Raw genomic sequence first — 85,059 nt, forward strand, 5'->3', positions numbered from 1 at the left:
CAACTGGCTCCGGAAGATCCAGGCCGACGGCACCTGGGGCAAGGTCTGGAAGAGCACCCTCGGCTCCGTGGTGGAGGGCGACGCGCCGACGCCGCCGGCGATCGGTTCCGTCGAAGGCTCCTGAGGAACCCTCCCCGACATGGACGCCCTCACCGCTCACCTCGGCGCACTCGGGCACGGGCTGGTCACGACGGTCCAGTTGACCGTCGTGACCACCCTCGGCGCGATGCTGCTGGGCATCGTCGTGGCGACGTTGCGGATCTGCCCGGTACCGCTGCTGCGTACCGTCGGCACCGTCTACGTCGAGGTGCTGCAGAACCTGCCGCTGCTGGCCCTGCTGGTGCTCTTCGTCTTCGCGCTGCCGACGATCGGCATCTCGTTCCCGCTGTTCACCTCGGCGGCCATCGTGATCGCCGCCTACGAGGGGGCGTACCTGGCCGAGGCGATCCGGGCCGGGATCAACACGGTGGGCGTGGGGCAGGCCGAGGCGGCGCGCGCCATCGGGCTCACCTTCAGCCAGTCCCTGCGGTACGTCATCCTGCCGCAGGGACTGCGCGCGGTGATCCAGCCGATGGGCAACATCTGCATCGCGTTGCTGATGAACACCTCGCTGGCCGCCGCCGTCGGGGTGGTCGAGCTGACCCAGGCCGCCAACAACGTCAACCTCGTCGAGGCGCAGCCGATCACCGTCTTCACCGGCGCCGGCCTCGCCTACATGCTGCTCGCGCTGCTGATCGGCCGGGTCACCGGCACGCTGGAACGAAGGCTGGCGATCGTCCGATGAACCCGACCCAGCAGATCCTCTTCGACGAGCCCGGTCCCCGCGCGAAGCGGCGGATCCGGATCGCCACCGTGCTCGGCACGCTCGCCGTGGTCGGCGGACTCGTCTGGGCGGTCCACCGCTTCGCCAGCTACGGCGAGCTGGCCGCCGACCGGTGGCAGCCCTTCACCACCTGGCCGATCTGGCGCTACCTGCTCGACGGCCTCTGGGCGACACTGCGCGCCGCCGCCGCGACCGCCGTGCTCAGCGCCGCGCTCGGGCTGCTGCTCGCGCTCGGCCGGCTCTCGGCGCGCCGGCCCGTACGCTGGTTGGCCGGCGCGTACGTGGAGGTCTTCCGGACCGTGCCCGCGCTGCTGCTGATCTACGTGACGCTCTTCGCGCTCCCCCAGTACGGCCTGAACTTCCCGCTGTTCTGGAAGCTCGTGGTGCCGCTGGTGGTCTCCAACTCGGCGGCCTTCGCCGAGATCTTCCGGGCCGGCATCAAGGCGCTGGACCGGGGGCAGACGGAGGCCGGCCTGGCGGTCGGCCTGCGGCGCGGCCAGGTCATGCGGCTGGTGGTGCTGCCGCAGGCCCTGCTCCAGCTCGCCCCGTCCCTGGTCAGCCAGCTCGTCGGCCTGCTCAAGGACACCTCGCTCGGCTTCGTGGTGAGCTACACCGAGCTGCTCTACAGCGGCCAGGTGCTCTCCTCGTACACCAACCTGCTGATCCAGACGTTCCTCGTGGTGGCGCTGATCTACCTGGTGGTCAACGCCTCGCTGTCGAAGGTCGCCCGCGTCCTGCAGGCCCGCAACGGTCGCCGCACCGGTCGCGGCCGGTCGGCCGACGCGGACCCGGCGGCGCCACTGCTCGCCCAAGGGGGTACCGCCCGGTGACCACCGTCCCGTACGCCGAACTCGCGCGGGTGACGCGCAGCGGCTTCGTGGAGAGTCGACACCTCGGCAGCGTCGTGGTGCTCGACCCGTCCGGCGCGGTCGCGCTGCGCGCCGGCGTGCCCGACGAGCCCGTGCTGCCACGGTCCACCCTGAAGCCGGCGCAGGCGCTGGCCTGCCTGACCGCCGTGGACGCGGCGGGCGCCGGCTCGCCGGCCGGCCGGGCGCTGGCCGGGGCCGCGCTGGCCATCGCGGCCGGCAGCCACACCGGCGACGACCGGCACGTGGCCGTGGTGCGCGACCTGCTCACCGCCGCGGGGCTGGGCGAGGACGCGCTCGCCTGCCCTCCCGACTGGCCCGAGGACGAGCCCACCCGGGAGCGGCTCATCCGCGCGGGCGAGCAACGGCGGCGGATCCGGATGAACTGCTCCGGCAAGCACGCCGCGATGCTGCTCGCCTGTGCCGCCCGCTCCTGGTCCACGCACGACTACCTCGACCCGGCGCATCCGCTGCAACGGCACACCGCCGCCGCCGTCGCCCGGTTGGCCGGCACCCCGGTCGCCACCGTCGCCGTGGACGGCTGCGGCGCGCCGCTGTTCGGTCTGCCGCTCACCGGCCTGGCCCGCGCCTTCCAGGCCCTGGTGCGGGCGGAGCCCGGCAGCCCCGAGGCCCGGGTGGCCGAGGCGATGCGCCGGCACCCCGAGCACGTCGGGGGCTGGCACGGCCACCCCAACACCGACCTGATGCGGGCGCTGCCGGGCGTGCTCGCCAAGGGTGGCGCCGAGGGCGTGCTCGGGGTGGCGACCCCCGACGGGTACGCGGTCGCCGTGAAGGTGATCGACGGCAGCCCCCGGGCCACCACCGCCATCGCGCTCAGCGCCCTGGCGGCGGCCGGCGCGCCGGTGCAGGGCGCCGGTGAGCTGCGCCGGGTGCCGGTGCTCGGCGGCGGCGAACCGGTCGGCGCCGTCACCGCCGCCATCGATTGGACCGCGGGACGGACCCGCACGGAGAGGGAAGACTGATGACGACATTCGAGATCTGCATCGACAGCGTCGAGGGCGCGATCGCCGCCGAGGAGGCCGGCGCCGACCGGGTGGAGCTCTGCTCCGCGCTCTTCGAGGGTGGGCTGACGCCGAGCATCGGCACCATCGAGACGGCGCTGCGCAGCGTCGACCGGATCCGGGTACACGTCATCGTCCGGCCGCGGGCGGGGGACTTCATCTACTCGCCGGCCGAGGTCGACGCCATGGTGCGCGACGTGCAGGCGGCGGTGGCCGCCGGGGCGCACGGCGTGGTCGTCGGGGCGCTGACCGCCGAGGGCGACGTCGACGTGCCGACCACCCGGAAGCTGATCGAGGCGGCCGGTACCGCGAGCATCACCTTCCACCGGGCGTTCGACATGGTCCGGGACCCGTTCCAGGCCCTGGAGCAGCTCATCGAGCTGGGGGTGGACCGGGTGCTCACCTCGGGCCAGGAGGTGAGCGTGCTGGAGGGGGCCCCGCTCATCGCCGAGCTGGTCCGACGGGCGCAGCGCCGGATCGTGGTCATGCCGGGCGGGGGCATCACCCCGCGCAACATCGCCCGGATCATCGAGGCGACGAAGGCCGAGGAGTACCACTTCGCGGCGCTGGTCACGTCGGACAGCCCGGCGGTGCACCGGAACCCGGCGCCCCTGATGGGTGGCACGCTGCACCGCCCGGAGTACGAGCGCTCGGGCACCTCCGGCGAGCTGGTCGGCCAGGTGCTCGCCGCCGCCCGGGCCTGACCGCCACGCGCAGTTCTCGCCGTCGTCCCGGGCCCCGTACCGCTGTCGCGGTACGGGGCCCGGTGGGCGCGGCGCCGGCTGACCGGAGAGGCGGCCGGCACCGCCGTCGCGGTCGGTCGGCGGCGGACCCCGCCCCGCGGGAGGCGGGGCAGGGTCCGCCGGTCAGCCGGCGGCGAGGTCGTTGACGCAGCGCAGCACCGGCCGGGCGGTCAGCGCCGCCGGGTCCAGCGGGGTCTCCGCGCGCACCGTGAAGGTCACCGACTCCCCCGGCAGCAGGGTGACCAGCGCCTCGTCGACCTCGGCCGCCGGGTCGAGCCGGTCGGGGAAGAGGGCGAGGTCGCGCAGGACCGTCCGGGCGGTGACCCGGACCCGCCGCCCGCCGTCGACCGGCTCGACCGCCGCGTCGTACCCGGCCGCCGGCCAGTCGACGTCGCGGTCCTCGGCGAAGAACCAGAGCGCCCGTTCCGCCGTGTCCCCCGCCTCCGCGACCAGCAGCTCGCGCCGGGCCTCCGCCGGCCGCGCCAGCTCCGCCGGCAGCGCCAGCTCGACCTTCCCGTACGCGGGGACGGCCAGTTCCAGCGTCGTCTTCGCGCGCGGCTCCCCGGTCAGGGTCAGCCGGGTCACCGACACGACCGCCCGCCACGGGACCGGGGCGTCGTTGACCGCGACCACGGCCAGGCCGTCCCGCCGGGGCTGGACGGTGAGCAGCCGGTCCGCGTACGCGCGGCGCAGCGCGTACCACAGCGGCTTGCGGCGACCGTCGCCGTCGACGGCCGACCAGGAGGTCACCGGCCAGCAGTCGTTGAGCTGCCAGACGATGGTGCCCGCGCAGACGTCGCGGTGGGAGCGGAAGTGCTCCACCCCGAGCTGGATCGCCCGCGCCTGGTTGAGCTGGGTCAGCCAGTGCCAGTCGTCGAAGTCCGCCGGCGCCGGCAGGTGCGCGTCGAGCCCCCGCCGGAGCTTGGCGTCCCCGTCGGTCGCCTTCTGGTGGTGCGCCATCCCGGGCGAGTCGGGGGCCAGCGGGTCGTCCGACAGCGCCCGGCGCAGCGTGGCGTACGCGGGCGGCGCCTGGTAGCCGAACTCCGCGACGAAGCGCGGCACGTAGTCGCGGTACCGCGTGTAGTCGTCGGTGTTCCAGACGTCCCAGATGTGCGTGGTGCCGTGCGCCGGGTCGTTCGGGTGGATCTCCTCGCTGCCCGACCAGGGGCTGCCCGGCCAGTACGGCCGCGTCGGGTCCAGCTCGCCGACGATGCGGGGCAGCAGCTCCAGGTAGTAGCCGCGCCCCCAGGTGCGCCCGGCCAGGGGCTCCTGCCAGTCCCAGTCGTGCCAGCCCCAGATGTTCTCGTTGTTGCCGGTCCAGAGCACCAGCGACGGGTGCGGCGCCAGCCGGACCACCTGTTCGGCGGCCTCGGCGGCCACCTCGGCGCGGAACGGCTCCTCCTCCGGGTACGCGGCGCACGCGAAGAGGAAGTCCTGCTGCACCAGCAGGCCCAGCTCGTCGGCGAGGTCGTAGAAGTCGTCCGACTCGTACCGGCCGCCGCCCCACACGCGCAGCAGGTTGATGTTCGCGTCGGCGGCCTGGCCCAGTCGCCGAGCCAGCCGGTCCCGGGTGATCCGGGTCGGGAACGCGTCGTCGGGGATCCAGTTGATCCCCCGGACGAAGACCGGAGTCTCGTTGACGCGCAGGGCGAAGGGCGTGCCGTGCGCGTCGGGGGTGGTGTCGACGCGTACGGACCGGAAGCCGATCCGTCGGGACCAGGCATCCAGCGGCCGGCCGTCCCCGCCGGACAGGGTCACCTCCAGCGGGTGGAGCGGCTGCGCGCCGTACCCCCGGGGCCACCACAGCGCAGGGTCGCGGACGGTGAGGGTCAGCACGGCCGTGCGCTGCCCGGCCGGGATCGTCGCCTCGGCGCGCGCGTCGGCGACGGTCGCCCGCACGGTGAGCGGCCCGTCCCCGGCCCGCTCGACCTCGACGTGCACCTCCACCCGGCCGTCGCCGGCCGCGACGGTCACCAGCGGGCGCACGACGGCCAGCCGGGCGGTGGACCAGGCGTGCAGCCCGATCTCCTGCCAGATCCCGGCGGTGACCAGGGTCGGTCCCCAGTCCCAGCCGAAGTTGCAGGCCATCTTGCGGATGAACGGGAACGGCTCCGGGTAGGCGTTCGGCCGGTCCCCGAGCCGGTCCCGCTGCGCCTGTGCGTAGCGGTAGGCGGAGTCGAAGCGTACGGCCAGGGTGTTGGACCCGGCGACCAGCGGCGACCGGACGTCGAAGCGGTGGCCGCGGTGCATGTTCTCGGTGCGGCCGAGCTCGACGCCGTTGAGGGTGAGCGTGGCGACGGTGTCGAGGCCGGCGCAGACCAGGTCGATCCGCTCGTCGTCGCCCGGCTCGTGGTCGAAGGTGGTCTCGTAGACCCAGTCGGTCCGGCCGATCCAGGCCAGCCCCGTCTCGTTGTCGTCGAGGTAGGGGTCGGGGATCAGGCCGGCGGCGAGCAGGTCGGTGTGCACGCAGCCGGGGACGGTCGCCGGCACCGCGCGGTCGGCGATCCCCGCCGGGACCTGCGGGCCGGGCACCGCCCGCAGCGTCCAGCCCTCGTGCAACGCTTGCCGGATCACGACTTCACCGCACCTTCCATGATTCCGCGGACGATCTGACGGCCGCCGACGAAGAGCATCACCAGTAGGGGGAGGGTGGCGACCAGGGCGCCGGCCAGCACCCGGCGGTACAGCACGTAGTTGCCGCTGGCGAGGTCGGACAGGGCCACCATCGAGGTCGGGTAGTCGGTGCCGCCGAGCGTGATCAGCGGCCACTGGAACTCGTTCCAGGTGGCGACGAAGGTCAGCAGGCCGAGCACCGCCATCGCGGGCCGGACGGCCGGCACCACGACGCTCCAGAAGATCCGCATGGTGCTCGCGCCGTCCATCCGCCCGGCCTCGACCAGCTCGTCGGGCACCGCGTCGAGGATGAACTGACGCATGTAGAAGACGCCGAACGCGCTCACCAGGCCGGGCACGATCACCGCGAGGAGGGTGCCGTTCCAGCCGCCCTCGCCCGGCATGTGGCCCATCAGGATGTAGAGCGCGACGACGCCGAGCTGGTTCGGCACCGTCATGGTCAGGATGACCATCACCATCAGCGCGTTGCGCCCCCTGAACCGCAGCTTGGCGAAGGCGAAGCCGGCCAGCGAGCAGAAGAAGAGCACCGAGGCCGTCACCACCGACGACACGATCACGCTGTTGCCGAGGGACTGGAGGAAGAACACGTCCTGCATGGAGAAGACCTCGCGCAGGTTGGTGAGCAGCTGCCCACCGGGCAGCACCTGCGGCGGGATCTTCGCCAGCGCCTCGTCGGTGTTCGTGGCGATGACGAACATCCAGTAGAGCGGGAACGCCGAGAACGCGATCACCGCGCTCAGGAACAGGTAGGTCCAGACGCTGCCGGGCATGTGCTGCGGCGCCCGGCCCATCAGGGCCGCCCGCCGGGGGTTCGGGACGCTCACCGGGCCCTCCTCTCGTTCGCGACCGCGGGGCTCGCAAGCTCACTCCTCGCGCTCACCGCTTCCCACCGCCCAGGCGGTTGGTGACCAGGGCGTTGACCGCCGCGACGATCAGGATGATCAGGAAGAGCGCCCAGGACATCGCGGCGGCGTAGCCGAGGTTCAGGTCCCGCCAGCCGACCTTGTAGATGAGCTGCGCGACGGTCTGCCACTGCCCGTCGTCGCCGCCGAGGCCCAGCGCCGGGTTGGAGTCGAAGAGCATCGGCTCGGTGAAGAGCTGCAGGCCGCCGATGGTGGAGAGCACGACGGTGAAGATGACCACCGGCCGGATCATCGGCACGGTGATCCGCCAGAGCTGGCGCCACGGCCCGGCGCCGTCGACGGCGGCGGCCTCGTAGACGTCGCGCGGGATGGACTGCATGGCGGCCAGGTAGAGCAACGCGTTGTAGCCGATCCACTTCCAGTTGACCATGGTGGCGATGGCGATCCAGGAGGACCACTTGGCGGATCGCCAGTCGATCGGCTCGGTCTCACCGATGCCGAGCAGCGACAGCGCCCAGTTGGCGATGCCGGTGTCCCGCGCGAAGACCACCGAGAAGATCAGTGTGGAGGCGGTCACCGGGGTGATGTACGGCAGCAGCACCCCGACGCGGAACCAGGTCTGGGCCCGCAGCTTCCGGTTCAGCAGCGACGCCACGATCAGCGCCAGCAGCAGCTGCGGCACGGTGGAGAGCACGAAGATGCCGAAGGTGTTCTGGAGCGCGTTGAAGAAGTCGTCGTCGGTGAACAGGCGGCGGAAGTTCTCCAGCCCGGCCCAGCCGGTCAGCGTCGGGTCGTCGAGTCGCCAGTGGCGCAGCGCGACGACGCCGTTGAAGACGATCGGGAAGAGCCCGAAGACCGCGAAGAGCAGGAAGAACGGGGCGATCAGCAGGTACGGGACGTAGCGCACGTCGAAGCGGTACAGCCGGTCGCGCCAGCCGCGCGGCTCGGGCGGGCGGCCGGCGGCACGGCCCGCCGCGCCGGCGTGCCGACCGGGCGGGGGCGCCGCGGGGGCGGCACGGGTGGTGGACATCGGGGGACCTCCAGGGACCGAAGGGGGTCGGCGGGCCGGGGCGGGGACGTGACCCCGCCCCGGCCGCTCACCGGCGCGATCAGGACTTGGCGGCCTTCTCGGCTTCCTTGACCGCCTCGGTCCACGCCTGGTCGGGCTTGCCCTTGAGGTTGCCGGTGGCCAGGCGGTTGAGCACGTTCTCCACCGCCACCCGGGTCGGGCCGTTCTTCCTGCCCAGGTACTGCGGGGTGAGGCTCTCGGCCGTCTTGGAGAAGATCTGGCCCACCGGGGCGTTGTTGAAGAACGGGTTCGTGAAGTCCCGGATCGCCGGGTCCTGGTAGAGCGCCGGCTGCGAGGGCAGGTTGCCGACCTTCTTGAAGATCTCGATCTGCTGCTCGGGCTGGACCAGCCACTCCAGGAACCGGTACGCCTCGTCGACGTTCTTGCCCTGCTTGGGGATGGTCAGGAACGAGCCGCCCCAGTTGCCGCCGCCGCCGGGGATCGCGGCCACGTCCCACTTGCCACTGGTGCCGGGGGCGGTGTTCTTGATGTGCCCCTGCATCCAGGCCGGGCAGGCGAGCACGGCGAAGTTGCCCTTGACGAAGCCGCTGTTCCACTCGGGCGAGAACGCGGCCAGGTTGGCCGAGAGGTCGGCGGTGATCATCTTGGCCGCCACGTCGAACGCGACCTTCGGGCCGCCGTCCATCTTCAGCGTGTCGCTCTCGTCGTAGAAGCCGACGGGCTGCTGGCCGAGGACGGGGTTGAAGATGTTGGTGCCGGAGTCGATGAACTTCTTCCCGCTCTTGGCGGTGTACTGCTGGCCGACCTGGACGAACCGGTCCCAGGTGGGCCAGAGCGCGGAGACCTGGTCGCGCTCGGTGGGCAGCCCGGCGGCCTTGAACAGGTCGGTGCGGTAGCACATGGCCAGGCCGCCCACGTCCGTGCCGAGGCCGATCTGCGTCTTGCCGTCCGGCGTGAGGGTCTGCTTCCACTTCCACGGCAGGTACTTCTGCTCGTACGCGCCGGCGCCCTTGTCGAGCAGGTTGACGAACTTGTCGGCCTGGCCGCGGAACTGGACGACGAAGCCCTCGTCGATGGCGGCGATGTCCGGCGCGCCGGAGCCGGCGATGAGCTTCTTCTGCAGGTCCTCGTGCTGGGCGTTGTACTCGCCGGTGTTCAGGCTGATCTTCACGTTCGGGTGGGCGGCCTCGTACTTCGCCTTGAGCTCGTCGAGCCCGAAGTCGCCCCAGAAGTTGATCTTCAGCGTGACGGGGCCGCCCGGTTCCGAGCCGCCGCCACCGCCGCTGTTGCCGCTGCACGCCGCCACCAGGACCAGGCTGACCGCGCCGACGGCGGTCGCCCGGACCCAGTGCGTCAAGGACCGTGCCATGTCATCCTCCGCGCAAGATGGGAACGCTCCTGACATCGAGGAGCGTTGACTGAACCGGATAAGTGACGCCACCGTACGGGCCGACCCCGGCAGTGTCAACGGGCAGTCAACACCGCAACCATCCGGCAACTTTCGGCCGCCATGGGAGCGTGATCATGCGTGGTGGAGCGCTTCCTGGCACACTGCGGCGCAGCTTTAAACCCGGCGCGCGGGTGCCGGGTGTCGGGCGGCTTAACCGGGAAAGCCCGCCGCTGACCGGGAACGGTCGGCCGGCGGCACGGCCGGCGGCCCCGCGTGCAGTAGCGTGGATCGCCGCCGGTCACCCCGGCGCCGAGGCAACCCGCCGGCCGGCGGGAGAGTGGAGGAATACGCCGGTGAAGCGGCCCACGATCGCTGACGTCGCCCGACGTGCCGGGGTGTCCAAGGGCGCGGTGTCCTACGCGCTGAACGGCCAGCCCGGGGTCTCCGAGGCCACCCGGCAGCGGATCCTCGCCATCGCCGCGGAGATCGGCTTCAATCCCAGCCGCGCCGCCCGCGCCCTCTCCGGTTCCACCGCCGAGGCGGTGGGCCTGGCGCTGTGCCGCCCGGCCCGCACGCTCGGCATCGAGCCGTTCTTCATGGAGCTGATCAGCGGCGTCGAGGCCGAGCTCTCCGCCCGGTCGTACGCGCTCACCCTCCAGATGGTGGCCGACCAGGAGGCGGAGATCGCGGTCTACCGCCGGTGGTGGGGCGAGCGGCGGGTCGACGGCGTCCTCGTCTGCGACCTGCGCGCGGACGACCGGCGGGTGCCGGCGCTGGAGGAGTTGGGGCTGCCCGCGGTCGTGATCGGCGGACCCGGGGGCACCGGCGGGCTGGCCAGCGTCTGGTCCGACGACGCGGCGGCCCTGGTGGAGACCGTGGAGTACCTGGTCGCCCTCGGCCACCGCCGGATCGCCCGCGTCGGCGGGCTGCCCGACCTGCTGCACACCGAGATCCGCACGGAGGCGTTCGCCGGCGTGTGCCGGCGGCTCGGGCTGGCCGACGCGGTCACCGTGCCGTCGGACTACACCGGCGAGGAGGGGGCGCGGGCCACCCGTCGGCTGCTCAGCTCCGCCGGCCGTCCCACCGCCGTCATCTACGACAACGACGTGATGGCGATAGCGGGCCTGTCGGTGGCCCAGGAGATGGGGCTCGCGGTGCCGGGCGACCTGTCCATCGTGGCGTGGGACGACTCCCCGCTGTGCCAACTGGTGCACCCGCCGCTGACCGCGCTCGGCCGGGACATCCCGGCGTACGGCGCGCACGCCGCCCGGCAGTTGCTCGCGGTGATCGGCGGCGGGCCGGCGGGCGGCATCCAGGACGAGACGGCGCACCTCACCCCGCGGGGCAGCACCGCGCCGCCCCGGGAGAGGTGAATCGGTTCAGGATGTCTGCCCGCGCCGGTCAGCGCGAGGGTGACGGGAACTCCTCGAAGTACGCCTCCACCCGTTCCGCCGTCGCCGGGCGGGCCAGCGCGAAGCCCTGCCCGTACCGGCAGCCGGCCCGCCGCGCGCCCTCGACCAGGGCCGGCGACTCCAGCTCCTCGGCGACGATGTCCAGGCCCAGCCGGTCCCCCACGTTCACCACCACGTCGATCAGCGGGCGGCGCGGGTCCGCCGGGTCCACGAGCTGGGGGCCGACCTTGAGCAGGTCTATCGGCAGGCGACGGAGCTGGGCCAGCGAGGCGTGCTCGGCCCGGAAGTCGTCCAGCGCGGTGCGGACGCCCAGCGACCGGAGCCCGGCCAGCCGGGCCACCACGGTCGACAGGTCGGCCGCCACCCTCGGCTCCGCCACCTCCACCACCAGCCGGTCCGGCGGCACCCCGTACGCCTCCAGCACGGCCGCCACGCGGGGCACGAAGTCGGGCGCGGCCAGCTCCCGGACGGTGACGTTGACCGCCATCCACAGTTGCCGGCTGCCCAGCGACCAGGCGGCGAGCTGCCGGCAGGCCCGGTCCAGCACCCAGCAGCCCAGCTCGCCCACAACGTCGAGGTCCTCGGCCACCGGCAGGAACTCGGCCGGGAGCACCGTGCCGAGCACCGGGCTGCGCCAGCGCAGCAACGCCTCCGTGCCGACCGGCTGCCGGTCGGCCAGGTCGAGCACCGGCTGGTAGACGAGGTCCAGCTCGCCCCGGGCGACCGCCCCGGGCAGCTCCCGCTCCAGGTCCAGCCGGCGGACGAGCTGCTCCTCCAGGTAGGCGTCGTACCACTCGACCCGGTCCCGGCCGAGCTGGACGGCGCGCCGCCGGGCCAGGTCCGCCTGGCGCAGCACGTCCTCCGGCGCGGCGCCGGCGACCTCCGCCAGCCCGACGCTGGCCCGCAGCCGCAGCACCCCGTCCGGCACCTGGTAGGGCTGGGTGAGGGCGGCGAGCAGCCGGGTGCCCAGCGCGTACGCCAGCACCGGGCCGGTTCCGGTGACCACGGCGAAGCCGGTGGCGGTGAGGTCGGCGAGCAGGTCCCGGGGGCCGACGACGGCGCGGGCGCGACGGTCGACCTCGGCCAGGACGCTCTCCCGGGCGGGGTCGCCCGCCCCGTCGCCGGCACCGCCGAGGCCGTGCAGGTCGACGACGAGCAGCGCGCCGCCGGGTGCCGGCGCGGTCCGCAGCGCGGCGAGTGCCCGCAGCAGCCCGGCGCGGTCCGCCGGCTCGCCGGAGCGGCCGGGATCCGGCGGGCGGTGCCGGACCGGGGGCGCCTCGGCGCAGGCCGGCGCGCCTTCGGCCGGGACGGTCGCGGGAGCGTCGACGAGGCGCGGACCGGCGTCGGCGGGGGCCGCCGGGGGTGGGTCGGCCGGCCGGAGCAGGTCGCGGAGCACGAGCGGCGGCGCCACCGCGAGCGCGAGCAGCACGGCGGTGAGGTCCGGCGGCCCGCCGGAACGGAGCTGCCAGCCGGTGGCCGTCACGGCCGCGAGGGCCGGGATCACCGCCCGGGGCCACACCAGGGTCGGCAGGCCGGGCGGGTCGGGCTCCGGCCGGGCCGCCAGCCGCGCCCCCGCCGCGGTCAGCAGCACGCCGCCCACCAGCGGAGGTACGGCCAGCAGCCCCGCGCGGTCCGGCGGCGTCCCGACGGGAAGCGCGGCCAGCCCCACCAGCCCGAGGAGGGTGAGCGCGGCGCCGGCCCGGCACCGGGCGGCGCCGGACCGCCGGTGCGGCCCGGTCAGCGCGGTGAGCACCCCGACCGCGAGCCCGCCGAGGGCCACCGCCGCCGCGAGCCGGGCCGGCGGGTCGAGGCGGTCGCGGGGCAGCAGCAGCCAACCGGTGAGGACCAGCCCGACGCCGGCGGCGGTCGCGTCGAGGGCACGACGCAGCCGGACCCGGGCGGCGGGGCGCGGCGCCCGCGCCCACGGGGGCAGGCCGGCGGCGAAGAGCGGGGCGGCGACGAGCAGCCCCGCCACCGCGACGACGGGCCGGCGGGTCGGGCCGGCGAGCGGCAGGACGGCGGCGGCCAGTCCCGCCACCACCACGGCGGCGTCGAGCAGCACGGCGACGCGACGGGGCGGCGCCGCGCGCCGGCGGGCCGCCCGGGAACGGGTGGGCGCCGGCACGGGCGGCGGGCCGGCGGCCAGCCGGGACAGGCGCGTGCCGGCCAGCGCGGAGCCGGCGGCGCCCGCCAGCGCCACCACGGCCGGGGTCGGCGCCCGACCGGCCGCGCCGGCGAGCAGGAGCAGCGCGACGGCGGCGAGGACGACGACCTCCGGCACGGCGGGACGGCGGGCGCGGGACGGGTACGCGAGGGGCACGGCGGTCGCCTTCGTGAGGGGGCACGGGCGGTGCGGCGGTGCGGGGCGCCGGACATGGTGGGTCCGCTGCCCATCTCCGGCAAACGAGCGCGCACGACGGCGGTGACGCCGAGTCGACAGTGACGCTCGTCACCGTCGGCGGCGGGGGCCGTGCCGGCCCCGCCCGGCGCGTACCGGGGCCGGCGGGAGTGGGATCATCGGGGGGTGAGCAGCTCCGACACCGTCCGTTTCCGGCACAACCAGGCGATCCTGGCCGCCGCGATCATCGCCTTCATCGGCGCCCTGCCGCTGGCCGGCGCCCGGTGGTACCTGCTGCCGGTGCTGCTCGTCCCGCTCGGCGTCGGGGTCTGGGCGTGGCGGGCCGGGACCGACGCGGACGCCCGCGAGCTGCGCCTGCGGGCGCTCGTCGGACAGCGCCGGATCAGCTGGGACCGCGTCGTCGAGCTGGCCGCCGACCCGCGCGGCCGGGCGGTCGCCCGGCTCGACGACGGCCAGGCGGTGCCGCTGCCGGCCGTGCGCGGCACCGACCTGCCCCGCCTGGTCGAAGCCACCGGCCAGACCCTGCCCGACGCGGCCGGCTGACCCGCCGGGCCGCGCTCACTGACCCGCCGGGCCGCGCTCAGTAGCCGTCCACCACCGCGTTGATCAGCGGCTCGCCGGCCACGAACCGCCGCACCTGGTCCCCGACCAGCCGGTACGCCCGGGGCAGCAGGCCGCGCACCGAACCCGCCACGTGCGGGGTGAGCAGCACGTTCGGCATCGTCCAGAGCGGGTGGCCGGCGGGCAGCGGCTCCGGGTCGGTGACGTCCAACGCGGCCGAGATCCGGCCGGTCCGCAGCTCGGCTACCAGCGCCTCCGTCCGGGCGACCGGCCCGCGCGCGGCGTTCACCAGCAGCGCGCCGTCCCGCATCGCGGCGAGGAACCTCTCGTCGACCAGCCCGCGGGTCTGCTCGGTCAACGGCACCAGCAGCACCACCACGTCGGCCTCGGGCAGCAGCCCCGGCAGCTCCCCGACGCCGTGCACCCCCTGCGCCGGGCGGGCGGTCCGGGCCACCAGGGTGAAGCTCACCCCGAACGGCGCGAGCCGGTCCCGTACCGCCGTCCCGATCGAGCCCGCCCCGACGATCAGCACCCGCTTGCCGGCCAGTTCGTCGGTCGGGGCGACCTCGTCGTACGCCCACTCGCGCCGGGCCTGGGCGCGGGCGAGGGCCGGGAAGGCCCGCAGCTGGGACAGGATCGCCGCGACCACCCACTCGGCGGTGGACGGGTCGTGCACGCCCCGGGCGTCGCAGAGCGTCACCCCCTCCGGGACCCGGCCGGTCCACGCGTCCGCCCCGGCGGAGAGGAGCTGCACCACCGCCAGGTCGGGCAGCTCACGCAGCAGCGCGGGGGCGTCGCCGCCGGCCAGGAAGGGCGGCACCCAGAACCGGACGCCGGCCACCTCGGAGGGGAGCCGGGTGGGGTCCTCGGCCACCTCGACCGTGACCTCCGGGGGCAACTCCCCGAGGAGCGTCCGGCCGGCCTCGTGCGGGATCCATACCTTCACGCCCGCCGACGATAGGCCCACCGTGGCCTGGTCGGCCGGGCGGGGCGGGCCCCGGCACCCGAACGAGCGGCCGCCCGCCGGCCAGCGCAGCGTGACCGGGATGACTGCCCGCGGACCGGGTCGGTGCCGGCCCGGACGGGGTATAAGGGGGACCGGAGCGCCGGTCGGCCTCCGACCGGCACAGACAGGTGGTCGATGACCGACGGTTCCCGCGACGACGCCCCGGGGCGCGCCGCCCCGATCCCGGTGCTGCGCGACCCCGACCGGCTGCGCTCCCTCGCCGAGACCGGGCTGGCAGCCGCCCCCGACGAGGCGTTCGACCGGTTCGCCCGGCTGGTCGGGGATCTGCTCGACGTGCCGGTCGCGCTGGTCTCCCTCGTCGACGCCGACCGCCAGTTCTTCCCCGGCGAGGTGGGCCTGTCCCCGCCGTGGGCAGCCCGGCGGGAGACCCCGTTGAGCCATTCGTTCTGCCAGCACGTCATCGACCTCGGGACGCCGATGGTGCTGCCGGACGCCCGGCTCCACCCCACCCTCCGGGACAACCTCGCCGTGCCCGACCTCGGCGTGGTGGCGTACGCCGGGATGCCGCTGACCGACCTGGAGGGCCGGGTCCTCGGGTCGCTCTGCGCGATCGACGACAAGCCGCGCGACTGGACCGCCGAGCAGTTGCGGACGCTCGCCGACCTGGCCGCCGCCTGCTCGTCGGAGCTGCGACTGCGGATCGCCCTCGACGGCGCCGAGGAGGCGCGCCGGCGCGCCGAGGAGGCCAACGGCCGGCTGGAGCTGCTCGCCGGGCTGGCCGGGACGCTGGCGGGGACCCTCGACGTGACCACCGTGCTGCGGCACGTCCGCGACACCACGGTGCCGCTGCTGGCCGACTGGTCCCTGGTCACCCTGGTCGGGCCCGACGGATCGCCCCGGGACGTGACCGCCGCGCACCACGACCCGGCCCGGGCCACGGACGTCGCCCGCTTCGCCGAGCTGATGCGGACCGGGCTCAGCCCCGACTCGATCACCCGGGCGGTGCTGCGCACCGGCCGGCCCGTGCTGGGCAGCGCGGGCACGCTCGCCGACGTGCGGCGGGGCACGGTCGGGCCGGAGATGCCGGAGATCGCCGCCCGGCTGGGCTTCTCGTCGCACCTCAGCGTGCCGATCACCGGCGCCGGGCGGGTCCTCGGCTGCATCACCCTGATCAACGGCCCGGCGCGGCGGCACTTCGACGACAGCGACCTGCTCATCGCCGAGGACGTCGGCCGCCGGGTCGGGCAGGCGATCGGCAACAGCCGCAGGTACGGCCAGCAGCGGCACGTCGCGCACGTGTTGCAGCACAGCATGCTCCCGCGGCTGCCCGCCACCGACGACCTGGAGCTGGCCGCCCGCTACCAGCCGGCGGCGGACCGGGTGGAGGTCGGCGGCGACTGGTACGACGCCTTCCGCCAGCCGGGCGGGGACCTGATCGCGGCGATCGGCGACGTGGCCGGCCACGACATCGAGGCCGCCGCGACCATGGGGCAGCTGCGCAACCTCGTGCGGGGCAACGCGTACGGCCGCCCCGACGCGGTCGGCGAGCTGATGAGCCGCCTGGACGAGACGATCCGGGGGTTGCGCATCCCCGCCGCGGCCACCGCCGCCCTGGTACGGCTGCGCGCCGACGACGCCGGCGGCCAGCGGGTCACCTGGTGCAACGCGGGTCACCCCGCGCCGCTCGTGGTGCGGGCCGGGGGCGCGGTGCAGGTGCTCGGCGGCACGCCGGAGCCGCTGCTCGGGCTGAGCCGGCCGGTGCGCCGCACCAGTCGGCACGCCCACCTGGCCGCGGGCGACACCCTGCTGCTCTACACCGACGGCCTCGTCGAGCGGCGGGACCGGAGCATCGACGAGGGGATGGCGGAGCTGGCCGAACGGCTGGGCGGCACGGACCGGCTGCCGCTGGGCGAGCTGTGCGACATGCTGCTGACCGCCGCGCGCCACCGCGAGGACGACGTCGCGCTGCTCGCCGTCCGGGCCCGCTGACCCCGCCACGGCGACCGGTCCGATCCGTCGGCCCCGCTACGACGCCTCGGCGGGCTACCCTGGGCCGGGTGAGCGCCCGTCCCCCGTACCCTCGCACCCGTCGCCTCCGGGCGGCCCTGGCGGCGTCGTGCGCGGCGCTGCTGCTCGCGACCGCCGGTTGCAGCTTCGGCGAGCCCGAGCCGGACCCGGCGGGTGAGCCGCCCACCTTCCCCACCCCCTCCACGACGGCGAGCGCCGGCGCCGCCGGCCAGGAAGTGGTCACCACCGTGCTGGCCAAGGGCCTGCGGGTGCCGTGGGGCATCGCCTTCCTGCCCGACGGCGCGGCGCTGGTCACGGAGCGGGACAGCGGCCGGATCCTGCGCGTCGGCCCCGAGTCGGGGCCCGACGGGCTGAAGGTCACCCCGGTGCAGACCGTCCCCGACGTGGCGGCGGCCGGCGAGGGCGGGCTGCTGGGCATCGCCGTCTCGCCCGACTACCAGCGCGACAAGTCGGTCTTCGTCTACTACACCACCGCGCGCGACAACCGGATCGCCCGGCTGGAGTTGGGCGGCACGCCCACCCCGATCCTCACCGGCATCCCCAAGGCGGGCATCCACAACGGCGGCGGCCTCGCCTTCGGCCCGGACGGCCTGCTCTACGCGAGCACCGGGGACGCCGGCGACCGGCCGCAGGCGCAGGACGTCAGGCGACTCGGCGGAAAGATCCTGCGGATCACCAGGGACGGCAAGCCGGCGCCCGGCAACCCGTTCCCGAACTCCCCGGTGTGGTCCCTGGGGCACCGCAACGTCCAGGGCCTCGCCTGGGACGCCGGCAAGCGGATGTACGCCGTCGAGTTCGGCCAGAACACCTGGGACGAGATCAACCAGGTCACCAAGGGGCGCAACTACGGGTGGCCGCAGGTCGAGGGGCGCGACGACGACAAGCGCTACGTCAACCCGATCACCCAGTGGCCGACGTCGGACGCCTCCTGCTCCGGGCTGACCGCCACGGACCGGCTGCTGGTCACCGCCTGCCTGCGCGGCAAGCGGCTGTGGCTGGTCGAGCTGACCGACACCGGCACGGTGCTCGGGCAGCCGCGTGAGCTGCTGACCGGCCGGTTCGGGCGGCTGCGCGCCGTGGCCACCGGCCCCGACGGCTCGATCTGGGTGAGCACCTCCAACCACGACGGGCGGGGCGACCCGGCGCCCGAGGACGACCGGCTGCTGCGTCTGGTCTTCGCCGGCGGCGGGGCCGGCCGGAGCTGACGCGGCCGGTCCGCCCAGGTTTCCCAAGATCCCTCACTGGGCAGGTCAGAATCTCAGCATGGACGGGCAGGAGAACGAGCAGCACGGTCGCCGGGGCGAGGACGCCCCGGCGGCCGGTCGTGCCCCGCGCCTGCGCCGGGGCGGCACCGACCGGGGCGGCCGGCGCGTGCTCCGCGCGACCGGGCTGACGCTGGCGGTCCTGGTCGTCACCCTGGTCGGCGTGGTGCTCGGCGTGCTCGCCGGCGGCCGGGTGAGCACCGACATCGGCCCGTTCCAGGCCGACCTCACGGTGGCGCCGGCGGTCAGTGGCAGCACCACCGTCGACGTCCCGCCGCTGGGCGCGCTGCTGCTCGACAGCCACGACGGCCCGACCCACCTGACGGTCGAGCTGGGCGCGCTGGACCAGAGCCGCACCGAGGCGCTGATCGACGACCCGGCCAGCATCAACCGGGCCAGCCAGTCGGCCGTCGAGGACGTCCGCGAGGGTGTGCTGCGGCTCGGCCTGCGGACGCTCGCGTCGGCCGTGCTGGTCACCCTGCTGCTGGCCCTGCTGGTCTTCCGCGACGCCCGCCGGGCGGCCTGGGCCGGCGGGCTGGCGCTGGTGATCACCGCCGGCAGCCTCGGCACCGCCGCGGCGACCGTGCGGCCGCAGGCCATCGAGGAGCCACGCTACGAGGGGCTGTTGGTCAACGCCCCCGCGATCGTCGGCGACGCCCGGCGGATCGCCAACGACTACACCCGCTACGCGGAGCAGCTCCAGCGCATCGTCGGCAACGTCAGCCAGCTCTACACCACCGTGTCGTCGCTGCCCGTCTACGAGCCGGCCCCCGGCACGACCCGGGTGCTGCACGTCTCCGACATGCACCTGAACCCGACCGGCTGGCAGCTCATCCGCACCATCGTGGAGCAGTTCGGCATCGACGTGGTGATCGACACCGGGGACATCACGGACTGGGGCAGCGAGCCGGAGGCCTCCTACGTCGGCTCGATCGGCCTGCTCAAGAAGCCGTACGTCTACATCCGGGGCAACCACGACTCCGGCCGCACCGCGGCGGCCGTGGCCCGCCAGCCCAACGCGATCGTGCTCAACAACACCACCACCACGGTCGCCGGGCTGACCATCGCCGGCATCGGCGACCCGCGCTTCACCCCCGACAAGAACACCTCGCCGGCGGGCAGCGGCCTCACCAAGCAGGTCGCCGACCAGGTGATCGGCGTCGGCGACCAGCTCGCCGCCACGGTGCGCAGCTCGCCGCGGCCGGTGAACATCGCGCTGGTGCACGACCCGGCCTCCGCCGGCCCCCTGTCGGGCACCTGCCCGCTGGTCCTCGCCGGGCACACCCACAACCGGCAGGTGTCGAAGCTGCCGGAGGCACCCGGCCAGACGCCGACCCAGCTCATGGTCCAGGGGTCCACCGGCGGCGCCGGGCTGCGCGGGCTGGAGGGCGAGAAGCCCACCCCGCTGTCGATGAGCGTGCTCTACTTCGACGAGAACAAGCTGCTCCAGGCGTACGACGACATCACCGTGGGCGGCACCGGGCAGGCGCAGGTCAACCTGGAGCGGCACGTCGTGGAGAACCCGAAGGCGGGCGTCCCGGCCCCCGTCACTCCCACCCCGACCCGCTGACCCGCAGGGCACCACCGCGCCGGACGACGGCCGGGCGACCGCCAGGCACCGCCGGACGGCGCTCCGCCGACGGCCGATGCCGGGACGGCTCAGCGCAGGGACAGGGCGGCCAGGGCGGCGTTGACGATGCTGCCGGGCAGCAGGTCGTGCAGCTCGTACAGCTCGTGGACGCTGCCGGACTGGCCGAACTCGTCCACCCCCAGCGGCACCGCCGGGGCGCCGACCGCCGAGCCGAGCCACGCCATCGCGTGCGAGGCGGCGTCGTGCACGGTCACCACCGGCACCCGGTCGGCGAACGCCGAGCGCAGCGCGCCCGGCACGCTCGGCACGGTCGCCGTACGGACGCCCTGCCGCAGGGTGCGCTGCCAGGCGCGGTAGAGCCGGTCCAGGCTCGTCACGTCCACCACGTGGGCGGCGATGCCCTCCTCGGCGAGTTCCGCCGCCGCGGCGAGCACCTCCGGCAGCACCGCGCCCGAGGCGGCGAGCTGCACCACCGGCGCGTCGGCCAGGTGCGGGTGCGCCTGGTGGGCGTCGACCAACCGGTACGCCCCGGCGACCGCCTGCCGGCGCAGCACCGCGTCGCCGAGCCGGGCCCGGGCCGCCTCGAAGGGCGCCTGGTCGATCGGGCGCGTGCTGAGCCGGAAGTAGTACGCCCCGTCCTCGGCCGGCGCCGCCGTCGCCGACGGGGTGGACCCGCCCGCGATCTGGCCCAGCGCGTCGCAGAGCAGCCAGTCCAGGGAGGCCGCGTACGCCGGTTCGAGGAACGTCACCCCGGGCAGTTCCAGGCCGACCGAGGCGGTGATGGTGGACTGGTGGGCCCCGCCCTCCGGGGCGAGCGTGATGCCCGACGGGGTGCCGGCGACCACGAACCGGGAGCCGGAGTAGGTGCCGTAGAGGAACGCGTCCAGCCCGCGCAGCACGAACGGGTCGTAGACCGTGCCGACCGGCAGCAGCGGCTGGGCCGACAGGTCCCAGGCCAGGCCGAGCTGGCCGAGCAGCAGGAACAGGTTCATCTCCGAGATGCCCAGCTCGATGTGCTGCCCGGCGGGGCTCTCCGTCCAGCGCAGCATCCGGTCCTCGGTCCAGGACCGCTGCTCGGTGGGCGCGAAGACGCCGGTCTTGTTGATGAAGCCGGCGAGGTTGGTGGAGGTGGCCACGTCCGGTGCGGTGGTCACCAGGTAGCGCCCGACCTCCGGGTTACGGGCCAACTCGACCAGCACCCGGCCGAAGACCTCCTGGGTCGAGATCGGCTTGTTGGCGCGTACCCGCGTGCTCTCCGGGACGGCGACCCCGAGCGCCCGCTCGCGGGGCGCGCGGGACAGCGCCTCCCGGCGCTCGCCGGCCCGGATGCCGGCCTCCGACGCCGGGTCGAGGCGGTCCCACTCGGTCTCCGGCGTCAGCCCGTGCGCGGCGCGCAGCGCCTCCACCTGCTCCGTGGTGAGCAGCGCCGAGTGGTTGCGGGGGTTGCCGGCGATCGGGAGCCCCCACCCCTTCACGGTGTACGCGAACACGACGCTGGGCCGGTCGGTGACCGCGTCGCACTGGGCGTACGCGTCGAGCATGGCCGCCATGTCGTGCCCGCCCAGGTCGGTGACCAGCGGCCCCAGCTCGTCGTCGCCGATGTCGGCGATGAACGCCTCGATCCCGTCGGGCGCGCCGTCGAGGAACTGCTTGCGCAGCGCCGCCCCGGTGAGCCCGAACAGCGACTGGTACTGCTCGTTGGGCATCGCGTCGATCCAGTCGCGCAGCCGCTCCCCGCCTGGCCGGGCGTACGCCTCGGCGAGCCTGCGGCCGTACTTGACCTCGACCACGTGCCAGCCGGCGGCCTCGAACTGGCCCCGCCACTGGTTGATCCGCACCCCCGGCACCACCCGGTCGAGCGACTGCCGGTTGAAGTCGACCAGCCACATCACGTTGCCCAGGCCCGTGGTGGCCGGGTCGGCGACCGCCTCCCAGATGTTCCCCTCGTCCAACTCGGCGTCGCCGATCAGCGCGACGAACCGGGAGTGCGGGCGGGCGCCGAAGTGCGCGTCGACGTAGCGCCGGGTCGCGGCGGCGAACAGCGGCGCCGCCGCGCCGAGCCCGACGGAGCCGGTGGAGAAGTCCACCTCGTCCGGGTCCTTGGTGCGCGACGGGTACGACTGGAGCCCGCCCCGGGCCCGCAGCCGGGTCAGGTAGGAGCGGTCGAGGTTGCCCAGCAGGTACTGGATGGCGTGGAAGACCGGCGAGGCGTGCGGCTTCACCGCCACCCGGTCCTCGGCGTCCAGGTGCGCGAACCACAACGCCGTCATCGCCGTGACCAGCGAGGCGCTGGAGGCCTGGTGCCCGCCGACCTTCACCCCGTCGCCGGTGTCGCGGTCGTGGTTGGCCGCGTCCACGATCCGGGTGGCGAGCCAGAGCACCCGCCGCTGGATCTCGTCGAGGACCTCGAGGTCGGTGCGGGACGGCTGCTCGTTCACGGTGGCTCCATCCAGGCGTCGCCGTTGACGCCTCGCGAGGGGTGGGGGGTGGCGCTGTGCCGGCCCGCGTGGATCGACCACGAGGTCGGCGGCAGTCGGAGATCGAGGACTGCCGCCGACCTCGTGATCACACCGGCCGGCGGGGGGGTCAGCCCTGGGCGCCGAGGCGCTCCAGGATCAGCTCGCGGACGGTCTTCGCGTCGGCCTGGCCGCGCGTGGTCTTCATGACCGCGCCGACCAGCGCGCCGGCCGCGGCGACCTTGCCGCTGCGCACCTTCTCGGCGATGCCCGGGTTGGCGGCGATCGCCTCGTCGACGGCGGCGGTGAGCGCGCCGGTGTCGGAGACGACCTCCAGGCCCCGGTTGGTCATGATCTCGGTCGGCGAGCCCTCGCCGGCCACCACACCCTCCAGGACGGTGCGGGCCAGCTTGTCGTTGAGCTTGCCGGCGTCGACCAGGCCCTGCAGCTCGGCGACCTGCGCCGGGGTGGCCCCGACGTCGGCCAGTTCCACGCCGGTCTCGTTGGCCCGCCGGGACAGCTCGCCCAGCCACCACTTGCGGGCGGCGGCCGGGGAGGCGCCGGCGGCCACGGTCCGCTCGATCAGCTCGACCGCGCCGGCGTTGAGCACCGACTGCATGTCCGCCTCCGACAGGCCCCACTGCTCCTGGAGGCGGCGCCGGTGCAGCCGGGGCAGCTCGGGCAGGGCGGCCTTCAGCTCGGCGACCCAGGCGGTGTCCGGCGCGAGCGGCACCAGGTCCGGCTCCGGGAAGTACCGGTAGTCGGTCGCGGTCTCCTTGGACCGGCCCGGCGTGGTGTCGCCGGTGTCCTCGTGGAAGTGCCGGGTCTCCTGCGTGATCCGGCCGCCCGCGTCGAGCACGGACGCCTGCCGGATGATCTCCGACCGGACCGCCCGCTCGACCGAGCGCAACGAGTTGACGTTCTTGGTCTCGGTGCGGGTGCCCCACTCCTGGCCGGGCAGGTTGAGGGAGGTGTTGACGTCGCAGCGCAGCGACCCCTCCTCCATCCGCACGTCGGAGACGCCCAGGGAGCGGATCACGTCGCGCAGCTCGGTGACGTACGCGCGGGCCACCTCCGGCGCGAGCGCGCCGGTGCCGGCGACCGGCTTGGTGACGATCTCCACCAGCGGGATGCCGGCCCGGTTGTAGTCGACCAGCGACTCGGTCGCGCCGTGGATGCGGCCGGTGGCGCCGCCGACGTGCAGCGTCTTGCCGGTGTCCTCCTCCAGGTGCACCCGCTCGATGCCGATCCGCACCAGCTCCCCGTTCACCTCGACGTCCAGGTAGCCGTCGACGCAGAGCGGCTCGTCGTACTGGCTGATCTGGAAGTTCTTCGGCATGTCCGGGTAGAAGTAGTTCTTCCGGGCGAACCGGCACCACTCGGCGATCGAGCAGTTCAGCGCCAGACCGATCCGGATGGTCGCCTCGATGGCCGCCTTGTTGGCCACCGGCAGCGAGCCGGGCAGGCCCAGGCAGACCGGGCAGACCCGGGTGTTCGGCGCGCCGCCGAAGTCCGTCGGGCAGCCGCAGAACATCTTGGTGTTCGTGCCCAGCTCGACGTGGGTCTCCAGGCCGATCACCGGTTCGTAGCGCGCGACGACCTCGTCGTACGCGGGCAGTGTCGTCGTCATCTGAGCTCCTGCCTCACAGTGCCGGTGGGGTGAACGTGCCGACGGCGCTCTCCAGCGCGGCGGCGACCCGGTACATCCGGTCGTCGGCCATCGTCGGGGCCATGACCTGCAGACCGACCGGCAGCCCGTCCGAGAGCCCGCACGGCACCGAGATGCCGGGGCCGCCGTACAGGTTGGTCGGGATGGTGAACAGATCGGCCAGGTACATCTGGTACGGGTCGGCGGTGCGCGCCCCGATCGGGAACGCCACGAACGGGGTGGTCGGCGAGATCAGCGCGTCGACCCGCTCGAACGCGGCGGCGAAGTCGCGGCTGATCAGCGTGCGCACCTTCTGCGCCTGCCCGTAGTAGGCGTCGTAGTAGCCCGACGAGAGCGCGTACGTGCCGATCATGATGCGCCGCTTGACCTCGGGGCCGAAGCCGGCCTCCCGGGTCAGCGACATGACCTCCTCCAGCGACCGGTTGCCGTCGTCGCCGACCCGCAGGCCGAACCGGACGCCGTCGAACCGGGCCAGGTTGGAGGAGCACTCGCTCGGGGCGATCAGGTAGTACGCGGGCAGCGCGTACTTGAAGTTCGGGCAGGACACCTCGACGATCTCGGCGCCCAGCTTGGTCAGCGTGTCGACCGACTCCCGGAACGCGGCCAGCACGCCCGGCTCGGCCCCCTCGCCGGTGAACTCGCTGACGATGCCGAGCCGCACGCCGGTCAGGTCACCGGTCGCGCCCCGCCTCGCGGCGGCCACCACGTCCGGCACCGGCTGCGGGATCGAGGTGGAGTCGCGCGGGTCGTGCCCGCCGATCACCTCGTGCAGCAGCGCGGCGTCCAGCACCGTGCGGGCGCACGGGCCGGGGGTGTCCAGCGAGGAGGAGAACGCCACCAGGCCGTAGCGGGAGGTGCCGCCGTAGGTGGGCTTCGCGCCGACCGTGCCGGTGACCGCGCCCGGCTGGCGGATCGAGCCGCCGGTGTCGGAGCCGATCGCCAGCGGCGCCTCGTACGCGGCCAGCGCCGCGGCGCTGCCCCCGCCCGAGCCGCCCGGGATGCGGCTCAGGTCCCACGGGTTGTGCGTCGGCCCGTACGCCGAGTACTCCGTGGAGGAGCCCATCGCGAACTCGTCCATGTTGGTCTTGCCGAGCATCACCGTGCCGGCCTCGCGCAGCCGCCGCACGATCGTCGAGTCGTACGGCGGGCGCCAGCCCTGAAGGATCTTCGACCCGACGGTCGTCGGCACGCCCTTGGTGGTCAGCACGTCCTTCACCGCGACCGGCACGCCGGCCAGCGGGCCCAGCTCCTCGCCGGCGGCGCGGCGGGCGTCCACCTCGCGGGCGGCCGCGAGCGCGCCCTCGCCGTCGACGTGCAGGAACGCGTTCACCCGGTCGTCGACCGCGGCGATCCGGTCCAGGTGCGCCTGGGTGACCTCGACGGCGGAGGTCTCGCCGGCGGCGACGAGCCCCGCGATCTCCGTCGCGGTCAGTCTGGTCAGGTCGGTCTGGGTCATGACGCCACATCCTCATCCAGGATCCGCGGTACGCGGAACCGCTGCTCCTCGGCGTCGGGCGCGCCCGACAGCGCCTCCTCCGGGGTCAGGCCGGGCACCACGACGTCGTCGCGCAGGACGTTGGTCAGCGGCACCGAGTGCGAGGTCGGCGGGATGTCCGCCGCGGCGACCTCGCCGACCTGCGCGACCGCCTGGAGGATCACGTCGAGCTGGCCGGCGAAGGTGTCCAGCTCCTCCTCCGTGACGGCGAGCCGCGACAGTCGCGCCAGGTGCGCGACCTCCTCGCGGGAGATGGCGGCCATCGGTGCCCCCTTCGTGACGGTGCTGCTGGTCGGGCCGGGTGCCGCCCGCGCGGGCGGTTATGCGTGACGCGCGGTGACCGGAGCGAGTCTATTGTTCCGTCCCGGCGGCGCGTCCCCGACTCCCCCTCCGGGCGCGGCGCGCCGGGGCCTCCGCCGGTCACCCCGCACCGCGCGGCCGGCACGCCGGGGGCGGTCCCGGCCGACGGTGCGGACCCGACGGACGGGGTGGTGGGCTCAGCGGGCGTGCCGGCGGGGGATCTCGGCGTCCGGGGTGGGCGTCGGGCGGACCGGGCGGTAGCGGGCCAGCCAGGCGACGAGTTCCTCGGCCGGCATCGGCCGGGCGTAGAACCAGCCCTGCGCGGCGTCGCAGCCGGCGGCGTACAGCATTCGCCAGGTGCGCTCGTCCTCCACGCCCTCGGCGACCACCCGCAGCCCGAGCGCCTTGGCCAACTCGATCGTCGACTTCACGATCGCGGCGTCGTCGGCGTCCTCGGCCATCCCCAGCACGAAGGAGCGATCCACCTTCACCTCGGACAGCGGCAACCGGCGCAGGTGTTGCAGGGAGGAGTACCCGGTGCCGAAGTCGTCCAGCGCGATGCCCACCCCGATGCGGTGCAGCCGGGTGATGGTGGCCAGCACGCGGCGGGGGTCGGCCATCAGGGCGCCCTCGGTGATCTCCAGTTGCAGCCGCTGCGGCGGCACGCCGTGCCGGGCGAGGCGGTCGGCGATCTGGTCGGCGATCTCGCCGGTGTGCAGGTCCCGCACGCTGACGTTGAGCGCCGCCGGCAGGCCGATCCCGGCGGCCGACCACCTGGCGAGCTGTTCCACCACGTCGTCCACCACCCGCCGGGTCAGCAGCCGCATGACCGCGCTCTGCTCGGCGACCCGGATCAACTCCTCCGGGTCGACCATGCCCCGGCGGGGATGCCGCCAGCGCAGCAGCGCCTCCACGCCGACCACCTCGCCCGTCGCGATGGCGACCTGCGGCTGGTAGTACATCGTGATCTCGCCCACGTCGGCGGCCGGGTCCGGGTCCGCGCCGCGCCGGCGGGTCGGCTCGGGGTCCGCGCCCCGCCGCCGTGGCGCGTCCTGCCGGGCGGCCCGCCGCACCGCCGGGTCGCGGTCGCCGCGGCGACCGCCCACGCCGTCGCCCGCCGTGCCCTGCCGGCGTACGCCCGTGCCGGCCTCCCCGCCGGGCGGCCCCAGGCGGTCGCGGCGGCCGGGGCCGTCGCCCCGGTCCGGGCCGGCCTCGGGGTACGCCGCCGCCCGGCGGCGGATCGGGTCGGCGGCCGTGACGATCTGGTTGATCAACTCGTCGGCGTGCGGCGGTTCGCTCCGCTGCCGGCGGCGGCGCAACCGCCAGCGGCCGGATCCGGCGTCGGGACGCAGGGCCGCGGGGTCTGCCGGGAGTTCGGCACCGTCCCCGCCCCGGGTGCCGCCGGCCCGCGCGCCCCCCGGCAGGCTCCCCGGGGCCTCCAGTCCCGTCACGGCCGCCACGGTCTGCTCGCCCGCCACGGCGGCGCCGCCCATGCCCGCCACGGCCCCGGCGCCCGCTCCCGACAACCCCTCGCGGGCGACCGCGCCGTCCCCCAGGGGTGCGCCGGCCGCGTCCGCCCGCGCCGGGCCTGCCACGCCCGGCGGGGTCCCGGCGTCCGTCGCCGACGGGCCGGCCGCGTTCGGCGCGGTCCCCGCGCCCGTCGCCGGCGCGCCGGCGACGCCCGCCCGGGCCGGGGCGCCGGGCCGGCGGCCCGACTCCAGCACCCGGCGCAGGTCCGCGAGGAGGCCGAGCCGCTCGGCCGAGTTGTGGTCGGACTCGGCCGCGTAGACCGCCACGGTGTCGTTGCGGTGCTTGGCGTCGTACATCGCCACGTCGGCGTGGCGCATCAGGGTCGCGAAGTCCTCGCCGTGCTCCGGGAAGATCGCGATGCCGATGGAGCCGCCCACGTCGAGCGGCAGCCCGTCCAGCGACACCGGTTCGGCCAGGGCGCGGACCACCCGGTCGGCGGCATCCCGGGCCTCGCCGGCCTCGGTCAGCCCGGTCATCACGATGGCGAACTCGTCGCCGCCCAGCCGGGCCACCATGTCGTCGCCGACGACCGTGGTCAGCCGCGCGCTCACCTCGACCAGCAGCCGGTCGCCCACCGCGTGCCCGAGGGCGTCGTTGACGTTCTTGAACCGGTCGAGGTCGATCAGGAGCAGCGCCAGGTGGGCACCCGGTTCGCCGCGGGCCGCCCGTTCGGCGTGCAGGTGCACCTGCTCGCCGACCTCGGCCAGCAGCGCCTTGCGGTTCGGCAGGCCGGTGAGCGGGTCCAGGGAGGCGAGCTGCTGCTGCTCCAGGCTGAGCCGGGCCATCCGGTAGACGGCGAACAGCGGCACCAGCACCAGCGGGATCAGCGCCGCGCTGGCCCGCGCCGCGGCGACCAGCACCGGGGCGAGGAGCAGCAGCGAGCCGGTGGACAGCAGCTCGAAGCCCAGCCCCTGCCGCAGGCTGGGCCACCAGCGGTCGCCGAAGCGCAGCCGGACGGCCGCGCTGACCAGCGCGTAGTTGACGGCGAACCAGGCCACCGTCGCGCCGCCCACCGCGGCCACGTCCGTCCAGCCCAGCGGGCCGCCGTCGAAGATGCCGCCGGGCCCGAGCCAGGTGACGGCGTACGCGGCGGCCAGGGCGCAGGCGTACTGGCCGGCGTTGAAGGCGGTCCGCCAGGGGGCGTGCCCCATCCGCCAGCCGGAGACGACGACGGCCACCGCCTGCACGGCGACCGCCGGGCCCAACCCCCAGCCGAGCAGGATCGCGAAGGTGAAGCAGGTGGACGGGAAGACCGCCGAGGTCTGCCGGCGCCCGGGCGGCACGAACGGGCGCGCGTCGCAGCCGACGGCGAGAGCCGCCATCACCCAGAACGCCGCCGGCAGCTCCGGCAGCTCGGCCGGCAGGGCGAGCAGCGGGCGTACGTTGAGCAGCACGGCCAGCGCGACGACCGACCAGACGAAGGCGAAGAAGGGCCGCCCCCGGCCGGGCGGAACGGAGTTTCGCAGGTCGGCGGCCTCCATCACACCTCCCGAGGGCTCGGTCCACGAGGGCGTGACCCACTGGCACGCCGTGCCGTCAATGAAACGCCCTCCATGGCGCAATGCCCGACACGACAGTCGCGAATCGGTCGTAGTCGTAATTAAGTTGGTATCCGGGCCACTCCCCCGCAAGCCTCTCCCGGCGGCGCCGCCGACTCCCACGTCCGGACCGGGCTCCCGCCCGGGTCGGCGCCACGGTCGGGTCGGTCACCCCCTCGGGTCGGTCACCCGCTCGGCCGGTCGTCAGGCTTCGGTGCGGGCGGTTTCCCGGGCCGCGTCCGGACCCGCGTCGAGCAGCACCCGGAATCCCTCCTCGTCGAGGACGGGGAGCTTGAGGCTGGCCGCCTTGTCCGCCTTGGAGCCGGGGTTGTCGCCCACCACGACGAAGGAGGTCTTCTTGGAGACCGAGCCGCTGACCTTGCCGCCCCGGCTCTGGATCGCCTCGGCGGCCTGGTCGCGGCTGAACCCGGCGAGCGTCCCGGTCACCACCACGGTGACCCCCTCCAGCGGGCGCGGCCCCTCGTCGACCGCCTCCTCGGCCATCCGTACGCCGGCCTCGGCCCACTTGCGGACCACCTCGCGGTGCCAGTCGACGGCGAACCACTCCCGGATGCTCGCCGCGATCGTCGGCCCCACCCCGTCGGCCGAGGAGAGCTCCTCCTCGCTGGCCTTGTCGATCGCCTCGACGGAGCGGAAGTGCCGGGCGAGCGCCTGCGCGGCCGTCGGCCCGACGTGCCGGATGGAGAGCCCCACCAGCACCCGCCACAGGTCGCGTTCCTTGGCCACGACGAGGTTGTCCAGCAGCTTGGTGGCGTTGCTGCCGAGGCTGCCGTCCTTGTTGACGAAGAACGGGGAGCGGGCGAGCTGGTCGGCGTCGAGGGCGAACAGGTCGCCCTCGTCGGTGATGATCTGGGCGTCGAGCAGCGCCGCGGCGCTCTTGTAGCCGAGCGCCTCGATGTCGAACACCTTGCGGCCGGCGAGGTGGAAGACCCGTTCCCGCAGCTGACCGGGGCAGGTGCGGGAATTGGGGCAGCGGATGTCGACGTCGCCCTCCTTGGCCGGCGCCAGCGGCGAGCCGCAGGCCGGGCAGGTGGTGGGCATGACGAACGGCCGGGCGTCGGCGGGGCGCAGGTCGACCACCGGGCCGAGCACCTCCGGGATCACGTCGCCCGCCTTGCGCAGCACCACCGTGTCGCCGATCAGCACGCCCTTGCGCTCGACCTCCCGGGCGTTGTGCAGGGTGGCGTACGCGACGGTGGAGCCGGCCACCTTCACCGGCTGGAGCAGGGCCCGGGGGGTGACCCGGCCGGTGCGTCCGACCTCGACGTCGATGTCGAGCAGCTTGGTGGTCACCTCCTCGGGCGGGTACTTGAAGGCGATCGCCCAGCGCGGCGCCCGGCTGGTCGAGCCGAGCCGGCCCTGGATGGCGACCGGGTCCACCTTGACCACCACGCCGTCGATCTCGTGCTCGACGTCGTGGCGGTGCTCGGCGTAGTAGGCGATGAACTCCGCGACGCCGGCCAGGTCGGGCACCACCCGCCAGCGGTCGCTGGTCGGCAGCCCCCACGCCTTGAGGGCCGCGTAGGACTCGGACTGCGCCGTCGGCTGGAAGCCGCGGCGGGCGCCGATGCCGTGCACCACCAGCCGCAGCGGGCGGGACGCGGTGATCCGCGGGTCCTTCTGGCGCAGGCTGCCGGCGGCGGCGTTGCGCGGGTTGGCGAAGGGGGCCTTGCCCTGCTCGACCAGCCCCGCGTTGAGGTCGGCGAATGCGGCCACCGGGAAGTAGATCTCGCCGCGGACCTCGACGAACTCCGGCACGTCGGGGAACTCCGCCGACGGGGTCAGCCGGCCCGGCACGTCGCGGATGCTGCGCACGTTGGCGGTGACGTCCTCGCCGGTGCGGCCGTCGCCTCGGGTCGCCGCCCGGACCAGCCGCCCGCGCTCGTAGGTGAGGTTGATGGCGAGCCCGTCGACCTTCAGCTCGCAGAGGTAGGGCACCGGCCCGCCCGCGTCGCGCTCGACCCGCTCGGCCCAGGCCGCCAGCTCCTCGTCGGCGAAGGCGTTGTCCAGCGAGAACATCCGCTCGGCGTGGGCGACCGGGGTGAAGTCGGTGGAGAACGTGCCGCCGACCCGCTGGGTCGGCGACTCGGGGGTACGCAGCGCGGGGAACTGCTCCTCCAGCGCCTCCAGCTCCCGCAGCTGCCGGTCGAACTCGCCGTCGGAGATGGTCGGCGCGTCCAGCACGTAGTAGCGGTACTGGTGCTCCGTCAGCTCCTGACTGAGCGTGGCGTGCCGCTCCCGCGCCTCCGGGGTCGGCTCGGCGCCGGCCGCCGCCTCCTGCGCCGGAGTGACCTGCTGAGGGGTGGGTTCCTCGGACACCGTGCGACCTCCCGTGATTCCGCTACCCCGGCACCGTATCGGGCCGGTGGGACACTCCGCCGGCCACCCGCCGCGCCCGAGCGGCGGCGGGGCCTCCGACGTGCGAGGATCGCCGGACGGCGGGGCGGGGCCGGGTGCCGGCCGCGCCGTCGAGGCCCGCGGCGTCCGCGCCGCACCCACTGGCGAGGCGGGGGTACGGATGCCCGAATGGCTGCTCTGGGCGGCGGCGGTCGTACTGGCCGTGGCGGCCGGCTGGACGTGGAGCGAGTGGCGGCGCGGTGCCCGTGGCGGCACGGTGCGCCGACCGGAGCGCCCGCGCACCCGGCCCGGCCGCGGCACGGCGCCTCCGGGCGGCCCGGGCCGGTCCACCGCGCCGCCCCGGCCGCGGGCCGGCGAGCGGGCGCCCGCCGACGGGCCGCGCCCGGGCGAGGTCTGGTGGGCCGACGTCCCGTACGCCGACGGCACCGGCTCGAAGGTGCGGCCCTGCCTGGTGCTGCGGGCCGACGCCCGGGGCGCCGACGTCTTGAAGATCACCAGCCAGGACAAGAGCGCCCGGGACGACCACGTGCGCATCCCGACCCGGGAGTGGGACCCCGACGCGGACCACGACAGCTTCGTCGACCTGGCCGAGCCGGTCCGGGTCCCGCTGACGGACTTCTCCCGCCGCGCCGGGGCCTGCGACCCCGCCCTGTGGCGGCGCATCCGCCGCCTCCCCCACCTCCCCGGCGCCTGACCCGCCGGCGCCCGCACGACAGGGAGCGCCGCGAGCCGGCCGGGGACACCGACCCGCCGCTCGCGCGCAAGGGCGGCGGGGTCGGATCGCCGGCCGGGGACACCCGTCCGGGCGGGCGCCGGTCAGTCCCAGGCCCGGGCGAGGGTGCCGAGCTGGTCGGCGTACTCGATGCGGGTGGACCAGGCGGCGGGCCAGGCCGGCATGCCCAGGGCCGCGCCGACGAAGGCCCCCGCCAGCGCGGCGATCGAGTCGGAGTCGCCGGCGGTGGTGGCGCCCCGGGCCAGCGCGGCAACCGGGTCGTCGGCGTGCCGGATCGCGCAGAACAGGGCGGTGGCCAGCGCCTCCTCGGCGATCCAGCCCTCGCCGGTGTGCCGGCACGGGTCGCCGCCGTCGTCCGGGCCGGCGAGCGCGGCGTCGAGGCGACCGAGGACCGCCAGGCACTCGTCCCAGCCCCGGGCGATGAAGTCGTGCGGGGTGTCCACGCCCGGGCGCTGCCAGAGGTCACCGAGCCAGTCGGCGCGGTAGACCCGCCGCTGCTCGCGGGCCCGGTCCGCCAGCAGCCGGGGCAGCTCCGCCAGCGCCGCCCCGGTGCGCAGCAGCCGCACGGCGTACGCGGTCAGCTCGCTGGCCGCCAGGCCGGTCGGGTGCCCGTGGGTGAGCCCCGCCTGGAGCTGGGCCAGCCCGGCGAGGGTGTCCAGGTCGACGTCGACCAGGCCGACCGGGGTGACCCGCATGTTGGCCCCGCAGCCCTTGGAGCCGGCCACCGTCGCCTCCTGCCAGCGGACGCCACGCCCCAGTTCGGCGCAGGCCCGCAGGCAGGTCATGCCCGGCGCCCGGTTGTTCTCGGGGCTGGTCGCCCAGTCGAGGAAGCGTCGCCGCAGCAGCGGCTCGACGACCTCGGGCGTCAGCGCCGGGGCGTCGTGCAGCGCCCAGCCGACGGCCAGCGCCATCTGGGTGTCGTCGGTCACCGGTGCGGGATCGCCGTCGAGTTCGCGTGGCCCGGCCGGGCCGTAGCGACGGACGATCTCGGCGACGGTCAGGAACTCGGTCGGCTTGCCCAGCGCGTCACCGTAGGCGAGGCCGAAGAGGGAGCCGGCGGCCCGCCGGAGCGAGGTGTCGATCATTCCCGCGATCATGCCGCCCGACCGCAACCCGCACCACCGCGGCGCCCGCACCGGTCTTCACCGGGGTGGGCTCTCGTGCCGGACGTCCCCGGCGGGCGGTTGGGCGGTTGGGCGGTTGGGCGGCTGGGCGGCTGGGCGGCTGGGCGGCTGGGGGAGGCTCTCCTGCCGGACGTCCCGGCGGCCGGCGGGCGGCTCAGTCGGAGAAGACCAGGCAGAACGGGTGGCCGGCGGGGTCGGCGTAGACCCGGAAGTCGTCGCCCTGCCCCGGCAACCGTCGGGCGCCGAGGGCCAGCACCCGCTTCTCGGCCACCTCGACGTCCTCGACCTGCACGTCGAGGTGGAACTGCTGGGGGCGCTCCGGGTCGGGCCACGCCGGCGGGCGCAGGTCGAGCGCCTTCTGGAAGGCGAGCCGGTGCCCGGAGCCGGAGATGACCACCCAGCCGTCGTCGCTGGCGTCGGCATCCAGCGAGAGGCCCAGCAGCTCGGCGTAGAAGTCGGCCAGTGCCCGGGGGTCGGGGCAGTCGATGACCACGGTGCGCAGCTGTCCAATCATGCCGACCATCCTGCCCCGCCCGTACGACGGGAAACCTCAGCCCTCGGCGAGCCGCCGCCCGGCGTCCCGGCAGGCGGCGAGCACCGCGCGGGCGTACTGTCCGGTGGCGTTGGCGAGGCCGCAGGCCGGGGTGACCACGACCTGCTCGGCCAGTTGCCGGCGCGGGAAACCGAGGCGGTCCCAGAGCTGGCGTACCCGGTCGGCGACCTCGGCCGAGGTGGGCGCGCGACCGGCGGCCGGCGGCCGGGTCGGCGCGGCGCCGGCGAGCAGGCCGAGCCCGGCGTCGATCGCCTCGCCCAGCGGGTCCAGGTCGGTGACGAGGCCGAGGTCGAGAGCCACACCGACGGCGCCGGTCGAGCGGATCAGCTCCAGCGGCACGTCCGGCGCGCAGCAGTGCACCAGGGTCGGCGCTCCGGCCGCCTCGACGACCGTGCGCAGCAGCGACGCGGCGACGCCCGGCTCCACGGCGCGGTACGCGCCGAGCCCGCTCTCGGTGGGCACCCGTCCGGCGAGCACCGTCGGCAGCGACGGCTCGTCGAGCTGGAGCAGCACGGTGGCCCGCGGCAGCCGGCGGGCGACCGCCGCGACGTGCGCCCGGAGCCCGTCGGCGAGCGAGGCGGTGAGGTCCCGGACCGCGCCGGGGTCGCGCAGCATCCGACCCCCGATCGGCAGTTCCAGGGAGGCGGCCAGGGTGAGCGGGCCGCCGGCCTGGATCTTGACCGGTCCGGCGTACTCCTCGGCCTGCTCGGCGAGCTGATCGAGATCGCGTTCCATCAGGTCGCGGGCGCGGCGCAGGTCCCGCCCCGGGCGCGGCGCGATCCGCCAACGGGCGGCGTACAGCTCCACCGGCAGCTCGACCAGCAGGCCGGCGGTCCGGCCGATCAGGTCGGCGCCGGGACCCCGGGCCGGCAGTTCCGGCAGGTGGGGCAGCGCGGGAAGCTCGCCGAGGGCGATCCGCTGCGCCTCCGCGATGTCGGTGCCGGGAAGCGAACCGATGCCGGTCGCCGCGCCGGCCGGCCAGGGCCACGCCTGATCTGTCACGGCCGAAGACTATCCGGCCGCCGGGCGGTCGGACCGCTCAGCCGGCGATGGTGGCGGAGCCGAGCACGACGTCGCCGGCCGGATCCGGCCGGTAGGCGACGATCGCCTGGCCGGCGGCGACCCCGCGCACCGGGCGGCGCAGCTCGGCGCGGAGACCGTCGGCGGTCAGCTCGACGGTCGCCGGCACCACGTCGCCGTGCGCGCGTAGCTGCACCTCGCACTCCAGCGGCGCGTCCGGCCTCGGCCCGCCCGTCCACACCGGACGCTCGGCGCGCACCCGGGAGACCTCCAGCGCCTCGGCCGGGCCGACCGTCACCGTGTTGGTCTTCGGCGTGATCGAGAGCACGTACCGTGGGCGCCCGTCCGGCGCCGGGCGGTCCAGGTGCAGGCCGCGCCGCTGCCCGACGGTGTACGCGTACGCGCCGCTGTGGCTGCCCACCACGGCCCCGGTGGTCGCGTCCACCACGTCGCCGGGGGACTCGCCGAGCCGCTGGGCCAGGAAGCCGCGGGTGTCGCCGTCGGCGATGAAGCAGATGTCGTGCGAGTCGGGCTTGTCGGCCACCGCCAGCCCCCGCCGGGCCGCCTCCTCGCGGACCTGTGCCTTCGTCGAGTCGCCGAGCGGGAAGATGGACCGGTCCAGCTGCTCGCGGGTGAGCACCGCGAGCACGTACGACTGGTCCTTGGCCTCGTCGACGCTGCGGCGCAGCAGCCCGTCGGCGCCGAGCCGGGCGTGATGGCCGGTGACCACGGCGTCGAAGCCCAGGGCCACGGCCCGGTCCAGCACCGCGGCGAACTTGATCTTCTCGTTGCAGCGCAGGCAGGGGTTCGGCGTACGGCCGGCCGCGTACTCGGCGACGAAGTCGTCGACCACGTCTTCGTGGAACCGGTCGGCCATGTCCCAGACGTAGAACGGGATGCCGATCACGTCGGCGGCCCGCCGGGCGTCGCGGGAGTCCTCCAGCGTGCAGCAGCCGCGCGCGCCCGTCCGGTACGTCTGCGGGTTGCGGGCCAGCGCCAGGTGCACGCCGGTCACGTCGTGCCCCGCCTCCACGGCCCGCGCCGCCGCCACGGCGGAGTCGACCCCACCGGACATCGCCGCCAACACCCTCACCGGCCCACTCCCTTCATCCCACCGAGCCTATCCGCGCCCCGCCCCCACCCGACCTCCCCGCCCACCCCGCTCCCTGCGACCCACCTCACGCGCCCCACCGCGCCGCCCCGCACCCCCACCCCACACCCCGCACGACCGTCCCGGCGGCTTCGGCGATCTTGCACTTGCCGCCCCGACAACTGGCGCCAATGCCGCGATCGAGGGGCCGAAAGTGCAAGATCGCGGGCCGGAGCGGGGCGAGGGAGGAGGGGGGTCAGCGGGGGGTGCGAAGGGCGGCGGCGCGGCGGGCGCGGTCGACGGTGGCCGGGAGCGCGGCGACGAGGGCGTCGATGTCGGCGGAGGTGCTGGTGTGCCCGAGGGTGAAGCGCAGCGACGAGCGGGCCCGGTCGTCGTCCGCGCCCATGGCCAGCAGCACGTGCGAGGGCTGGGCCACCCCTGCGGAGCAGGCCGAACCGGTCGAGCAGGCGATGCCCTGGGCGTCCAGCAGGAGCAGCAGGGCGTCGCCCTCGCAGCCGGGGAAGGAGAAGTGCGCGTTGCCCGGCAGCCGGTCGGTCGGGTCGCCGTTGAAGACCACCTCGGGCACCGCGCGCCGGACCCGCTCGACCAGGTCGTCGCGGAGCGCGGCGACGCGGGCCGCGTACTCCTGCTGGCCCTTGACCGCCGCCTCCACGGCGACGGCGAAGGCGACGATGCCGGCGGTGTCGAGGGTGCCGGAGCGCACGTCGCGCTCCTGGCCGCCGCCGTGCAGCAGCGGGGTGGCGGGCACGTCGCGGGCCAGCACCAGCGCGCCCACCCCGGTCGGCCCGCCGAGCTTGTGCCCGGTCACCGTCAGCGCGGCGACCCCGCTCGCGGCGAAGTCGACCGGCACCTGCCCGACCGCCTGGATCGCGTCGGTGTGGAACGGCACCCCGTGCTCGGCGGCGACGGCGGCCAACTCGGCGACCGGCTGCACGGTGCCCACCTCGTTGTTGGCCCACATCGCGGTCACCACCGCGACCCGGTCGCCGTGCGCGGCCAGCTCGGCGCGCAGCTCGTCGGGGCTGAGCCGGCCGGCGGCGTCGACGGAGAGCCAGCCCACCCCCGCCCCCTCGTGATCGGCCAGCCAGTCCACCGCGTCGAGCACGGCGTGGTGCTCGACGGCACTGGAGACCACCCGCGCCCGCCGGGCGTCGGCCTCCCGGCGGGCCCAGAAGATGCCCTTGACCGCGAGGTTGTCGCTCTCGGTCCCGCCGCCGGTGAAGACGACCTCGGAGGGCCGGGCGCCCAGCGCGGCGGCGACCCGCTCCCGCGACTCCTCCACCCGCCGGCGGGCACGGCGACCCGCCGCGTGCAGCGAGGACGCGTTGCCCACCTCGCGGGCGGTGGCGACGTACGCCTCCAGTGCCTCGTCGAGCATCGGAGTGGTCGCCGCGTGATCCAGGTATGCCATCACGGTTCAGCCTAACGACCGTCCCCGCACGGGGCGGACGCCGGAGTGCGCCGGCCAACCGCGAGGACGGCAGCGCCGCCTTCCCGCCCGCCGTACCGACCCGCCGGAAACGCCCGCTCCCCCGCTGGCGGCGTACGGCTCGACGCCGCCGGACGCCCAACGGCGAGGCCCGGGTGTTCGACGACGGCAGGCTGCACCTGCGCGTGACGAATCTCCCGGACGTCGTGGGGTACTACGAGGTCTGGCTCATCAACCCGCGCAACCTGGAGATGTTCTCGGTCGGTGTGCTCGGCGACGAGCAGGACGAGCTGCTGCCGTTGCCACCGAACGTCGACCTTCAGGCATACTCAGTTGTCGACGTCTCCGCCGAGGCGTACGACAACGACACCGCCCACTCCGGCACGAGCCTGCTGAGGGGCGCCCTGACGGGCTGATCGGCGGGCCGGCTCAGCTCCCCGGCCCGCCGATCAGCTCCCCACGCGACCGCTCCGGCCGCCCGGCGCGGACGCGGCGGGAGCCGGAAACCCGCGAGACGCGGCGGGGGCCGGGAACCGTCGCGCGGTTCCCGGCCCCCGTTCGGGCGAGCGTCAGCTCACTTGCGCTTGCGGATCTCCTCCGCGGCCTGCGGGACGACCTTGAACAGGTCGCCCACCACGCCGAAGTCGGCCAGCTCGAAGATCGGCGCCTCGCCGTCCTTGTTGACCGCGACGATGGTCTTCGAGGTCTGCATGCCGGCCCGGTGCTGGATGGCACCGGAGATGCCGAGCGCGACGTAGAGCTGCGGGGAGACGGTCTTGCCGGTCTGGCCCACCTGGAACTGGTGCGGGTAGAAGCCGGAGTCGACCGCCGCGCGGGACGCGCCGACGGCGCCGCCGAGCAGGTCGGCCAGCTCCTCGACCAGCTTGAAGTTGTCGGCGTTGCCGACGCCGCGACCGCCGGAGACGACCACGCCTGCCTCGGTCAGCTCGGGGCGCGAGCCCTTCTGCTCGGCGACCCGGTCGACGACCTTCGCCAGCTTGTCGGCGTCCGTGACCGCGACGGTGAGCTGCTCGACGGCCGGGGTGGCCGCCGCCGGGGTCGGGTTGACCGAGTTCGGCCGGACGGTGACCAGCGGCAGGCCGCGGGTGACCTTGGACTTGACGATGGTGGAGCCGGCGAAGGCCACCTGGGTGGCGGTGCCGTCGGCCGCCAGGTCGACCACGTCGGTCAGGATGCCGTTGTCCAGCTTGACGGCCAGGCGGGCGGCGATCTCCTTGCCCTCCTGCGACGAGGCGAGCAGCACGGCCGCCGGCTGCACCCGCTTGACCAGCTCGGCCACGACGGTGGCCTTGGGCGCCACCAGGTAGCCGTCGATCTCGTCACCCTCGGCGGCGTAGATCTTCTCCGCGCCGTACTCGCCCAGCTTGGCGCTCAGCGCCTCCGCCGCGCCGGCGCCGCCGAGCACGACCGCGCTCGCGGTGCCCAGCTCGCGGGCGAGGGTGAGCATCTCCAGGGTGACCTTCTTGACGCCGAATTCCCGGGTGGCTTCGACGACGACGAGAACCTCAGACATGTCCAGACCCCTCACACGAACTTCTCGGTGGCGAGGAACTCGACCAGCTTGACGCCGCCGTCGCCCTCGTCGGTGATCTTCGCGCCGCCGGAGCGCGGCGGGCGCTTGGTGTGCTCGAGCACGGCGCTCGTCGCGCCCTCGAAGCCCACCTCGGCCGGGGCGACGCCGAGGTCACCCAGGGAGAGCGTCTGCACCGGCTTCTTCTTCGCGGCCATGATGCCCTTGAAGGACGGGTAGCGCGGCTCGTTGATGGTGTCCCAGACGGAGACGACGGCGGGGGTGGCGGCGGTGACCACCTCGTAGCCCTCCTCGGTCTGCCGCTCGACGGTCAGGGTCGAGCCGTCGACGGTGAGCTTGCGGGCGCCGGTCAGCGCCGCCACGCCCAGCCGCTCGGCGATCATGTGCGGCATCACCTGCACCCGGCCGTCGGTCGACTCGGCGCCGCAGAGCACCAGGTCGGCGTTCAGCTGGCCGAGCGCGGCGGCGAGCACCTTCGAGGTGGCCACGGCGCAGGACCCGTGCAGGGCGTCGTCCACGACGTGCACGGCCTTGTCGGGGCCCATGGAGAGCGCCTTGCGGATCGACTCGGTCGCCCGGTCCGGACCCATGGTCAGGACGGTGACCTCGCCCCCGTGGGCCTCCTTGATCTTCAACGCCTCCTCGATGGCGTACTCGTCCATCTCGTTGATGACGTTGTTCGCCGAACCGCGGTCGACGGTGTTGTCGTCAGTGCGCAGGTTGCGGTCCGCGCCCGAATCGGGCACCTGCTTGACGAGTACGACGATGTTCATCGCGCTTCGACGACCCTCCTGTTGGTGTTGCGATCGCTCGCCCGGTCTGGGGCGCAGCCTCCCGCGTGACTTAACGATCGGTCAACCGCGGGCCGCTGTGCAGTTGCCCACGGGCGCAATGTTACCTGCCAGTAGCATCGACCTCCGGCGACCTCAGGGTGACACAGGTCACCGCGGGCCGGCCGGGCGGTAATCTGACAAATCAGGAGGTGTCGCAAAATGCCAGATTCTGCCGCCGTCGCGCCGCACGATCCGCCGCGGCGCCCCTGTCGCGGGGCGCGACCGGAGGCGCACCGGTGCGCGTGCGGGCGCCTCCGTGAACGGTGCGTCCGAGCCGCCGTCCGGGCGCTCTGGTCGCCGTCCCGGCGCACCCCCACGACGGCGGACCGGCTCACGCCGGCTGAGCCAACGCGGCCCTGATCCGCTCGATCGCCGCCGCCTCGGCCGGCACCACCCCGCGGTGCGCCCGGGCCACCCGCTCGGCGGCGGCGAGCACCACGTCGCGGTAGGTCGCCACGTCCCGGGGCGACTTCTCGCGCAGGATCTCGACGGAGCGGCCGAGCGCCGGCAGCACCACCGCCTCGATCTCCGGCGCCGAGGCCCGCGGCAGCTTCGGCAGCGGCCCGTTGGTCAGCGCCTCCTTCACCACCCCGCTCGAGTCGGCCATCGCCCCGGAGGCGGCGAAGCTCTCCCGGAACAGGGCCACCATTCCCGGGTCGGCGTTGGCCACCAGGAAGACCGCCCCGAACGCGCCCGTCTTCAGGGTCAGCCGCTCCTCGGCCGTCAACCGCTGCTCCATGATCACGGAGTGTAGACGTACGGGGTGGTGGTCGTGACCGGGACGAGGCCGAGCCGCTGGAGGATCGGCCGGCTGTCGTCGGAGGTGTCCACCTGCAGCAGCGTCCGGTCGCGCTGCGCGGCGAGGCGGGCCCGGTAGGTGACCAGCGCCCGGTAGATGCCCCGGCGGCGCCACGGGGCGAGCGTCGAGCCGCCCCACAGCGTGGCGAACCCGGTCCCCGGGACGTAGCGCACCCAGCCCGCACTCACCACCTCGTCGCCCGCCTCGGCCACCACCACCGTGATCGACTGCGGGTCGGCCGCGATCTCCTTCGCCAGCCCGGTGGCCAGGTGGCTCCGGTCGGCGTTCCAGACCGCCTCCTCCATCGCCACGATCCGGTCCAGGTCCGCGCGGGCGGTCACCTCGCGCAGGCGTACGCCCTCCGGAACGACCGGGAGCGCGGCCGCGAGCGGCGCGACCGGGCCGATCACGACGGTCTCCCGCTCCTCCGGCACGAACCCGGCGGCGCGCAGCCGCTCCGGCAGGTCCGCCGGCTCGTCGTGGCCGTGCAGCTTCCACTCCACCGACTCGCCGCGGGCGCGGAAGAAGTCCACCTGGCGGGCGATCAGCGCGTCCAGTGCCGCGCCGGTCAGCCCCTCGAGGTGGCGGTAGGTGAGGAAGCCGCCGTGGTCGAGGCCGAGGATGCGCACCAGCGGGCCGTCGCGGTCCACCGTCACCCCGGCCGGCAGCGGGTCGGGCACCCGCGCCCGCAACTGGTTGTCGTACGTCGTGCGCAGCGTCGTCGTGTCAAGATCCGTCACCGCTACAGGCTACGACCGGCCGGAAGCGGATAATCGGCCCGTGTGGCAGGCGATCAGGCGATGGTTCGACCCGCGCGAACTGCGCTCGGTCGGCAGCACCCCCGACTACCGCTTCTCGCTGGCCAACGAGCGCACCTTCCTGGCCTGGCTGCGTACCGGGCTGGCGCTGGTGGGGGGTGGGCTCGCCGCCGCCCAGTTCCTGCCGCCGCTGCCGCTGGCCCACCTGCGCGAGGTGATCGCCATCGCGCTGCTGCTGCTCGGCGGGACGGTGGCCGTCCGGGCGGTCGACCACTGGGCGCGTACGGAGCGGGCCATCCGCCTCGGCGAGGAGCTGCCCGCCTCCCGCTTCCCGGCGGTGCTCGCCCTCGCCGTCGGCCTCGGCGCGCTGTTGCTGGTGGTGGCGGTGCTGGCGCGGGCGATCGGCGGCGGGTGAGCGCCGGCGCGCGGCGGACGCCGCGGGACCGCCCGGCGCGCGACCCCGGGCTGCAACCCGAGCGGACCCGGCTGGCCTGGCGGCGCACGGCGCTGGCGCTCACCGTGGTCATGGTGCTGACCGTGCGGCTGGCGCTCACCACCGCCCCCGCCGGCGGGACGCTCGGCGCGCTGGTCGCCGGGGGCGCCGTGCTCGGCTGGGGCGCGGCGGTGGCGCTCTGCTGGCGGCGGGCCACCGGGGCCGGCCCGGACCCGGTGCGCGGGCGGGCGCTGCCCCTGGTCGCGCTCGCCACCACCGGCTTCGCGCTGTTCGGCGCGGTCCTGGCGGCGCGCGGGCTGGGTTGACGGGACCGGGTGCGCCATCATTGACGCATGGCCCGGCTGTATGTCCTCCTCTTCCTGGCGCAGATCGTCCTCGCCGTCTGCGCGCTGATCAGCTGCCTCTCCGCCGAGGAGGGCGAGATCAAGGCCCTGCCCCGGATCGCCTGGGTGCTGATCATCCTGTTCTTCCCGCTGCTCGGCTCCGTCGCCTGGTTCGCCGCGGGACGCGAGCGCACCCCGGGCCGGCCCCGCGGTGGGACGCCGAGGGACCGCATCCTGCCGACCCGCGAGCGGCCCCGCCCGATCGCCCCGGACGACGACCCCGAGTTCCTCAAGTCGCTCGGCGAGCGCTCCCGGCGGGAGGACCAGGAACTGTTCCGCCGCTGGGAGGACGACCTGCGCCGGCGCGAGGACGAGCTGCGCCGGCGCGAGGGCGAGCCGCCGCGCGAGGAGGACCGCCCGGAGGTGTAGCCGACGGCCTGCCCCCGGTCACACGCGACGCCTCAGCCCACGCACGGCGAGCGGGGCGAAGATCGCCGCGAGGAGGGCCGCCCAGAGCAGTGACCGCAGCACCGGCGCGGCGACCGGGCCGCCGACCAGCAGGCCGCGCAGCGCGTCGGCCAGGATGGTGACCGGGTTGACCTCGACCCAGGCCTGGAGCCAGCCGGGCATGGTCTCGGTCGGCACGAACGCGTTGCTGGTGAACGTGAGCGGGAAGATCACCATGAAGCCGAAGATCTGCACCTTCTCCGGCTCGTTGACGAGCACGCCGACCAGCACCGAGATCCACGACGCGGCCAGCGAGAAGGCGAGCAGCAGGGCGAACGCCCCGAGCAGGCCGAGCGGGCCGTTGCCCAGCCGGAAGCCGAGGATCATGCCGACCCCGACGAGCAGCGACACGGACCACGCCTGCTTGACGGTGTCGGCGAGGATCCGCCCGGCCAGCGGCGCCCAGCGGGCGATGGGCAGCGACCGCAGGCGGTCGAAGACGCCCTTGGTGAGGTCGTTGTTCAGCCCGAAGCCGGTGGTCATGGTGGCGAAGAAGGCGTTCTGCACGATGATGCCCGGCAGCGCGAAGGTCAGGTAGTCCCCCGGCGAGCCGGCGATCGCGCCGCCGAACACGTACGTGAAGAGCAGCACGAACATCACCGGTTGGATGCTCAGGTCGAGCAGCTCCATCGGGTTGTGCTTGATCTGCACCAGGCTGCGCCAGGCCAGGGTGGCGGTGTGGCGCAGCCCGGCGGCGGGGCCGAGCCGGCGGGCCGGCGCGACCGGCGCGGTCAGGGTGGCGGCGGTCATGCCGGAGTCCTCTCCAGGTCGGCCCCGGTCGGGGCGTCGGCGTCGGCGCGGTGCCCGGTCAGCTGGAGGAAGACCTCGTCGAGGCTGGAGCCGCGCAGGGCCAGTTCGGCCACCGCGACGTGGGCGGCGTCGAGGCGGCTCACCAGGGCGGGCAGCACGCCCGGATCGCTGACCGGCACGGTGACGGTGGTCTGGGTCACCTCCGGGGTGGCGTCGGCCGCCTCGCCGGCGATGGCCACCACGGTGGCCAGGTCGGCCGCGTCCGCCGGCCGGACGGCGAGGGCCTGCCCGCCGGTCCTGGCCTTCAGTTCCTCGGGCGTGCCCTGCGCGATGACCCGGCCGTGGTCGACGACGGCGATCTCGCCGGCGAGCTGGTCGGCCTCCTCCAGGTACTGCGTGGTGAGCAGCACGGTCACCCCGTCGGAGACGAGGCCGCGCACGATCTCCCAGAGCTCGTTGCGGCTGCGCGGGTCGAGGCCGGTGGTCGGCTCGTCGAGAAAGAGCACCTGCGGACGGCCGACCAGGCTGGCGGCGAGGTCGAGCCGGCGGCGCATGCCGCCGGAGTAGGTCTTGGCGGGCCGGTCGGCGGCGTCGGTGAGGTGGAAGTCGGCGAGCAGTTGCCGGGCGCGGGCCTTGGCGTCGGCCCGGGGCGAACCGAGCAGCCGGCCGATGAGCAGCAGGTTCTCCGCGCCGGTGAGCGTCTCGTCGACCGAGGCGTACTGGCCGGTCAGCCCGATCAGTTGCCGCACCCGGTGGGCGTCGCGCACGACGTCGAAGCCGCCGATCGTGGCGTGCCCCTCGTCGGGGCGCAGCAGGGTGGCGAGCACCCGGACGGTGGTGGTCTTGCCGGCCCCGTTCGGCCCGAGCAGGCCGAAGACCGTACCGGTGGGGACCGCCAGGTCAACTCCGGCGAGGGCGGTGGTGTCGCCGAAGCGGCGCACCAGCCCCTCGGCGCGGATGGCGTGATCCATCGCAACTCCTGTCGTTTCGCCCGTCGAGCACCAGGACCAGGACCGGCGATCCTGACATTTCGCCGAGCCCGGCGCTGACGTTACGACGACAGGAGCGGACGTTCCGCTGATTTAGCTACTGGTGAAACGCGTTCCGCGGCGGAAGACGAGCCCGCCGCCGGCGGCGGGCGGCGGCTCAGGCCAGGTTCGACGAGCGGGGGTACGCGTCGGCCGGGTCGGTGAGCACGTTGACCAGGTACGGCACGCCGGCGTCGAAGGCGCGCCGCAGGGCCGGCCCGAGGTCGCCGGCCTTCGCGACCGTCTCGCCGGCGCCGCCGAGGGCGCTCACCACCTGGTCGTAGCGGAGTTCCGGCTGGAGGTCGGCGGCGACGTCGTAGCCGTACATGGCGCGCATGGGGTGCTTCTCCAGGCCCCAGATGCCGTTGTTGCCGACCACGATCACCACCGGCAGCTTCTGCCGGGCGAGGGACTCCACGTCCATCAGCGAGAAGCCGGCCGCGCCGTCGCCCATCAGGACGCAGATCTGCCGGTCGGGGTGGCTGACCCGGGCGCCCATCGCGTAGCCCATGCCGGTGCCCAGGCAGCCGTACGGGCCCGGGTCGAGCCAGGTGCCGGGCTGGGCCGGCTCCAGGAACTTGCCCGCGTAGGAGACGAAGTCGCCGCCGTCGCCGATGGTGATGGCGTCGCGGGCCAGCACCTTGCGCAGCTCGCCGTAGACCCGCGCGGGCCGGATGGGGTCGGTCTCGGCGGCCATCTCCTCGGCGTCGCGCGCCTTCGCGGCGTCCTCGGCGCTGCGCAGCTCGGCGATCCAGCCGGCGTGGTCAGCCCGGTCGCCCGGGTGGTCGGCCAGCGCGGTGAGGATCAGCCGGAGGTCGCCGGCGGGGGCGGCGGCCGGCTGGACGTGCCCGGCCCGCTGGCTGGGCGCGTCGACGACGTGCACCACCTGGGCGTCGCCGAAGTCGCCGAAGCTGAGCCGGAAGTCCAGCGGCGTGCCGATCACCACGACCACGTCGGCGCCCTTCAGCGCCGTCCGGCGCGCCTTGGCGAAGGCGAGCGGGTGCTCCGGCGGCAGCGCACCCCGACCCATGCCGTTGGCGAAGACCGGCACCTGTAGCGCCTCGGCGGCCGCCCGCAGGGCGTCGACCGCGTCCCCGGCGTAGACGTCGGAGCCGGCGATGATCACCGGACGGCTCGCGGCGGCGACCAGGGTGGCCGCCTTCGCCATCTCGTCCGGGTCGGGCTCGACCGGCGCGATGCCCGGCAGGGCGGGCAGCTCGGCGTCGGAGACGGAGAAGACCGCCTCCAGGGGGAAGTCGAGGAAGACCGGGCCCCGGTGCGGGGTGAGCGCGGTGGTCAGCGCCGAGGTCACCGCGCGCGGGATGTCGTCGGGACTGAACACCGTCTCGGCGTGCTTGGTGACCGGGGCGACCAGCGGCAGGTGGTCCATCTCCTGGAGGCTGCCCGAGCCCCAGCGGAACTGCGGGGCCCGCCCACCGAGCACCAGCACCGGTGAGGCGTTGAAGTAGGCGCTGGTCAGCCCGGAGATGCCGTTGGTGACGCCGGGGCCGGCGGTGAGCACGGCGAGGCCGGGACGGCGCTGGAGCTTCGCCACCGCCTCGGCGGCGAAGACCGCGGACTGCTCGTGCCGGACGTCGTAGATGGGGAAGCCGCCCTTGTGCGCGGCGTCGTAGAGCGGGAAGACGTGCCCGCCGGAGAGGGTGAACATCTCCCGCACCCCGTACGCGCGTAGCGCCGCGAGCGCGAGCTCCCCGCCGTGACCTTCGATCCGCTCCGTCATCACCGCTGTCCCTTCGTCCGCATGACCGGAGTCACACGCTACTCACCGGTAGGCGGAATGTGAACCGTTCTCGGCTCGACGCGCGGGCCGGCGGGTGCGCCCCGACGGCCCGCGCCGCCGGTCAGCGGCCGGTGAAGTCGGGCTTGCGCTTCGCCACGAACGCCGCCATGCCCTCGCGCCGGTCGTCGGTGGCGAAGAGCGCCGCGAAGAGCTGGCTCTCCCACGCGAGGCCGGAGTTCAGGTCCATGTCGAGGCCGCCGTCGACCGCGAGCTTCGCGGCACGCAGGGCCTGCACCGGACCGGTGAGGTACGGGCGGACCAACTCGACCGCGGTGTCGTAGACCTCGGCGGCCGGGGCGACCCGGTCGGCCAGCCCGATCCGCAGCGCCTCCTGGGCGTCCACCATCCGGCCGGACATGATCAGGTCCTTGGCGCGGGCCGGGCCGACCAGGCGGGCCAGCCGCTGGGTGCCGCCCGCGCCCGGGATGATGCCCAGCTTGATCTCCGGCTGGCCGAGTTTCGCGTCCTCGGCCACCACCCGCCAGTCGCAGGCCAGCGCCAGCTCACAGCCGCCGCCGAGGGCGTAACCGGTGATCGCGGCGACGACCGGCTTGGGGATCCGGGCGATCGCGCCGAGCGCGCTGGACAGGTCGGCGGCCCGGTCGGCCATGTCCACGTAGGACATGTCGGCCATCTCCTTGATGTCCGCGCCGGCGGCGAAGACCTTCTCCCCGCCGTACACGATGACGGCGCGGACCCCCGGGTCGGCGGTGGCCGCCGCGGCCGCGGCGCGCAACTCCTCCTGCACCTGGGTGTTCAGCGCGTTCATCGGCGGCCGCTCCAGCCGGATGGTGCCGATGCCGTCCTTGGTCTCCAGCCGCACGAACTCGCCCACGCTGACCCTCACTTCCTCGTCGAAGTCGCGAGCCAACCTTACGGCCCGCCTCGTTGGGGTAAGTAGTGTGGTCTCAGGCCCGCCACCGGGAGTGCTGCCATGATCACTTACTACGACGACAGGTCGGTGCAGATCACGTCCACCGCCGTGCGCGTGGACGGCCGCACGTTCCGGCTGGCCGACATCAGCATGGTCTGGCACCAGCGCGGCAGCCGGTCCTGGCGGGTGCTCGCCGGCCGGGGCGCGATCGGCGCGGCGCTGGCCGGCCCCCTGGTGGCCGCCGCGCTCGGCATCGCCCTGGCGCTGCGGCTGGACCGCTCCCTCACCGTCACGGTCGCGATCGTCGGCACCTCGGTGCTGGTCGGGCTCGCCGTCGGGCCGGTCGCCGACTTCCTCTTCGAGCACCTCGACCGCTCCTACGCGCGGGGCAGCCGGCAACTGGAGATCTGGGCCCGTTGGCGCGGCCAACCGGTGCGGCTGCTGAGCACCGGCGACGCGCTGCGCTTCGGTCAGATCTACCGCGCGGTGCAGCGGGCCGTGGAGGCCGGCCAGCCGGTGTCGCCCCGCCGGTAGGTCTGCGCCATCGAGACCACGACGCGGTCCTCGCCGACCACCGCGCGGAGCTCCGCCAAGTCCCTGGTGACGAAGGTTCGCAGGTAGCGCCGGACCACCTGGACGTTGCCCTCCCGCTCCGTCATGACCGGTCACGGTACCCACCCGGCACCGCACCGCCCCGCGCCGCCGGCCACTCGGGGAGGCAGCAACCCTGCCGCACGCGCCCTGTCGAGCTGATGTCGCAAACGACTCAACCGGCGCGACCGGGCCCGGCAAACCAGCGATGTCGTAAACGATTCAGCTCGACAGCGGCCGACGCGGTCACCGATGGCCGCCGGACGGGCGCGACCCGGCGGCAACCGCCCGCCAGCGGTTAGGCTTAGTGATGACCCTCTATTACCGGGACGACGCGGTGCAGGTGACCTCGGAGTCGATCCGGGTGGGAGGCCACGCCGTCGCGATCGCCGACGTGACGTACGTCTGGCACGCGCAGGGGCCGAAGACGCTGGCGGTCCGCGGACGGGTGCTGGGGCGCGGCGTCCTGGTCCTGCTCCTCTCGCTGCCCCCGCTGGTCGCGGTGGTCTGCGTGCTCTCGCTGGCCTGGTCGGCGCAGGACCGGGGCGAGTGGCAGCTGGCGCTGGTCATCCTCGCGGCATGCGCGGTCGGCGCGCTGGCCCTGACCCCGTTCCTGGAGATCCCGCTCGGCTGGCTCGACCGCTCCTACGAGCGGGGCAGCAAGGTGCACGAACTCTGGGTCCAGCACCACGGCCGGGAGGTGCTGCTGCTGCGCACGCCGGACGCGCTGCGGTTCGGGCAGATCTACCGGGCGGTCCAGCGGGCGGTCGAACGGCACACGGATCGCTGAGCCCCGGACCGAGCCGTGCTCGTCCGGCGGTCCGGGCGCGGGGGACGCACACTTGGTGCCATGGTGATTCCCCTCCCCCGGCCCGCCGCGGTCGTCGGTCTGACCCGCTCCGCCCTCGACCAGGCCCTCGGCTCGGCAGCCTCGTTCGCCGCGGTGCCGGCCCGCGCGTTCGCCGTGCTGGACTCGGTGGAGGCGCTGCTGCGCCGGGTCGAGGGCGTGGTGGAGCGGATCGACGGCCTCGTGGACCGGGCCGAGCAGACACTCGACCGCACCGAACGGGTGCTCACCGACGCCGAGGCCGCGGTGCGGGAGGTGGGCGTGATCAGCGCCGCAGCGACCACCGCGATCGAGACCGCCACCGAGGTGGCCCACCGGGCCGCCGCCACCGTGGGCACCGCGGCGGAGGCGGCGGCCACCGCCGCCGAGCTGCTGACGGCGTACGAGCCGGCGCTGCGCCGGGCCGCCCCGATGGCGACCCGGTTCGTCGAGCAGCTCAGCCACGAGGAGGTGACCGCCGCGATCCGCCTCGTCGACGAGTTGCCCAAGCTCAAGCAGCACCTGACGGCGGACATCCTGCCGATCCTGGCCACCCTGGACCGGGTCGGCCCGGACCTGCACGACCTGCTCGACGTCACCCGCGACCTGAAGCTCGCCGTCGCCGGCATCCCGGGGCTGGGCATGCTCCGCCGCCGGGGCGAGAAGCTCACCGACGACGTCGAGGCGTGACCGGGACCGGGCTCTGACGCACGCGTGGCCGGTCCGGATCAGGCGGGGACGTACAGCTCGTCGATCTCGGCCCGGCTGGGCAGCGCCACCGAGGCGCCGAGCCGGCGGGCGCAGGCCGCACCGGCAGCCGCCGCCCAGCGCACCGCGTCGACCACGTCGCGGCCCTCACCCCAGGCGACCGCGAGCGCGGCGGTGAAGGCGTCCCCGGCGGCCGTGGAGTCCACCACGTCGACCTTGACCGCGGGCACGTGCACGGCGGTGCCGTCCCGGTCGCCGTACCAGGCGCCCTGCGCGCCGAGGGTGAGCACCGCCCGGGGCGCCAGGCCGAGCAGGGCGGACGGGTTCTCCCGGCCGCGCCCGGTGAGCGCCTGCGCCTCGGTCTCGTTGACGACCAGCAGGTCCGTCGCGGCGAGCAGCTCCGGGGGCACCGGCACGGCCGGGGCGGCGTTGAGCACCACCCGGGTGCCGGCCGCCCGCGCGGCGACGGCCGCCCGGGTCACCGTCCCGACCGGGATCTCCAGCTGCGCGAGCAGCACGTCCGCCTCGCGTACGGCGGTCAGCTCCGGCTCGGTGAGGTCGGTCATCGAGGCGTTCGCGCCGGGGGTGACCAGGATCGCGTTCTCCCCCTCGGCGTTGACCATCACCAGCGCCACCCCGGACGTGCCGTACGTGGTGCGGAGGTGGTCGGTGTCGACCCCGGCGGCGGCGATCCGGGCCCGCAGGGTCACGCCGAACGCGTCGGAGCCGATCGCCCCGAGGAACGCGCAGGAGGCGCCGGCGCGGGCCGCGGCGATGGCCTGGTTGGCGCCCTTGCCGCCGGGCACCATGACGAAGCCGGTGCCGAGCAGGGTCTCCCCCGGCCGGGGCAGGGCGGGGGCGGTGCCCACCAGGTCCATGTTGGCGCTGCCCACCACGACGACCCTGGTCTGCCGCATCGCCACCTCCTCGCCGCCGGAACGCTGCGGCGAAGTCTAGGACCCCGCCGGCGACTGCCGATCCGGCCCACGGCCCGCCGGGATCAGGCGGCGCGGGCCGTGTACCGGTCGCCGGAGCGCTCGACCACCAGGGGAAGCCCGAAGGTCTTGGAGAGGTTGTCCCCGGTGAGCGTGTCGCCGAGCAGGCCCTGGGCCACCACCTGGCCCTCGCGCAGCAGCAACGCGTGGGTGAAGCCGGGCGGGATCTCCTCCACGTGGTGGGTGACCAGCACCAGCGCCGGGGCGTCCGGGTCGTACGCCAGCTCGGCCAGCCGGGCCACCAGATCCTCACGCCCGCCCAGGTCGAGTCCGGCGGCGGGCTCGTCGAGCAGCAGCAGCTCCGGGTCCGTCATCAGCGCGCGGGCGATCTGCACCCGCTTGCGCTCCCCCTCGGACAGCGTGCCGTAGGCGCGGTCGGCGAGGCCGCCGATGCCGAGCTGGCCCAGCAGCGCGCGGGCGCGCGCCTCGTCGCCGCTGTCGTAGCTCTCCCGCCAGCGCCCGAGCACCGACCAGGCGGCCGTGACGACCACGTCGCTGACCCGCTCGTCGGCGGGCACCCGCTCGGCCAGCGCGGCGGTGGAGAGCCCGATGCGGGTGCGCAGCTCGTTGACGTCGGTGCGGCCGATCCGCTCGCCGAGCACGTGGGCGGTGCCGGTGGTCGGGTGCAGCCGCCCGGCGGCGAGGTTGAGCAGTGTCGTCTTCCCGGCGCCGTTCGGGCCGAGCAGCACCCAGCGTTCGTCCAGCTCGACCCGCCAGTCCACGTCGTGCAGCAGCGCCGTGCCGGACCGGCGTACACCGACGCCGTCGAGGCTGATCACCAGATCCGCGTCACCAGTCACCCGACCATCCAACCACGCAACGCCGGGCGCCCCCCACGGGCGGCGCCCCGGTCATAGGGTGAGGCGCCGTGTCGTTGGTCACCACATCCGAAGGACGGTCCATGCCCGGTCGGAACGCGGAGCCGCGCTGGTGAGCGCGGTCATCGAGATCGAGGGTCTGCACAAGACCTTCCACAGCCTGCGGCAGGGACGCCGGGTGGCGGTCGACGGTTTCGACCTGCTCGTGGAGCCCGGCCAGATCCACGGCTTCCTCGGCCCCAACGGATCGGGCAAGACCACCACGCTGCGCGCCCTGCTCGGCCTGGTGCGCGCCGACGCCGGCCGGATGACGATGCTCGGCGTGCGCGCGCCGGAGCACCTGCAGGCGGTGGCGGGGCGGGTCGGGGCGATCGTGGAGAGCCCGCAGTTCTTCGGCAACTTCACCGGCCACCGCACCCTGCGCCTGCTCGCCCGGGCCGGCGGCGTGCCGGTCGCCCGGGTCGACGCGGTGCTGGAGCAGGTGGGGCTGCGGGACCGGGGCGACGAGCGGGTCAAGGGCTACTCGCTGGGCATGAAGCAGCGCCTGGCGGTGGCCTCGGCCCTGCTCAAGGACCCGGAGCTGCTGATCCTCGACGAGCCGGCGAACGGGCTGGACCCGGCCGGCATCCGGGAGATGCGGGACCTGATGCGCTCGCTGGCCGAGGCCGGCGTGACCGTGCTGGTCTCCAGCCACATCCTGGCCGAGATCCAGCTGATCTGCGACCACGTCACGATCATCTCGCGGGGCCGGCGGGTGGCCGCCGGGCGCGTCGACGAGGTGCTGGCCGGCTTCGACCGGCACGAGCTGCTGGTGCGGGTGGACGAGCAGGAGCGGGCGGCCGAGCTGCTGACGGCCGCGGGGCTGGCGGTGACCGGGCACGACGACCACCTGGTGGTGGGCGGCGTCGACGACGCCACGACGGTCAGCCGCGCGTTGGGTGAGGCCGGCCTGTGGGTCCGCGAGCTGACCCCGCTGCGGCCCGACCTGGAGAGCGTCTTCCTCGAACTGACCGGCACGCCGGGGCACCCGCCGGCGCCCCGGCAGGTGGACGACTCGATGCTGCCCGACCCCGCGCACCGGGAAGCGGCGATCGACCTCGACGCGAGGGGAGTGGACGCGTGAACCTGGTCCGTGCCGAGCTGGAGCGCCTCGGCGCCCGGCGCTTCGTGCAGCTCATGCTCGTCCTGCTGGTGCTCGCGTTCGGCGTCACCGCGGCGACCACCCTCGCCGGGTCCCACCGGCCCAGCGCCCAGGAGGTCCTCGACGCCGAGCAGCAGGCCGCCGCGGCGCGCCAGGAGCTGGAGCGCACCCACCAGCTCTGCCTGGACCGGCAGCGCGGCGTCCTGCCCGTGGAGGAGGTGCAGGAGTACGTTCCCGACGACTGCAGCGAGGTCGACCCGGCCCTGATGGAGCGGGTGCCGGTGGCCGCCGACTTCCTGGTGGGCGTCTTCACCTTCGCCGAGGAGGCCCGGCCGCTGCTCTACTTCCTCATCGCCTTCCTGGTGCTCTTCGGCTTCCTGGTCGGCGCCTCCTACATCGGGGCGGACCTGAACTCCGGCGGGGTGGTCAACCTGCTGCTCTGGCGACCTGGGCGGATGACGGTGCTCGGCACCAAACTGGGCGCCCTGCTCGGCGCGGTGGCGCTGCTGTCGGTGCTCGCCTCGGCGGCGTACCTCGGGGCGTTCTGGCTGATCGGGCAGGCCGCCGGGCGGCCGGGGCGGCTCGACGGCGAGTTCTGGCGGTCCCTGGGCGCCATCTGGGGGCGCGGCATGGTGCTGGTGCTGTTGGCCAGCGCGGTCGGCTTCGCCATCGCCACGCTGGGCCGGCACACCTCGGCGGCGCTCGGCGCGGTCGCCGCGTACGCGGTGGTCTGGGAGCTCGGGGCCCGGCTGGTGCTGGAGATCCTCGACGTGTCCCGGCCGGACCGGTTCATGCTCTCCAGCTATCTGGGCGGCTGGCTGACCGGGCGGGTCGAGTTCTTCGACGACCGGCCCTGCACCGACGGCCCCTCCGGCTTCTGCGACAGCATGTACGCGCTGACCTGGGGCCCGTCGCTGGCCGTGCTGCTCGCGCTCACCGGCGTGTTGACCACGGCCGCCTTCGTGCTGTTCCGCCGCCGCGACCTGATGTGACCTGCGGGGACACCGGACCCGGATGCGGCAAGACCTTGCAGCATCCGGGCCGGTGGTGAAATATTCCTTCACATGACGCGCGGCCTCCTCCGACCCCGCCGGTCCGGGTCGGCGGGGCCCGCCGCGCGGTCCCGGGCGACGGCGGGCGGGTGGCCCCGGTCAGCCGACGGTCGAGCCGAAGACCTCGTCGCGGACCGCGTCCAGCGCCGTGCGCAGCGCGCCGCGCAGGATCGGCTCCTCGGTCAGCCCGGTGGGCACCACCCGGGGGCGGACCAGCGTGATCGCCGCGACCTCGTGCTGCACCCGCTCGGCCAGGGCCGCCCCGCCGGCCTGACCGACCTCGCCGGCCAGCACCACCAACGGCGGGTCCAGCACCACGCAGGTGCTCGCCACGCCGAGCGCCAGCCGGCGGGCCACCTCGTCGAGCATCGGGCCGCCGGCCGTGCCGTCGGCGACCGCGGCCCGCACCGCGACGGCGCCGCTGTCGTCCGGGTAGCCGTGCGCGCGGGCCAGTTCGCGTACCGCCTCCGCGCCGATCAACTGCTGGAACGCCGGCTTCGCCCGGCGGGAGACGTCGCGCGGGATGGGCGCCCCGGGCACCGGCAGGTAACCGATCTCGCCCGCGGCGCCGCTGCTGCCGTGGTGCAGCCGGCCGCCCAGCACGATGGCCAGACCGACGCCCGCGCCGACCCAGACCAGGACGAAGTCCGTCAGCCCCTGCGCCGCGCCCGACTGCGCCTCGGCGACCGCGGCGAGGTTGACGTCGTTCTCGAAGACCACCGCGGTGTGCAGGTCCTCCCGGAGGGCGGCGAGCAGACCGCTGTGCCAGCGCGGCAGGTTGAACGCGAAGGTGATGTCGCCGGTGCCCGGGTCGACCAGGCCGGGGGTGCCCAGCACGATCCGCCGTACGCTCGACAGCTGCGCCCCGGCGCTGCTCGCGGCCTGCACCACCGCGTTGTGCACGACGCCGACCGGGTCGTCGGTGTCCCGGGTCGACTGCTCGACGCGGCCGATCACCGCGCCGGTGATGTCCGCGCAGGCGGCCACCACCCGGTCGGCGCCGACGTCCACCCCGACCACGTGCGCGCTGCCCGGCCGCACGGCGTAGAGCTGGGCGTTCGGCCCCCGCCCGCCGGCCTGCTCGCCGACCCGGGTGACCAGCCCCCGCTCCTCCAGCCGCTCGACCAGCTGGGACGCGGTGACCTTGGACAGCCCGGTCAGCTCGCCGAGCCGGGCCCGGGTCAGCGGCCCCTGCTCCAGCAGCAGCTCCAGCGCCGCGCGGTCGTTGAGCGCCCGCAACAGACGGGGGGTGCCGGGCAGCCGGGTCGAACTCATGCCACGTCCTCTAGTTTCGTTAAACCTTGTTAACTGTAAACGGACCTGCAAAACGGGTAGCCGTAGCGTATCGGCCGCCCGGGACCGGGTCGCTCGGCCGACCCGGTACGTCGCCGACCGCCACCGGTACGACATCCGTGCCGGCGGGCACCGAAAGGGGAAGATCACGTGGGGCTCGATCCAGGACTGCGCCGGCTCGCGCTCGGCACGCTGCTCGCCGCGTACCCGGGGCCGGTTCCGCCGGACTGGGCGGTCGACCTGGTGGCCGAGGGGCTCGCCGGGCACACGCTGTTCGGTACCAACGTCCACGACCCGGGGCAGGTGGCGGCCAGCACCGCCGCCCTGCGGGCGGGCCGGCCGGACGTGCTGGTCGCGATCGACGAGGAGGGCGGTGACGTCACCCGGCTGGCGCACGCCACCGGCAGCCCGTACCCGGGCAACGCGGCGCTCGGCGCCATCGACGACGTGGCGCTGACCCGCCGGGTCTACGAGGCCATCGGCGCGGAGCTGGCGGGCCTCGGCATCACCGTCGACCTCGCGCCCACCGTGGACGTCAACACCGCCGACGAGAACCCGGTGATCGGCACCCGCTCGTTCGGCGCCGACCCGGTGCGGGTCGCCGCGCACTCCGCCGCGGCGGTGGCCGGCCTCCAGGCCGCCGGGGTGGCGGCCTGCGCCAAGCACTTTCCGGGGCACGGCGCGACGGTCGCGGACTCGCACCACGAGCTGCCCACCGTGGACGTGCCGCTCGACGTGCTGCGCGAACGCGACCTGCCGCCCTTCGCCGCGGTCGTCGCGGCCGGCGCGCAGGCCGTGATGACCGCCCACATCCGGGTGCCGGCGCTGACCGGCGACGGCCCGGCCACGTTCAGCCGGGCGGTCCTGGTCGACCTGCTCCGCGACGAGTACGGCTTCACCGGCACCGTCATCACCGACGCCCTGGAGATGAAGGGCGCGGCCGTGGCCGCCGGCGGGGTGGGGCCCGCCGCCGTACGGGCCCTCGCCGCCGGCGCCGACCTGCTCTGCATCGGGGCCCAGGTCGACACCGGGCTGGTCGAGCGGGTGGTCGCCGAGATCGTCGCGGCGCTCACCGACGGTCGCCTGGACCGGGCCCGGGTCGAGGAGGCGGCCGGCCGCGTCGCGACGCTCGCCGCCTGGACCCGGGCCACCGGCGCGACCTCGGCCGCCCCCACCCAGCTCGGGTACGCCGCCGCGCGGCGCGCCGTCCGGGTGGAGGGGGAGCTGTCCGGGCTGGACCGCCCGCTGGTCGTCCAGTTGCACGCCGCGTCGACCATCGCCGAGGGACGGGTGCCGTGGGGCCTCGGCCCGCACCTCGACGGCGTGCAGGAGCTGCGGGTGGTGGCCGCCGAGACGGACCCCGCGACCCTGCGCCGGCTCGCCGGGGACCGGCCGATCGTGCTGGTCGGCCGGCACCTGCACCGCCTGCCGGGCGGCCCCGAGCTGGTGGGCGCGCTGGCCGCCGCGCATCCGGTGACCGTGGTCGAGATGGGCTGGCCCGGCCGCTGGCGGCCGGCGGGCGTGCGGGCGTTCGTCACCACGTACGGCGCGAGCCACGCCAACGGCCGGGCGGCGGCCGAGGCGCTCGGCCTGGCCGGCTGACGCTGGCGGCCGGGGCCGGGCGGTCCGGCGGCGGACCGCCCGGCGGCGTCACCGCCCCGGGCGGACCGGATGCCCCCGCGCAGCCGGCGCCGGGCCGGCGGGCGCATCCGGTCCGCTCCGGGCGGCTTTGGCGGGGCGGGCTCGGGGTATGCGACAGGAATGACCGCCACCGACCCCTGGCACCGGGCCCTGGCCGACCTCGTGTCCCTGTCCCACCGGCTGCCCCCGGACCAGTTGCCGGTCGCGATCAACACCGTGCTCCGGCCGCTGGGCGCGACAGCGACCACCTACCTGGTCGACGCCGAACAGCGCGACCTGCGCCCGCTGCCGGAGCCGGGCCGGCCGACGCCGGACCCGTTGCCGATCGACAGCAGCCTGGCCGGTCGCGCCTTCACGCAGGTCGAGGTGCACGCCGGGCAGGGCCCGCCGCCCCGGCTCTGGGTGCCGGTCGTCAACGGCACCGACCGACTGGGGCTGCTGGAGGTGTTCCCGCCGGCCGGGGCCGACCTCGCCGACGAGGCGGTCCGTGACGGCTGCCGGCTCGTCTCCGGCCTGGTAGGCCACCTGGTCAGCAGCAAGAGCGCGTACGGGGACCTCCTGCACCGCACGCGCCGCAGCCGTCCGATGGGGCTTTCCGCCGAACTGCTCTGGCAACTGCTCCCGCCGCTCACCGTCGCCACCCCCGAGGTCACCGTCAGCGCCCTGCTCGAACCCTGTTACGAGGTCGGTGGCGACGCCTTCGACTACGCCGTGGACGGCGGGACCGTGACGCTGGCGGTGCTCGACGGGGTGGGGCACGGCCTGCCGGCGGTGCTGACCACCTCGGTCGCGCTGGCCGCGCTGCGGGCGGCTCGGCGCGCCGGCGCGGACCTGTCGGGGCTGGTGCGGGCGGTCGACGCCGCGATCGCCGCGCAGTGGCGGGACGCGCGGTTCGTCACGGCGGTGCTCGCGGAGTTCGACACCCGCACCGGGCTGCTGCGCTACGTCAACGCGGGGCACCCGCCACCGGTGCTGCTGCGCCGGGGGCGGGCCGTGCAGGCGCTGGACGGGGGCCGGCGGCTCCCGCTCGGCCTGCCGGACGAGCGGGCCGACGTGGCGGAGATGCGGCTGGAGCCCGGTGACCGGTTGCTGCTGCACACCGACGGGGTGACCGAGGCGCGCGATCCGGCGGGCGAGATGTTCGGGCTGCCCCGGCTGGCCGACCTCGCCGAGCGGCACATCGGCTCCGGGCTGCCCGCGCCGGAGACCCTGCGCCGGCTGAGCCACGCGGTGGTCGCGCACCAGGCCGGGCCGCACCTGGACGACGCCACCCTGTTGCTCGTCGAGTGGTCGGCCACGGCCGCCGCCAGCACCGAGCCCTGAGCGGACTCAGTCGAGCCCGCGCCACCCACGCAGGGCGGGCGGCCCCGCAGCATCGCCGTCGGCCAGCCCGAGCAGCGGGCCGACGCCGGTGATCCGTAGGACCCGCGCGACCACCGGCTGCGGGTTCTCCACCCGCAGCGGCACGCCGCGCTCCCCGCCCACGGCGACGCCGTGCACGAGGACGCGGACGCCGCTGGAGTCGAGGAAGCGGACGTCGGCGAGGTCGACGACGACCTCCCGGACGCCGGGCCGGTGCAACGCGTCCGTGATCGTGGCACCGAGCGCGTCGGCCGTGGCCATGTCGATCTCGCCGGACGGGCGCACGAACACCTGCCCCGGCTCCGTGTACCGCTCGCCCATGGATCGCCTCACCGTCGAGAAGATGCGCCGGAACCGGCGCGAGTCGACCATACGCGACCGCCGCCCCGGCAGGGCTACGCGGAAGCCCGCCACCGCCTCTTGAACACGTTCAAGAACTGCCCTACGCTCTGGACGCAGGATTTGAACACGTTCAAGAAGGGCGTCGGCGAATGGACACCAAGGTCTGGATGTACCTGGTCTACCTGGCGGTCAGCATCGGCCTGACCGTGTGGGTGGCCCGGGCGCTCTCCCGCAACGGGCTGGTCTTCCTCGAGGAGGTGTTCGCCGACGAACGGCTGGCCGGGGCGGTCAACAGCCTCCTCGTGGTGGGCTTCTACCTGCTCAACCTCGGCTACGTGACGGTGGCGATGAAGCATGCCGACCCGGTCGGCTCCACCGCCGAGGCCATGGAGGAGCTGTCCCTCAAGATCGGCCTGGTGCTGCTGGTGCTGGGCGCGCTGCACTTCTTCAACGTCTTCGCGCTCGGCCGCTACCGCCGGGGCCGGCTGCGTCAGCTCGCCACCCATCCCCCGCTCGCCCCGGTCGGCCGGCTGCCCGGGCCGCCCGCGCCCCGGAGCCCCCACCCGGCCGGTCCCCACCCCAACAACCCGCAGCACGTCGGCCCGCAGCAGCACGTCGGCCCGGCCGGGCCCGCGCCAGAGGCCGGCCCCGGCGTACCGCCGGCCCGATGAGCGTCCCGCCCGCCGAGGGGACGGGCGGGGCCCCGGACGCCACCGCGCACGGGGGCGGTGGTGTCCGGGGGTTCACCGTCCTCTACGACGCACACTGCCCGCTGTGCCGCGCCGCGCGTGGCTGGCTGGCGTCCCGCCCCCAGCTCGTACCGCTGGAGTTCGTGCCGGCCGGCTCGGCGGAGGCCCGGCGGCGCTTCCCCGGCCTGGACCATGAGGCGACCCTGCGCGACCTCACCGTGGTCGCGGACACCGGTGAGGTGTACGCGGGCGACGGCGCCTGGTTCGCGTGCCTCTGGGCGCTGGCCGACCACCGGGGCACCGCCGAGCGGCTGGCGCGCCCACACCTGCTGCCGCTCGCCCGCCGGGTGGTCGCCGCCGCCGCGTCGGTACGCGAGCGAGTCCGCGATCCGTGGGCGGAGCCGGCCGGCGACCCGGCGGGATACGGTGACCCCGATGACCGAGCAGACTGCGCCGACGACCGCTGCGGGTGAGCCGGCCACCGCGCGGGGCGAGCAGACGCGGCAGCTCATCGTGGACACGGCGATGCGGCTGTTCCAGGAGCGGGGGTACGCCCGGACCACCATGCGTGCCATCGCCCAGGAGGCCGGGGTGGCGGTGGGCAACGCCTACTACTACTTCGGGTCGAAGGACCACCTGATCCAGGAGTTCTACGCCCGCGCGCAGGTCCAGCACCGGGCGGCGGCACAGCCGGCGCTCGACCGGGAGTCCGACTTCGCCGCCCGGCTCGCCGGGGTGCTGCACGCCGGCGTGGACGTGCTCACCCCGTCGCACGCCTTCGCCGCGAGCTTCTTCAAGACGGCGGCGGAGCCGACCTCCCCGCTCAGCCCGTTCTCCGAGGAGTCGTCCGCGCCCCGGCAGGCGGCCGTCGACCTCTTCGCCGAGGCCCTGGACGGCTCCACCGCGAAGGTGGACGCGGAGCTGCGTCCGCACCTGCCCGAGCTGCTCTGGCTGGCGTACATGGGGGTGGTCCTCTACTGGGTCCACGACCGGTCCCCGGGGCAGGCCAAGACCCGGCAGCTCATCGACGGCGCGGTGCCCCTGATCGACCGGCTGGTGGGGCTGTCCCGGTTGCGGGTGCTGCGCCCGGTCACCCGGCAGGTGCTCGACCTCATTCGCACGCTGCGTCACTGACCCACGGCACCGTCCCGACGCGCTCCGCTCCAGGTCAAGTCCGCTTCTGGACAGTCCGAACCACCCGCCGGCATCTTGCCGAACCACAGCTCGATACGTAGCGTGATCGGCACGTACGGCGACCGGCCCCGCAACGCCCGACACGGGCGGAGGGACCTGGGGGGAGGCTGCGGACCGTGGATCCGGCCCGGGATCCACGGTCCGCGCCCTGCCGTCCGCACCCCGTCACCAGGACGTCGCGCCGTCGCCGTCGCCCGGCCACTCGCGGCCGTCGCCCGCCCGGGCGGCCGCGCCGACGCCACCAGCCGGTCGCCGGTCGCCGGTCAGGGCGGGTACACCCCGAACGACCGCCAGCCCCGGTCGGGGAAGCCCGCCGCCTCGGCGACCCGCGCCGAGGCCAGATTGGCGTGGCCGTGCAGGTAGGTCGGGACCGCGCCCTCGTCGAGCACCCGGCGGGCCGCCTGCGCCACCAGCCGCCGGGCCAGGCCCCGCCCCCGCGCCGCCGGCGTCGTCCCCACCGCCAGCTCGTGGCCGTACGCGTCATGTCGCTTGATGCCCACGCCGGACAGGTACCGGCCGCGCTCGTCGCGCGCCACCAGCACGGGACGGTCGAAGAGCCGGAGCCAGGAGGGCAGCCCCCGCGTGCGCGGGGACACCCACTCCCCCACCTCGGGCAGCGGAGCCGGGGCCAGGCTCCACCGGAACACGTCGTCGTGGACCACCCAGCCGGGCTGGCCGACCGCCGCGGGCAGCGCGGGCAGCAACCGCCCGGGTTGCCGGCGGGCCAGCTCGCGGACCGCCTCCACCCGGTCCGGCGGCACGGAGAGCAAGGTGCTCGTCCCGGCCGCGACCGCGATGGCCGGCCGCAACCGCCCGTCCCAGGCCGGCCGGGCCCGCCGGTGCGAGCCGACCACGTGCAGCCCGGGGCCCGCCGGCCACTGCCCCAGCCAGGTAGCCAGGTGCAGGTGGAGCCGCCGGTCGCGCATCGAGTCACCCTTCCGTGGTCCACCCACGGCGGCCGCCCGCCCGGACACCTCCGGGCGCCGCCCGCCGCGCTCGCCGGGGCACGGTCCGCGCCCCGGCCCGCCCGCCGATCACCGTACGCCGGACGGCCGCCGCCCGGCGTACGGTCCCGGATCAGTGGTGGGTGTGCCCCGCGCGCCCACCGTCGTGCCCGGCCTCGTGCCCGGCGTGGCCGGTCCCGTGACCGGCGTGACCGCCGTGCCCGGCCTCGTGCCCGGCGTGGCCGGTCCCGTGACCGGCGTGACCGCCGTGCCCGGCCTCGTGCCCGGCGTGGCCGGTCCCGTGTCCGGCGTGACCGACCTCGTGGCCGGCGTGCCCGGCGTGGTAGCGGTGGGTGACCGCGTGGCCCCGGCCCCGCGCGATCAGCGCCCGGTTCACCGGCACGGTCACCACGAAGGCCACCGCGAGCGCGACCGCGAGGCTGGCCCAGAACACCACGCTCCCCAGGCCGGCCTCCATCGCGCCGGGGATGGCGAGCATGACGCCGTTGTCGACCACCTCCATGACCGCGATGCTCACCGTGTCGGCGACCAGCGCCACCTTGATCGCGGTGCGCAGCGGGACACCGGAACGCAGCACCGGCCGGATGGTCAGCGAGTAGCCGAAGAGGAAGGCCAGGCCGACCGCGAGCGCGATGGTGGAGAGGTCTGACCAGCCGAGGGCGGTGCCGATGACCATGCCGAGGACCTCGCCGATGGCGCAGCCCGTGAGGCAGTGCAGGGTCGCCGTTACGGCCAGCCGGGTGAGATTCGCGTTCGTCATGCCCTGACCATATACCCCTAGGGGGTATAGCTCAAGAGACGTCGGTCACGCCGGCGGCGACCCCGGATTCGGCGGCGGCGCGGCCCGGCGGCGGCCCGGACCCGGGCCGGCGGCGGTTGAAGGGCGCGAAAGGCGGGTACCCGGGGCGGAACATCGCCGATGGATGCCGCCGCGAATTCCGGTCAGAGTCAGGGGAACCCGACGCATCGATCGACCGTCATATTCATTTCCATACATGTACAACTTTCTTTGGGACGGTAATGGTCATGCCGAATCAGCCGAATGACCGGTACCAGCAGGACACCGAGCGACTCTGGCGCACGCCCGGGGTCGCGGAACGGTTTCCCGCCCAGCCGCCGTACCGGGGCAACCGCGGCGCCACCCGTGCGGACGCGCTCTCCTGGGGCGAGCTGAACAAGCTGCCGGCCGGGACCTCCACCCGCCGCAACCTCAACCCGCGGTGACCCGCCGCCGCCCCGATCGGCGGCAGCGACACACCCGGGCGGTCCAGCGACGGCTTTCGCACACCTGTCGGGTAATTTCTTCTGGTCCGGCACCCGGCCCACGACAGGAGAAGCACCGCGCATGGGCAAGAAGACGATCCACGTCTCCGACTTCAGCGGCACGGTCATCCAGCCCGACGACGAGGTGGTCCGCGTCGTCGTCCTGGAGCACCCTGACCTGGTGGCCGGGCCCGTGCAACTGGACGCCACCCCGGTCGAGGTGGAGAGCATCGACGACGCCGCGCTCGACGTCGCGGTGGTCGAGATCCACGACCGGCACGGCGACGGCGAGCCCCGGCGGGTGGTGCTCACGGCGAGCGAGTTCGACGCGATGGCCACCGACGTGCCGATGGCACAGCTCCTCCGGACCGCCGAGCGGGTCCGCCCGCCGAAGGCCCGCAAGGGCGCCGAGAAGCTCGACTACGGCACCATCGAGCACGCCGGCAAGCCGCACCGGGGCCGGGTCACCGAGGAGGAGGCCCGGCTGGTGCGCGAACGGCTCGACGAGGTCAACAAGCGTCTCGCCGACGCGGGCATCCGTCAGATCGACCCGGCCGACCCGGAGCACGCCGACCGGTACGGCTTCCCCGCCGTCTCCTGAGGCCGCCGCGGCGGCCTCAGGCCGGGACCGCCGCGTCGGGCGTCGGCCTCGGCGTGTCAGCCCCGGGCGCCCTTCGCGGCGGCCCCGAGCGCCGCGACGAGCGTCGACTCGGCGGTGGCCTTGTCGACGCTGAGCCCGGCGAGCACGCCCGTGCCGTTCTCCAGCTCCAGCAGGGCGAGCAGGATGTGCTCGGTGCCGATGTAGTTGTGCCCCAGCCGCAGCGCCTCGCGGAAGGTCAGCTCCAGCGCCTTCTTGGCCTGCGCGTCGTACGGGATCAGGGCGGGAACCTCGGCCGACGACGGCGGCAGCGCGGCCGTCGCGGCCTCGCGCACCCGCTCCAGCGACACGCCCTGCGCGACGATCGCCTTCGCGGCGAGGGCCTCCGGCTCGGCGAGCAGCCCCAGGAGCACGTGCTCCGGGCGGATCTCGGCGTGCCCGGTGGCCCTCGCCTCGTTCTGCGAGGCCATCACCACGTTGCGGGCGCGGGGGGTGAACCGGTTGAAGCCCTGCTGCGGGTCGAGCGGCGCCTCGGGGGCCTTCGGCACGAAGCGCTTCTGCGCCGCCTGCTTGCTGACGCCCATGCTCCGGCCGATGTCCGTCCACGAGGCGCCGGAGCGCCGCGCCTGGTCCACGAAGTGGCCGATCAGGTGGTCGGCGATCTCGCCGAGGTGGTCGGCCGCGATGACCGCGTCGGCGAGTTGGTCGAGCGCGTCGGTGTGCGCCTTTTTGATCGCCTGGATGAGGTCGTCGAGCCGAACCGGGTTGCTCATCTGCACTGGATCCGTCATGCGTCAACGATAGGTTGACGCATGCTCGTCGTCAACCCCGAGTTGACGACGATTCGCCGACGCCTGCGGGGCCGTCGACCGCCGGCAGGCGCCGGTCCGGCGGCGCGTCGGGACCGTCGCATGGGGACGGCGGCGCGCCACCGGCCGGTCAGGCCGCGCTTCCCGCCGTCCGCAGGCTGGCCGGGCGCATGTCCGTCCAGACGCTCTCGATGTGGGCCAGGCACTCCTCCCGCGAGCCCCGGACGTCCGCCGTCCGCCACCCCTCCGGCACCGGCCGGTCGGCCGGCCAGATCGAGTACTGCTCCTCGGTGTTGCGGACGACGACGTACTGCTCCGCTTCGAAACTCATCCCGCGTCTCCCCGTCACGAACCGGTCGATGAGATCACTGGTACCGCACGACCCTATGCCAGCCGACGCGGCCGGGGCAACGACGACCTTCACTCGATCCCCGGGCGTCGGCGGCGGCTCAGTCCGCGGTGCCGCCGGGCTGCGGCGCGTCGTCGGACAGCGGCCGGACGAGGAGCTCGAACGCCTCGGCGTACCAGGTCTCCGGCACCGACTCCGGGTCGACCAGGCGCTGGATGCTCAGCCCGATGTCCAGCCCGAGGAGCAGCGTCGCCGTGCGCGCCACCAGCGCCGGGTCCGGCCCGTCGGCGCGGGCGGTCAGGTGCGCGGCGATGCCGGCGCGGGTGCGGCGCAGCGCCTCGATGTAGCGGGGACGCACCCGCGGGTTACGCATGGCGGCGATCCAGAACTCCATCATCAGCAGCGCGAAGTCGGCGTTCTCGCCGGCACGGTCGCCGGTCGAGTTGGCCGAGCTGAGGGCGGCGAACGCCTGCACCATGTCGGTCTCGCCCGCGGTGACCTCGGTCAGGTCGGTGCCGATGATGTCCAGCTGCCGGTCGAGCAGGGCGAGGATGATGTCCTCCTTGTTGCGGAAGCTGGAGTACACCGCGCCCTTGGTCAGGCCGGCCGCCGCGGCGATGTCGTCGAGGGAGGCCGCCGGCCCCCGCTCGGCGAGCAGCCGCTGCGCCGCGTCGAGCAGGCGGTTCCGGTTGTGCCGCTGCCGCTCCTGGCGCCCCATCCGTTCCATCAGGCGACTCTCCCGTCATTCCGCTTGACCAGAATCTCCGCATTCCGCATACTCGGCGGTATCTGAATACCGACCAGTATCGGAGATGTCATGGTGCTGCGCGTGGACCATGTCTGCAAGGAGTATCGCGGAGGGGTGCGGGCCAACGACGACATCAGCATCCGGGTGAACGCCGGCCAGGTCTACGGCCTGCTCGGCCACAACGGCGCCGGCAAGACCACGCTGGTCAACCAGGTCGCCGGGCTGATCCGGCCGACCAGCGGCACGATCCGCATCGGCGACGGCGACCCGGTCGCCGACCCCGGGTTCGCCCACCGGGTCTGCTCGGTGCAGCCGCAGGCCCAGGTGCCGCTGATGGGCGTCACGCCACGCCAGGCCATCACCCTGGTCGCCCGGATCCGGGGCGCCGGCCGGGCCGAGGCGACCGCCGCCACCCAGCGGCTGCTCGACGCCCTCGACATCACCGAGTGGGCCGACACGCCGGCGGAGCGCCTCTCCGGCGGTGTCCGCCGCCTCGCCGCGTACTGCCTCGCGGCCGTGCGGCCGGGCAAGGTGATCGTGCTCGACGAGCCCAGCAACGACGTCGACCCGGTGCGCCGGCGGCTGCTGTGGCAGCAGGTCCGGTCGCTGGCCGACGACGGGGCGGCCGTCCTGCTGGTCACCCACAACCTCACCGAGGTCGAGCGGATCCTCGACCGGCTCTCGGTCCTGGCGCACGGCCGGGTGGTCGCCGAGGGCACCGTCGCCGACCTGCGCGCCGGCGCCGGCCCGGCGCTGCGGCTCGACATCAGCCTGGCGGCCGGCAGCGAGGAGCCGGCACCGCCGCCGTTCACCGGGCAGCCGCCGCGACGGGACCGCCAGCGGCTGGTGTACGCCCTGGACACCGCCGAGGCGGTGGCCGCCACCGAGTGGGCGGCGCGCATGCAGGCCGCCGGCACCATCGAGGACTTCTCGCTCTACCCGATGCGGGTCGAGGACATCTACCTCGCCCTCGAAGAACACCAGCCGGCAACCGACGTGGAGGTCAACGATGTCGTGGCTCCGTAGCTACGCCCTGCTGCTGCGCTGGAACGCGCTGCGGCTGCGCTTCCTGCTCCCCCTCTTCGCGATCGTCTCCGCCGGGCTCTCGGTCGGCATCATCGTCGGCTTCGCGTACCTGCTGCCCGACGTCGACGCCACCAGCGCCGCGTTCCTCGCCACCGGCGGCCCGACCATCGGGCTCATCACCGTCGGGCTGGTGATGGCCCCGAACATGGTGGCGCAGAGCAAGTTGCAGGGCAGCTTCGAGTTCGACCAGACGCTCCCCGTCCCACCGCTGGCCTCCGTCGCCGCCGGAGTCACCGTGTGGATCCTGGGCGCGTTGCCCGGGCTCGTGCTGTCGCTGGTGGTCGCCGCGTTCCGCTTCGACCTGCGACTGGACCCGAGCCCGCTGGTGATCCCCGCCGCCCTGCTCGTCGCCCTGACCGCCACCACGCTCGGCTACGGGCTGGCCCACGCCCTCCCGCCCGCCGCGGTCGGCCTCGTGACCCAGCTCGTCGTCTTCGTCACGCTGATGTTCTCCCCCGTCAACTTTCCCGTTGACCGGCTACCGGGATGGTTGCAGGCCGTGCACGTCGTGCTCCCGTTCCAGTACATGGCGCAGAGCGTGCGCGAGTCACTCGTCGGCGGCATCAGCGGCACCCCGTACCTCGTGATGGGCGCGTGGTGCCTGGCCGGTCTCGTGGTGACCTACCGGCTGATCGTCCGCCGGCCCTGACTCAGGCAGGGGTCACCTCGTAGAGCGGGAAGTAGCTGTCGAAGGCGTCCTGGGAGTAGGCGTCGGCCAGCTGCGGGATGGCGTCGAAGGAGGTCACCGGCTCGTTGATCTCGGGCAACCAGCCGGTGCTCTCCTGCACGTCCCGGATCCGCCGGCAGTCCTGGAACCGCCAGGCGTGGGTGTGCACGTGGATGTGCCGGCCGATGCACTCCACCGCCCGCAGGTTCGACAGCCGCATGCCGTGCTTCCAACCGACGGTGGCGAGCACGCTCTCGCGGGCCAGCGACTGCAACGTCACCCGGTGCAGCCCACCGCCCATGTTGTCCAGGAAGATCGAGACGCCATGGCCGCCGCTGATCTCCATCACCCGCTCGACGAAGCGCCGCTTGGAATCCTTGTGCCGGTCCATCGCGTCCGGATCACCGGACGCCTTCGCCACGTCGTAGTCCAGGTCTGGGAACTCGCGACGGTCGATCGGCACGGCGCCGGTGGCGGCGATCGCGGCCAGCCGGCTGTCCCGGCCGGAGACCATGGCCGTCCGGAAGCCGTCCCGCCGGGCCAGCTCCAGCTGCGCCCAGACCACGCCACCGCCCCAGCCGATCACCAGCGGAGGCTCGTCCCAGTGGTCGTCGACCTGCGCCTCCCAGCAGCGCCGGGCCACCCGCCAGTTGTCCCACGCGGTGAAGTACCGGGCGAACGGCGCCCAGCGTTCGATGGGGTAACGGCTCTGCTCCGGCAACGGCACCAGCAGCCGCGCCTCCGTGACGAACCGCCCGGACAGCAGCCCCGGCGAGCCCGGAGCGTCGTACGCGCAGATCCGCTCGGCGTAGCCGTTGCGGTCGATCACCCCGAACGGGATCCACAGGCACTGCTGCCCCTCGCGCAGGTCCCGCACGCCCGGTCCGGCCGCGAGCACCCGCACCACGCCGCAGGTCCCGAGGACGATCTTGTCGTCGCCCCGCTGCCGGGCCACGTCCACGGGGTGCCGGGAGATCGCGTGCTCCATGTTGGCTTCCCAGCAGCCCACCAGCGGCTCGACGAGGACCTCGCCCTCCTCGGGCCGGCGCACCGGGATCTGCTCCAGCGTCAGCTGTCCCCGGGTCGGCTCGCTCCCCGGTTCAGTGGCATGCAGCACCCACGCCTTGGTCGTCGCCATCCTGCACCTCCTGATCGTCGTCATCCATCTGGGCGGCCAGTGCCTGTTCCACGGCGGCGGCGAACGCCGCCACCGTGCGGTTCTCGAAAACACTGCGGATCGGCAGGTCCACCTGCCACGCCCGGCGGGCCCGCGACACCACCTGGGTCGCCTTGATCGAGGTCCCGCCGAGGGCGAAGAAGTCACCGTCGGGGCCGAGGCCGTCCACCTGGAGCACCTGGCCCCAGAGCGTCGCCACCGCCTGCTCGGTGACCGTCATCTCGCCGGCCTCGGCCCCGCCCTCCCCGGCGAGGTCGCGCGGCGACGGCAACGCGCGCACGTCGAGCTTCCCGCTGCTGGTCAGCGGCAGCCGGTCGAGCGACACCACGGCGCCGGGCAGCATGTACTCCGGGAGCACCTGCGCGCAGTGCGCGAGCAGCTTCTCCGCGTCCACCCGCGCCGCGCCGGCCGGCACCACGTACGCCACCAGGGTGTCGGGCGTGCCGTCCGTGCCGTCCGAGGCGCGGGCCACCACCGCGCACTCGGCCACGTCGTCGTGCCGGCGCAGCACCGCCTCCACCTCGCCGGTCTCGATGCGCAGGCCGCGCACCTTGACCTGCTGGTCGGTGCGGCCGAGGAAACGCAGCGCGCCGTCCTCGGTCCAGCGCACCAGGTCGCCGGTGCGGTAGAGGCGGGCACCGGGCGGGCCGAACGGGTCCGGCACGAACCGCTGGGTGGTCAGGTCGGGGCGCCCGGCGTACCCCCGGGCCAGTCCGGCGCCCCCGACGTGCAGCTCGCCGGGGATGCCGATGCCGACCGGGCGGCCCGCCGCGTCCAGCACCCGGACCGTGACGTTCGGGATGGGCCGGCCGATGGGCGGGGCCTCGTCCTCCGGGCCGCACTCGTGCACCGAGACCCAGATCGTCGCCTCGGTCGGGCCGTACGCGTTGAAGACCCGGCGCCCGCTGGTGCGCCACTGCCGCATCAGCGACGCCGGCAGCGCCTCGCCGGCGAGGACGAGCGTGCGCAACTCCGGCAGGGCGGCGACCGGCACCGCCGCCAGGGCCGACGGGGTGATGGTCAGCGCGGTGATCCGCTCGGTGGCGAGCAGGTCCCGCAGGTCCGGCCCCGGCGCCACCCGCTCGGCCGGCGCGAGGTGCAGCGTGGCGCCCGCGCCGAGGGCCATGGCCACGTCGAAGACCGACGCGTCGAACGTCGGCGACGCCCACTGCAGCACCCGGTCGTCCGGGCCCAGCCCGAAGAGCGCGCGCTGGGCCGCGATCACGTTGCACAGCCCCCGGTGCGGGACGAGCACGCCCTTCGGCCGGCCGGTCGAGCCGGAGGTGTAGATGGAGTAGGCCAGGTCGTCGGGGCCCGCCGACTCGGGCAACCGGTCGTCGGCCAGGTCGGCGTACCGGTCCCGGTGGGCGTCCAGCAGGACGGTCTCCACCCCGGCGCGCGGCAGGCCACCCCGGTGGCGCCGGTCGCTGACCACCACCGCCGCGCCGGCGTCGGCGAGGATGTCGGCCAGCCGGGCCGGCGGGTGGTCGGGGTCCAGCGCGACGAAGTAGCCGCCGGCCTTGAGCGCGGCGAGCATCGCCACGACCAGTTCCGGGGTACGCCCCAGGCACAGCGCGACCGGCGTGCCCGGTCCCACGCCCAGACCGCGCAGGTGCCGGGCGAGCCGGTTGGTCCGGCGGTCCAGTTCCCGGTAGGTGACCGACTCGCCGCCGGCGCGCAGCGCGATCCGGTCGCCGCCCAGGTCGGCCTGCTCCTCGACGAGCCGGTGCACGGTCGTCGCGTCCGGGTACGGCGCGGACGTCCCGCTCCAGCCGGCCACCGTGGCGCGCTCGGCGTCGGTCAGCACGTCGACGTCCCGCACCGGCGTGTCCGGGCGCGTCGCCACGGTGTCGACCACCGTCGCGAGGTGCCCGAGCAGCCGGGCCACGGCGTCGTGGCCGACCCGTCGGGGGTCGTAGCCGACCCGGACGGCGAGCCGCTCCCCCTCCGGGATCACCAGCACCGACAGCGGGTAGTTGGTCCGGTAGCGGTACTGCCCGTCGCGGATCTCCACCGCGCCGCTGCGCCGGTGCAGCACACCCACCCCGGGCAGGTTGAGCACGGTCATGATGGTGTCGAACAGGGGCAGGCCCGGGGGCACCTCGCTCCACCGCTGCACCTGCTCCAGCGGGCTGAAGTCGTACCGGCGCAGCGCCGCCTGTTCGTGTTGCAGGTCGACGGCGGTGGCGAGGACCGAGCGGGCCGCATCGAAGCGGACCCGCACCGGCAGGGTGTTGATGAACAGGCCGGCGGTCTGCTCCACCCCCGGCACGTCCGACGGCCGGCTGGACAAAGTGCCCCCGAACACGACGTCGTCCCGCCCGCTGTGCGCCCGCAGGACCAGCGCCCAGCAGGTCTGGAGCAGGGAACCGAGGGTCACCTCCCGACGCCGGCCCAGCTCGCGCAGGGCCGCCACGGTCTCCGCCGGCACGTGCAGCACCTGCTCCGGGTTGTCCCGCCCGGACGGCTCCGGCGCGCTGCCGTCGGCCGGGCGGATCCACGCCGGGGTGGTCGAGTCGGTGACGCCGCGCAGCGCCTCCCGCCACGCCTGGCGGGCCGCGTCGAGGTCCTGGGCCCGCACCCAGCCGACGTACTCGTGGAAGGAGGTCGCCGGCCTGGTCTCCAGCTTCCGCCCGGCGGCCAGCGTGTCGTAGTTGGCGAACGCCTCGTCGAGCACCATCAGCGCCGACCACGCGTCCAGCAACAGGTGGTGGTAGCGCAGGACGAACGTGTAGTCCTCCTCGCCGGTGCGGATGAGGGTCAGCCGGACCAGCGGCGGCTGCTGGACGTCGAACCCCTGGAGCCGGTCGGCGCGCAGCCGCTCCTCCAGCCGGGCCGGCAGCTCCGCGGCGGGCACGTCGCGCCAGTCGAGGGTCTCCATGGGCACCTCGACGTGCTCCCGGACCACCTGGACGGGCTGCTTGATGTCCTCCCAGTGGAACGACGTGCGCAGCACCGCGTGCCGCTGCGTCAGCGCCTGCCACGCCGCGAGCAGCAGGTCCGGGTCGACGGGCCCGTGCAGCCGGTACTCGACCTGGTCGACGTAGAAGGCCGCCCGGGGGTCGGCGAGGCTGTGCGACAGCAGCCCTTCCTGCATGTACGACAACCGGTAGATGTTGTCGACTCCGGGAACGGTCACGGCTTGTCCTTCCTCAGCGTCTCGGGTGCGGTGGGACGTCCGTTCGGCCGGCCGGAGGTCGCCCCGGCCAGTTGCGCGGCCAGCGCGGTCAGGTCGCTCGCGTCCAGCCCGGCGTCGGCGAACGCGGCCAGGTCGGCGGGTGCGCGGCGGCCCTTCCCCGCCGGCGCCCGTTCCCCGGGCGGGTGCTCGCCCGGCGCCGGGACGGCGTCCGCGTCCGCGCGCTCGCCGGCGTCCCGGTCCTCGGCGTCCCGGTCGTCGACGGCGACGGCGGCGAGGTCACGGACGGTCGGGTGGGCGAAGACGTCGGCCTCGGCGATCCGCAGGCCCGCCCGGCGGGCGGCCCCGACCAGCCGGAGGCTGAGGATCGAATCGCCCCCGAGGTCGAAGAAGTTGTCGGTGACGCCGACCCGGTCGACCCGGAAGATCTCCGCCCAGATCTCGGCGAGGATCTGCTCGCGCGGGCTCTCCGGCGCCCGGTGGGGGCGGCCGGTGCCCGCCCCGGCGGCCGGGGTCACCGGGGCCGCGTCGACCAGTTCGGCGTAGGGGCCGGGGCGCCACCGCCGCGGCAGGTGCCCGGCGAGCCGCGACCAGTCGGCGTCCGCGACCACCAGGCACGGCGGCCCGGCCGCGGAACCCGCCAGCACGTCGAGGCCGGTGGCCGGGTCGAGGGGGTGCAGGCCGAAGGCGGTCAGCCGGTCCCGCTCGCGGGCGCCCAGCCGGGCCGCCATCCCGGTCTCCGCCCACGGGCCCCAGGCGATGCTGACCGCCGGCAGCCCGAGGGCCCGCCGGTGTCCGGCGAGCGCGTCGAGGAAGGCGTTCCCGGCGGCGTACCCGGCCTGGCCGGCGGTGCCGACCACCCCGGCCAGCGAGGAGAACAGCACGAAGAAGTCGAGCTGGTCGTGCAGGGTGGCGAGGTGCAGCTGCGCGGCGGCCAGTTTGGGCCGGAGCGGGTTGTCGAGGCGGTCGGGCGTCTGCGCGCCGAGCGGGGCGTCGTCGAGACCGCCGGCGGCGTGCACCACGCCCCGCAGCGGCGGGCCGGCGCGCCGCGCGGCGGCCACCGCCAGGTCCAGCGCCACCGGGTCGGTGACGTCGCAGGTCAGGGTCCGGACCCGGTCGCCCTCGCCGGGGAGGGGCTCGGCGTCCGCGACGGTCGTGGCGCCCCGGGACAGCAGCCACACCCGGCCCGCGCCCCGCTCCAGCAGCCAGGCCGCGACCCGGCGGCCGAGGCCGCCGGTGCCGCCGGTGACGAGGTAGCCGCCGTCCGGGTCAACGGGCAGGCTCTCCGGCCGGTCCGCCGGCGCCGGCAGCAGGCGGGGCGCGAGCGTCCCCGCCGGGCGGACGGCCTGCTGCGGCGGCGGGGCGGGGGAGGTCAGCGCGGCGAGCACGGCGGCGGCGTCCGCGGCCGGGTCGGCGCCGTCGGGCGGCAGGTCGAGCAGGACGATGTCGGCGTCCGGCCGCTCGGTCATCGCCACCCGGCCCAGCCCCCACACGGCGGCGTGGGTGGGGTCGACCGGGGCGGCGTCGTCGGTCTGCTGGCAGCCGCGGGTGACGAGCACCAGCCGGGCCCCCGGGTGCCGGGCGGCCTGGGCGTGCAGCAGGTGCAGCGCGGCGTGCGCGCCGTCAGCCTGCCGGTCGTGCAGCGCCGCGGCGCCGCCCGGCACGCCGGGGCCGTCGTCGAGGGGCCACAACAGGGCGACACCGCGCAGCGGCTCCGGTCCCGGCTCCGCCAGCAGGGCGGGCAGCCCGCCGGGGTGCTCGGCGGCCGCCGCCGGCCCGACCGTCCGGCAGGTCCCGCCGCCGTCGCGCACGGCCGCCGCGACCCGGTCGGCGACGCCCCCGCCGTCGGCCAGGAGCAGCCAGCCGCCGGTGGTGCCGCCCGTCGCCCGTTGCGGGGCCGGGTCGGCGGGACGCCAGTCGATCCGGTGGCGCAGGCGGTCACCGGCGTCGCCGCCGCGCAGCAGCGCGTCCCGGCGTACCCGGCGCAGCCGCAGGCCGTCGACGACCAGGCGGACCCGGCCGGCGGCCCGCAGGGTGACGTCGAGGACGAGGTCGTCGCCGTCGGGGGTGGCCGACCGGAGCCGGGCCCGGCAGGTCAGGTCGTCGTCGCCGGTGGCGCTCGGCCCGGGCGCGTACCAGACGAGCCGGTCGACGCCGACCGGGACGGCCAGCCCGCCGCCGTCGGTCGCCAGGGCCTGCGGGGCGAGCGCCAGGACCAGGCGCAGGCAGGAGTCGAGCAGGCCGGGTTCCGGTCGCGGGGACGGCGGCACGACGCGCGGGCGGCGCAGCGTCGCGTCGGCCTCGTCGCCGTGCCGTACGACCGACTCCAGCCACCGGTAGCGGGGGCCCAGCCGGTAGCCGGCGGCGTGCATCCGCTCCTCCAGGTCCGCCACCTCGGTGCCGGGGGTGTCGCGGGGACGGTCCGCTCCGGCCGGCGCCGGACCGGCCGGCCGCACGGTGCCGGTGGCGTGCACCCGCCAACGGGCCGGGTCACCCCCGGCCGCGCTGACCACCTCGGCGGCCCGCGCGGGGCCGTCCGGGGCGCCCAGCAGCACCTGGATCTGGACCCGCTCACCGGCGGTCAGGGTGAGCGGCTCGGGGAAGGTCACGTCGGTGACCTCGGCGCTCGGCACCCCGTCGGCGGCGCTCGCGGCGAGGATCGCGGCGAGGTGGTTGGCCGCCGAGACGACGCTCGCGCCGAAGAGGCCGTGGTCGGTCAGCCGCTCCGGCAGCTCGGGGCCGACGACCTGCTCGAAGACGCTGCCGGTGAGGGCGGGCGAGCGCAGTCGCTCACCGAGCGGACCGGTGTCGGCGGGCCGGCTCGCCCCGAGGCGGGTGTCGCGCCAGAAGCGGCGCCGCTGGAACGGGTACGTCGGCAGCGGCACCCGTCGGGCGTCCGGGTGTACGCGCTCCCAGGCCAGCGGCGCGCCCGCGCAGAAGGCGGCGCCCAGCGCGTCGCGGGTGACGGCGGCGTCCGCGCGGCCCCGGCGCATCGTCGGCACCCAGCGGGCGCCCCGCGGCACCAGCGCCCCGCGCCGGGCGAGCGTGCCGAGCACCGGGTCGGGGCCCAGCTCCAGCACCAGCCCGCAGTCCAGCTCGGCGAGGCGGCCCACCGCCTCGGCGAAGCGGACCGGCTCGCGGGCGTTGCGGCACCAGTAGTCGGCGTCCATCGGGCCGTCGAGCAGCCGCCCGGTCACCGTGGAGACGAGGTCCACGCGCGGCTCGGCGGGCCGGATGCGGGCCGCCTCGGCGGCGAGCCCGGCGCGGACCGGGTCCATCAGCGCCGAGTGGAACGCGTGCGACACCCGCAGGTCGCGGTGCCGGACGCCGGCGTCGGCCAGGGCCCGCGCCACGCTCTCGACGGCGCCGGCCGGGCCGGAGACGACGGTCTCGGCCGGGCCGTTGTAGGCCGCCACGGAGACGTCGGGGTGCCCGGCCAGCACGGCCTCCGTGGCCGCCCCGTCCGCCGCGACGGCGAGCATCCGGCCGCCGGCGGGCAGCGCGTCCATCAGGCGGGCGCGTACGGCCACCAGGCGGAGCGCCTGCTCCAGCGGCAGCACGCCGGCCACGCACGCCGCCGCGTACTCGCCGACGCTGTGCCCGAGGACGACCGCCGGCTCCAGGCCCCAGGAGCCCCAGAGCCGGGCGAGGGCGTACTCGACGGCCACCACGGCCGGCTGGGTCCAGCCGGTGCGGTGCAGCAGCTCACCGCCGTCGTGGAGCACCCGGACCAGGTCGTCGCCCAGGTGCTCACCGAGGATGTCGGCGCACTCGCGCAGGGCGGCGCGGAACACCGGTTCGGTGTCGTACAGCTCCCGGCCCATCCCCGGGTACTGGCAGCCCTGACCGGGGAAGACGAACGCGATCCGGGGGACGCCGCGCACCTCGCCCTCGACGAGGTCGTCGGCCCGGCCCCGGGCGTACCGGTCGAGGTGGTGCCGCAGTTCCGCCCGGTCGGCGCCGGTGACGGCCAGGCGGTGCCGCAACGGAGCGCGGAACCGGGCCGCGGCGGCGCAGACGGCGGACGCGGACAGTTCGGAATGCCGGTCGAGGTGGGCGGCGTAGCGGCCGGCGAGGGCCCGCAGCGCGGCGGGCGACCCGGCGGAGAGCGGCAGCAGCAGGGCGTCGCCGCGCGCGTCGTCGCCCTGCTGCCCGGTCGGGTCGGCGTGGTCGGCCGCGTCGGCCCGGTCGGCCGAGCCGGCGGGACCGGCCGCTGCGGCCGGCGCCGGGGCGGCCGGGGCGGTCGCGGGGCGGTGCTCGGCGAGCAGCACGTGCGCGTTGGTGCCGCCGATGCCGAACGAGCTGACGCCGGCGACCCGGGGCCGGCCGTCCGGCCCCTCCGGCCAGGGCCGGCCGGTGGTCGCCACCGTCAGGGGCAGCTCGTCCCAGGGCAGGCGGGGGTTGGGGGTGCGGAAGTTCAGGTGCGCCGGGATCCACCGGTGCCGCAGCGCCAGCACCGTCTTGATCAGGCCGACCACGCCGGCGGCCGCCTCCAGGTGACCGATGTTCGTCTTCACCGAGCCGACCACCAGCGGGTCGCGCCGGTCCCGGCCCAGCACGACGGCGGCGGCGCGCAGCTCGATCGGGTCGCCGAGCGGGGTGCCGGTGCCGTGCGCCTCCAGGTAGTCGACGTCGGCCGGGGCGAGGCCGGCGGCGCGCAGCGCATCGGTCAGCAGCTCCTGCTGCGCGGTGCCGTTCGGCACGGTCAGGCCGCTGCTGGCGCCGTCGTGGTTGACCGCCGAGCCGGCGAGCACGGCGTGGATGTCGTCGCCGTCGGCGATCGCGTCGGAGAGCCGCTTCAGCACCACCATCCCGGCGCCCTCGCCCCGGGAGTAGCCGTCCGCCGCCGCGTCGAAGGTCTTGCACCGGCCGTCCGGGGCGAGCGCGCCGGCCCGGCAGAGGAAGAGGGTGATGTCCGGGGCGAGCATCAGGTGCGCGCCGCCGGCCAGCGCCAGGTCGCACTCGCCGTTCCGCAGCGCCTGGGCGGCCAGGTGGACGGTGACCAGCGACGAGGAGCAGCCGGTGTCGACCGCCATCGACGGCCCGCGCAGCCCGAGCACGTACGACAGTCGTCCGGCCGCCACGCAGAAGAGGTTCCCGGTGCCGGTGTAGCCGTCGATCCGGGCCGGGTCGGCGATCTGGAGTCCCTTGTAGTCGTCGATGGACAGGCCGGCGAAGACGCCACTGCGGGTGCCGCGCAGCCGGTCCGCCGGCATCCCGGCGTGCTCCAGCGCCTCCCAGGCCACCTCCAGCAGGAGCCGCTGCTGGGGGTCCATGCTCTCCGCCTCCACGGCGGAGATGCCGAAGAAGTCCGCGTCGAAGGTGTCCACGGTGGGCAGGAAGCCGCCGCGCCGGGCGTAGATGGTGCCCGGTTCCAGGGGGTCGTCGCCGTGCAGCGCGTCGACGTCCCAGCGGTCGCGGGGCACCGGACCGGTGGCGTCGACGCCGTCGCGCAGCAGCCGCCAGAACTCGTCCGGGCCGTCGGCGCCGGGCACCCGGCAGGCCATGCCGACCACGGCGATCGGCTCGTCCGCGGCCGGCGCCCGGCCCGGACCGGCCGGGGTCGCCGCCGGCCCGGTCGCCGACCGGTCCGCGTCGCCGCCGCCGAGCCGGGCGGTCAGGTGGGCGGCGAGGTCGGCGACGCTCGGGTGGTCGAACGCCACCGTCGGCCCCACCGCGACGTGCGGGCGCAGGTCGGCGGCGAGGCGCTCGGCGAGGCGGACGGCGGTCAGCGAGTCGAAGCCGAGGGCGAACAGGCCCGCGTCGGCGGGGATCTCGGTGCGGTCGCGGCCCAGCACCTCCGCCGCGCGGTCCACGACGTACTCGCGCACCCGGTGGCCGAGCCCGGCCGGGCTGCCGGCGCGCAGCCGCTCCACGACGGACGACCCGGCCGAGACCCGCTCCGGCTCGCCGGCCGGGCCGGCCGTGGTCCGGGACACCGCCGGCAGCGCGTCCCAGCTGACGGGCAGGCCGGCGAGGTAGAGGTCGGCGGCAAGCGCGTGGACCGCCTCGGCGGCGTCCCGGTCCGGGCGCAGCGAGCCCAGCACGGTGGTGCCGACCCGCCCGCCCAGGCACTGCAGCAGCGCGGTGCGCAGCACCGGGGTGGGGCTCACCTCCAGGTGGACGGCGGCGCCGGCGCGGGCCACCGCGTCGAGGAAGCGCACCGGGCGGCGGGACAGCATCCCCCAGTGCTCCGCGCCCAGCCGGTCGCCGCCGACCAGGTCGCCGTGCACGGTGGAGACCATGTCGGTGGTGGTGGGCCCGTTGCGCAGCAGCGGCCGCAGGTCCGCCACCAGTTCCCCGGTGAACGGCTCCATCTGGGGGCTGTGGAAGGCGTAGTTGATGCCGAGGTCGCGGTGGAACACCCGGTCCGCGGCCAGCCGCGCCGCGGCGGCGTCCAGGGCGGACCGCTCCCCGGACAGCACCACGCTCGCCGGGCCGTTGACCGCCGCCAAAGACAGCCCCGGAGGCAGGTCGGCGAGCAGCCGGGTGGCCTGCTCCGCGGAGAGGCCGACGGCGAGCATCCCGCCGCCGCCGGTGGCGCGCTGCAACATCCGGCCCTGGTGGTACGCGACCGCCATCGCGTCCTCGATGCTGAGCGCCCCGGCCGCGTGGGCGGCGGTGATCTCGCCGAGGCTGTGCCCGATCACCACGTCGGGTCGCACCCCGAGGCTGTCCAGCAGGGCGAGCAGGCCGATCTCCACCGCGACGATCGCCGGCTGGGCGACGGCCGTCTCGGCCAGCCGGCTCGCCGCCGCCGGCCGGCGGATCTCCTCGACGACCGACCAGCCACCCAGCGCACGGACGGCGGCGTCGCACCGGTCCAGGGCGTCCGCGTACGGGGCGCACCCGGAGAGCCCGTCGCCCATGCCGGGCCACTGGGTGCCCTCCCCGGAGAAGACCATCGCCAGGCGCGGGGCGTCGACGCCGGTGGCCGTGCGTACCCCGTCGGTGGGCTCTCCGGCGGCGGCCGAGCGCAGCGCCGCCACCAGCGACGCCCGGTCCCCGCCGGCGGCGACCAGCCGGTGCGCCGCCCCCGCCGGCGCGTCCCGCGCGGTCGGCTCGGCCCCGGCGGCCAGCCGGTCGGCGGCCTCGGCGGCCCGGCGGCGCAGCGCGTCGGCGTCGGCGGCGCCGATCGGCACCATCCAGGACATGGGTACCTCCGTCACCGTGGTTCCGCCGCCGCCGCCGCCGGGACGGGGAACGGCGTGTCCTTGATCTGGTGGCCGCCCAGCTCGCCCTCCACCAGCAGCACCTTCCCGGCGGCGGGCCGCGCGGGCGGCCGGAGCGCCTCGGCGACCGGCCGGTACGGGTCGGCGGTGACCGCCGCGAGCGTCGCCACGAGGTCGTCGAGCACCCGGGCGGCGGACTCGTCGGTCAGCAGCTCGCGGTGGTAGGACAGGATCAGCCCCAGCTCCACCCCCGGCATCACGTCGAGCCGGAACGGCTCCGCCAGCCGGCTGAAGAACGTCGGGACCCGCTCGGTGGAGCCGAACAGCGTCGGGTCGAGGTTCTGGAAGACCAGGTACGCGTCGAACATCGGCCGGTCCGCCGGCCAGCCGGCCCACGCCGCCACCTGCTCCGGCGCCACGTACTGGTGGTGGGCGGCGTCGGCGCCGACGGTCATCACGTGCGACAGCAGGTCCACGACGGGCCGGTCCGGTTCGGGCAGCCGCACCCGCATCGGCAGCACGTTCATCGTCGGACCGGTCAGGTCCTCGACGCCGGGCAGGTCCGCCGGGCGGCCGTTGAAGAAGACCCCCAGGGTGGCCTCGGCGCGGCCGGCGTACCGGGCGAGCAGCGCCGCCCAGGCGGCCTGGACCAGCGTGTTCGGGGGCATCCGGAGCCGCTGTGCGGTGTCCCGCAGCGCCTCGGTCACGCGTGCGTCCACGTGCAGGTGCTGCCGGGCGTAGCCGCGCTGGGCGCCGGGGCGGTTGCCGGGCGCGGACGCGGCCAGCGGGGTCGGCGTCCAGCCGTCGGCGAACATGTCCCGCCAGAACGCCGGTGTGTCGGCGGGGACGCCGCGGCGGCGCAGCCAGGCGACGTAGCGGCTGAACGGCACGTCCGTGCCGGCCTGCGGGGTCTCGCCGGCGAGCAGCCGGTGGTACTCGCCGATGACGTCGCTGAGGAAGACGCTCAGGCTCCAGCCCTCCATCCGCAGATAGCTGAAGCTGAACACGGTCCGGTAGGCGTCCTCGTCCACCTTGGCCAGGAACAGCCGGATGCCGGCCGGGTCGTCGGGGCCGCAGCCCACCGCCTGGTCCTCGCGCAGGAAGCGGGCCAGCGCGGCGTCCTGCTCGGCGGCGGTGAGCCCGGTCCAGTCCTCGTACCGGGAGGGCAGCTCGACGTCGCGCCGCACCACCTGGAGCGGCTCGTCCAGGTCGGTCCAGACGAACATGGTCCGGAGCAGGGCGTACCGGCGGGCCAGTCCCGCCCAGCACCGGCGCAGCAGGGCCACGTCGATGGGGCCGCGCAGGGTGTCGACGCGTTGCACCAGGAACTCGCCGGGCCGCGGGTCGGTGACCAGCCGACGCAGCATGTGCGTCTGGTACGGGGCCAGCGGGAAGACCTCCTCGACGTCGGGATCGGCCAGCAGCCGCTCCCGGCGGGCCCGGTCGCGCTCCGACAGGCCCCAGTCCCCCGGCGGCTCCGGGGCGTCCCCGGCGGGGCCGTCGGCGACGCCGCCCTCGGCGAGGCGGGCGTCGGCGACCGCCGCCAGCTCCGCCACCGTCGGGTGGGCGAACAGGTCCCGGGGCACCAGCGGCAGGCCGGCCCGGTTGGCCCGGGCCATCACCCGGATCCCCCGGATCGAGTCCCCGCCCAGTTCGAAGTAGTTGGCGGTGGCGCTCACCCGCTCCAGGCCGAGGACGGACGCCCAGATGTCGGCGACGAGCTGCTCGGTGCCGTCGGCCGGCGCGACGTGCTCGCCCCGGTCCCGGGCGGCCACCGGCGGCGGCGCCGGCAGGTCCGACCAGTCCACCTTGCCGTTGAGGCTCAGCGGGATGTCGGACACCGGGACGAACACCGCCGGCACCGCGTAGCGCGGGATGCGGTCCTTCAGGTGCGCCCGCCAACGCGGGCCGAGTTCGCCCATCAGTCGGGCCTGGCGGGGCCAGTTCGCGAGTGCGCCGCTGCGCACCGGCGGCGCCGGCGGCCACGACGGGCGCACGTCGGCGCGGTGGAACAGGGCGTCCATCCGGGTCGGGTCGGCGGCCGACGGGGCGACGACGACGCGCACGCCCAGCTCGTCGGCGAGCCGGTACAGCTCGTCGGGGTCCACGCCGGCCGGTTCCCGGTCGATCCGGGCCCGCAGCTCGCCCACCGTCCGGCAGGTGCCGTCGCCGGCCCGCAGGGCGGCGACCTCGCGGAGGCGGCCGTTGGGTATCCCGGTCACGGCGACCGCCGGTTCCTCCCCGAGCCGGTCGCGCAGCCGGCCGGCCAGGTCGCCGTCCCAGCCCAGCGGGTCGGCGGCCGGCTCCGGCCCGGCCGGTGCGTCCGGCGCGGGGTCGGCGGCGACGTGGACCACCACGTCGTAGCGGAACCGGCTCAGCTCGTTGTCGTACCCGCCGGGCTTGAGCCGCACCTCGACGGCGGCGATGCCGGGCAGGGTGTCGCCGAGGGTGGTGAACAGCGCCGGGTCGAGCGCGAGTTCCTCCTCCTGCCAGGTACGGGCGGCGGCCCGGGCGAGCACCACCGCCGGGTCGGCCCCCGGGTCGGCCCGGTGCAGTTCCACCGAGCGGTGGAAGTCGGCCAGCAGCGGCAGGCTGCGGACGTCGCCGACGACGACCCGGCCGCCCGGGGCGACCAGGCGGCGGGCCTGCGCCAGCACCTGCCGCAGGTAGTCGACGTCCGGGAAGTACTGCACGACCGAGTTCAGCAGCACGGTGTCGAAGGACCCGGCGGGCAGGTCCGCCAGCTCGTGCGCGGCCCGTTCGTCGAGCGTCACGTTCGCCAGGCCGCGGGCCCGGACCTCGGAGCGGACCTGGCCGAGCGCGAACCGGGAGATGTCGGTGCCGTGGTACGACACGGCGTGCGGCGCGATGCGCAGCAGGAGCAGCCCGAGCCCGCAGCCCACCTCCAGGACCCGGCCGGGCGGCGCCGCCAGGGCCAGGGAGACCGTCTCGTCGACCCACCGCCGCATCTCGTCCGCCGGGATGGGGTCGCCGGTGTAGCTGCTGTTCCAGCTGGAGTAGTTGCTCTCCGCCGCGTCGGGGCTCTCCGGCTCGGTGTACGCGTCGTCGAAGACCCGGGCCCACTGGCCCACGGTGCCGTCGACGTCGTCGGTCGCCGGGGCCTCGTCCGGGGTCGCCGGCGCGGTCGCTTCCGGGTGTGCCCCGGCGCGGGGCACCACGTACGCCACGAGCTGGCCCTCGCCGGTCTCCCCACCGGCGTCGCGGCGCACGGTGACCACCGCGTCCCGCACGGTCGGGTGCTCCCGCAGGGCCGCCTCGATCTCGCCCAGCTCGAAACGGATGCCCCCGAGCTTGACCTGGAGGTCCTCCCGGCCGAGGTAGGACAGGGTGCCGCCGGGCCGCCACCGGACGACGTCGCCGGTGCGGTACATCCGGGCGCCGGGGCGGCCGCTGAACGGGTCCGGCACGAACCGCTCGGCCGTCAGCGCGGGCCGGCCCTGGTAGCCCCGGGCCACCTGGATGCCGCCGATGCACAGCTCGCCCGGCACGCCGACCGGCACCGGCCGCCCGGCCGGGTCCAGCACGTAGATGCTGGTGTTGTCGACCGGCGCGCCGATCGACACGTCGGCGGTGGCGTCCTCGCCGGGCGGGCACCGGTGGGCGGTCACGTCCACGGCGGCCTCGGTGGGGCCGTACAGGTTGTCCAGCCGGGCGGGCAGCCGCTCCTGGAGGCGGCGGACCAGGTCGCGGGGCAGCGCCTCGCCGCTGCACACCACCCGGCGCAGCCCGGTGCAGGTGGCCGAGCGCGGCTCGTCGAGGAAGAGCCGGAGCATCGACGGCACGAAGTGGACGGTGGTGATCCGCTGGTCGTTGATCAGGTCGACCAGGTAGCCGGGGTCGCGGTGCCCGTCGGGGCGGGCCATGGTGACGGTCGCGCCGACCAGCAGCGGCCAGAAGAACTCCCACACCGAGACGTCGAAGCTGGCGGGCGTCTTCTGCAGCACCGGCTCGCCGGCGGTCAACCCGAAGCGGCGCTGCATCCAGCGCAGCCGGTTCACCACGGCGCGGTGACTGTTCATCACCCCCTTCGGCGTCCCGGTGGAGCCGGAGGTGTAGATGACGTACGTCAGGTCGTCCTCGGTGACCCCGCTGGCCGGCGCCTGCTCGGACTCGTCGGCGCAGTCGTCGCGGTGCAGGTCGATCGCCGGCGGCGCGTCGGCCGGGAGCACGTCCCGCCCGCCGTCGCCGGTCAGCACGATCTCGGCGCCGCAGTCGGCGAGCAGGTACGCCAGCCGCGCGGGCGGGTGGTCCGGGTCCAGCGGCACGTAGCAGCCGCCGGCCTTGAGCACGCCCAGCAGCGCCACCAGCAGTTCGGGCGAGCGGTCGAGGCAGACCGCGACCCGGCTGTCGGGGCGTACGCCGTGCCGCCGCAGCCGGTTGGCCAGGCGGTTGCTGCGGCGGTCCAGCTCGGCGTAGGTGAGCGATCGGTCGTCCAGCCGGACGGCGACGTGCTCCGGGGTCCGCCGGACCTGCTCGGCGATCAGCTCGTGCAGGACGCGCGGCGCGGGCTCCGGGGCGGCGGTGTCGTTCCACGCCCGCAGGACGCGGTCGCGCTCCTCGGCGTCGATCAGCTCCAGCCGGGACAGCGGGGCGTCGGGGTCGGCGCAGACCTGGTCGAGCAGGCGCAGCAGGCTGGCCAGGATCCGCTCGACGGTGTCCCGGTCGAACAGGTCGGTGGCGTACTCCAACCCGCCGGGCAACGTGTCCCCGGCGTCCGCCAGGGAGAGCCACAGGTCGAACTTCGCCGAGCCGGTGTCCCCCTCGACCAGCCCGACGAGCTGGGTGTCGGCGGTCAGGTCGACCCGCGGCGGCGGGGTGTTGTTCAGCGCGAGCATCACCTGGAACACCGGGTTGTGGCTGGTGCTCCGCTCGGGTTGCAGCTCGTCGACGAGCTTCTCGAACGGCAGGTCCTGGTGGGCGAAGTCGGCCGACACGTCGGCGCCGACCCGGCTCAGCAGCTGCCGGAACGTCGGATCGCCGGTCACGGTGGTGCGCAGCGCCAGGGTGTTGGCGAAGAAGCCGAACAGGTCCTCCAGCTCCGGTCGGTTGCGGTTGGCCACCGGTGTGCCGACGACCACGTCGGGCTGCCCCGACCAGCGGGAGAGCACCACCGTGAAGGCGGCGAGCAGGACCATGAACAGGGTGCTGTCGGTGCCGGCGCAGAGGGCGCGCAGCCGCCCGGTGAGCCGCTCGTCGACGGTGAACCGGAGGGTGTCGCCGCGGAAGCTCTGCACGGTGGGCCGGGGCCGGTCGGTGGGCAGTTCCAGCAGCGCGGGGATGCCGTCGAGGCGTTCCCGCCAGTAGCGCACCTGCCGGGCCAGCTCGGGCCCGGACATCTGGGCCCGCTGCCACACCGCGTAGTCGGCGTACTGGAGCTTCAGCTCGGGCAGCCTCGGCGTGCCGCCGGTGACCAGCGCGGAGTAGCACTCGGCCAGTTCCCGGGAGAACACCCGACCCGACCAGCCGTCGGCGATGAGGTGGCTCCAGTTGACCAGGAAGACGTGCCGCTCCGGGGCGAGCCGGAACAGTCCGAACCGGACCAGCGGCCCCACCGCCAGCACGAAGGTCCGCCGGGCCTCCTCCTGGAGGGCCTGCCGCACCCGCTCGTCGCCTTCCGCCTCGCTGAGGTCGCTCAGGTCGGTCACCGGCAGGTCGACCGCCGCCGGCGGCGACACCACCTGCACCGGCTCGCCGTCGGCCTCCCGGATGGTGGTGCGCAGCGCCTCGTGCCGGTCGACGATGCGCTGCACGCTGTCCCGCAGCGCCGCCACGTCCAGCGGCCCGCGCAGCTCGACGGCCATCGGCGTGTTGTACGCCGGGCTGTCCGGCACCATCCGTTCGAGGAACCAGAGCCGCTGCTGGGAGAAGGAGAGCGGGGCCGGGCCGTCGTCGCCCCGGCGGGGGATCTCGTCGCGGTTGCCGCGCCGCCCCTTCGACCAGGCCGCCAGCAGCGCCTGCTTGGCCGGGGACAGCGCCGGGGCGGGGCGGGCCCCGCGCTGCTCGTCGACGGTCATCGCGCGGCCCCGTCCGGCTCGCCGCCGTGCGCTCCTGGCGCGGGGGCGCCGTCCGCTCCGGACCCGGAAGCACCGTGCGCTCCTGGCGCGGGGGCGCCGTCCGCTCCGGACCCGGAAGCACCGCGCGCTCCTGGCGCGGGGGCGCCGTCCGCTCCGGACCCGGAAGCACCGCGCGCTCCGGGATCGGGGGCGCCGTCCTGGAGGGCACGGATGATGGTGGCCTGGGCGGCGATGGTGTGCGCCTTGAACAGCTCCTCCAGCGGCAGGTCCACCGCGAAGCGTTCCCGCAGCCGCGTGACCAGGCGGGTGGTCAGCAGGGAACTGCCGCCGAGGGCGAAGAAGTTGTCGTGCACGCCGACGGTCTCGAAGCCGAGCAGCTCGCGCCAGGCGGCGGCGATGGACTCCTCCAGGTCGTCGCGGGGCGCCACGTACTCGGTGGTCAGGTGGGGACGCTGGTGCAGGGTGCTGCCGAGGTCCACGTCGAGGCTGGTCGGGCCGGCGTCGACCGGCTCCGGCGCCCGGCGCAGCGCCACCGAGTCGTCCTGCACGGGCACGGGGCCGTCCTCGGGCACGTCGATCCAGTACCGGCGACGCTCGAACGGGTAGGTCGGCAGGGACACCCGCCGGCAGGGCTGGCCGGCCGCGAACCCCTCCCAGTCGACGTCCACGCCGGACTCCCAGAGCCGGGCCAGGGTGGCCAGCAGGAACGCCTGGTCCGGCTGGGAGTCACGGGGGTGGCGGACGGACGGCAGGACCGGCGGGGCGCCGTCGCCGTTCGCCCCCACCAGCGCGCCGAGCACCGTGCCGGGACCGACCTCGACCAGCATCCGGTCGGCGGAGCCGGCGAGCAGGGTCTGCACCCCGTCGGCGAAGCGGACGGTGCCGCGCAGGTGGCGCACCCAGTAGCCCGGGTCGGTCGCCTCGGCCGGGGTGATCCAGGTGCCGGTGACGTTGGAGACGTAGGACTGGGTCGGCTCGCGCAGGGTGAGGCCGGCGACGTGGGCGCGGAACTCGTCGAGCACCGGCTCCATGGCCACCGAGTGGCCGAGGGTCTGCACGTGCAGCCGGCGGAAGTCCACCCCGTCGGCGGCGAGCCGGTCGGCCAGCTCCTGCACCGGCTCGACCAGGCCGGAGACGGTGCACTGGCCGGGGGCGTTCACCGCGGCGATGGAGAGTTCCGGTCCCAGCCGGGCGGCGAGCTCGTCCTCCGGCAGCGACACGGCGAGCATGGCGCCGCCCGGCAGCCGGTCGATGAGCTGGCCGCGCAGGGCCACGGTGTCGATCGCGTCGGCGAGGTCGAAGACGCCGGCCAGGCAGGCGGCCACGTACTCGCCGCTGCTGTGCCCGAGCATCGCGTCCGGGTGCACGCCCCAGGACTGCCACAGCCTGGCCAGCGCGTACTCCACGGCGAACAGGGCGGTGGTGACCCCGGCGGACGTGCCGAGGAACTCCTGCACGGCCCGGTCGCCGTCGGGGGCGCGGACCACGTCGCGCAGGTCGAAGCCGAGCCGGGGGGCGGCCAGGTCGGCGCAGCGGTCGAGGTGCTCGGCGAAGACCGGCTCGGTGGCGTAGAGCTGCCGGCCCATGCCGACGTACTGGCTGCCGCCGCCGGGGAAGAGGAAGGCGACCTTACGGCCGGGCCGGAAGTCGACGGCGGCGGTCGGCCGCGTGGTCAGCGCGGCGGCGGCCTGGGTGGCGTCGCGGCACACCACCGCCCGCCGACGCTCGAAATGCCGACGCCCCACCTGCAACGTGAACGCCACATCCGCCAACCCCACCCGACCCTCAGCCAACACCTGACCAACCCGACGCCCCACCTCCACCAGAGCCGACGG

At 75.2% G+C, this 85,059-nt stretch carries 69 protein-coding genes (1 of these 69 cut by a window edge); 29 read left to right on the forward strand and 40 right to left on the reverse strand.

The genetic code is table 11. The features are described 5' to 3' along the window. The 5 genes in view from ACGF7U_RS10710 to ACGF7U_RS10730 are tightly spaced (at most 15 nt apart) and all read left to right on the forward strand, a layout consistent with a single transcriptional unit that may run on beyond the window. Positions 1–124: the 3' portion of a glutamate ABC transporter substrate-binding protein gene (locus ACGF7U_RS10710; protein ID WP_393105137.1), read on the forward strand. It extends 824 nt beyond the left edge of the window; 124 of the gene's 948 nt are visible here — the last part of the coding sequence; its start codon lies off the left edge, out of view; it ends in the stop codon at positions 122–124. A 15-nt stretch (positions 125–139) separates the two neighbouring features. Beyond that, complete coding sequence (locus ACGF7U_RS10715) at positions 140–784, forward strand: amino acid ABC transporter permease (RefSeq protein ID WP_393105139.1); 645 nt, start codon at positions 140–142, stop codon at positions 782–784. Beyond that, positions 781–1,653, forward strand: a complete 873-nt coding sequence (locus ACGF7U_RS10720; protein ID WP_393105141.1) for an amino acid ABC transporter permease — start codon at positions 781–783, stop codon at positions 1,651–1,653. Before ACGF7U_RS10715 ends, ACGF7U_RS10720 begins: the two co-directional genes overlap by 4 nt. After that, positions 1,650–2,672 (forward strand): asparaginase, encoded by a 1,023-nt coding sequence (locus ACGF7U_RS10725; RefSeq protein ID WP_393105143.1) that lies wholly within the window; start codon positions 1,650–1,652, stop codon positions 2,670–2,672. The genes ACGF7U_RS10720 and ACGF7U_RS10725 overlap by 4 nt, the downstream gene beginning before the upstream one ends. Beyond that, the gene (locus ACGF7U_RS10730) at positions 2,672–3,415 is read left to right on the forward strand and encodes a copper homeostasis protein CutC (protein WP_393105145.1); all 744 of its coding nucleotides are present in this window, start codon (positions 2,672–2,674) and stop codon (positions 3,413–3,415) included. The genes ACGF7U_RS10725 and ACGF7U_RS10730 overlap by 1 nt, the downstream gene beginning before the upstream one ends. Positions 3,416–3,577: 162 nt before the next feature. Here the strand turns inward: ACGF7U_RS10730 and ACGF7U_RS10735 are convergent, their stop codons facing one another. The 4 genes from ACGF7U_RS10735 to ACGF7U_RS10750 form a co-directional block, all read right to left on the reverse strand. Continuing rightward, positions 3,578–6,028: a glycoside hydrolase family 2 protein gene (locus ACGF7U_RS10735; RefSeq protein WP_393105147.1), complete on the reverse strand. Its 2,451-nt coding sequence runs from the start codon at positions 6,026–6,028 to the stop codon at positions 3,578–3,580. Beyond that, positions 6,025–6,879, reverse strand: a complete 855-nt coding sequence (locus ACGF7U_RS10740; protein ID WP_393105311.1) for a carbohydrate ABC transporter permease — start codon at positions 6,877–6,879, stop codon at positions 6,025–6,027. Before ACGF7U_RS10740 ends, ACGF7U_RS10735 begins: the two co-directional genes overlap by 4 nt. An 85-nt stretch (positions 6,880–6,964) precedes the next feature. Beyond that, positions 6,965–7,981, reverse strand: coding sequence for a carbohydrate ABC transporter permease (locus tag ACGF7U_RS10745; protein WP_393105149.1), 1,017 nt, complete (start codon positions 7,979–7,981; stop codon positions 6,965–6,967). 79 nt (positions 7,982–8,060) lie between these two features. Beyond that, complete coding sequence (locus tag ACGF7U_RS10750) at positions 8,061–9,350, reverse strand: extracellular solute-binding protein (protein WP_393105151.1); 1,290 nt, start codon at positions 9,348–9,350, stop codon at positions 8,061–8,063. 374 nt (positions 9,351–9,724) lie between these two features. On the opposite strand from ACGF7U_RS10750, the gene ACGF7U_RS10755 reads away from it, so the two are divergent. Further along, a complete protein-coding gene (locus ACGF7U_RS10755; RefSeq protein ID WP_393105153.1) occupies positions 9,725–10,744 on the forward strand; it encodes a LacI family DNA-binding transcriptional regulator in 1,020 nt (339 codons plus the stop codon). A gap of 28 nt (positions 10,745–10,772) precedes the next feature. On the opposite strand, the gene ACGF7U_RS10760 is transcribed toward ACGF7U_RS10755, so the two are convergent. Continuing rightward, positions 10,773–13,103 carry an EAL domain-containing protein gene (locus ACGF7U_RS10760; RefSeq protein ID WP_393105155.1) on the reverse strand — a complete coding sequence of 777 codons (2,331 nt, stop codon included), beginning with the start codon at positions 13,101–13,103 and terminating at the stop codon, positions 10,773–10,775. 204 nt (positions 13,104–13,307) lie between these two features. On the opposite strand from ACGF7U_RS10760, the gene ACGF7U_RS10765 reads away from it, so the two are divergent. Continuing rightward, entirely contained in the window at positions 13,308–13,685 is a 378-nt protein-coding gene (locus ACGF7U_RS10765; protein ID WP_393105157.1) for a PH domain-containing protein, read from the forward strand. Positions 13,686–13,722: 37 nt separating this feature from the next. Here the strand turns inward: ACGF7U_RS10765 and ACGF7U_RS10770 are convergent, their stop codons facing one another. Next, complete coding sequence (locus ACGF7U_RS10770) at positions 13,723–14,649, reverse strand: 2-hydroxyacid dehydrogenase (protein WP_393105158.1); 927 nt, start codon at positions 14,647–14,649, stop codon at positions 13,723–13,725. 195 nt (positions 14,650–14,844) lie between these two features. Between ACGF7U_RS10770 and ACGF7U_RS10775 the strand changes: the two genes are divergently transcribed. The 3 genes from ACGF7U_RS10775 (at position 14,845) to ACGF7U_RS10785 (ending at position 19,530) form a co-directional block, all read left to right on the forward strand. Next, the gene (locus ACGF7U_RS10775; protein ID WP_393105159.1) at positions 14,845–16,659 is read left to right on the forward strand and encodes a GAF domain-containing SpoIIE family protein phosphatase; all 1,815 of its coding nucleotides are present in this window, start codon (positions 14,845–14,847) and stop codon (positions 16,657–16,659) included. Between the two features lie 68 nt (positions 16,660–16,727). Next, the gene (locus ACGF7U_RS10780) at positions 16,728–17,903 is read left to right on the forward strand and encodes a PQQ-dependent sugar dehydrogenase (RefSeq protein WP_393105160.1); all 1,176 of its coding nucleotides are present in this window, start codon (positions 16,728–16,730) and stop codon (positions 17,901–17,903) included. A 58-nt stretch (positions 17,904–17,961) separates the two neighbouring features. Continuing rightward, entirely contained in the window at positions 17,962–19,530 is a 1,569-nt protein-coding gene (locus tag ACGF7U_RS10785; protein WP_393105162.1) for a metallophosphoesterase, read from the forward strand. 89 nt (positions 19,531–19,619) lie between these two features. Here ACGF7U_RS10785 and ACGF7U_RS10790 read toward each other — a convergent pair whose 3' ends face one another. The 6 genes from ACGF7U_RS10790 to ligA all read right to left on the reverse strand — a co-directional run bounded on the left by ACGF7U_RS10790 (position 19,620) and on the right by ligA (position 30,879). After that, positions 19,620–21,989 (reverse strand): pyruvate dehydrogenase, encoded by a 2,370-nt coding sequence (locus ACGF7U_RS10790; RefSeq protein ID WP_393105164.1) that lies wholly within the window; start codon positions 21,987–21,989, stop codon positions 19,620–19,622. 148 nt (positions 21,990–22,137) lie between these two features. After that, positions 22,138–23,637 carry an Asp-tRNA(Asn)/Glu-tRNA(Gln) amidotransferase subunit GatB gene (gene gatB, locus ACGF7U_RS10795; protein WP_393105166.1) on the reverse strand — a complete coding sequence of 500 codons (1,500 nt, stop codon included), beginning with the start codon at positions 23,635–23,637 and terminating at the stop codon, positions 22,138–22,140. Positions 23,638–23,650: 13 nt separating this feature from the next. Next, positions 23,651–25,132, reverse strand: a complete 1,482-nt coding sequence (gatA, locus tag ACGF7U_RS10800) for an Asp-tRNA(Asn)/Glu-tRNA(Gln) amidotransferase subunit GatA (RefSeq protein ID WP_393105168.1) — start codon at positions 25,130–25,132, stop codon at positions 23,651–23,653. After that, positions 25,129–25,434 carry an Asp-tRNA(Asn)/Glu-tRNA(Gln) amidotransferase subunit GatC gene (gatC, locus tag ACGF7U_RS10805; RefSeq protein WP_091096942.1) on the reverse strand — a complete coding sequence of 102 codons (306 nt, stop codon included), beginning with the start codon at positions 25,432–25,434 and terminating at the stop codon, positions 25,129–25,131. The genes gatA and gatC overlap by 4 nt, the downstream gene beginning before the upstream one ends. Before the next feature lie 234 nt (positions 25,435–25,668). Next, positions 25,669–28,482, reverse strand: coding sequence for an EAL domain-containing protein (locus tag ACGF7U_RS10810; protein WP_393105170.1), 2,814 nt, complete (start codon positions 28,480–28,482; stop codon positions 25,669–25,671). Positions 28,483–28,743: 261 nt separating this feature from the next. Next, on the reverse strand, positions 28,744–30,879 hold the full coding sequence (ligA, locus tag ACGF7U_RS10815; protein ID WP_393105172.1) for an NAD-dependent DNA ligase LigA: 2,136 nt from the start codon (positions 30,877–30,879) through the stop codon (positions 28,744–28,746). Between the two features lie 199 nt (positions 30,880–31,078). Here ligA and ACGF7U_RS10820 point away from each other — a divergent pair, with 199 nt between their 5' ends. Then, entirely contained in the window at positions 31,079–31,612 is a 534-nt protein-coding gene (locus tag ACGF7U_RS10820) for a type II toxin-antitoxin system PemK/MazF family toxin (protein WP_393105174.1), read from the forward strand. 122 nt (positions 31,613–31,734) lie between these two features. Here the strand turns inward: ACGF7U_RS10820 and ACGF7U_RS10825 are convergent, their stop codons facing one another. The 5 genes from ACGF7U_RS10825 to ACGF7U_RS10845 all read right to left on the reverse strand — a co-directional run bounded on the left by ACGF7U_RS10825 (position 31,735) and on the right by ACGF7U_RS10845 (position 36,870). After that, positions 31,735–32,736 carry an ADP-ribosylglycohydrolase family protein gene (locus ACGF7U_RS10825; protein WP_393105176.1) on the reverse strand — a complete coding sequence of 334 codons (1,002 nt, stop codon included), beginning with the start codon at positions 32,734–32,736 and terminating at the stop codon, positions 31,735–31,737. A gap of 193 nt (positions 32,737–32,929) precedes the next feature. Further along, positions 32,930–33,289 carry a VOC family protein gene (locus ACGF7U_RS10830; protein ID WP_393105178.1) on the reverse strand — a complete coding sequence of 120 codons (360 nt, stop codon included), beginning with the start codon at positions 33,287–33,289 and terminating at the stop codon, positions 32,930–32,932. Between the two features lie 36 nt (positions 33,290–33,325). Then, entirely contained in the window at positions 33,326–34,330 is a 1,005-nt protein-coding gene (locus ACGF7U_RS10835; RefSeq protein ID WP_393105180.1) for a methionine synthase, read from the reverse strand. A gap of 37 nt (positions 34,331–34,367) precedes the next feature. Further along, a complete protein-coding gene (mnmA, locus tag ACGF7U_RS10840) occupies positions 34,368–35,441 on the reverse strand; it encodes a tRNA 2-thiouridine(34) synthase MnmA (protein WP_393105182.1) in 1,074 nt (357 codons plus the stop codon). Positions 35,442–35,694: 253 nt separating this feature from the next. After that, on the reverse strand, positions 35,695–36,870 hold the full coding sequence (locus ACGF7U_RS10845) for a cysteine desulfurase family protein (RefSeq protein WP_393105184.1): 1,176 nt from the start codon (positions 36,868–36,870) through the stop codon (positions 35,695–35,697). A 203-nt stretch (positions 36,871–37,073) separates the two neighbouring features. On the opposite strand from ACGF7U_RS10845, the gene ACGF7U_RS10850 reads away from it, so the two are divergent. Further along, positions 37,074–37,304, forward strand: a complete 231-nt coding sequence (locus ACGF7U_RS10850) for an anti-sigma factor (RefSeq protein ID WP_393105186.1) — start codon at positions 37,074–37,076, stop codon at positions 37,302–37,304. A 158-nt stretch (positions 37,305–37,462) separates the two neighbouring features. Here ACGF7U_RS10850 and ACGF7U_RS10855 read toward each other — a convergent pair whose 3' ends face one another. The 4 genes from ACGF7U_RS10855 to ACGF7U_RS10870 form a co-directional block, all read right to left on the reverse strand. Next, positions 37,463–38,422, reverse strand: coding sequence for an electron transfer flavoprotein subunit alpha/FixB family protein (locus ACGF7U_RS10855; RefSeq protein WP_393105188.1), 960 nt, complete (start codon positions 38,420–38,422; stop codon positions 37,463–37,465). Positions 38,423–38,433: 11 nt separating this feature from the next. After that, the gene (locus ACGF7U_RS10860) at positions 38,434–39,213 is read right to left on the reverse strand and encodes an electron transfer flavoprotein subunit beta/FixA family protein (RefSeq protein WP_350682331.1); all 780 of its coding nucleotides are present in this window, start codon (positions 39,211–39,213) and stop codon (positions 38,434–38,436) included. A gap of 391 nt (positions 39,214–39,604) precedes the next feature. Beyond that, complete coding sequence (locus tag ACGF7U_RS10865; RefSeq protein ID WP_393105190.1) at positions 39,605–40,012, reverse strand: hypothetical protein; 408 nt, start codon at positions 40,010–40,012, stop codon at positions 39,605–39,607. A gap of 2 nt (positions 40,013–40,014) precedes the next feature. Continuing rightward, positions 40,015–40,812, reverse strand: coding sequence for a GNAT family N-acetyltransferase (locus ACGF7U_RS10870; RefSeq protein ID WP_393105192.1), 798 nt, complete (start codon positions 40,810–40,812; stop codon positions 40,015–40,017). A 40-nt stretch (positions 40,813–40,852) separates the two neighbouring features. On the opposite strand from ACGF7U_RS10870, the gene ACGF7U_RS10875 reads away from it, so the two are divergent. From ACGF7U_RS10875 to ACGF7U_RS10885, 3 genes are read left to right on the forward strand one after another with little or no spacing between them, the layout of a single operon-like run. Further along, positions 40,853–41,245 (forward strand): YidH family protein, encoded by a 393-nt coding sequence (locus ACGF7U_RS10875; protein ID WP_393105194.1) that lies wholly within the window; start codon positions 40,853–40,855, stop codon positions 41,243–41,245. Next, entirely contained in the window at positions 41,242–41,589 is a 348-nt protein-coding gene (locus ACGF7U_RS10880; protein ID WP_393105196.1) for a DUF202 domain-containing protein, read from the forward strand. The genes ACGF7U_RS10875 and ACGF7U_RS10880 overlap by 4 nt, the downstream gene beginning before the upstream one ends. A 27-nt stretch (positions 41,590–41,616) precedes the next feature. Further along, positions 41,617–42,036 (forward strand): PLD nuclease N-terminal domain-containing protein, encoded by a 420-nt coding sequence (locus tag ACGF7U_RS10885; RefSeq protein WP_393105198.1) that lies wholly within the window; start codon positions 41,617–41,619, stop codon positions 42,034–42,036. A gap of 18 nt (positions 42,037–42,054) precedes the next feature. Here the strand turns inward: ACGF7U_RS10885 and ACGF7U_RS10890 are convergent, their stop codons facing one another. From ACGF7U_RS10890 to ACGF7U_RS10905, 4 genes are all read right to left on the reverse strand, one after another. Beyond that, positions 42,055–42,864, reverse strand: a complete 810-nt coding sequence (locus ACGF7U_RS10890) for an ABC transporter permease (protein ID WP_393105200.1) — start codon at positions 42,862–42,864, stop codon at positions 42,055–42,057. After that, complete coding sequence (locus ACGF7U_RS10895; RefSeq protein WP_393105202.1) at positions 42,861–43,835, reverse strand: ATP-binding cassette domain-containing protein; 975 nt, start codon at positions 43,833–43,835, stop codon at positions 42,861–42,863. The genes ACGF7U_RS10890 and ACGF7U_RS10895 overlap by 4 nt, the downstream gene beginning before the upstream one ends. A gap of 175 nt (positions 43,836–44,010) precedes the next feature. After that, positions 44,011–45,633 carry an acetolactate synthase gene (locus tag ACGF7U_RS10900; RefSeq protein ID WP_393105204.1) on the reverse strand — a complete coding sequence of 541 codons (1,623 nt, stop codon included), beginning with the start codon at positions 45,631–45,633 and terminating at the stop codon, positions 44,011–44,013. A gap of 121 nt (positions 45,634–45,754) precedes the next feature. Beyond that, complete coding sequence (locus tag ACGF7U_RS10905) at positions 45,755–46,528, reverse strand: enoyl-CoA hydratase-related protein (RefSeq protein WP_334608695.1); 774 nt, start codon at positions 46,526–46,528, stop codon at positions 45,755–45,757. Positions 46,529–46,627: 99 nt separating this feature from the next. On the opposite strand from ACGF7U_RS10905, the gene ACGF7U_RS10910 reads away from it, so the two are divergent. Further along, a complete protein-coding gene (locus tag ACGF7U_RS10910) occupies positions 46,628–47,101 on the forward strand; it encodes a DUF6232 family protein (protein WP_393105206.1) in 474 nt (157 codons plus the stop codon). On the opposite strand, the gene ACGF7U_RS10915 is transcribed toward ACGF7U_RS10910, so the two are convergent. Further along, entirely contained in the window at positions 47,044–47,226 is a 183-nt protein-coding gene (locus ACGF7U_RS10915; RefSeq protein WP_393105208.1) for a hypothetical protein, read from the reverse strand. The genes ACGF7U_RS10910 and ACGF7U_RS10915 overlap by 58 nt on opposite strands. A 242-nt stretch (positions 47,227–47,468) precedes the next feature. Here ACGF7U_RS10915 and ACGF7U_RS10920 point away from each other — a divergent pair, with 242 nt between their 5' ends. Both ACGF7U_RS10920 and ACGF7U_RS10925 read left to right on the forward strand, forming a co-directional pair. Beyond that, positions 47,469–47,948, forward strand: coding sequence for a DUF6232 family protein (locus tag ACGF7U_RS10920; RefSeq protein ID WP_393105210.1), 480 nt, complete (start codon positions 47,469–47,471; stop codon positions 47,946–47,948). A gap of 60 nt (positions 47,949–48,008) precedes the next feature. After that, positions 48,009–48,674, forward strand: coding sequence for a hypothetical protein (locus ACGF7U_RS10925; RefSeq protein ID WP_393105212.1), 666 nt, complete (start codon positions 48,009–48,011; stop codon positions 48,672–48,674). A 38-nt stretch (positions 48,675–48,712) separates the two neighbouring features. Here the strand turns inward: ACGF7U_RS10925 and ACGF7U_RS10930 are convergent, their stop codons facing one another. After that, a complete protein-coding gene (locus ACGF7U_RS10930) occupies positions 48,713–49,609 on the reverse strand; it encodes a ribokinase (RefSeq protein WP_393105214.1) in 897 nt (298 codons plus the stop codon). Positions 49,610–49,692: 83 nt separating this feature from the next. After that, positions 49,693–50,487, reverse strand: coding sequence for an ABC transporter ATP-binding protein (locus ACGF7U_RS10935; protein WP_393105216.1), 795 nt, complete (start codon positions 50,485–50,487; stop codon positions 49,693–49,695). A gap of 130 nt (positions 50,488–50,617) precedes the next feature. Between ACGF7U_RS10935 and ACGF7U_RS10940 the strand changes: the two genes are divergently transcribed. Both ACGF7U_RS10940 and ACGF7U_RS10945 read left to right on the forward strand, forming a co-directional pair. Then, the gene (locus ACGF7U_RS10940; protein WP_393105218.1) at positions 50,618–51,628 is read left to right on the forward strand and encodes an ABC transporter ATP-binding protein; all 1,011 of its coding nucleotides are present in this window, start codon (positions 50,618–50,620) and stop codon (positions 51,626–51,628) included. Next, entirely contained in the window at positions 51,625–52,638 is a 1,014-nt protein-coding gene (locus tag ACGF7U_RS10945; protein WP_393105220.1) for an ABC transporter permease subunit, read from the forward strand. Before ACGF7U_RS10940 ends, ACGF7U_RS10945 begins: the two co-directional genes overlap by 4 nt. 159 nt (positions 52,639–52,797) lie before the next feature. Here the strand turns inward: ACGF7U_RS10945 and ACGF7U_RS10950 are convergent, their stop codons facing one another. Further along, positions 52,798–53,973 carry an ROK family protein gene (locus ACGF7U_RS10950; protein ID WP_393105222.1) on the reverse strand — a complete coding sequence of 392 codons (1,176 nt, stop codon included), beginning with the start codon at positions 53,971–53,973 and terminating at the stop codon, positions 52,798–52,800. A gap of 168 nt (positions 53,974–54,141) precedes the next feature. Between ACGF7U_RS10950 and ACGF7U_RS10955 the strand changes: the two genes are divergently transcribed. Both ACGF7U_RS10955 and ACGF7U_RS10960 read left to right on the forward strand, forming a co-directional pair. Beyond that, positions 54,142–55,593 (forward strand): glycoside hydrolase family 3 N-terminal domain-containing protein, encoded by a 1,452-nt coding sequence (locus ACGF7U_RS10955; RefSeq protein ID WP_393105224.1) that lies wholly within the window; start codon positions 54,142–54,144, stop codon positions 55,591–55,593. A 159-nt stretch (positions 55,594–55,752) separates the two neighbouring features. Then, positions 55,753–56,955 carry a PP2C family protein-serine/threonine phosphatase gene (locus ACGF7U_RS10960; RefSeq protein WP_393105226.1) on the forward strand — a complete coding sequence of 401 codons (1,203 nt, stop codon included), beginning with the start codon at positions 55,753–55,755 and terminating at the stop codon, positions 56,953–56,955. A gap of 6 nt (positions 56,956–56,961) precedes the next feature. Here ACGF7U_RS10960 and ACGF7U_RS10965 read toward each other — a convergent pair whose 3' ends face one another. Next, entirely contained in the window at positions 56,962–57,327 is a 366-nt protein-coding gene (locus ACGF7U_RS10965) for an STAS domain-containing protein (RefSeq protein ID WP_393105228.1), read from the reverse strand. Between the two features lie 158 nt (positions 57,328–57,485). Between ACGF7U_RS10965 and ACGF7U_RS10970 the strand changes: the two genes are divergently transcribed. Genes ACGF7U_RS10970 through ACGF7U_RS10980 form a run of 3 tightly spaced genes read left to right on the forward strand, consistent with a single transcriptional unit; the run spans position 57,486 to position 59,159 of the window. Further along, positions 57,486–58,007 carry a hypothetical protein gene (locus tag ACGF7U_RS10970; RefSeq protein ID WP_393105230.1) on the forward strand — a complete coding sequence of 174 codons (522 nt, stop codon included), beginning with the start codon at positions 57,486–57,488 and terminating at the stop codon, positions 58,005–58,007. Further along, entirely contained in the window at positions 58,004–58,498 is a 495-nt protein-coding gene (locus ACGF7U_RS10975; protein WP_393105232.1) for a thiol-disulfide oxidoreductase DCC family protein, read from the forward strand. The genes ACGF7U_RS10970 and ACGF7U_RS10975 overlap by 4 nt, the downstream gene beginning before the upstream one ends. Then, positions 58,461–59,159 (forward strand): TetR family transcriptional regulator, encoded by a 699-nt coding sequence (locus tag ACGF7U_RS10980; protein ID WP_393105234.1) that lies wholly within the window; start codon positions 58,461–58,463, stop codon positions 59,157–59,159. The genes ACGF7U_RS10975 and ACGF7U_RS10980 overlap by 38 nt, the downstream gene beginning before the upstream one ends. 323 nt (positions 59,160–59,482) lie before the next feature. Here the strand turns inward: ACGF7U_RS10980 and ACGF7U_RS10985 are convergent, their stop codons facing one another. Both ACGF7U_RS10985 and ACGF7U_RS10990 read right to left on the reverse strand, forming a co-directional pair. Next, a complete protein-coding gene (locus tag ACGF7U_RS10985) occupies positions 59,483–60,145 on the reverse strand; it encodes a GNAT family N-acetyltransferase (protein ID WP_393105236.1) in 663 nt (220 codons plus the stop codon). Positions 60,146–60,296: 151 nt separating this feature from the next. Beyond that, positions 60,297–60,944 (reverse strand): DUF4396 domain-containing protein, encoded by a 648-nt coding sequence (locus ACGF7U_RS10990; RefSeq protein WP_393105238.1) that lies wholly within the window; start codon positions 60,942–60,944, stop codon positions 60,297–60,299. A gap of 266 nt (positions 60,945–61,210) precedes the next feature. On the opposite strand from ACGF7U_RS10990, the gene ACGF7U_RS10995 reads away from it, so the two are divergent. Then, a complete protein-coding gene (locus ACGF7U_RS10995; protein ID WP_393105240.1) occupies positions 61,211–61,408 on the forward strand; it encodes a DNA repair protein in 198 nt (65 codons plus the stop codon). A 121-nt stretch (positions 61,409–61,529) separates the two neighbouring features. Then, positions 61,530–62,048 (forward strand): hypothetical protein, encoded by a 519-nt coding sequence (locus tag ACGF7U_RS11000; RefSeq protein ID WP_393105242.1) that lies wholly within the window; start codon positions 61,530–61,532, stop codon positions 62,046–62,048. 56 nt (positions 62,049–62,104) lie between these two features. Here ACGF7U_RS11000 and ACGF7U_RS11005 read toward each other — a convergent pair whose 3' ends face one another. The 3 genes from ACGF7U_RS11005 to ACGF7U_RS11015 form a co-directional block, all read right to left on the reverse strand. Further along, the gene (locus tag ACGF7U_RS11005; protein ID WP_393105243.1) at positions 62,105–62,836 is read right to left on the reverse strand and encodes a Clp protease N-terminal domain-containing protein; all 732 of its coding nucleotides are present in this window, start codon (positions 62,834–62,836) and stop codon (positions 62,105–62,107) included. Between the two features lie 148 nt (positions 62,837–62,984). Beyond that, on the reverse strand, positions 62,985–63,185 hold the full coding sequence (locus ACGF7U_RS11010; protein WP_393105245.1) for an MbtH family protein: 201 nt from the start codon (positions 63,183–63,185) through the stop codon (positions 62,985–62,987). 118 nt (positions 63,186–63,303) lie between these two features. Beyond that, entirely contained in the window at positions 63,304–63,930 is a 627-nt protein-coding gene (locus ACGF7U_RS11015) for a TetR/AcrR family transcriptional regulator (RefSeq protein WP_393105247.1), read from the reverse strand. Between the two features lie 90 nt (positions 63,931–64,020). Between ACGF7U_RS11015 and ACGF7U_RS11020 the strand changes: the two genes are divergently transcribed. Both ACGF7U_RS11020 and ACGF7U_RS11025 read left to right on the forward strand, forming a co-directional pair. Continuing rightward, on the forward strand, positions 64,021–64,977 hold the full coding sequence (locus ACGF7U_RS11020; RefSeq protein ID WP_393105249.1) for an ABC transporter ATP-binding protein: 957 nt from the start codon (positions 64,021–64,023) through the stop codon (positions 64,975–64,977). Continuing rightward, a complete protein-coding gene (locus ACGF7U_RS11025; protein WP_393105251.1) occupies positions 64,961–65,686 on the forward strand; it encodes an ABC transporter permease in 726 nt (241 codons plus the stop codon). Before ACGF7U_RS11020 ends, ACGF7U_RS11025 begins: the two co-directional genes overlap by 17 nt. A gap of 1 nt (position 65,687) precedes the next feature. Here the strand turns inward: ACGF7U_RS11025 and ACGF7U_RS11030 are convergent, their stop codons facing one another. The 5 genes from ACGF7U_RS11030 to ACGF7U_RS11050 form a co-directional block, all read right to left on the reverse strand. Continuing rightward, on the reverse strand, positions 65,688–66,842 hold the full coding sequence (locus ACGF7U_RS11030; RefSeq protein WP_393105253.1) for a hypothetical protein: 1,155 nt from the start codon (positions 66,840–66,842) through the stop codon (positions 65,688–65,690). Continuing rightward, complete coding sequence (locus tag ACGF7U_RS11035) at positions 66,805–70,020, reverse strand: amino acid adenylation domain-containing protein (protein WP_393105255.1); 3,216 nt, start codon at positions 70,018–70,020, stop codon at positions 66,805–66,807. The genes ACGF7U_RS11030 and ACGF7U_RS11035 overlap by 38 nt, the downstream gene beginning before the upstream one ends. Continuing rightward, positions 70,017–77,171 (reverse strand): SDR family NAD(P)-dependent oxidoreductase, encoded by a 7,155-nt coding sequence (locus ACGF7U_RS11040; protein ID WP_393105257.1) that lies wholly within the window; start codon positions 77,169–77,171, stop codon positions 70,017–70,019. Before ACGF7U_RS11040 ends, ACGF7U_RS11035 begins: the two co-directional genes overlap by 4 nt. A gap of 11 nt (positions 77,172–77,182) precedes the next feature. Next, entirely contained in the window at positions 77,183–83,224 is a 6,042-nt protein-coding gene (locus ACGF7U_RS11045; protein ID WP_393105259.1) for an amino acid adenylation domain-containing protein, read from the reverse strand. Beyond that, the coding region (locus tag ACGF7U_RS11050; protein WP_393105261.1) for an acyltransferase domain-containing protein at positions 83,221–85,059 on the reverse strand (1,839 nt) is incomplete at its 5' end. The genes ACGF7U_RS11045 and ACGF7U_RS11050, both read right to left, overlap by 4 nt.

The sequence above is a fragment of the Micromonospora sp. NPDC047670 genome, from assembly GCF_043204915.1.
In the GTDB taxonomy this organism is placed as follows: Bacteria; Actinomycetota; Actinomycetes; order Mycobacteriales; family Micromonosporaceae; genus Micromonospora.

Excerpts from the sequence above, each read along its gene's own strand:
- ACGF7U_RS10715 (WP_393105139.1), top strand. The coding sequence starts at position 140 with ATGGACGCCCTCACCGCTCACCTCGGCGCACTCGGGCACGGGCTGGTC.
- ACGF7U_RS10720 (WP_393105141.1), top strand. The coding sequence starts at position 781 with ATGAACCCGACCCAGCAGATCCTCTTCGACGAGCCCGGTCCCCGCGCG.
- ACGF7U_RS10730 (WP_393105145.1), top strand. The coding sequence starts at position 2,672 with ATGACGACATTCGAGATCTGCATCGACAGCGTCGAGGGCGCGATCGCC.
- ACGF7U_RS10740 (WP_393105311.1), bottom strand. The coding sequence starts at position 6,879 with ATGGGCCGGGCGCCGCAGCACATGCCCGGCAGCGTCTGGACCTACCTG.
- ACGF7U_RS10745 (WP_393105149.1), bottom strand. The coding sequence starts at position 7,981 with ATGTCCACCACCCGTGCCGCCCCCGCGGCGCCCCCGCCCGGTCGGCAC.
- ACGF7U_RS10750 (WP_393105151.1), bottom strand. The coding sequence starts at position 9,350 with ATGGCACGGTCCTTGACGCACTGGGTCCGGGCGACCGCCGTCGGCGCG.
- ACGF7U_RS10775 (WP_393105159.1), top strand. The coding sequence starts at position 14,845 with ATGACCGACGGTTCCCGCGACGACGCCCCGGGGCGCGCCGCCCCGATC.
- ACGF7U_RS10785 (WP_393105162.1), top strand. The coding sequence starts at position 17,962 with ATGGACGGGCAGGAGAACGAGCAGCACGGTCGCCGGGGCGAGGACGCC.
- gatB (WP_393105166.1), bottom strand. The coding sequence starts at position 23,637 with ATGACGACGACACTGCCCGCGTACGACGAGGTCGTCGCGCGCTACGAA.
- gatA (WP_393105168.1), bottom strand. The coding sequence starts at position 25,132 with ATGACCCAGACCGACCTGACCAGACTGACCGCGACGGAGATCGCGGGG.
- gatC (WP_091096942.1), bottom strand. The coding sequence starts at position 25,434 with ATGGCCGCCATCTCCCGCGAGGAGGTCGCGCACCTGGCGCGACTGTCG.
- ACGF7U_RS10810 (WP_393105170.1), bottom strand. The coding sequence starts at position 28,482 with ATGGAGGCCGCCGACCTGCGAAACTCCGTTCCGCCCGGCCGGGGGCGG.
- ACGF7U_RS10820 (WP_393105174.1), top strand. The coding sequence starts at position 31,079 with ATGCCCGAATGGCTGCTCTGGGCGGCGGCGGTCGTACTGGCCGTGGCG.
- ACGF7U_RS10825 (WP_393105176.1), bottom strand. The coding sequence starts at position 32,736 with ATGATCGACACCTCGCTCCGGCGGGCCGCCGGCTCCCTCTTCGGCCTC.
- ACGF7U_RS10830 (WP_393105178.1), bottom strand. The coding sequence starts at position 33,289 with ATGATTGGACAGCTGCGCACCGTGGTCATCGACTGCCCCGACCCCCGG.
- ACGF7U_RS10845 (WP_393105184.1), bottom strand. The coding sequence starts at position 36,870 with ATGGCATACCTGGATCACGCGGCGACCACTCCGATGCTCGACGAGGCA.
- ACGF7U_RS10855 (WP_393105188.1), bottom strand. The coding sequence starts at position 38,422 with ATGTCTGAGGTTCTCGTCGTCGTCGAAGCCACCCGGGAATTCGGCGTC.
- ACGF7U_RS10860 (WP_350682331.1), bottom strand. The coding sequence starts at position 39,213 with ATGAACATCGTCGTACTCGTCAAGCAGGTGCCCGATTCGGGCGCGGAC.
- ACGF7U_RS10865 (WP_393105190.1), bottom strand. The coding sequence starts at position 40,012 with ATGGAGCAGCGGTTGACGGCCGAGGAGCGGCTGACCCTGAAGACGGGC.
- ACGF7U_RS10885 (WP_393105198.1), top strand. The coding sequence starts at position 41,617 with ATGGCCCGGCTGTATGTCCTCCTCTTCCTGGCGCAGATCGTCCTCGCC.
- ACGF7U_RS10890 (WP_393105200.1), bottom strand. The coding sequence starts at position 42,864 with ATGACCGCCGCCACCCTGACCGCGCCGGTCGCGCCGGCCCGCCGGCTC.
- ACGF7U_RS10895 (WP_393105202.1), bottom strand. The coding sequence starts at position 43,835 with ATGGATCACGCCATCCGCGCCGAGGGGCTGGTGCGCCGCTTCGGCGAC.
- ACGF7U_RS10900 (WP_393105204.1), bottom strand. The coding sequence starts at position 45,633 with ATGACGGAGCGGATCGAAGGTCACGGCGGGGAGCTCGCGCTCGCGGCG.
- ACGF7U_RS10910 (WP_393105206.1), top strand. The coding sequence starts at position 46,628 with ATGATCACTTACTACGACGACAGGTCGGTGCAGATCACGTCCACCGCC.
- ACGF7U_RS10915 (WP_393105208.1), bottom strand. The coding sequence starts at position 47,226 with ATGACGGAGCGGGAGGGCAACGTCCAGGTGGTCCGGCGCTACCTGCGA.
- ACGF7U_RS10920 (WP_393105210.1), top strand. The coding sequence starts at position 47,469 with ATGACCCTCTATTACCGGGACGACGCGGTGCAGGTGACCTCGGAGTCG.
- ACGF7U_RS10925 (WP_393105212.1), top strand. The coding sequence starts at position 48,009 with ATGGTGATTCCCCTCCCCCGGCCCGCCGCGGTCGTCGGTCTGACCCGC.
- ACGF7U_RS10930 (WP_393105214.1), bottom strand. The coding sequence starts at position 49,609 with ATGCGGCAGACCAGGGTCGTCGTGGTGGGCAGCGCCAACATGGACCTG.
- ACGF7U_RS10950 (WP_393105222.1), bottom strand. The coding sequence starts at position 53,973 with ATGAGTTCGACCCGGCTGCCCGGCACCCCCCGTCTGTTGCGGGCGCTC.
- ACGF7U_RS10960 (WP_393105226.1), top strand. The coding sequence starts at position 55,753 with ATGACCGCCACCGACCCCTGGCACCGGGCCCTGGCCGACCTCGTGTCC.
- ACGF7U_RS10970 (WP_393105230.1), top strand. The coding sequence starts at position 57,486 with ATGGACACCAAGGTCTGGATGTACCTGGTCTACCTGGCGGTCAGCATC.
- ACGF7U_RS10975 (WP_393105232.1), top strand. The coding sequence starts at position 58,004 with ATGAGCGTCCCGCCCGCCGAGGGGACGGGCGGGGCCCCGGACGCCACC.
- ACGF7U_RS10980 (WP_393105234.1), top strand. The coding sequence starts at position 58,461 with ATGACCGAGCAGACTGCGCCGACGACCGCTGCGGGTGAGCCGGCCACC.
- ACGF7U_RS10985 (WP_393105236.1), bottom strand. The coding sequence starts at position 60,145 with ATGCGCGACCGGCGGCTCCACCTGCACCTGGCTACCTGGCTGGGGCAG.
- ACGF7U_RS10990 (WP_393105238.1), bottom strand. The coding sequence starts at position 60,944 with ATGACGAACGCGAATCTCACCCGGCTGGCCGTAACGGCGACCCTGCAC.
- ACGF7U_RS10995 (WP_393105240.1), top strand. The coding sequence starts at position 61,211 with ATGCCGAATCAGCCGAATGACCGGTACCAGCAGGACACCGAGCGACTC.
- ACGF7U_RS11000 (WP_393105242.1), top strand. The coding sequence starts at position 61,530 with ATGGGCAAGAAGACGATCCACGTCTCCGACTTCAGCGGCACGGTCATC.
- ACGF7U_RS11005 (WP_393105243.1), bottom strand. The coding sequence starts at position 62,836 with ATGACGGATCCAGTGCAGATGAGCAACCCGGTTCGGCTCGACGACCTC.
- ACGF7U_RS11010 (WP_393105245.1), bottom strand. The coding sequence starts at position 63,185 with ATGAGTTTCGAAGCGGAGCAGTACGTCGTCGTCCGCAACACCGAGGAG.
- ACGF7U_RS11015 (WP_393105247.1), bottom strand. The coding sequence starts at position 63,930 with ATGGAACGGATGGGGCGCCAGGAGCGGCAGCGGCACAACCGGAACCGC.
- ACGF7U_RS11020 (WP_393105249.1), top strand. The coding sequence starts at position 64,021 with ATGGTGCTGCGCGTGGACCATGTCTGCAAGGAGTATCGCGGAGGGGTG.
- ACGF7U_RS11025 (WP_393105251.1), top strand. The coding sequence starts at position 64,961 with ATGTCGTGGCTCCGTAGCTACGCCCTGCTGCTGCGCTGGAACGCGCTG.
- ACGF7U_RS11030 (WP_393105253.1), bottom strand. The coding sequence starts at position 66,842 with ATGGCGACGACCAAGGCGTGGGTGCTGCATGCCACTGAACCGGGGAGC.
- ACGF7U_RS11040 (WP_393105257.1), bottom strand. The coding sequence starts at position 77,171 with ATGTCCTGGATGGTGCCGATCGGCGCCGCCGACGCCGACGCGCTGCGC.
- ACGF7U_RS11045 (WP_393105259.1), bottom strand. The coding sequence starts at position 83,224 with ATGACCGTCGACGAGCAGCGCGGGGCCCGCCCCGCCCCGGCGCTGTCC.